This is a genomic window from Paraburkholderia sp. WS6 (assembly GCF_030464835.1).
GTDB classification, from domain to species: Bacteria; Pseudomonadota; Gammaproteobacteria; order Burkholderiales; family Burkholderiaceae; genus Paraburkholderia; species Paraburkholderia madseniana.
Genome location: NZ_JALQCK010000017.1, coordinates 57,672 through 173,014, shown reverse-complemented (window position 1 = coordinate 173,014; position 115,343 = coordinate 57,672). Strand labels below are relative to the sequence as shown.

General features: G+C 61.8%; 95 protein-coding genes and 7 pseudogenes (2 of these 102 cut by a window edge). 69 read left to right on the top strand and 33 right to left on the bottom strand.

Features of this window, described 5'->3' with window-relative positions:
• The 8 genes and pseudogenes from M0D64_RS21420 to M0D64_RS21385 form a co-directional block, all read right to left on the bottom strand.
• Positions 1–164 (bottom strand): annotated as a pseudogene (locus tag M0D64_RS21420) (hypothetical protein); its annotated part reaches 157 nt to the left of the window's first position; the annotation flags it as partial.
• Positions 136–1,092 carry a histone deacetylase family protein gene (locus M0D64_RS21415; RefSeq protein WP_171929038.1) on the bottom strand — a complete coding sequence of 319 codons (957 nt, stop codon included), beginning with the start codon at positions 1,090–1,092 and terminating at the stop codon, positions 136–138. The pseudogene M0D64_RS21420 and the gene M0D64_RS21415, both read right to left, overlap by 29 nt.
• Positions 1,093–1,314: 222 nt before the next feature.
• The gene (locus M0D64_RS21410) at positions 1,315–1,857 is read right to left on the bottom strand and encodes a lecithin retinol acyltransferase family protein (RefSeq protein WP_266259130.1); all 543 of its coding nucleotides are present in this window, start codon (positions 1,855–1,857) and stop codon (positions 1,315–1,317) included.
• A 299-nt stretch (positions 1,858–2,156) separates the two neighbouring features.
• Positions 2,157–2,531 (bottom strand): DUF1080 domain-containing protein, encoded by a 375-nt coding sequence (locus M0D64_RS21405; protein WP_266259122.1) that lies wholly within the window; start codon positions 2,529–2,531, stop codon positions 2,157–2,159.
• 62 nt (positions 2,532–2,593) lie between these two features.
• Positions 2,594–3,304, bottom strand: a complete 711-nt coding sequence (locus M0D64_RS21400; RefSeq protein ID WP_266259121.1) for an IS6 family transposase — start codon at positions 3,302–3,304, stop codon at positions 2,594–2,596.
• A gap of 248 nt (positions 3,305–3,552) precedes the next feature.
• A complete protein-coding gene (locus M0D64_RS21395) occupies positions 3,553–4,899 on the bottom strand; it encodes an MFS transporter (protein WP_266259119.1) in 1,347 nt (448 codons plus the stop codon).
• 81 nt (positions 4,900–4,980) lie between these two features.
• Positions 4,981–6,060, bottom strand: coding sequence for a Gfo/Idh/MocA family protein (locus tag M0D64_RS21390; protein WP_266259118.1), 1,080 nt, complete (start codon positions 6,058–6,060; stop codon positions 4,981–4,983).
• A 287-nt stretch (positions 6,061–6,347) separates the two neighbouring features.
• Positions 6,348–7,403, bottom strand: a complete 1,056-nt coding sequence (locus M0D64_RS21385) for an aldo/keto reductase (protein WP_266259117.1) — start codon at positions 7,401–7,403, stop codon at positions 6,348–6,350.
• Between the two features lie 205 nt (positions 7,404–7,608).
• Between M0D64_RS21385 and M0D64_RS21380 the strand changes: the two genes are divergently transcribed.
• From M0D64_RS21380 to M0D64_RS21370, 3 genes are all read left to right on the top strand, one after another.
• Positions 7,609–8,523 (top strand): LysR family transcriptional regulator, encoded by a 915-nt coding sequence (locus M0D64_RS21380; protein ID WP_266259116.1) that lies wholly within the window; start codon positions 7,609–7,611, stop codon positions 8,521–8,523.
• A 241-nt stretch (positions 8,524–8,764) separates the two neighbouring features.
• Positions 8,765–9,619 carry an SDR family NAD(P)-dependent oxidoreductase gene (locus M0D64_RS21375; protein WP_172172404.1) on the top strand — a complete coding sequence of 285 codons (855 nt, stop codon included), beginning with the start codon at positions 8,765–8,767 and terminating at the stop codon, positions 9,617–9,619.
• 16 nt (positions 9,620–9,635) lie between these two features.
• Complete coding sequence (locus M0D64_RS21370; RefSeq protein WP_266259114.1) at positions 9,636–10,571, top strand: SMP-30/gluconolactonase/LRE family protein; 936 nt, start codon at positions 9,636–9,638, stop codon at positions 10,569–10,571.
• A gap of 19 nt (positions 10,572–10,590) precedes the next feature.
• On the opposite strand, the gene M0D64_RS21365 is transcribed toward M0D64_RS21370, so the two are convergent.
• The 5 genes from M0D64_RS21365 to M0D64_RS21345 form a co-directional block, all read right to left on the bottom strand.
• Complete coding sequence (locus M0D64_RS21365; RefSeq protein WP_266259113.1) at positions 10,591–10,788, bottom strand: tautomerase family protein; 198 nt, start codon at positions 10,786–10,788, stop codon at positions 10,591–10,593.
• A gap of 60 nt (positions 10,789–10,848) precedes the next feature.
• The gene (locus M0D64_RS21360; protein WP_266259112.1) at positions 10,849–11,832 is read right to left on the bottom strand and encodes an oxidoreductase; all 984 of its coding nucleotides are present in this window, start codon (positions 11,830–11,832) and stop codon (positions 10,849–10,851) included.
• Between the two features lie 96 nt (positions 11,833–11,928).
• Positions 11,929–12,531, bottom strand: coding sequence for an ANTAR domain-containing response regulator (locus M0D64_RS21355; RefSeq protein WP_266259111.1), 603 nt, complete (start codon positions 12,529–12,531; stop codon positions 11,929–11,931).
• Positions 12,528–13,136, bottom strand: a complete 609-nt coding sequence (locus M0D64_RS21350) for a transporter substrate-binding protein (RefSeq protein ID WP_266259110.1) — start codon at positions 13,134–13,136, stop codon at positions 12,528–12,530. The genes M0D64_RS21355 and M0D64_RS21350 overlap by 4 nt, the downstream gene beginning before the upstream one ends.
• A gap of 199 nt (positions 13,137–13,335) precedes the next feature.
• Positions 13,336–14,157 (bottom strand): transposase, encoded by an 822-nt coding sequence (locus M0D64_RS21345; RefSeq protein ID WP_266259109.1) that lies wholly within the window; start codon positions 14,155–14,157, stop codon positions 13,336–13,338.
• 155 nt (positions 14,158–14,312) lie between these two features.
• Between M0D64_RS21345 and M0D64_RS21340 the strand changes: the two are divergent.
• Positions 14,313–14,886: pseudogene (locus M0D64_RS21340) on the top strand (IS6 family transposase); the annotation flags it as partial.
• A gap of 50 nt (positions 14,887–14,936) precedes the next feature.
• On the opposite strand, the pseudogene M0D64_RS21335 reads toward M0D64_RS21340, so the two are convergent.
• Positions 14,937–15,026 (bottom strand): annotated as a pseudogene (locus M0D64_RS21335) (IS6 family transposase); the annotation flags it as partial.
• A gap of 130 nt (positions 15,027–15,156) precedes the next feature.
• Here M0D64_RS21335 and M0D64_RS21330 point away from each other — a divergent pair.
• Positions 15,157–16,296, top strand: coding sequence for an IS110 family transposase (locus tag M0D64_RS21330; protein WP_154568000.1), 1,140 nt, complete (start codon positions 15,157–15,159; stop codon positions 16,294–16,296).
• 263 nt (positions 16,297–16,559) lie between these two features.
• Here the strand turns inward: M0D64_RS21330 and M0D64_RS21325 are convergent.
• Positions 16,560–16,634 (bottom strand): annotated as a pseudogene (locus M0D64_RS21325) (IS6 family transposase); the annotation flags it as partial.
• Positions 16,635–16,957: 323 nt separating this feature from the next.
• Here M0D64_RS21325 and M0D64_RS21320 point away from each other — a divergent pair.
• The 5 genes and pseudogenes from M0D64_RS21320 to M0D64_RS21300 all read left to right on the top strand — a co-directional run bounded on the left by M0D64_RS21320 (position 16,958) and on the right by M0D64_RS21300 (position 27,908).
• Complete coding sequence (locus M0D64_RS21320) at positions 16,958–17,101, top strand: hypothetical protein (protein ID WP_266259108.1); 144 nt, start codon at positions 16,958–16,960, stop codon at positions 17,099–17,101.
• Positions 17,102–17,503: 402 nt separating this feature from the next.
• Positions 17,504–17,632 (top strand): hypothetical protein, encoded by a 129-nt coding sequence (locus tag M0D64_RS21315; protein ID WP_266259107.1) that lies wholly within the window; start codon positions 17,504–17,506, stop codon positions 17,630–17,632.
• Entirely contained in the window at positions 17,629–26,235 is an 8,607-nt protein-coding gene (locus M0D64_RS21310) for a glucoamylase family protein (RefSeq protein ID WP_266259106.1), read from the top strand. The genes M0D64_RS21315 and M0D64_RS21310 overlap by 4 nt, the downstream gene beginning before the upstream one ends.
• A gap of 78 nt (positions 26,236–26,313) precedes the next feature.
• The gene (locus tag M0D64_RS21305) at positions 26,314–26,757 is read left to right on the top strand and encodes a hypothetical protein (protein WP_266259105.1); all 444 of its coding nucleotides are present in this window, start codon (positions 26,314–26,316) and stop codon (positions 26,755–26,757) included.
• Between the two features lie 430 nt (positions 26,758–27,187).
• Positions 27,188–27,908, top strand: a pseudogene (locus tag M0D64_RS21300) (IS6 family transposase).
• Between the two features lie 208 nt (positions 27,909–28,116).
• On the opposite strand, the gene M0D64_RS21295 reads toward M0D64_RS21300, so the two are convergent.
• On the bottom strand, positions 28,117–29,085 hold the full coding sequence (locus tag M0D64_RS21295) for a LysR family transcriptional regulator (RefSeq protein WP_154567859.1): 969 nt from the start codon (positions 29,083–29,085) through the stop codon (positions 28,117–28,119).
• A 345-nt stretch (positions 29,086–29,430) separates the two neighbouring features.
• Between M0D64_RS21295 and M0D64_RS21290 the strand changes: the two genes are divergently transcribed.
• The 9 genes from M0D64_RS21290 to M0D64_RS21250 all read left to right on the top strand — a co-directional run bounded on the left by M0D64_RS21290 (position 29,431) and on the right by M0D64_RS21250 (position 41,539).
• Positions 29,431–30,927, top strand: a complete 1,497-nt coding sequence (locus M0D64_RS21290) for a UbiD family decarboxylase (protein ID WP_266259104.1) — start codon at positions 29,431–29,433, stop codon at positions 30,925–30,927.
• Between the two features lie 13 nt (positions 30,928–30,940).
• The gene (locus tag M0D64_RS21285; RefSeq protein ID WP_266259103.1) at positions 30,941–31,606 is read left to right on the top strand and encodes a UbiX family flavin prenyltransferase; all 666 of its coding nucleotides are present in this window, start codon (positions 30,941–30,943) and stop codon (positions 31,604–31,606) included.
• Positions 31,603–34,665 (top strand): molybdopterin cofactor-binding domain-containing protein, encoded by a 3,063-nt coding sequence (locus M0D64_RS21280; protein ID WP_266259102.1) that lies wholly within the window; start codon positions 31,603–31,605, stop codon positions 34,663–34,665. Before M0D64_RS21285 ends, M0D64_RS21280 begins: the two co-directional genes overlap by 4 nt.
• Positions 34,662–35,483, top strand: a complete 822-nt coding sequence (locus M0D64_RS21275) for a xanthine dehydrogenase family protein subunit M (RefSeq protein ID WP_266259101.1) — start codon at positions 34,662–34,664, stop codon at positions 35,481–35,483. The genes M0D64_RS21280 and M0D64_RS21275 overlap by 4 nt, the downstream gene beginning before the upstream one ends.
• A gap of 29 nt (positions 35,484–35,512) precedes the next feature.
• Positions 35,513–36,040: a (2Fe-2S)-binding protein gene (locus M0D64_RS21270; RefSeq protein WP_266259129.1), complete on the top strand. Its 528-nt coding sequence runs from the start codon at positions 35,513–35,515 to the stop codon at positions 36,038–36,040.
• Positions 36,033–37,607, top strand: a complete 1,575-nt coding sequence (locus M0D64_RS21265) for an AMP-binding protein (RefSeq protein ID WP_266259100.1) — start codon at positions 36,033–36,035, stop codon at positions 37,605–37,607. Before M0D64_RS21270 ends, M0D64_RS21265 begins: the two co-directional genes overlap by 8 nt.
• Positions 37,600–38,406, top strand: coding sequence for an enoyl-CoA hydratase/isomerase family protein (locus tag M0D64_RS21260; RefSeq protein WP_154567045.1), 807 nt, complete (start codon positions 37,600–37,602; stop codon positions 38,404–38,406). Before M0D64_RS21265 ends, M0D64_RS21260 begins: the two co-directional genes overlap by 8 nt.
• 36 nt (positions 38,407–38,442) lie before the next feature.
• The gene (locus tag M0D64_RS21255; RefSeq protein WP_266259099.1) at positions 38,443–40,047 is read left to right on the top strand and encodes a GMC family oxidoreductase; all 1,605 of its coding nucleotides are present in this window, start codon (positions 38,443–38,445) and stop codon (positions 40,045–40,047) included.
• Between the two features lie 112 nt (positions 40,048–40,159).
• Positions 40,160–41,539, top strand: a complete 1,380-nt coding sequence (locus M0D64_RS21250; protein WP_266259098.1) for an MFS transporter — start codon at positions 40,160–40,162, stop codon at positions 41,537–41,539.
• 109 nt (positions 41,540–41,648) lie between these two features.
• Here M0D64_RS21250 and M0D64_RS21245 read toward each other — a convergent pair whose 3' ends face one another.
• The 4 genes from M0D64_RS21245 to M0D64_RS21230 form a co-directional block, all read right to left on the bottom strand.
• Positions 41,649–42,590: a LysR family transcriptional regulator gene (locus tag M0D64_RS21245; RefSeq protein WP_266259128.1), complete on the bottom strand. Its 942-nt coding sequence runs from the start codon at positions 42,588–42,590 to the stop codon at positions 41,649–41,651.
• A 379-nt stretch (positions 42,591–42,969) separates the two neighbouring features.
• A complete protein-coding gene (locus M0D64_RS21240) occupies positions 42,970–43,689 on the bottom strand; it encodes an IS6 family transposase (RefSeq protein ID WP_266259097.1) in 720 nt (239 codons plus the stop codon).
• Positions 43,686–44,729 carry a hypothetical protein gene (locus M0D64_RS21235; RefSeq protein WP_266259096.1) on the bottom strand — a complete coding sequence of 348 codons (1,044 nt, stop codon included), beginning with the start codon at positions 44,727–44,729 and terminating at the stop codon, positions 43,686–43,688. Before M0D64_RS21235 ends, M0D64_RS21240 begins: the two co-directional genes overlap by 4 nt.
• Before the next feature lie 240 nt (positions 44,730–44,969).
• Complete coding sequence (locus M0D64_RS21230; RefSeq protein ID WP_266259095.1) at positions 44,970–46,409, bottom strand: sialidase family protein; 1,440 nt, start codon at positions 46,407–46,409, stop codon at positions 44,970–44,972.
• Between the two features lie 690 nt (positions 46,410–47,099).
• Between M0D64_RS21230 and M0D64_RS21225 the strand changes: the two are divergent.
• A pseudogene (locus M0D64_RS21225) lies at positions 47,100–47,491 on the top strand (DUF4382 domain-containing protein); the annotation flags it as partial.
• Here the strand turns inward: M0D64_RS21225 and M0D64_RS21220 are convergent.
• On the bottom strand, positions 47,474–48,130 hold the full coding sequence (locus M0D64_RS21220; RefSeq protein ID WP_266259093.1) for a DUF2242 domain-containing protein: 657 nt from the start codon (positions 48,128–48,130) through the stop codon (positions 47,474–47,476). The pseudogene M0D64_RS21225 and the gene M0D64_RS21220 sit on opposite strands and share 18 nt — an antisense overlap.
• A gap of 1,287 nt (positions 48,131–49,417) precedes the next feature.
• Between M0D64_RS21220 and M0D64_RS21210 the strand changes: the two genes are divergently transcribed.
• From M0D64_RS21210 to M0D64_RS21175, 8 genes and pseudogenes are all read left to right on the top strand, one after another.
• A complete protein-coding gene (locus M0D64_RS21210; protein ID WP_154567051.1) occupies positions 49,418–49,693 on the top strand; it encodes a CopG family ribbon-helix-helix protein in 276 nt (91 codons plus the stop codon).
• Positions 49,690–50,013, top strand: coding sequence for a type II toxin-antitoxin system RelE/ParE family toxin (locus tag M0D64_RS21205; protein WP_266259092.1), 324 nt, complete (start codon positions 49,690–49,692; stop codon positions 50,011–50,013). The genes M0D64_RS21210 and M0D64_RS21205 overlap by 4 nt, the downstream gene beginning before the upstream one ends.
• A gap of 1,194 nt (positions 50,014–51,207) precedes the next feature.
• Positions 51,208–51,900 carry a hypothetical protein gene (locus tag M0D64_RS21200; protein ID WP_266259126.1) on the top strand — a complete coding sequence of 231 codons (693 nt, stop codon included), beginning with the start codon at positions 51,208–51,210 and terminating at the stop codon, positions 51,898–51,900.
• Positions 51,830–52,663: pseudogene (locus M0D64_RS21195) on the top strand (LysR family transcriptional regulator); the annotation flags it as partial. The gene M0D64_RS21200 and the pseudogene M0D64_RS21195, both read left to right, overlap by 71 nt.
• Before the next feature lie 180 nt (positions 52,664–52,843).
• Positions 52,844–53,632, top strand: coding sequence for an SDR family NAD(P)-dependent oxidoreductase (locus M0D64_RS21190; RefSeq protein ID WP_233464725.1), 789 nt, complete (start codon positions 52,844–52,846; stop codon positions 53,630–53,632).
• A 586-nt stretch (positions 53,633–54,218) separates the two neighbouring features.
• Positions 54,219–54,524: a hypothetical protein gene (locus M0D64_RS21185; RefSeq protein ID WP_154558328.1), complete on the top strand. Its 306-nt coding sequence runs from the start codon at positions 54,219–54,221 to the stop codon at positions 54,522–54,524.
• A gap of 419 nt (positions 54,525–54,943) precedes the next feature.
• The gene (locus M0D64_RS21180) at positions 54,944–55,945 is read left to right on the top strand and encodes a nitronate monooxygenase family protein (protein ID WP_266259090.1); all 1,002 of its coding nucleotides are present in this window, start codon (positions 54,944–54,946) and stop codon (positions 55,943–55,945) included.
• Entirely contained in the window at positions 55,946–56,383 is a 438-nt protein-coding gene (locus M0D64_RS21175) for a carboxymuconolactone decarboxylase family protein (RefSeq protein WP_233464726.1), read from the top strand. It begins immediately after the preceding gene.
• Positions 56,384–56,465: 82 nt separating this feature from the next.
• Here M0D64_RS21175 and bktB read toward each other — a convergent pair whose 3' ends face one another.
• The gene (bktB, locus tag M0D64_RS21170; RefSeq protein WP_266259089.1) at positions 56,466–57,647 is read right to left on the bottom strand and encodes a beta-ketothiolase BktB; all 1,182 of its coding nucleotides are present in this window, start codon (positions 57,645–57,647) and stop codon (positions 56,466–56,468) included.
• 357 nt (positions 57,648–58,004) lie between these two features.
• On the opposite strand from bktB, the gene M0D64_RS21165 reads away from it, so the two are divergent.
• From M0D64_RS21165 to M0D64_RS21155, 3 genes are all read left to right on the top strand, one after another.
• Positions 58,005–59,933, top strand: coding sequence for an AMP-binding protein (locus tag M0D64_RS21165; RefSeq protein ID WP_266259088.1), 1,929 nt, complete (start codon positions 58,005–58,007; stop codon positions 59,931–59,933).
• A gap of 11 nt (positions 59,934–59,944) precedes the next feature.
• A complete protein-coding gene (locus M0D64_RS21160; protein ID WP_154558332.1) occupies positions 59,945–61,156 on the top strand; it encodes an acyl-CoA dehydrogenase family protein in 1,212 nt (403 codons plus the stop codon).
• An 85-nt stretch (positions 61,157–61,241) separates the two neighbouring features.
• Positions 61,242–62,402 (top strand): acyl-CoA dehydrogenase family protein, encoded by a 1,161-nt coding sequence (locus M0D64_RS21155; RefSeq protein WP_266259087.1) that lies wholly within the window; start codon positions 61,242–61,244, stop codon positions 62,400–62,402.
• Between the two features lie 17 nt (positions 62,403–62,419).
• Here M0D64_RS21155 and M0D64_RS21150 read toward each other — a convergent pair whose 3' ends face one another.
• From M0D64_RS21150 to M0D64_RS21130, 5 genes are read right to left on the bottom strand one after another with little or no spacing between them, the layout of a single operon-like run.
• Positions 62,420–63,196, bottom strand: a complete 777-nt coding sequence (locus tag M0D64_RS21150) for an enoyl-CoA hydratase-related protein (protein ID WP_154558334.1) — start codon at positions 63,194–63,196, stop codon at positions 62,420–62,422.
• Positions 63,197–63,238: 42 nt separating this feature from the next.
• Positions 63,239–64,003 carry an SDR family oxidoreductase gene (locus tag M0D64_RS21145; RefSeq protein WP_154558335.1) on the bottom strand — a complete coding sequence of 255 codons (765 nt, stop codon included), beginning with the start codon at positions 64,001–64,003 and terminating at the stop codon, positions 63,239–63,241.
• A 43-nt stretch (positions 64,004–64,046) separates the two neighbouring features.
• A complete protein-coding gene (locus tag M0D64_RS21140; RefSeq protein ID WP_154558336.1) occupies positions 64,047–65,300 on the bottom strand; it encodes a CaiB/BaiF CoA-transferase family protein in 1,254 nt (417 codons plus the stop codon).
• Positions 65,301–65,302: 2 nt separating this feature from the next.
• Positions 65,303–65,779 (bottom strand): MaoC/PaaZ C-terminal domain-containing protein, encoded by a 477-nt coding sequence (locus M0D64_RS21135; protein WP_154558337.1) that lies wholly within the window; start codon positions 65,777–65,779, stop codon positions 65,303–65,305.
• 52 nt (positions 65,780–65,831) lie between these two features.
• Positions 65,832–66,995, bottom strand: a complete 1,164-nt coding sequence (locus M0D64_RS21130) for an acyl-CoA dehydrogenase family protein (protein WP_266259086.1) — start codon at positions 66,993–66,995, stop codon at positions 65,832–65,834.
• Between the two features lie 393 nt (positions 66,996–67,388).
• On the opposite strand from M0D64_RS21130, the gene M0D64_RS21125 reads away from it, so the two are divergent.
• The 19 genes from M0D64_RS21125 (at position 67,389) to M0D64_RS21035 (ending at position 89,960) form a co-directional block, all read left to right on the top strand.
• Positions 67,389–67,754, top strand: coding sequence for a Zn-ribbon domain-containing OB-fold protein (locus M0D64_RS21125; protein ID WP_171926194.1), 366 nt, complete (start codon positions 67,389–67,391; stop codon positions 67,752–67,754).
• A 59-nt stretch (positions 67,755–67,813) separates the two neighbouring features.
• Positions 67,814–68,965 (top strand): thiolase, encoded by a 1,152-nt coding sequence (locus tag M0D64_RS21120; protein WP_266259085.1) that lies wholly within the window; start codon positions 67,814–67,816, stop codon positions 68,963–68,965.
• A gap of 84 nt (positions 68,966–69,049) precedes the next feature.
• Positions 69,050–69,850, top strand: coding sequence for an enoyl-CoA hydratase/isomerase family protein (locus M0D64_RS21115; RefSeq protein WP_266259084.1), 801 nt, complete (start codon positions 69,050–69,052; stop codon positions 69,848–69,850).
• Between the two features lie 12 nt (positions 69,851–69,862).
• Positions 69,863–70,669, top strand: coding sequence for an enoyl-CoA hydratase/isomerase family protein (locus M0D64_RS21110; RefSeq protein ID WP_266259083.1), 807 nt, complete (start codon positions 69,863–69,865; stop codon positions 70,667–70,669).
• A gap of 17 nt (positions 70,670–70,686) precedes the next feature.
• Complete coding sequence (locus M0D64_RS21105; protein WP_233464727.1) at positions 70,687–71,529, top strand: enoyl-CoA hydratase/isomerase family protein; 843 nt, start codon at positions 70,687–70,689, stop codon at positions 71,527–71,529.
• Positions 71,530–71,605: 76 nt separating this feature from the next.
• Positions 71,606–72,460, top strand: coding sequence for an SDR family oxidoreductase (locus tag M0D64_RS21100; protein ID WP_266259082.1), 855 nt, complete (start codon positions 71,606–71,608; stop codon positions 72,458–72,460).
• 2 nt (positions 72,461–72,462) lie between these two features.
• Positions 72,463–73,605 (top strand): CaiB/BaiF CoA-transferase family protein, encoded by a 1,143-nt coding sequence (locus tag M0D64_RS21095; RefSeq protein ID WP_266259081.1) that lies wholly within the window; start codon positions 72,463–72,465, stop codon positions 73,603–73,605.
• 71 nt (positions 73,606–73,676) lie between these two features.
• Complete coding sequence (locus M0D64_RS21090) at positions 73,677–74,876, top strand: acyl-CoA dehydrogenase family protein (RefSeq protein WP_266259080.1); 1,200 nt, start codon at positions 73,677–73,679, stop codon at positions 74,874–74,876.
• Positions 74,877–74,906: 30 nt separating this feature from the next.
• Complete coding sequence (locus M0D64_RS21085) at positions 74,907–76,061, top strand: acyl-CoA dehydrogenase family protein (protein WP_266259079.1); 1,155 nt, start codon at positions 74,907–74,909, stop codon at positions 76,059–76,061.
• A gap of 35 nt (positions 76,062–76,096) precedes the next feature.
• Positions 76,097–77,263 (top strand): acyl-CoA dehydrogenase family protein, encoded by a 1,167-nt coding sequence (locus M0D64_RS21080; protein ID WP_266259078.1) that lies wholly within the window; start codon positions 76,097–76,099, stop codon positions 77,261–77,263.
• A gap of 25 nt (positions 77,264–77,288) precedes the next feature.
• On the top strand, positions 77,289–78,095 hold the full coding sequence (locus M0D64_RS21075) for an enoyl-CoA hydratase (RefSeq protein ID WP_266259077.1): 807 nt from the start codon (positions 77,289–77,291) through the stop codon (positions 78,093–78,095).
• 30 nt (positions 78,096–78,125) lie between these two features.
• On the top strand, positions 78,126–78,995 hold the full coding sequence (locus M0D64_RS21070; RefSeq protein ID WP_266259076.1) for a MaoC/PaaZ C-terminal domain-containing protein: 870 nt from the start codon (positions 78,126–78,128) through the stop codon (positions 78,993–78,995).
• Between the two features lie 53 nt (positions 78,996–79,048).
• Positions 79,049–80,266 (top strand): acyl-CoA dehydrogenase family protein, encoded by a 1,218-nt coding sequence (locus M0D64_RS21065; protein ID WP_266259075.1) that lies wholly within the window; start codon positions 79,049–79,051, stop codon positions 80,264–80,266.
• Positions 80,267–80,275: 9 nt separating this feature from the next.
• Positions 80,276–81,409 (top strand): acyl-CoA dehydrogenase family protein, encoded by a 1,134-nt coding sequence (locus tag M0D64_RS21060; protein WP_266259074.1) that lies wholly within the window; start codon positions 80,276–80,278, stop codon positions 81,407–81,409.
• 149 nt (positions 81,410–81,558) lie between these two features.
• Complete coding sequence (locus tag M0D64_RS21055; protein ID WP_154558352.1) at positions 81,559–82,785, top strand: cytochrome P450; 1,227 nt, start codon at positions 81,559–81,561, stop codon at positions 82,783–82,785.
• A 465-nt stretch (positions 82,786–83,250) separates the two neighbouring features.
• A complete protein-coding gene (locus M0D64_RS21050; RefSeq protein ID WP_266259073.1) occupies positions 83,251–84,894 on the top strand; it encodes a DUF1302 domain-containing protein in 1,644 nt (547 codons plus the stop codon).
• Positions 84,895–84,933: 39 nt separating this feature from the next.
• Positions 84,934–86,295: a DUF1329 domain-containing protein gene (locus M0D64_RS21045; protein ID WP_154558354.1), complete on the top strand. Its 1,362-nt coding sequence runs from the start codon at positions 84,934–84,936 to the stop codon at positions 86,293–86,295.
• Between the two features lie 98 nt (positions 86,296–86,393).
• Positions 86,394–87,470: a YCF48-related protein gene (locus M0D64_RS21040; RefSeq protein ID WP_166618141.1), complete on the top strand. Its 1,077-nt coding sequence runs from the start codon at positions 86,394–86,396 to the stop codon at positions 87,468–87,470.
• A 21-nt stretch (positions 87,471–87,491) separates the two neighbouring features.
• Complete coding sequence (locus M0D64_RS21035) at positions 87,492–89,960, top strand: RND family transporter (protein ID WP_266259072.1); 2,469 nt, start codon at positions 87,492–87,494, stop codon at positions 89,958–89,960.
• A 73-nt stretch (positions 89,961–90,033) separates the two neighbouring features.
• Here the strand turns inward: M0D64_RS21035 and M0D64_RS21030 are convergent, their stop codons facing one another.
• Positions 90,034–90,819 (bottom strand): glucose 1-dehydrogenase, encoded by a 786-nt coding sequence (locus M0D64_RS21030; RefSeq protein ID WP_266259071.1) that lies wholly within the window; start codon positions 90,817–90,819, stop codon positions 90,034–90,036.
• A 232-nt stretch (positions 90,820–91,051) separates the two neighbouring features.
• Between M0D64_RS21030 and M0D64_RS21025 the strand changes: the two genes are divergently transcribed.
• From M0D64_RS21025 to M0D64_RS20955, 15 genes are all read left to right on the top strand, one after another.
• Positions 91,052–91,801, top strand: coding sequence for an electron transfer flavoprotein subunit beta/FixA family protein (locus tag M0D64_RS21025; RefSeq protein WP_154558358.1), 750 nt, complete (start codon positions 91,052–91,054; stop codon positions 91,799–91,801).
• Positions 91,802–91,803: 2 nt separating this feature from the next.
• Positions 91,804–92,733 (top strand): electron transfer flavoprotein subunit alpha/FixB family protein, encoded by a 930-nt coding sequence (locus M0D64_RS21020; protein ID WP_266259070.1) that lies wholly within the window; start codon positions 91,804–91,806, stop codon positions 92,731–92,733.
• A 158-nt stretch (positions 92,734–92,891) separates the two neighbouring features.
• Positions 92,892–94,250, top strand: coding sequence for an aromatic ring-hydroxylating dioxygenase subunit alpha (locus tag M0D64_RS21015; RefSeq protein ID WP_266259069.1), 1,359 nt, complete (start codon positions 92,892–92,894; stop codon positions 94,248–94,250).
• Between the two features lie 2 nt (positions 94,251–94,252).
• Positions 94,253–95,959 carry an FAD-binding protein gene (locus M0D64_RS21010; RefSeq protein WP_266259068.1) on the top strand — a complete coding sequence of 569 codons (1,707 nt, stop codon included), beginning with the start codon at positions 94,253–94,255 and terminating at the stop codon, positions 95,957–95,959.
• A 17-nt stretch (positions 95,960–95,976) separates the two neighbouring features.
• The gene (locus M0D64_RS21005; RefSeq protein ID WP_266259067.1) at positions 95,977–96,963 is read left to right on the top strand and encodes a thiamine pyrophosphate-dependent dehydrogenase E1 component subunit alpha; all 987 of its coding nucleotides are present in this window, start codon (positions 95,977–95,979) and stop codon (positions 96,961–96,963) included.
• The gene (locus tag M0D64_RS21000; RefSeq protein ID WP_266259065.1) at positions 96,960–97,982 is read left to right on the top strand and encodes an alpha-ketoacid dehydrogenase subunit beta; all 1,023 of its coding nucleotides are present in this window, start codon (positions 96,960–96,962) and stop codon (positions 97,980–97,982) included. The genes M0D64_RS21005 and M0D64_RS21000 overlap by 4 nt, the downstream gene beginning before the upstream one ends.
• A gap of 20 nt (positions 97,983–98,002) precedes the next feature.
• Positions 98,003–98,233: a biotin/lipoyl-containing protein gene (locus M0D64_RS20995; RefSeq protein WP_154558364.1), complete on the top strand. Its 231-nt coding sequence runs from the start codon at positions 98,003–98,005 to the stop codon at positions 98,231–98,233.
• 51 nt (positions 98,234–98,284) lie between these two features.
• Positions 98,285–99,100: a 2-oxo acid dehydrogenase subunit E2 gene (locus M0D64_RS20990; protein WP_266259064.1), complete on the top strand. Its 816-nt coding sequence runs from the start codon at positions 98,285–98,287 to the stop codon at positions 99,098–99,100.
• Between the two features lie 35 nt (positions 99,101–99,135).
• Positions 99,136–100,668 (top strand): class I adenylate-forming enzyme family protein, encoded by a 1,533-nt coding sequence (locus M0D64_RS20985; RefSeq protein ID WP_266259063.1) that lies wholly within the window; start codon positions 99,136–99,138, stop codon positions 100,666–100,668.
• Positions 100,669–100,710: 42 nt separating this feature from the next.
• A complete protein-coding gene (locus tag M0D64_RS20980) occupies positions 100,711–101,604 on the top strand; it encodes a crotonase/enoyl-CoA hydratase family protein (RefSeq protein ID WP_266259062.1) in 894 nt (297 codons plus the stop codon).
• A gap of 55 nt (positions 101,605–101,659) precedes the next feature.
• Positions 101,660–102,448, top strand: coding sequence for an enoyl-CoA hydratase-related protein (locus M0D64_RS20975; protein WP_308102506.1), 789 nt, complete (start codon positions 101,660–101,662; stop codon positions 102,446–102,448).
• 94 nt (positions 102,449–102,542) lie between these two features.
• Positions 102,543–103,754, top strand: coding sequence for an acyl-CoA dehydrogenase family protein (locus M0D64_RS20970; RefSeq protein ID WP_266259060.1), 1,212 nt, complete (start codon positions 102,543–102,545; stop codon positions 103,752–103,754).
• 2 nt (positions 103,755–103,756) lie between these two features.
• Complete coding sequence (locus M0D64_RS20965; RefSeq protein ID WP_266259059.1) at positions 103,757–104,881, top strand: acyl-CoA dehydrogenase family protein; 1,125 nt, start codon at positions 103,757–103,759, stop codon at positions 104,879–104,881.
• A gap of 36 nt (positions 104,882–104,917) precedes the next feature.
• The gene (locus M0D64_RS20960; RefSeq protein WP_266259058.1) at positions 104,918–105,754 is read left to right on the top strand and encodes an SDR family oxidoreductase; all 837 of its coding nucleotides are present in this window, start codon (positions 104,918–104,920) and stop codon (positions 105,752–105,754) included.
• Positions 105,751–106,329: a nuclear transport factor 2 family protein gene (locus tag M0D64_RS20955; RefSeq protein WP_266259057.1), complete on the top strand. Its 579-nt coding sequence runs from the start codon at positions 105,751–105,753 to the stop codon at positions 106,327–106,329. Before M0D64_RS20960 ends, M0D64_RS20955 begins: the two co-directional genes overlap by 4 nt.
• Before the next feature lie 77 nt (positions 106,330–106,406).
• Here M0D64_RS20955 and M0D64_RS20950 read toward each other — a convergent pair whose 3' ends face one another.
• Positions 106,407–106,724, bottom strand: a complete 318-nt coding sequence (locus M0D64_RS20950; RefSeq protein ID WP_171926215.1) for a 2Fe-2S iron-sulfur cluster-binding protein — start codon at positions 106,722–106,724, stop codon at positions 106,407–106,409.
• 26 nt (positions 106,725–106,750) lie between these two features.
• Complete coding sequence (locus tag M0D64_RS20945; protein ID WP_266259056.1) at positions 106,751–108,013, bottom strand: NAD(P)/FAD-dependent oxidoreductase; 1,263 nt, start codon at positions 108,011–108,013, stop codon at positions 106,751–106,753.
• Positions 108,014–108,480: 467 nt separating this feature from the next.
• On the opposite strand from M0D64_RS20945, the gene M0D64_RS20940 reads away from it, so the two are divergent.
• From M0D64_RS20940 to M0D64_RS20930, 3 genes are all read left to right on the top strand, one after another.
• Positions 108,481–109,638 carry a serine hydrolase gene (locus M0D64_RS20940; protein ID WP_266259055.1) on the top strand — a complete coding sequence of 386 codons (1,158 nt, stop codon included), beginning with the start codon at positions 108,481–108,483 and terminating at the stop codon, positions 109,636–109,638.
• A 6-nt stretch (positions 109,639–109,644) separates the two neighbouring features.
• Positions 109,645–110,502 carry a MaoC family dehydratase N-terminal domain-containing protein gene (locus tag M0D64_RS20935; protein ID WP_266259054.1) on the top strand — a complete coding sequence of 286 codons (858 nt, stop codon included), beginning with the start codon at positions 109,645–109,647 and terminating at the stop codon, positions 110,500–110,502.
• A gap of 70 nt (positions 110,503–110,572) precedes the next feature.
• The gene (locus tag M0D64_RS20930) at positions 110,573–111,436 is read left to right on the top strand and encodes a CoA ester lyase (RefSeq protein WP_266259053.1); all 864 of its coding nucleotides are present in this window, start codon (positions 110,573–110,575) and stop codon (positions 111,434–111,436) included.
• A gap of 114 nt (positions 111,437–111,550) precedes the next feature.
• Here the strand turns inward: M0D64_RS20930 and M0D64_RS20925 are convergent, their stop codons facing one another.
• Entirely contained in the window at positions 111,551–112,456 is a 906-nt protein-coding gene (locus M0D64_RS20925) for an SDR family NAD(P)-dependent oxidoreductase (RefSeq protein WP_168435551.1), read from the bottom strand.
• A gap of 134 nt (positions 112,457–112,590) precedes the next feature.
• Here M0D64_RS20925 and M0D64_RS20920 point away from each other — a divergent pair, with 134 nt between their 5' ends.
• Entirely contained in the window at positions 112,591–112,755 is a 165-nt protein-coding gene (locus M0D64_RS20920; protein ID WP_154558379.1) for a rubredoxin, read from the top strand.
• Between the two features lie 110 nt (positions 112,756–112,865).
• Here M0D64_RS20920 and M0D64_RS20915 read toward each other — a convergent pair whose 3' ends face one another.
• Both M0D64_RS20915 and M0D64_RS20910 read right to left on the bottom strand, forming a co-directional pair.
• Positions 112,866–114,062, bottom strand: a complete 1,197-nt coding sequence (locus M0D64_RS20915; RefSeq protein ID WP_266259051.1) for an acetyl-CoA C-acetyltransferase — start codon at positions 114,060–114,062, stop codon at positions 112,866–112,868.
• Between the two features lie 57 nt (positions 114,063–114,119).
• Positions 114,120–115,343 carry the 3' portion of an acetyl-CoA hydrolase/transferase family protein gene (locus M0D64_RS20910; RefSeq protein WP_266259050.1) on the bottom strand. The gene runs 36 nt beyond the window's last position, so only the last 1,224 of its 1,260 coding nucleotides appear in the window; its start codon lies beyond the right edge, outside the window — the gene reads right to left on this strand; it ends in the stop codon at positions 114,120–114,122.

Sequence of the window (115,343 nt, the reverse complement as noted above, 5' to 3'; positions counted from 1 at the left end):
TTCGCAAACACGTTACCCGCTTCGGTGTTGCGGCCTGCGCGCAACGTGGGGCAAGCACTGAAGTCTGTGAGCCGGTACCGTCGAACGTACCGCCGCAAAGCAGCGGCGGCGCCTGTATCAGTCGCATTGCTGCACCTATCGCCCCAATTGGTGGGCCTCAACACCCATCAACGCACGAACATGCGCGGCCGTGCTGGTGGCCAGGCCGTCCAGACTGTAGCCCCCCTCGAGAATCGAGACGATGCGCCCCTCGCACGTCGCATCGGCAATACGCATCAGCTCACTGGTAATCCAGTGGAAATCGTCGTCCTCGAGGTTCAAGCCTGCGAGCGGATCCAGTCGGTGCGCGTCGAAGCCGGCCGAAATGACGATGAGTTGGGGGTTGAAGTGACGTATCGCCGGCAACATGCCGGCTTCTATCCGAGCACGGAAGAGCGCCGAATCACAGCCACGGGGCAACGCGACATTGACGATGTTGTGGTTCACGCCGGTCTCGGATGGGGCGCCCGTGCCGGGATAGAAAGGCGACTGGTGGCTGGAAGCGTAAAACAGCCCCGGCCGGTCGAAAAAGGCTGCCTGGGTACCGTTGCCATGATGGACGTCGAAGTCGACGACCGCGACGCGCTCCAGCTTGTGTACTTCATAAGCGTAGGCTGCAGCGATCGCAGCCTGATTGAAAATGCAAAAACCCATTGCCCTGGCTGGCTCGGCGTGGTGACCACACGGGCGGGTGGCACAAAATACGTTGCGTGCTTGCACATTCATCACCGCGTCGACGCCAGCACAAGCCGCTCCGACGCAGCGCATCACGGCTTCCCACGAGCCCGGCGACATCACCGTGTCGCCGGCATCGAGAGGCATATAGCCATGCTGCGGGGCGATGTCCGCGACCTCATCGACAAAGCCGCGGTCGTGGATCAATTGCACCTGGTCGAGTGTGCCCATCGGCGCATCGCGCCATTCCAACGACGAGAATTCCGGCGACCGCAACGCGCGCAGCACGGCGTTCAGACGTTCCGGCGACTCCGGATGGCTAGGGCCGGGGCGATGCTCCAGACACGCAGCATGGGAATAAACAAGGGTAGTCGTCATTTGCTGATGCGCGGCACAACCCGCAGCCTCCTTATAAGAGCATGGTCAACAGCATCAGGAGCCCGCACGGCTTGGGTTTCCAGCCGGTTGCCACGGGCGCCCACAGACGAAAGTGACGGCTTGCAACGCTTAATCGCGAGGTGACGAAAACAACCTTGCCACAAATTGCCGGTCAGGATCCCGAAACGGTCGGTCACGTTGCTCCGAAATACACGGGTACGCTTACGCGTGGCGGGACATCGCCTGACCTATCAAGCGCTCATTGGCGGTGGCGCCGGCGCAGCTGCTTTTTACGTCAAGCAACGCATCCGCGTGGTTGCAGACCATCGCAGCGAAGTAATTGATCGACATCTTGAACAGGCCCACCGCTGCGCGCATGGCCGCCCACGGATAAGTCAGGCACGCGCGCACTTGCTCGCTGCGGCTTTCGCCATACAGGCACCACGCACAGAAGTGCTCGCAGTTATTGGTCAGGAGTCTGTATCGATCCTCGCCAAGGCGCGAGCGCGCCCGTTCTGCAACTTGCCGGTCGGCGTAACCTGGACGATCACCCGGCTCGATCCAGACTTCGCGCCCTGCGGCGAAGCATGCAATCGTCACTTCCTCGACAGGGCCGCGATGCAAAGACCGGGCAAGTCCGGCGTAGTGCACTACATTGCCCTTGCCGACATAGATGCCGTGGTGACTGTATGCGCGGCGAGGTGTTGCGAGATGTGCCCCGAGAGCCGGTTCGCTTCCAACTCCGAGATGCCACCGCACCTGCATCGCCGCAGGAGTGCAAGACGTGATAGTGGCATGTCCCATGATTCGACTCCCAACTGCTAACTGCATGAGCCAAGCATAGGACCGGACGTATATTCACGATAGTTAAACATTTTTTTGCATACCATAGTGTTTTTGTTATGGATTGCCGCATGGCTCACACAACCCAGTTTTTTCCACGGCTGGAGATGGGGTGCCCTCAAGAAACGGATTTTTTCGTACGCTTAGGCCACGGCGTGGCCGATCTGACCGCGCGTAGCGGCCGGAACAGTCCGTCGCCAAACCTTTTCGGAGCGCCCATGTCAGGGATGCAGGTGTTCTGTTTCCGCTGACTTTTCCGACGGCAGTTTCTTTAGCTGCAAATTTCGAAACTGCGTTCGCGAAAGAAAATCGTGCGCCTGAAGGGCTATGTAGCCTGTCTGCTCGCGCGGGCTCTGGTAGTCATTGACGAGCTGGCCGTTGAGCGTGACACGGATCCGCGCTCCGTTGGCCTCGATGAGGAAGTTGTTCCAGGCCCCGATCTGGACGACAGTCGAAGTCGACGGCGCCTGCAAATCGTAGATCGCACCCGTGATTTTCAGCAAATGACCTTCTGTGTTAGTGACAGAGTCATAGCCTCGTTGATCGATTTGAATTTCACGTCCGAGGGCATCCGCTTCCTGAAGCGCGTTCTGCACATTGGGCGGTTCTGTCGCGGTAAGGAAAGCGGGTCAAGCAAAGGTGATATGCGGAGGATGGCTTATGAAACCAACGAGTAAAATTGCTGGGCGGCAGACAGCGAAATTCTGCCCGAACATTTTATCTGTCCTTTCTTGATCATGTGCATCAATTCGATGCCACTCAGAATGACGCGCGCGCAGTTGAAATCCTTGAGCCCGAGCATCGGTCGGGTTCTGCGTTTGATGGCCCGATGGTCCTGCTCCACGATGTTGTTCAAATACTTGATCTGACGAACCTTGATGGGCATCTCGCGCTCGACGTTCACCGCGCTAAGCGCGGCCAGATTGGCACCGCTTTTGTCGATGGTTACGGTCTCGGGCGAGCCGTTCTGACCAATTGCCTTTTCGAAGAAGCGCCGCGCAGCAGCCTTGTCCCGCTTGGCTCTGAACAGAAAATCGATGGTATTGCCCGCCTTATCCACTGCCCGGTAAAGATACTTCCACGAGCCCTTGACCTTGATATAGGTTTCGTCAACATGCCAGCTCTTGCCGACCGGCCGCTTGTGCTTACGAAATGTCTTTTTTAACAGTGGCACCACCTTGATGACCCAGCGATGCACCGTCGAATGATCGACACAAATGTCGCGCTCGGCCATCATTTCCTCGAGATTGCGAAAACTCAGCGAGTAGGCAACGTACCATCGCACACACAGCAGGATCACTTCAAGCGGATAGTGCAGCCGCTTCAGAACCTTAGCGATGTCTGGAGCAAGCGTCGTTCGTGGCGTCATTGTCTTCTTCATCGTGTGGCCAGAGCGTTTTCGTCCGCCTCGAATTTTACCTCGCCCGCGTTAATGCGACAGAGCCCTAATGTCTACCGCTTCGCAAGACGACCTTGACACTCTGAACGCAGTGACGCATCGAAGCAGAGTAACGGGCGATAAAGCGTTGCAAAAGTGACGTTTTGCACAAAACAGTTATGTGCAAAACGGGTTCAGTCCTGCAGACGCTCGGGTAGCGTAAGTCTTCCTACATGAGCCTAGTTCGACTGCGTAACCCGGTACGCGTCCCGCTCCCGCTTCTTCGGCGGCACGATCATTTCGATTTTGCCGACGAGGAAGATATACGAAAGGATGCCCAGAACGGCGATGATCGAGACGTACCACATCGCATAGTGGAAGTTATGCGTGCGCTGCAGGATCATGCCGAAAACGATGGGCGTAGTAATGCCGGACAGATTGCCGAACAGATTCAGGAAGCCGCCCATCGTACCGATGAAATTGCGAGGAATGACGTCCGTAAACACCACCCAGCCGAGATTCGCGACGTTGTTTCCGAAAAAGGCCAGCGAAAGGATCCCGATCGCGATGACGGGCTGGTTCTCGAAAAAATTGACGGTGACGATCATGGCCGTCAACACGAGGCCAACGATCACCGGCGTCTTGCGCGCGACCGTGACCGATTTACCCCTTTTCAGGAGGCTGTCACTGAGGAAGCCGCCCGCCAGCATGCCGACCATCGCCATGAGATAGGGAATGGATGCGCCCAGTCCCGCTTTGGAAAGCGTGAGATGCAATGCCTTTTCGAGGTAGACGATGAACCATGTCATGAAGAAGATCAGCGTCGAGTTGTAGGCGAACTGCGTGATGAACAGGCCCCAGACAGTTTTGTTCTTGAGGAAGTACAGGACGTCGTCTCTCTCAACCACGGTGCTGACCGTGGATTGATCCTGAGATCCGTAGCCACCACCGGCCTTGATAAGGTCGAGCTCGGCCTGACCGGTTTTCCTGCTGTCTTTGGGGTCACGATAAACGATCAGCCAGTAGACCCCAAAGACGATCCCCACTCCACCCGTTGCATAGAACACCATTTGCCAGCCGTAACGGCTCGTCAGAAAAGTCAGGACGGGCGTGAACAATGCAAGACCGATGTATTGCGAACTGATATAGGTCGCCGTCGCCCGTGCGCGTTCGTTCTTCGGAAACCAGTTCGCGACGATCTTCGTATTCGAGAGATACGACGGCGCTTCAGCGAGGCCAATCAGGGCCCGGCAGACCAGCAGCACAGCAAACGAGGCGCCGAGGGTCGCGAAAAGATGATGGGATGCAAAGCCCATTGCGAACGTACATGTGCTCCAGATGACTATTGCACTGCCGTATAGAACTCTCGATCCGATTCGATCAAGGAGATACCCGACGGGAATCTGGGCGGCCGCATAGGTCCACGTGAACATTGAAAAGAGCAGGCCGAGCTGGGTCGGCGAAAGGCCGAATTCCCCCTGGATCCTGCTGCCCGCGATCGAGAGATTCGCACGATCCATATAGTTGATGGCCGTGACTACAAATAGTAAAAAGACAATGAAATATCGGGTCTTTGTTGCTTTCATGATTTCGCATTCAAGATGCCGTCTGGAGGCTCGCCCAAACATGCATTGCCGGCATCGAACACCGGCGATTCGTCGTCCTGCTCAGAGTGGGAGTTTTACAACCGCATTGTTCTGCGCGCTGCGATAGATGGCTGTGAACAGTTCTACGGTCTTCCGGCCGTCCAGTCCGTCGATCAAAGGCTTCGTGCCGTTGCCGACGGCAGTCAGGAAATCATCTATTTGCTGCTCGTGATAGAAGTACAGGGAATCCGGGGAATTGAAATACTCCGCGTCCGCGTTTCTCCACTCGGCGAGCATTCCTTCTTCGCTTTTGATCGTCCAGATATCGTTGTAAGGCGGTTCAGTGATGGTCGAGACGCCGGCGATGAACATCGCGCCGCCGTCCGTCTGTACGCCGACCGACGCGCCGTTATCTCCGTGAATATGGACCTTCCCGTACAACGCAGGATTCTGTGAGTTGCTGACCAGAATGTTGGCAATCGCGCCGCTTTTGAACTTGATGATGGCCGCCGCGGTGTCTTCGACTTCGATGTAGTCGTGGTTGACGTTCTTCCACACTCCGTAGACCTCGTCGATATCGCCCAGATACCAGAGGAGCAGATCGAGCTGGTGAGGTGCCTGGTTCACGAGCACGCCGCCTCCTTCGCCAGCCCACGAGCCACGCCAGGGATCGCTTTCATAGTACTGGCGGTCGCGCCATCCGAGCATGACGACGTTACCGATGACAGGGCGGCCAATCTTGCCCGCATCGATGGCCTGCCTGATTCGCATCGCGGACGGATAAAAGCGCCGCTGGCACACGACGCCAACCGTACGCCGGTGTTCTTCCGCACATGAAAGGATGGCATCGCAATCTTCGAGCGAAGAAGCGAGTGGCTTCTCTACGAGAACGTGACAGCCGCTTTTTAAGGCGGCGATCGCAACGGGAGCATGCTGAGGATGCGGAGTGCAAATGCATACAACGTCGACCTGCGCGGCTTCCACCATCTCTTCGACGCTATCGAACGCGCGCACACCGTATTGTTTGCCGAAGGCCTTTGCTCGATCGAGAGAGGTGCTGCATACCGCGACGAAGTCCGAGTTCTCGAGGTTCGAGAGCGCCCGGGCATGGAAATGACTGACCTTTCCGCAACCGACGATGGCCGTTCTGAGTTTTTTCATGATGATTCGGTGTACGTCGTTAGCTTGAATGCGAGCGAGGCGCTGCTGCCACCGGTCCGGTGGCAGCGCACGATGTCGATCGCGGATTGCGTGACGCGAGGAGTGAAGGGGCATCGATCGGCTTGATTGCACGGCAGGCTCATGACGGCGCGCCATGGTCAAGTGAAGTCGCTGCAAGCGCAAGTCGACTTCGCGATAGAACTACTGCGATCCGGCCAAGGTGGACATCTCTGTATGACCTGCGATCTTTCAGAGCGGTCGGGGGTCGATCTCGGCCGCATCACCCTCTACGCCTTGAGATGGGGCCCCAGCAGCGACAGGTCCGCAACTGAAAGACGATCGTGCGCGGTCTGCACCTGATGCCAGTACGGGTAGAGCAGGGGCGGCGCGCTCACCTTGTCGAGCCGCTCGCGCTGTTCGTCGGTCAGCCTGAGATTCGCCGCGCCGAGGTTGTCGAGCAGTTGCTTCTCGTTGCGCCCGCCGATGATGACCGACGTGACGGCGGGGCGCCCGAGTGTCCATGCGAGCGCGGCCTGAGCGGCTGAGACATTCTGCTCGCTGGCGATCTCGACAAGCGTGTCGACAATCGACCACAGTCGTTCGGCGTCACGGATCGGCGGCTCCGTCCAGCCCGCGAGCTGACGCGTGCCCTCGGGCGTCGCGTCGCGGCGGTGCTTGCCGGACAGCAGGCCGCCTGCGAGCGGGCTCCAGACGAGAATGCCCAGGCCTTGATCGAGTGCGATCGGCGCGAGTTCGTATTCCGCTTCGCGTGCTTCGAGCGTGTAATGGATCTGCTGGCTCACGAAGCGCGGCAGACGATCGCGTTCGCTCACATGCAACGCCTTCATCAGGTGCCAGCCTGAGTAGTTCGAGCAGCCGACATACCGGACCTTGCCCTGCCGGACAAGCAGGTCGAGCGCCTCAAGCGTTTCTTCGAGCGGCGTGAGTCCGTCCCATTCGTGCACCTGGTAGAGGTCGATCACATCAGTCTTGAGGCGGCGCAAGCTCGCCTCGCAGGCTTCTATCAAATGATGCCGCGACAAACCCCGGTCGTTCGGGCCGTCACCCATGGGAAAGCGGGCTTTTGTCGCAATCAGCACGCCGCCTTTGCGCTTGCCGCCGAGCACCTGGCCGACGATTTCCTCCGACGCACCGTTCGAATAGACGTCCGCGGTATCGATCAGGTTGACGCCCGCGTCGATGCACATGTCGATCTGCCGGCGCGCCTCGTCGAGGCTAACCTCGCCGACGCTCGCGAATTTGCCTTTGCCGCCCATCGTCATCGTGCCTAGCGTGATGGTCGACACCTTGAGGCCCGAACGGCCAAGTTGACGGTAGTCCATGATGAAGCAATCTCCATGTATGTTGCGAGGATTTACAGCCGGCGTGCGGTCGTTAAGCCAGATTGCGCCCGCATTTCGTGCCCAGTGTTCCTTGAGTCCCCAGACGTTCGACGATAGCGGAGATTGAATTACCATTCCAATAGAAAGATATGATTCAATTGTGCGGGTTTCGTGATTAATCGTCTCTGCAAGAAAGAGTGCCAACGTGGATTTGAAGCAGCTGGAACATTTCGTGGCGGTCGCGGAAGAGCGGCATTTCACGCGCGCGGCGCGGCGCCTCAACCTCGTGCAGTCCGGATTGTCTGCGTCGATCCGCTCGCTGGAAGAGGACCTGGGCGGACCGTTGTTCAATCGCAGCACGAGGCGAGTCGCCTTGACGCCTGCCGGCGAAGTGCTGTTCGCAGAGGCGCAGCGGGTACTGGCTGCCGCGCGCGACGCGCGGCACGCCGTAACGCAGGTTCACGGGCTCGCACGCGGCCGGCTGAGTATCGGTGCGATTCACGGTCTCGCGCCTTTCGTCGACCTGCCCGCATCGCTAGGACAGTTTCGGGCCGCGTTCGGTGGGATCGATATCGAATTGACACTGGACGGGTCGCGCGCGTTGATCGACGAGGTGCGGGAAGGGCGCCTCGACCTCGCGTTCACACAGCCACCGGATACGTCGCTCGATGGTGTCGGATCGCACATGTTCGCATGCGAAGGAATGGTCGTCGTCTGCGCGACGCATCATCGCCTTGCGGGCGCCAGCGGGCTGGCGCTGGCCGATCTCATCGACGAAACATTCGCCGACCTGCGCCCGGAGTGGAGCGTGCGGCGGCTGGTCGATCGATGCTTTGCGGCGGCAGGGCTGCAACGCCGGACCAGCTTCGAGGTCAACGACATGCCGATGTTGCTTGAACTGGCCGCACAGGGGCTTGCGATCAGCATGGTGCCCGAATCTGTGGCCGCCGCGAGGGGGGGCAACACGCGCGGCGCGCCGGTCGCAACGGCGAGCCTGTGCGAAGCCGAGGAGCCCTGCTGGGAACTCGCGGCTGTTTTTAAGGGAAGTGCGGGAGAACCGCTCATACCCGTCGCCCGTGCTTTCCTGGACTTGCTCAAATTGCCCGCGGTGGCGACCTGACGCTCGACTGGCTCCGCGCGGCGATACTGAACGTGGCGGTAAGCGGACATCCAGTGAACGTGGCCGAATGTCGCTAGCGGGTCACAGCCGTCCGCGCCATGCTTCGGACCGCTCCCCAGCGGTGCCCCCTGTCGGTCACGCAAAAAAAGCCTTCATGCTACGATCGTCGACTCACTGTTCGAATGGATCGGGATCGCGACCGCTAGGTGGCGCCGCGATTCCGGCGCTAACGAGGATTCTGATGACTCATTCTGCCCTGACTCCGGGCGCCGTCGCCGTGATCACCGGCGGCGCCGCTGGCATTGGCCTGGCTGCTGCCAAACGCTTTGCGCAGCTTGGGCTGCGCATCTGCATTGCCGACCTCGGCACCGACCGCGTCGCGCGGGCGGTGGAGGAAATCGCCGCGCTGACCGCAAACGGCACACAAGACGTCTTCGCGGTTGAGACCGACGTCAGCGTCGCCGACGAAGTTCGCCGCCTGCACGCAACCGTCGTCGAACGCTTCGGCGGAACAGATGTGCTGATGAACAACGCCGGCATTCAGCCCGGCAGCGGGATGTTCGGTCCAGCCGAGAACTGGGAGCGCGTGCTGGGTGTCAATCTGTGGGGCGTGATCCACGGTACGCAGGTCTTTGTGCCGGACATGATCAAGCGCGGTCGTCCGGGGCTCGTGATCAACACCGGTTCAAAGCAAGGCATCACGACGCCGCCGGGCGACCCCGCATACAACGTTGCGAAGGCCGGTCTGAAAGCGTTCACCGAAGCGCTGCAGCACGAACTGCGCAACACCGCCGACTGCCAGATCAGCGCTCATCTGCTGATTCCTGGCTTCGTGTTCACGGAACTGACGCGGAACGGCCGCGTGGAAAAGCCCGTCGCCGCATGGACGCCCGAGCAGACCGTCGATTTCATGTTCGAGCGTCTCGACGCCGGCGACTTCTACATACTGTGTCCCGACAACGACGTGCCGCGTTCGCTCGACGAACTGCGCATTCTATGGGCGGCAGGCGATATCGTCGAGAACCGGCCCCCGTTGTCGCGCTGGCATCCGGACTACGCCAGGGCATTCGAAGCGTTCATCAAGCAGCCCCGTTGACTCAAGGGCCAGCACTATGTGGCAACAAAGTGAAACCTATCCCGATCCCGCAGTGGAAGTGCTCGATCCGCGCTTCCTGAAATACCGGATCACGAACGCGGCGGTCGAGCGGCTTGCGACGGGCATGCGCTTCGGCGAAGGCCCGGTGTGGTTCGGCGACGGCCGCTTCCTGCTGTGGAGCGACATCCCGAACAACCGCATCATGCGGTGGGACGAGGAATCCGGCGCGACGTCGGTATTTCGCAAGCCATCGGGGTACGCGAACGGCAATACACGCGACCGCCAGGGTCGGCTCATCACCTGCGAGCACGGCAACCGGCGCGTGACGCGCACCGAGTACAACGGCACGCTGACCGTGCTGCTCGACCGCTTCGACGGCAAGCGGCTGAACTCACCGAACGACGTGGTCGTGAAGAGCGACGACAGCATCTGGTTCACTGATCCACCGTTCGGCATCTCTAACAACTATGAGGATGTCAAAGCTGAGCCCGAACTGCCGACCAACGTATACCGCTTCGACCCGGCCACCGGCCGGGCAGAGGTGGTCGCCGACGACATCGTCAATCCGAACGGCATCTGCTTCTCGCCCGACGAACGCCGCCTCTACATTGTCGAATCGGGCTCGAAGCCGCGGCGCATCCGTGTGTACGATGTCGAGGACGGTCGGCGCCTCGTGCACGGGCGCGTATTCGTCGATGCGGGCGAAAACGGCGCGCCAGACGGTTTCCGTTGCGACACGGACGGTAACCTGTGGGCCGGTTGGGGCACTGGACCGGGACTCAACGGTGTGATGATATTCGCGCCGGACGGCAATGCGATTGGCCGCATCGTTCTGCCCGAACGCTGCGCGAACGTCTGCTTCGGCGGCGCAGCGCATAACCGGCTGTTCATGGCGGCTGGGCAGTCACTGTACGCGCTATACGTCGATGCGACTGCGGCGGTCGCAACCTGAGCGCGTCCGCCATGCGGGTTCAAGACGTGCGCTGGCGCTCACTGAACGGAATGCCGCCTCTTGACTTGGAGTCTGGTGAAGACTCCACGATCTGCACGACAACCTGTTCAGCGGCGACACCAAAGCTGTCAACCACAGCTTTGGTAATCCCCGTCATCAGCGCTTTCTTTTGCTCGGGTGAGCGCCCTGCTACTGCGTAAACAACGACTTCTGGCATAACGTTCTCCGGTGGGTTGGCAAGGAATTGCAACTGCAATCATAGCGGCACTGCACGGCGTTATTGCAACAGAAGTACCTGAGTGAGCTCTTCGCACACCTGCCACAAACGGCCGGCATTCGAAGCGTCCTTTGCCTGCCTGGCGACGCTCGCCTCGCCAATCCTGCTTCCGCGTGCCTCCAGAAAGCCTTGTGGACCATAGTAGCCACCGTCACTGACGTCACGCGAAGTAGCCGCAAAAAGGGTCGGCAGGGCGCCCGCGTAATCGGTGTTCAGCACGGCGCCGATGAAATGACTAAGGAGATCGCGGGCAGCTCGTGAAATCGCGGAGCGATCCTCGCCCCGAAACAGATTGGTGTTTGCGACGCCAGGGTGAGCGGCAACCGACATAACACGGGAATTGGCAGCGCGCAAACGCCGGTCGAGTTCGAACGCAAACATCAGATCCGCGAGCTTCGACTGCCGATAGGACTGCATTGGCGAATACGTTTTTTTGGATTGGAGGTCGTTGAAATCGATCTGTCCTTGCTTGTGCGCGATGGACGCGATCGTGACGATGCGTGGTCGGTCAGGCGATCCAGTCGCAGCTAGTTCAAGAGCGGGCATAAGGAGCGCACTCAACGCGAAATGGCCGAGTACGTTGGTACCAAACTGCAGCTCGAAGCCGTCGGCAGTCTCGAGCCGTTTCGGCGGCGCCATGACGCCAGCATTGTTGACCAGAACGTGAATGGGGCGTTGCTCGGCGAGCTCCCTCTGCGCGAACTGGCGTACGGACGCGAGGGATGCGAGATCGAGAATCGCGAGTTCGGCACGAGCGTCGGGTGCGGCGGCGTTCAGACGGGATAAGGCCTCTTCTCCGCGTTGTTTATCGCGGCACGCAAGTATGACTTGCGCGCCTTTGCGTGCCAGAGTCAATGCGGCATGGTAGCCAATGCCGCTGTTCGCTCCAGTGATGAGAACTCGCTTGCCGATCTGCGGCGGAACATCGCTTATGGTCCACTGTTTGTTCATATTGCCCCGGCTCAGCATAGTAGTAGTCAACATCGAGACTACCATTGGTAAGTCTGGGGCGTCGCTATCGGCCAGGCAGCGGTTCCCGGCGAGGTTCTGTTACAAACATCCGGTCGGCAAGAGCCGGAGTTAGAAACTGAGGGTTTCGTGTGCCTTGACAATGTCGCCGGCCATCGTCTCGATCTGTTCGCGTTTGAGCATGGCCTTTGAGCGCAGCAGCTGATACGCATCTTCTTCAGACATGCCGCGCGAGTCCATTACGATCCGCGTGGCCTGCTGGATCACCCGAACCTTCGCCTGCTTCTGCTCGAGCCGCTCGATGTATCGCTCACGTGTGCGGGATGCCTTGAATTGCGTGAGCGCGACGGCGATGGCGGTCAATAACCCAAACGAGCGGACCGGCGACGGGATCGTCGCAAACGCATTCAACCGCAGCACCGCTTCGATGGTGATCGGATTTTCGTAGGTCACGACCGGAATCACCGGCGGCGACGCGCTGGTTCCGAGCCACGGATAATCGACTGACAGCGCCTCAGGACGCATCGCCATGACGACGAGGCCGGTGTCGGAAGGCAGGCTGTCGAGGCGCGGCCAGCATACCTGCACGTCACAGCCAATGCGCTGAAGCTGCGCGAGCAACTCTTCGCCGTCCTGATCCTGCGGATGAATCACAACGACTTTTAGCGAACGCAGGTCGCGCAGGATCGCCGGCGTCTGCGCGGTCCGCGTCATCGATCCTCTCCCGCGCGTGCGAGTTCAGGATGCGCGTGTGCGGTCCACGCGGGCGTGCTGTGAGAGACGACGTAGGGATCTGCCTTCACGCGTTCAGGCGCGCGCCCGACGATATCGAAGCGGCCATGCGCGTTGACCCGGCCGATTAACGGATGCAGGTACGTGTGGTTATTGTGCTCGTCGATACGCACGCGACCCTGTGGCGCGTCGAATTCGAGTCCGGGCAACACGCGCAGCAACAGCGTCGGGTCGTCGGAGCCGACGCGGCGGATCGCATCCGCGAGCAGATGCATCTGGAAATAGGAGGCTTCCCAGCACATGTTGGTCGGCTGATCGTCGCCGAAGCGGGCCTGATAGCGGGCGACGGCGCCGAGGTTCGCGGCCGTATCCACACTCTGAAAGTATGCGGCCGAGGTGATGTGTCCTTGTGCGAGGTCGTTTCCCATTACCGCGATTTCGGCTTCACTGGTCATGTGGCTGGCGATAGGCGTGCGGTACGGATCGAGCCCGACATGAGCAAACGCACGGTACAGATGCGGAATGCCTTCGCCCACGACGGTGGAGAAAATGAAGTCGGGTGCGAGCTGCTTGATCCGCTTTGCCAACTGGTTGCGGGTTTCACTCTAGCGCAGACTGAAGGCAGTGAAGCGATGTGGCGTGAGTGCGCAGATGCGGTTCGGGGTGTGAAAAGGAGCGATCGTTATGCTATTTCTAGCGGTAATTTGTCAGGATGACAGATGAAATGGACGTGAGGCTTCATGGCGCGCTGCGCCATCGCCATGGTGCTCGCACCAGCGCTGATCGTCAGCGGTAGTGCCGCATGTTGATCATCGTGTAAGCGAGGGTCTTGAATGCATAGTGGACCGGGCTCAAGCGCTCGAATCGAAGCAGCAGGCGCCGGAACTTGTCCTCCCAGGCGAAGATCCGCTCGATGGTCCTGAAGCGCTCCTCGAAAATGGCTGGATCGAAGCGCAGTTTGCGGCCCCGCTTCGACGTTTTACGTCCACGCGGGTTTTCGGGAGTGTTGGGAATCATGCCACGGTTGAAAATCGCCTTGCGGTTGGCCCGGCAGTCGTAGACGCCGTCCAGACTGACCGTTGAGCCTTGCAGGTCCATGCCAATGGCGCGGGCCATGTGGCTGAGTCTGGGCAGCGCGTCACGCAACAGCGGCGATTCGTTGCGGTTGCCCGGGGCAGAAACGAATGGCGCGATCACGTTGCAGCGGCGATCGCAGAAGGCGACCACCTTGTCGCCTTTCAGGTGCTTGTGTCCGCTGTACCCCAGGTTGTCGCCGCCCTTCTTCGCGGCAGTGGTCGTGCCGTTGCCGTGAATGACCGTGAGGTCCAGGAGCTGGTCCTGATGAAGCCTGTACACCGAGCCTGCGAAAATCGCGTCGATGCAGCCATCGGCTTGCCATCGCCGCAACGCCCGATAGATGCGCGTGTAGTGGATTTCAGGACGACCTTCTGCATTCCTTTCAATCGGCAGCGCCTTCCACTGACATCCCATGTACAGCGACTGCAGGATGTAGTTGAAGATCTTGTGCAACCCCAGCGTCGGTGCCGGACCGCGTCGCCCCCGGCTCAGATGCGGCAAGACAAATTGCTCGAACTGCTCAACGCTCAATTTCGTCGGAATCGTTTGCCCGCATTGACTTCCAGCCATCCGTAACATCCACAAATCCGGACTTTAACCGATCTGGCTGTGCAGATAACCAGATTCAGTCCTCGTACGGCTCGCAGACAAATTTATCCCCCTCAGAAAACCCGCAACCAGTTGGGTGTGACAAGTTCGGTCAGGGCTTCGCTCATCGAGTGAAAGCGGTGCGACGCAAGCCGGGTAGCACGTGGCACCTCGACGAGATGTTCGTCACGCTGCGTGGCGAACCGTACCTGCTGTGGCGTGCGGTCGACGAGCATGGCGCCGAACTCGACATCCTGCTGCAAAAGCGGCGCGACAAAGCTGCTGCCAAACGCTTCTTCAAACGTGTGCTGCGTTCGAGCCCGGTGCCGCGCAGGATCGTCACTGATCAGTTGCGCAGCTATCCGGCGGCAAAAGGCGAGATCCCAGAACTTGCGAACGTGAAACACGTGTTCGTCAAAGCTGCAGCCCGGCCTGAACAACCGGGCTGAGAACAGCCACCAACCGACGCGCGAACGCGAGCGTCGCATGCGCGGCTTCCGCGACCCGAAACGCACACAGAAATTTCTATCGTGCTTCGGGCCAATCCGGCAACATTTCGCGCTCGAGCGGCATCTGCTGCGCGCTTCACCCTATCGCAAACAACTCGCGGCGCGATTCGTTACGTGGGGCAAAATCACCGAAGTCACCCGAAATCCGTCCTGCGCTTTCTGAGGATGCTCTTTCCTATCGTCTTTTCTTCTCGGTCTCGATAAGTTGACAAAGCCCCAGCAGCGGATCGTTTCGTACGTGACCACGACACCACGCTCAAGCAACAACTCCTCGATGTCGCGCAGGCTCAGGCTGAGCCGGAAGGCAGTATGACTTTGCGTGAGGCAAGGGCTGGCCCGCCGTGGGGAAACTGAACGCGGGTTAGCATTGCTGTCAGAGCCGCACGGGCGTGGACTGGGCCATGCCCCGGCGATTTCCTCCACGGAGGCCAGCATGCGAAACGATAGCACGGTGTACGTTGGACTGGATCTTCACAAGGACTCGATCACGGTCGCCTACGCGATCGACGCGGGCGAGATCGAGCTGCTGGGCAAGACCGGTACAACCGGGGCCGACATCGATCGCCTGTGCACACGCCTGCAATCCAAGGCGCCGCACGTGCGCGTCGTGTACGAGGCAGGTCCATGTGGTTACGGGCTGTACCGTCAGCTCGTCCAGAAGGGCTTCGACTGCATGGTCTGCGCACCTTCACTGATCCCGCGCAAGCCGGGCGAGCGCGTAAAGACCGACCGGCGTGATGCCATCAAGCTGGCGCGCTCGCTGCGCGCCGACGACCTGTCGGCCGTGTACGTGCCCGGCATTGAAGACGAGGCATTCCGAGATCTCGCCCGCGCGTGGGCGGCTGCCCGCGAGGATCTGCGACGTGCACGGCATCGACTGAAGTCGTTCCTGCTCGCGCATGGCGTCCGTTATACCGGTAGCGCAAACTGGGGCGAGGCGCACCGTCGCTGGCTGGGCCGCTGTTCGTTTCCCAGCGCCTGGCAGCACCTTGCCTTTGACGAACACCGGCGCACGATCGAGGACCGGCTTGCGCAGTGCGCCCGTCTCGAAACAGCCCTACGCGAAGCGGTGATCTCCTGGCGCTTCTATCCGGTAGTGCTGGCCCTGCAGGCCATGCGGGGCGTCCAGTTCGTTACCGCCGTCGGGATGATTTCAGAAGTGGGCGACCTGTCCCGCTTCGAACACCCGCGTCAGCTGATGGCCTGGCTCGGCGTAACGCCATCCGAGCATTCATCGGGAGGCAAACGCCGCCAGGGCAGCATTACCAAAACCGGCAACAGCTACGCCCGAAGACTGCTGGTCGAAGCGGCCTGGAGTTACCGCCATCCTGCCCGCGTCAGTCCGGAAATCCAGGCCCGTCTCGAAGGTCTGCCCAAGGCCATCATCGACCGCGCCTGGGACGCCCAGGTGCGGCTGTGCCGACGATTCCGCCGGCTGACCGCGCGAGGCAAGCCCATCAACATCACGGTCGTGGCTATTGCCCGCGAACTGGCGGCGTTCATCTGGGACATCAGTCGACTGGCCATGGCGCTTGCAATACCTCGCAGCAAACCGCCCGCGGCCTGTGTGTGATTTCCCGAACAACGGAAGGAGTTTCCTGAAGGCGGCGCAGCCCGGCATCCGAGCAACCCGCGATGGTATTACGCAACGGGCATCACCAACTTGCGGCGGAAGTTAGCGGCAGGCTCATGAGGCGGACCTCTGTAATGCGGTATCCAACCCGCGGATGTCAGTGTGATCCACCGTCGAGACTTACTGCTGCGCCGCCCTCAGGAAATTCATGCGTCAATGCAACCTGGAAACCAATTTCGCGATTGACACGCAAAGTCATATCAATACCAGCGAACCGCGCAGCTGATGACGACGGCAGGGAAGCGGTGGCCGTGATAAAGCGATTTTGTCTTCCTCATCGGTTCATTCTACCGCCGCCTCTCCATGAACCTGACAGTGCCGTTCAGGGGGATAACCCAATTAATTACGTCAGTCGTGTTGGCAGGGCGGAGGAGAAGGAAATATTCTGGACTGCCGAAATCGAGGAATCAAACTGAGTCCGTCGCGAACAAGAAATGTCACGACGACAGCATACGCTATATTCGCTGCCGTTGAGTTGGCAGGCCTCGTCCGGAACACACGTACACGGCGCTTGAAAAAGAAAAATCGCGACAGAGTGACCAGATGCGCCCAGACTGCGTGATACGGCTGTCGCTTTCGCGGTCGGCAAATCAGGGGAAACATGTTGGCAAAGAGCACGATGCGCGGCAATCGCGAGGCCAAAAAGCCTAAACAACCCAAAAAGGTGATCTCTCCTGTGGCGGCTGTGTCCTCGGCGATTGCGCCGAAGACGGCCGCGGTCAACGCACCGGCCAAGAAGAAATAGTAGGCACCCGGGGCACGGATCCGTGCCCTCTCTGTTGCACCCTTTCCGGGTTTTCAGCCAGGAACTGCGTCTACAGGGCTGCGCAGGTGTTCCTGTCCCTCATTCATTGCCGCATCGGTCTGATCGAAGTTCATCCGACGGTTTAGTGCGCCGCTAAACGGCAGTTAGCGGTTTGCGCGTGGGGGTGTACTGGCGCATTCCCGTTACCCGTATCGTTCTGGCGGAATTTTTCGGCCGCGCCAGCGGCCGTCATCGCGGACCATGTCCGCAGAAGCTGTACACCTGCTTTTTCGTCCTGACGGTTCCTCGCGCGTCCACCCGCACCCGTGAATCAAGCCACACCCCGGAGGCTTGCATGCACGCGACACGCGCGGCGCGGCCTCCCCGAAGGAAGACCCGATCATGTCCCAACTCAATGAATTGTCCGCCGATACGACGATGGCGAACGATATGCGCGCCGCTAACGTGACACGCCACGACGACCAGTCCACCTCACCGAACTCACCGACGCCGCAGGAAGTGCGCCTGTGAACGCGATCCTTCGATATGTCGCGAGACGTCGCTCGCCGTCGCCGCCGTGGACTGACATCGCGCCGGTGCGCGAGGAGCTGTTCGGCGTCGAACGGCTCGAGCAACACGCGGAGAGCCTCGCTGCCGCACAACCGGTAACGAAGACACCCCCTGCCGTTTTTTCGCTGCATACGAGACTGAACGACAATGCCGCCGTCCTGCTCGCGGCCTACCGTGCGAGCGCCGAAGAACTGGAGAGTGGCCGGGGCGTGGTGCCCGCCGCGGAATGGCTGCTCGACAACTATCACCTCGTCGAGGAGCAGATCCGCGAGATTCGCGACGACTTGCCGCCCGGTTACTATCGTCAGTTGCCCAAGCTTGCCGCTGGTCCGTTCGCCGGCTATCCGCGCGTATTTGGTCTCGCGTGGGCGTTCGTTGCGCATACTGACAGTCACTTCGACCCGCAGATCCTGAGGCGTTTCATCAGCGCGTATCAGCGGGTTCAGCCGCTGACGATCGGCGAATTGTGGGCCGTGGCGATCACGTTGCGCATTGTGCTGATCGAAAACCTGAGACGCCTGACTGACCAGATCACCGTTGGCCGTAGTGCACGCGCCGACGCCGATGCACTCACTGAGCGTCTGCTCGAATCAGGTAGCGCCCGCTCGGCGCTCGAAGCGGACATTTCCACGCGTTCATCGGGCCTGTTGTCGGAGCTGTTCGCCGCACAGCTTGTAAAACGGCTGCGTGACCAGGATCCGCGCACCACGCCGGCACTTGGCTGGCTGGAAGAGCGGCTCAAGCTTCAGGGCGCCTCTGTCGATGAAGTCGTGCGACACGCGCAGCAGCGGCAGGGTGCGTCGAACGTCACCGTGCGCAATGTGATCACCAGCATGCGGCTGATTTCGGACATCGACTGGACCGAACTGTTCGAGAGTGTGAGTCTGGTCGACGCCCGGTTGCGCGCGGACAGCAGCTTTGCCACGATGGATTTTCCGACACGCAATCTGTATCGCAGCGCGATCGAGCAACTGGCGCGCGGCTCGTCCTTCACCGAACTCGAAGTTACAGGGCTGGCGCTGGAATCGGCACAGGCGGCAATGCTGGAGACAGGCGACGCCGCGCATGCGGAACGTACCGGCGACCCCGGCTATCACCTGATCGCCGAAGGCCGTCGCGCACTGGAGCAAGCGATCGAATTCCGTCCGCCGCCGCGCCTGCGGATCATGCGGTTCAACGTCGGCCTTGGCATTGGTGGCTACGTCGGCACGATCCTGACGCTTGCCATGACATTGCTGGCGCTAGCGTTGTGGGCACTGTGGACACTGGCGCCGCGCGGTCTCGAAGTCCAGATGGTCACGCTCTTTGCCGTATGCGGATTCCTGCCCGTCACCGAGATCGCGACCGCGCTCATCAATCGCACCGTGACATGGAGTTTCGGCGCAATCACGTTGCCAGGTCTCGAACTGACTGCCGGCGTGCCGTCGTCGCTGCGCACGCTGGTTGCCGTGCCGACGCTCCTGACGAGCGAAGCCGATCTGCGCGAGCAGGTCGAACGTCTTGAGGTGCATCACCTCGCGGGGGCCGGCGGCGACCTGTCGTTCGCGCTGCTGGTGGACGGACTCGATGCGGATCAGGAAGTGCTGGCCGGCGATGCGCATCTGCTCGCCGTGGCCGCCGATGCCATTGAGGCACTGAACCGCCGTTACGAGCCAGGCCCGAGCGGCAGCCGCTTCCTGTTGCTACATCGCCGCCGCGTGTTCAACGCGAGCGAGAACAAATGGATGGGCTGGGAGCGCAAGCGCGGTAAGCTGCACGAACTCAACCGGCTGCTGCGCGGCGCGACGGATACGACCTTCATGCCGATCGCCGGCTGTGAACCGCAGGTGCCGGCCGACGTGCGCTACGTCATCACACTCGACGCCGACACTCGCCTGCCACGCGACGCCGCGCTGCGGTTAATCGGCAAGATGGCGCATCCGCTGAACCGGCCGACATTCAGCGATGCCGAACAACGCGTCGTCAACGGCTACGCGATTCTGCAGCCGCGTGTCACACCGTCACTGCCCGTCGGCCAGGAAGGGTCGCTGCATCAGCGGGTCTTTTCCGGCCCCGGCGGGATGGACCCGTATGCTGCGGCCGTGTCTGATGTTTATCAGGACCTGTTCGGCGAAGGGTCGTATACCGGTAAAGGCATCTACGACGTCGACGCGTTTGAAGCGGCGTTGCATGGACGCGTGCCTGAAAACGCGCTGCTCAGTCACGATCTGTTTGAAGGGATTTTTGCGCGCGCCGGGCTGGCGTCGGATGTGGAGGTGGTCGAGGAAGTGCCGTCGCGTTACGACGTGATTGGCAAACGGCAGCATCGCTGGACGCGTGGCGACTGGCAATTGCTGCCGTGGATCGTTGGCCATCGTGGCCGCGACCGGCACGCGATGCCGTCGATCGGCCGCTTCAAGATGCTCGACAACTTGCGCCGTTCGCTGCTCGCACCCTTCATGTTCGCCGCGCTCGGCCTATGCTGGCTGATGCCAATCCGCGCCGGGATAGCAGGCGTGCTGCTGGTGCTAGGCGCGTTCGCGATCCCTGCTTTCCTGCCGACGCTGTTTGCGATCCTGCCGCGCCGCAGCGGCATCCATCTGCGCAATCACCTGGGCGTGCTGGCCGCCGACGTGCGGCTCGCCGCCCTGCAAACAATTCTGTCGGCCGCGTTTCTCACTGACCAGGCGTGGCGCATGGGCGATGCAATCGTCCGGACGCTGACACGGTTGTTCGTGACGCATCGCCGGCTGCTCGAATGGACGACCGCTGCGCAGTCGAAGGGCAGCCCGCGTCTCGATCTGCGCGGCTCTTATCGGCAGATGACAGGCGGTGTCGCGCTCGGCCTCGCACTGCCGGCTGGTGCGATCGCGTATGCACCGTCTCACTGGCCGATCGTGCTGCCGTTCGCGCTGTTATGGCTCGCTGCGCCGGCGCTCGCGCTGTGGTCGAGCCGTTCGCCGACCATCGCGGGGCGTTTCGCGATGGCGGACCCGGACGCGCGCAGCCTTCGCCTTATTGCGCGACGCACGTGGCGTTTCTTCGAGACCTTCGTCACACCAGCAGAAAACATGCTGCCGCCCGACAACTTCCAGGAAGATCCGAAGCCGGTCGTTGCGCACCGCACTTCGCCGACCAACCTTGGGCTCTATCTGCTGTCGGCGATTGCCGCACGCGATTTTGGCTGGACGGGGACGACGGAAACGGTCGAACGGCTCGAAGCGACCTTCGCTTCGATGCGCAAACTCACGCGTTTCAGGGGCCATTTCTACAACTGGTACGGGACGCTCGATCTCCAGGTGCTGGCGCCGGCGTATGTGTCGTCGGTCGATAGCGGTAATCTGGCCGGTCATCTAATCGCACTCGCCAACGCGTGCGAAGAGTGGCCGCATGAGTTGCTCGCGCCGGCTGCGCGGCCCGGAATGGTGGACAACCTGCAACTCGCACGCGAAGCCATCGACACGCTGCCCGCCGCGGGCGGTGAACGTGGCAAGCAGCTGGTTGCGATCCTCGAAGAGATCAGCACGCAGTTGCACGGACCGCAGACGCTCGAAGCGCTGTCGCCGTCGCTCACACGGCTGAAGGAAAAGGCCGCGAAGGCAACGCGTGAACTCGCGCCCGCCGGCGGCGACGACAGTTCCGCCGACCTGATGTTCTGGATCGACGCGTTGAGCAAAAGCGTGGCCGAGCATGCGCGCGACCGGCAACAACTCGCCGAAGCGGCGGATCTTCTGCAGGCACGCTTGAAGTCGCTCGCCGATACGTCGCGAGCGATGGCGCTCGAGATGGACTTCGCGTTCCTGCTCGATCCGGAACGCAAGCTGTTATCGATCGGCTATTCGCAGTCCGACAACAGCCTCGACCTGAACTGCTACGACCTGCTGGCGTCCGAAGCGCGTCTCGCGAGCCTGTTCGCCATCGCGAAAGGCGACGTGACGACGCGCCACTGGTTCCGTCTCGGCCGTGCAGCGACGCCGGTTGGCAACGGCTCGGCGCTGATCTCGTGGTCGGGGTCGATGTTCGAATACCTGATGCCCTCGCTGGTGATGCGTGCGCCGGTCGGCAGCCTGCTCGAGCAGACGAGCCGGCTGGTGGTGGAACGGCAAGCCGCATATGGGCATTCGCTTGGCATTCCGTGGGGCATTTCGGAATCGGCGTACAACGCGCGTGACATCGAATTCACCTACCAGTATTCGAATTTCGGCGTGCCCGGTCTCGGCCTCAAGCGCGGGCTTTCAGAGAACCGCGTGATCACGCCGTATGCAACGGGACTCGCCGCGATGGTCGACCCGCAAGCCGCCCGGGAGAACTACGCACAACTCGCCGCGTTGGGCGCGCTGGGCCGTTACGGTTTCTACGAAGCACTCGATTTCACCCGCTCGCGGCTGCCGGACAACGAGGATGTTGCGATCGTGCGCAATTTCATGGCGCATCACCAGGGCATGACGATCGTGTCGATCGCGAACACGTTACTCGACGCGCAGATGCGTGCGCGTTTCCATCGCGAACCCATGATCCAGGCGAGCGAGCTGTTGCTGCAGGAACGCATGCCGCGCAATGTCGCCGTTGCGCATCCGCGTGCCGAAGAGGTGAACACGTCAGCGGCCGTGGCCGGCGTTGTGCCACCAACCGTACGGCGCCTCTCAGCGTCGGCTGTGGCCGGCACTGCGCCGGTGACGCACCTGCTGTCGAATGGACGCTACGCGGTCATGCTGACGGCGACCGGCGGCGGTTACAGCCGTTGGCGCGACATGGCCGTGACGCGCTGGCGCGAAGACGCAACTCGCGACGACTGGGGCTCGTTCATCTTCCTGCGCGATACGCAGAGCGGCCACGTGTGGTCGGCAGCCGAACAGACGTCTGGCAGCGAAGCCGAGTACGAAGAGGTGGTGTTCGGCGAGGACCATGCGGAATTCATCCGTCGCGACGGTTCGTTGACAACGACAATGGACGTGCTGGTTTCCGGTGAAGCAGACGGCGAAGTGCGCCGCGTATCGTTGGCAAACAGCGGACGCCGCGCGCGAGAGATCGAACTGACTTCTTACGCCGAAATAGTGCTCGCGACACCTGCCGCCGACAACGCGCATCCGGCCTTCTCGCGGATGTTTGTCCAGACCGAGCACCTCGCCGAATTCGGCGCGCTGGTGGCTACGCGCCGTCCGCGTTCGCACGAGGAAAAACAGGTGTGGGCTGCGCATTTCGCGGTTGTCGACGGCGAGATCGTCGCCGATCCGCAATACGAATCGGACCGCGTGCGCTTTCTGGGGCGCGGGCGCAACGCAGGCACGGCGGCGGCGATCTTCGGCGATCTGCCGTTGACCAACACCACCGGAACCGTCCTCGATCCGGTCTTTGCGCTCAGGTATCGTGTGCTGGTGCCGCCGGGCAAGGTCGCACGCGTGACGTTCTGGACAGTAGTGGCCGAGTCGCGAGCGCTGCTGCTCGATCTGGTCGACCAACACCATGACCGCAACGCGTTCGATCGCGCTAAGACGCTAGCCTGGACGCAGGCTCAGGTGCAGTTGCGCCATCTTGATGTCGAAGCCGAAGAGGCGGCGGATTTTCAGCGCCTCGCCGCGCCTATCATTTACGCGGATGCGCGTTTCAGGGAGCCGTCGGACACCATCATTCGCGGGGCCGGCGCGCAGTCGGGACTCTGGCCGCACGCGATTTCCGGCGACCTGCCGATCGTGCTGCTGCGCATCGACGACGTCGAAGACATCGCGCAAGTCCGACAGTTATTGAGGGCACACGAGTACTGGCGGATGAAGCGGCTGGGCGTCGATCTCGTCATCATCAACGAACGGGCTTCGTCGTATATCCAGGAATTGCAGGGCGCGATCGAAACAGCCGTGCGCAGCAGCCAGGCGCGGCCGCGTTTCGGCGAAGAGCTCGCGCAAGGGGCGGTCTTTACGCTGCGCGCCGATTTGATGAGCGTGGAGGCGCGTGCGCTGCTGCAGTCGGTCGCGCGTGTCGCACTGATCGCGCGTCGCGGTTCAATCGCCGACCAGCTCGCCCGGTTCCCGCAGTCGCAGGGCCAGCTGTCGGCGCTGCGCCGGCAGAAGCCGCCGATGTCGTCGCCATGGCCTGCGCCATCTCATCTGCCTCGCGCGCTTTCTTCGGTTCCATCGAGGCTCGAGTTTTTCAACGGCCTGGGCGGTTTCGATAAAGATGGCCGGGAATACGTGACCGTTCTCGCGGCGGGTGCGACGACGCCCGCGCCGTGGATCAACGTGATCGCGAACCCCGGCTTCGGCTTTCAGGTCGCGGCGGAAGGCAGCGGCTACACGTGGGCCGAAAACAGCCGCGAGAATCAACTCACGCCGTGGTCGAACGATCCAGTGGAAGATCCAACTGGCGAAGCCATCTATGTGCGCGACGAAGTCACTGGCGATGTGTGGGGCGCCACCGCGCTGCCGATCCGCGATGGTGGGACGTATATCGCGCGTCACGGGCATGGCTACAGTCGCTTTGAACACGAGGCGAAGGGCATCGCGCTCGACTTGCTGCAATACGTGCCGCTCGCCGACCCGGTGAAGATTTCCCGGCTGACGTTGCGCAATCTGTCCGGTATGCCGCGCCGTCTGTCCGTGACGACGTGGATGGAATGGGTGCTCGGCACATCGCGCGGCGCATCGGGACCATTCATCGTGTCGGAAATCGACTCCGCTACCGGTGCGATGCTGGCGCGCAATCCGTGGAGCATGGGGTTCGCGGGGCGCATCGCATTCGCCGACCTGGGTGGCCAGCAGACCGCGTGGACGGCGGATCGCACCGAATTTCTCGGCCGCAATGGCCGGACTGCGGCACCCGCCGCGCTGACCGGCAACGCGCCGCTGTCCGGCGCAACCGGTGCGGGTCTCGATCCTTGCGCGGCATTGCAGCGCGTGATTGAGCTGGGCGTGGACGGGATCGTCGAAGTGGTGTGGTTCGTCGGGCAATGCGTTGGCGTCGAAGAGGCGCGGGCGTTGATCGAGCGCTATCGCAAGGCCGATCTCGACGCTGTCCTCGCCGAAGTGACGGGGCACTGGCAGAACGTGCTCGGCGCCGTCCAGGTGAAGACCCCCGACCGCGCGATGGACCTGATGCTAAACGGCTGGCTGTTGTATCAGACGCTCGCATGCCGTACCTGGGCGCGCTCAGCCTTTTATCAGGCGAGCGGTGCATACGGGTTTCGTGATCAGTTGCAGGACGGCATGGCACTGACCCATACGCAGCCGGGCGAGACACGGCGGCATTTGCTGCGCGCCGCGGCGCGGCAGTTCGTCGAAGGCGATTTCCAGCATTGGTGGTTGCCCCAGTCGGGGCAGGGCGTGCGTACGCGGATTTCCGATGACCGCGTGTGGCTCGCGTTCGCGACGGCGACGTACATCAACTGCACGGGCGACGTCGCGATTCTCGACGAGATCGTGCCGTTCCTCGATGGGCCGCCACTGCAGTCCGACGAGCACGATGCGTTTTTCCAGCCGATGATCGCGGATGAATCGGCATCGCTGTTCGAACATTGCGCTCGCGGCCTGGATCAATGCATCGAACTGACGGGCGAGCATGGCTTGCCTCTGATCGGCACGGGCGACTGGAACGACGGCATGAACCGCGTCGGCGCGGGCGGCAAGGGAGAAAGCGTTTGGCTCGGTTGGCTGCTATTGCGGACTATTGCGTTGTTCGCCCCCCTGGCTGAATCGCGCGATGGGGTTTCGGTTGGGCGGGCTGTGCGCTGGCACGCTCATGCTGCGTCGGTGCGTGAGGCGTTGGAGCGCGATGCGTGGGACGGCGAATGGTATCGCCGCGCGACGTTCGACGACGGCACGTGGCTTGGTTCGAAAGACAGTGACGAGTGTCAGATCGATTCGATTGCGCAGTCGTGGGCGGTGCTGTCAGGCGCGGCAGATCCGGCACGCGCGGCGTTGGCAATGACGTCGCTCGAAAGACGCCTTATCCGTCGCGACGACGGGCTTACTTTGCTGTTCACACCGCCGTTCGATAAAACGTCGCACGATCCCGGCTATATCAAGGGCTATCCGCCGGGGCTGCGTGAAAACGGCGGGCAGTATAGCCACGCGGCGATGTGGGCGATTCTCGCGTTCACAAAAATGGGCGATGGCAACAAGGCCGCCGCGCTGTTCTCATTGCTTAATCCGGTCAATCATGCGCGCACACCGATGGAAGTCGATCGCTACAAGGTCGAGCCCTACGTCGTTGCCGCCGATGTCTATTCCGTGGCGCCGCATGTCGGGCGCGGTGGCTGGACCTGGTATACGGGATCCGCTGGATGGATGTACCGGGCGGGTGTCGAGGGCATTCTTGGGATTTGTCGCGAGGGGGATTTTCTTGTGATCGATCCGTGTATTCCGGATACGTGGCCCGGGTTTGAAGCAACCGTGACGATGCATTCGACGCGGTATGAGATCCGCGTCGAAACCGCTGACGAGGGCGGTGCGACGCGTGCGGTGCTCGACGGCGCGAGTCTCGAATGTGGTGATGGACGAGTGTCCGTGCCCCTTGATGGCGGCTCACATAAGCTCCTGATTTCGCTTGGCTTCGGCGTGAGTGAAGAGGTGAACACGGGCGTGCAGGTCGCGTGACAAATCACGCATCTGTCATCGCGAGTAAAACAGGAGACGGAGAATGGCAGTAGCAGGCAAATCTGATCGGAGCAAACGATGTTGGCATGGCACTACACCACGGGACGAAAATTTCAGCACATCAGCACAAGCGGGATGCTCATCCCTGGCGGCATTGGGGTAGAGTCCGTCGGAACGCCTGTGGTGTGGTTTTCGCGAAATCAGCATTGGGAGCAAACTGCTGGCGACGAGTGTCATGCGGCTGGGCAACCGGTGCGCCGCCTGACAATGCGCGAAACTTACGTGGCGAGTGGCGGACTCGTGCGGTATGGATGCGATGTTAAGCGCCTGTACGCCGGCGAAGTGCTGCGGCAAAAAGCACAGATGACCCACGAGGTCTGGGCGGCCTTGTATGCCGCGGGAAAGCTGCAGCGGGCGTATCCGGCCGCGTGGTACGGCTCGGTCGACTCAATTCCGATTGATGACCTGGTAGTGCATGTCTTGAGCGAATCCTTCAAATGGCAGGGCTTCGAGGCATGCTAGTGGATTGTCCTCATTGAATGATTAGGCTTTCTGGATAACGACCTTGACGTCTGCAATGTGATGAGGGACTGTTTGCGACGGGGACGTTTTGGCGATCGACAGGCCTGCTCGATTTTCTCCCAAGCCGGCGTTCTTGGCAAAAAGATATGCGGTATGCGGACAGCCGCTTCGGCCGCCGAGCGGCAGGCGACCCGACGTGGGCCAATGAACGTTGGACTTTGCGAGCGGCCGTGGCCGGCTCGGCGACCCGGATAACGGCAAGGGGTCGATTCTGTTGCAAGGACTTCCCCCGGGAGTCAAGGTCGGGGTTGAATTTTTTGCGCGTGCGGATACGCCGCGCCAACCTCGCAGGTGGCCCTGTTGGTTCTGGTGCAAATAGGATCGGCGAATCGGTTAGAGTTGTTGGAGCAAAACGAACTGATAACCGGTGATGACCAAACTGAAGAGCCTGAAGGAGTTGTTCGATGGACGCCATTTTGATCGGGAGATCATCATTCTGTGTGTTCGGTGGTACCTGCGCTACAAGCTCAGCCTACGCGATCTGGTCGAGATGATGGCCGAACGGGGTTTGTCGCTCGCTCACACGACAATCCTGCGCTGGGTGAGGCGTTATACGCCCGAATTCGTCAAACGCTGGAACCGTTTTGCTACGCCTGCGGGTCGCTCGTGGCGTGTCGACGAGACCTATCTGAAGATTCGCGGCAGGTGGGTCTACCTGTACCGGGCGGTGGATCGGGCTGGCCAGACGGTGGACTTCATGCTCAGGGCGAGGCGCGACGTGGTTGCGGCCAAAGCCTTTTTCAGCAAGGCTATCAGGCATCAGGGCCAGTCGCCTGAGACCATCACGCTCGATGGCTACGCGGCCTCGCACCGCGCGGTGCGCGAGATGAAGGCCGATGGTTTGGTGCCTGAAGACACGAAGGTCCGGTCCTCAAAATATCTGAACAACGTGATCGAACAGGACCATCGCCACATCAGGTCCAGAACGTACGTGATGCTTGGATTCAAACGGTTCAGGAGCGCCGCGACCACGATTTCAGGTATCGAATTGACGCATCGCATTCGCAAGTGGCCACTTCGAGCTCGCGAAGCTCGGCCTCAAGGATGCCGCTGAGCCCGCCGTATGGAATGCGTTCCTGTTCGTTAGATAAGGAATCCTACCTATATGAAACTTCTCAACCCGCTTACCTATTTGCACCAGAACCGTTACAGTTTCCTGCGTATCGGGCTGCGGCAATGGCGGCGTCGGCTTCAGCGATGCCGTCGTGGTGAAGCGGCCGATCGCAAGGCCGGTCGCGGGATCGATGCTGTCGACGGCGGGCGTGCCGGTCCATTCGCCGGCGATCCAGTGAAATGCGTTCATGCAGAGGCTTCCTTCGAGGATGACAAGCCAGGGGGTAACCGGTGCGTGCCGCCATCGGTCGGCGCCGATTCGCTCGACACTTCACGTAATTCGTCGGCGATGATGGTGATCAGCGCTTCGGCAGCAGCGCTCAACGGTCGCCGCGGATGACTGATGCGCACGATATGGCGTACGATGCGCGGCGCGAGAATCGGATAGGCGCGCAACGCCCCTCGACGCACTGCGCGCTCAACCGCGATGCGCGGCAGGATCGTCGCAAAGCGGGTGCTTTCGACGAGCTTCACGATCGTGCTCAACACATCGATTTCGAAGCGCGGCGCAAGCAGCACGTCCTCATGCTGCGCGGCCGTATCGAGCACGCCGCGCAGGCCGTGGCGCTTGGTGGGCAGCACGAGTTCGAGTTCGGGTAGTTGCGCGAGCTCGATCGCATGCGGCAGTTCGGGGCCGTGTTCGGCGCTGGTGACGAGCACCATCTCTTCATCGAGGAGCGGCTGCGAGTCGAGCGACAGGCGCGAGCGCGGCTTGTTGATCAGCGCGGCGTCGAGCTGGCCGCCCGACACCCAGTCGATGAAGGTCGCGGTGTAGCCGTCGGCGACGGTGACTTCGACATGCGGATAGCGCGCGTGAAAGCGCGACAGCGAATCAGCGAGCACGCTTTCCGTCACCGATGCGATCAGCCCGATCGACACGTGGCCCGTTACGATCTCGTCGCGCTGAACCATTTGCTGACGCGCATGCGCGAGATCGCGGATGATCGGCAGAAAGAGGCGGTACATCAGCCGTCCGGCGGCGGTGGGCGCCATGCCGTGCCCGCCACGGTCGAACAGTTGTTGATGCAGTTCTTCCTCGAGCTTGGCGATCTGCATGCTGAGCGCCGGCTGCACGATGTTCAGGCGCTTGGCGGCGCGCGTCACGGAGCCGTCCTCGAACAGCGCGATGAAATACTGGATCTGCTTCAGGTCCATGAGAGGTCCATTTGACGTCCAGATGGGGCGCCACGGGGTGCATCACGAAAGTTAATATCCGCTGTGCGGTCCATCAGGTCACTCACGAAAGCCGGCGAAAACAGCACACCGCGTGGCTATCTAAATAGCTGAGAAAGACCCTTACCGGAAGCGTTGCCTATTGATAACCGAGCGTACGAAGGGCGTCATCGGGGCTAACACTGATATCAAAAATAATGATGAGAGACATCAAAAAACAATATTAGAAGTTATAACCCGTTCTCGCTACGCTTCATTCCAACTTGCTGCATGTCCGCCCGACAGACTCGTTCCGGCGCCTGACGGCAAGCACCGATGGAGACGTAAATGGACTCACGCGATGCCGCAGGCAGCGGCACACCTCAATCCTCATGGGCGCCGCAGAGCACCGCGCCGACGCTGCGCCACTGGCTTGAACGCCTGTCGGCAACGGGGCGCGTCGCGACGATCGATCAGCCGGTTTCACTCCAACACGAACTCGCGGCAGTCGCCAAACGGCTCGACGGAGAACAAGCCGCCATTTTTCTCAAGCCCGGCGGCCACGCCATTCCGGTAGTGAGCGGCTTCATGTCGAAGCGCGCGTGGATCGCCGAAGCGATGGGCGTGCCCGAGGCCGCGCTGCTCGAACGCTTTCGCGATGCGGCCGGGCATCCTGTTGCCTGGCACGAACTGCCACGCGACGAGGCCGCGTGCCAGCAGGTCATCCGCACGCAGGGCATCGATCTGCACGCATTGCTGCCGATCCCGACACACAGCGAGCACGACAACGGTCCCTACATCACGGCCGGCCTCGTGATTGCGCGTAATCCGCGGACTGGCATCCAGAACGTGTCGATCAACCGCATTCAGGTGCACGCCCAGGACCGCATGGCGATCCTGATGTTGCCGCGTCATCTGCTGGCGTTCTATCAGGCCGCGGAAGCGGCGGGCGACGCCCTCGACGTGGCGATCGCGATTGGCGTCGATCCGTTGACGATGCTGGCGTCGCAGGCTATTTCCCCGATCGACTGCGACGAACTGGAGATCGCCGGTGCCTTGCACGGCGCGCCGCTGCCGGTCGTCAAGTGCGTGACGAACGACGTGCGTGTACCCGCGTTTTCGGAAATCGTGATCGAGGGCCGCATCCTGCCCAAGGTGCGCGAGCCCGAAGGTCCGTTCGGCGAATTCCCGAAGTACTACAGCGCGCGCGAAGCGCGTGAGGTGATCGACGTGACGGCAGTCACACATCGCGAACAGCCCATTTATCACACGATTGTTCCGGCTGAAATGGAGCATCTGCTGCTCGGCGCCATTCCGCGTGAAGCGACGTTGCTGGCGCATCTGCAGCGCAGCCATCCGGGCGTGAAGGACGTGGAGTTGTCGGTGGGCGGCGTGTGCCGGTATCACCTGTGGATCCAGTTAGACAAGAAGCGCGAAGGCGAAGCGAAAAACGTGATTTTGTGCGCGTTCGGCGCGCACTACGACATCAAGCAGGTGGTCGTCGTCGATACCGATGTGGACGTGCACGATCCTGCCGAAATCGAATGGGCGATCGCGACGCGCTTCCAGGCGGATCGGGATCTCGTGATTGTGGCCGGCGCACAGGGCTCGCCGCTCGATCCATCGACGACCGTCGGCCAGCCCGACGATGCGCCGCCGCACATGCAGGGCGTCAGCGCCAAGATGGGTCTCGACGCGACGCGCCCGGTCGTCTATCCGGCACATGTATTCACCCGCGTGCGGATTCCGGGGCAGGACACCGTCAATCTCGACCGGCTCGTCGCCACGAGCAACGCGGCGTTCGATGCCTACCTGCACAGCGGCCAGCTGCGCGACGCGGTCTGAGCGAGGCACAGCCATGCAGTCAACGCAAACGCGTGAACGGATCGTCGTCGGCATTTCGGGTGCGAGTGGTGCAGTCATCGGCGTGCGGCTGCTGGCGGCCTTGCGCCGGCTCGGCACGGCCGAGACGCATCTTATCGTGTCGCCGTCGGGCGCCATTACCGCCGCGCAGGAGCTCGGTCTTACGCGTTCAGACCTCGACGACCTCGCCGACGTCGTCCACAACGTGCGCGACATCGGCGCGACGGTGGCGAGCGGCTCGTTTCTCACCGCGGGCATGGTGATCGCGCCGTGCTCGATGAAAACGCTGGCGAGCGTCGCCAACGGTTTCGCCGACAACCTGCTGACGCGCGCCGCGGACGTGATGCTCAAGGAGCGTCGTCGCCTCGTGCTCGTCGCGCGCGAAACGCCGCTCAATCTCGCGCACCTGCGCAACATGACGCTCGCCACCGAAATGGGCGCGATCGTGATGCCGCCGGTGCCCGCGTTCTATGCGCACCCTCAAACCGTCGACGACATCGTCGATCACACGGTCGGCCGGATCATGGATCTGTTCGGCATCGAGCATCGCGAGATTGCGCGCCGCTGGAGCGGTCTTGCCAGCGAGTTTAACCGAGGCGGGAACGACGAGGGCGACGACGCCGATGCAACCGCCACGCGCGGGCAGGGAGCAATGAAATGAATCAGCGCGATACAGTTGCCGAACTGGTAGCGGATGCACGCCCCGCTGGCGAGCCCGAAACGTCGGCTGAACGCCAGCGCCAGCGTCATGTGGGCCGCTCGATGGAACGCGTCGAGGATCCGGCGATCCTGACCGGCCGCGGACGTTACGGCGACGACATCGCCGTGAAACCCGGCACGCTGCACGCCGCGGTGTTGCGCTCGCCGCACGCCCATGCGGAACTGCGCAGCATCGACACGGACGCTGCGCTGAAACTGGCCGGCGTGCGTGCCGTGCTCACACGTGATGATCTGCCGGGCTGGTCGCGGCCGTTCGTGGTCGGCGTGAAGTCGCCGATGGAGCAGTGGGCGCTCGCGATGGACCGCGTGCGCTATGTCGGCGAACCGGTTGCCGTGGTGCTGGCCGAATCGCGTGCGCTCGCTGAAGACGCGCTCGATCTGATCAAGGTCGAGTACCAGACGCTGCCGCCGGTGACGTCGATCGAAAACGCGATCGCCGACGATGCACCGGTTCTGCATCCGAAGGTCGGCACGAACGTGATCAGCGATCGTCACTATCGCTATGGCGAGCCCGAAGCAGCATTCGAACGCGCGCCGCATCGCGTGACAATCGACGCGCACTATCCGCGCAACACGTGTGCGCCGATCGAATGCGGCGTGGTGATCGCCGAGTATCTGTCCGGCGATGAGGGTTATGACGTCACGTCGAATTTCATGGGGCCTTTCTCGCTGCATGCGGTGATGTCGATGGCGCTGAACGTGCCGGCAAATCGTCTGCGGCACAAGGCGCCGCGCGATTCGGGCGGCAGCTTCGGCGTGAAGCAGGCGGTGTTTCCGTATGTGGTGCTGATGTGCCTTGCGTCGCGCAAGGCCGGTGCACAGGTGAAATGGGTCGAGGATCGGCTCGAACATCTGAGCGCGGCCACGTCGGCCACCGCGCGCCTGACCACGCTCGAAGCCGCCGTCGAAGGCGACGGCCGCATCACCGCGCTCTCATACGACCAGATCGAGGACTGCGGCGGCTATCTGCGTGCGCCGGAACCTGCAACGTTCTACCGGATGCATGGCTGCCTGACGGGCGCCTACGCGATTCCGAATCTCGTCGTGCGCAACCGCGTGACGCTCACGAATAAAACGCCGACGGGCCTCGTCCGCGGTTTCGGTGGACCGCAGGTGTATTTCGCGCTTGAACGTCTGATGCAGCGCATCGCGATCGAACTGAAGCTCGAGGTGCTCGACGTATATCGCCGCAACTTCGTCGCCGCCGATGCGTTCCCGTATCGCGCCGCAGCGGGTGCGCTGCTCGATTCCGGCAACTATCAGGAAGCGCTGCGCCGCTCGCTCGCTGAAGGCGGCTACGACGAACTCGTCGCGCGTCGCGATGCGGCGCGCCGCGAAGGACGTGTGTATGGCATCGGCTTTGCGGCGATCGTTGAGCCGTCTGTGTCGAACATGGGCTACATCACGACCGTGATGCCCGCCGAGGCGCGCAAAAAAGCCGGCCCGAAGAGCGGCGCCATCGCGAGCGCGACAGTCAGCGTCGATCTGCTCGGCGGCGTGGTCGTGACGATTGCATCGACGCCGGCGGGGCAGGGGCATATGACGGTCTGCGCGCAGGTTGTCGCCGATGTGCTTGGTTTGAATCCGCGGGACATCGTCGTCAACGTCGAGTTCGACACACACAAGGACGCGTGGTCAGTGGCGGCAGGTAACTATTCGAGTCGTTTTGCCGGTGCGGTGGCCGGCACGGTGCATCTGGCAGCGATGCGTGTGCGCGACAAGGTGGCCCGCATCGTCGCGAAGCAATCGGGTTGTGCGCCCGAGGACATCTGTTTCGAAGACGGCCGCATCTTTGCGAAGGGCAAGGAAGACCGCGCGCTGCCGTTTGGCCGCGTCGCGAGCAATGCGCCGCACTGGGCGCCCGCGCTGTTGCCTGAAGGCGAAGAGCCGGGCTTGCGCGAGACGGTGTTCTGGACGCCGCCGCACATGGACGCGCCCGACGAGCAGGATCGCATCAACACATCGGCGGCCTACGGTTTCGCGTTCGACATGTGCGCCGTCGAAGTGGACCGCGCAACCGGCCGGGTGCGCATCGACCGCTATGTGACCGCCCACGACGCTGGCACGCTGCTCAATCCGGCACTCGCCGACGGCCAGATTCGTGGCGCGTTCGCGCAGGGCCTGGGCGCGGCACTGATGGAAGAGTTCCGCTACGGCGCAGACGGCAGTTTCCAGTCGGGCACGCTCGCCGACTACCTGATGCCAACCACCTGCGAAGTGCCTGATCCGATGATCGTGCATCTGGAAACGCCGTCGCCGTTCACGCCGCTCGGTGCGAAAGGGCTGGGCGAAGGCAACAACATGAGCACGCCGCCGTGCATCGCAAATGCAGTGGCCGATGCACTCGGCGTCGAGGATATCCGCTTGCCGCTCACGCCTGCGAAGGTGATGCACCTGATCGGCATCGACGATCCGCCGCCTTCGCGTCCCGAGTTACTTCAAGCGGCTGCGGCCGCCGCGTCGAACAAGGCGCTTGCAGGCGGCAAGGCGCTGACGGCGCGGGGCACTGTCGATCTCGACGCCACACCTGAAGCGATCTTTGCGGTGCTGATGGACCCACAGGCGCTCGCGAAGGTCATTCCAGGCTGCCACGCGCTCGAAGCGACCGGACCGAACCAGTATCGCGCCGATGTGACGGTCGGCGTCGGCATGATCAAGGCGCGCTTCGAAGCGCGGATCGGGTTGTCGGATATCGACGCGCCGCATCGTCTGCGCCTCGCTGGTGCCGGCAGCTCGCCGCTTGGCACCGCGCGTGGCGAAGGACTCGTCGAACTGACGCCCACGGAGCGCGGCACGCGGCTGTCGTACGACTATGAAGCGCAGGTGTCGGGCAAGGTTGCGGCAGTCGGCGGGCGGATGCTCGAAGGCGCGGCGAAAGTCGTGCTGCGGCAACTGTTCGAATCGCTGGGCCGGCAAGCATCAGGCAAGCCCGTCGATCAAGGCCGCGCGCAAGGCTCGTGGCTCTCGCGCTTCCTCGCATTCTTCAGGAGTAGAACATGAAACCGGCGCCGTTCGATTATCTGCGCGCGACGAGTACGGAACATGCGCTCGAAGCGCTCGCGCATGGCGGCGAAGACGCACGCGTGCTGGCCGGCGGCCAGTCGCTGATGGCGGTGCTGAACATGCGCCTCGCGCAACCGCGCCGGCTCGTCGATATTTCCCGCACCGACGAGTTGAATACGGTGCGGGTCGACAACGAGGCGGGGCAGCTCGTTATTGGTGCGGCGGCGACGCAGGGCAGCGTCGAGTGGCGCCCGTCTCTGCGCGACGAAGTGCCGTTGCTCGCTCTCGCGTTCCCGCACATTTCCCACTTTCAGATCCGCAATCGCGGCACCGTATGCGGGTCGATCGCTCACGCGGATCCGAGCGCCGAGTTGCCTCTCGCATTGGCAGCCCTGGGCGGCGGTGTGCTGCTGCGCTCGACAAAGCGCAAGCGCGTGCTCGCCGCCGAGGACTTTTTTCAGGGGATGTTGATGACGGCGCGCGAGCCGGACGAACTTGTCGAGGCTGTGCGTTTTCCGCTGAAAAAGCCGGGCGAGCGCTACGGCTTTGCGGAATTCTCCGCCCGTCATGGCGATTTCGCCCTCGTGTCGTGCGCGGCGGTGGTGACGGATAACCTGATCCAGCTCGCAGTGGGTGGCGTCGCCGACCGGCCGGTGGTGGAGCGCTGGCCGCGTCTGCAGGGCGACGACTTGCGTACTGCATTGAACGATTTGAGCTGGAAGCTGGGCGCGCAGGACGACGCGCATGTCAGTGCGACGTATCGCCGGCATCTGGTTCGGCAACTGGGATGGCGCGTGATAGAGGAGGCGAAGTGAGCAAGACCCCGAAGACCCCTGTTAATACGATGCCGCAGGGCATACAACCGCGCGGCGAACGGCGGCGAATCACCGTGACGCTCAACGGCCGCGAACGGAGCGGCTATTGCGAGCCGCGCGATCTGCTGTCCGATCTTCTGCGGCACGAACTGGGCGCAACCGGCACGCACGTCGGATGCGAACACGGCGTGTGCGGCGCCTGCACGGTTCATATCGACGGTGTGGCGGGACGTTCGTGCCTGATGCTCGCGTTGCAGGCGGACGGCCGCCGCATCGATACGGTAGAAGGCCTCGCGCCCGACCAGACGCTCGGCGACCTTCAGCAGGCGTTCCAGCGTCATCACGCGCTGCAGTGCGGCTTTTGCACCGCCGGCATTCTGATGTCGTGCGCCGACTATCTGAAGCGCGTACCGGATCCAAACGAGGCGCAGGTGCGCGACATGCTGTCGGGCCATCTGTGCCGCTGTACAGGCTATACGCCGATCGTCGCCGCCGTGCTCGATGTGGCGGCGCGCCGGCGCCAGGCGCAGGAAGAGAAGGAGACGAGCGATGCTTGATCTCGGCCGAACCTTTCTGCAAAGCGTGGAGCGCAGCCCGAACGCGCTGGCGCTCGTCGATGGTGAACTGACGCTCACGTATGCGCAGTGGCACCGGATCATCCTGAACGTTGCGGACGGTCTGCACGAACTCGGCCTCGCACACGGCGACCGTCTGCTCGTCGTGCTGCAAAATCGCTGGGAAATGGCGACGCTGCACTGGGCGTGCCAGTTCGCCGGCGTGGCGATCGTGCCGCTGAACTGGCGGGCGAAACCCGATGAGCTCGATTACTGCGTGACCGATGCGGGCGTCAAAGCCATCGTGTACGAGCCGGTTTGCGCCGAAGCCGTCACGCAAAGCGCCGCCGCGAAGGCCGTTGCGCGCATTGCGCTGGACGATGCGGCGGGCGCGTCGATTTCGTTCGATGCACTGCTGCGCGAGCGTCGGCGCGAAGGCGCAGCTGTTGCTGCGGCCACCGCGGAAGACTACTCGCTGATCCTCTACACGTCCGGCACCACGGGCAAGGCGAAGGGCGTGCCGCGCCGGCATCGCCACGAACGCGCCGCCGCGCTCGCGCACGTCGCACAGAACCTCTATCGCCACGGCGAACGCACGCTCGGCGTGATGCCGCTCTATCACACGATGGGCGTGCGCTCGCTGCTGGCGATGGCACTCGTCGACGGGCTGTTCGTCTGCGTTCGCCGCTGGAATGCGACCCTTGCGCTCGATTCCATCTGCACGTACCGGCTGACGTGTCTGTACCTGGTGCCCACGCTCTATCACGATCTGCTGGCCGCACCGGAGTTCGCGCGCACCGACAAAAGTTCGGTGACGAAACTCGGCTTTGCCGGCGCGCCGATGAACGACGGTCTGCTGAAGCGTCTTTCGGCTGCTTTCAAGCCGGAACTGTTCGTCAATCACTACGGCTCGTCCGAGGTCTACACGTTCAGTATCGATCAGGACGCGACGTTGAAACCCGGCAGCGCGGGCCGCGCCGGCGTCAATACGCGGCTGCGCGTCGTGAAGCTCGACGCGACGTCGCCCGACGAACTCGCGCAAACCGGCGAAGAAGGCCAGATCATTGCGGACCTGCTCGGCGACGAGTCGTTCGAAGGCTACTGGAACCGGCCTGACGCGAACGCGAAGTCGTTGCGCGACGGCTGGTATTTCACCGGCGACACCGGCTACTTCGATAACGACGGCGATCTCTTCGTATCGGGCCGCGTCGACGACATGATTATCAGCGGCGGCGAGAACATCTCGCCAGTCGATATCGAATCGGTGTTGTCGCTGCATCCGGCGGTGGACGAAGTGGCCGTCGCTGGCGTGAAAGACGAGCGCTGGGGGCAGCGTGTTGTCGCCTTCATCAAGCGCAGCGAATACGTCGAAGCCAAGGCGCTCGATGACTTTTGCCGGACCTCCGATCTCGTCAACTTCAAGCGCCCGCGCGAATACGTGTTTGTCGACGACATTCCGAAATCGCCGGTCGGCAAGATCCTGCGCCGCAAGCTTTCCGCGGGCGAGTACGAACCGGAGCACGGCGCCGCACAACCTGACAGAACCACAAAAGGAGTAACACATGACTGACCTGACTCATCGCGGCCAGACGCTGCTGCAGGAACTCGACGGCTTCTCGATCGAAATCGACGCCGCGCGCGAACGCGCCGACATCATGCTGCACCGCCCGCCGTTCAACGTGATCTCGATGCATGCACGCGACCAACTGCGCGCCGCATTCGAAGCACTCGACGAGGACGACCGCGTCCGCGTGATCGTGCTGCGTGCGAAAGGCGAGCACTTCTCGAGCGGCGGCGACATCAAGGGCTTTCTCGAAGCGTCGCCGGAACACGTGTCGAAGCTGGCGTGGAATGTCGCCGCGCCCGCACGGTGCTCGAAGCCGGTGATCGCGGCCAATCGCGGCTTCTGCTTCGGCGTCGGTTTCGAACTGTCGCTCGCCTGTGATTTCCGCATCGCGACCGACACCAGCTTCTACGCACTGCCGGAACAGAAGCTCGGCCAGATTCCGGGTTCGGGCGGCTCCGCGCGTCTGCAGAAGATGGTCGGCGTCGGCCGCACGAAGGACATCGTGATGCGCTCGCGCCGCATTCCGGGCAAGCAGGCGTATGACTGGGGCATCGCGGTCGACTGCGTGCCCGATGCGGAGCTCGAAGCCGCGACCGATGCACTCGTCGACGAGTTGCGCGCCTTCTCGCCGCTCGCGCAGCGCACTGCGAAGAAGCTGCTGAATGACACCGAAGACGCGCCGCTTTCGATCGCGATCGAACTGGAAGGACATTGCTATAGCCGGCTGCGCAGTTCGGACGATTTCCGTGAAGGCGTCGAAGCGTTTCATGGCAAACGCAAGCCCGTGTTTCGCGGTAGCTGATAGCAGCGCATAGATCGAGCAATTCAGGAGACAGGCATGGAGCGGGTAAGCGCGCGTTTCGATTATGTGATCGTCGGCGGTGGGTCGGCAGGATGCGTGCTCGCGCATCGGCTGTCGGCCGTGCCGTCGGTGAGCGTCGCATTGATCGAGGCGGGTGCGGATACGCCGCCGGGCGCGGTGCCGGAGGCGATCCTCGACAGCTACCCGATGCCTGTTTTCTGCGGGGAGACCTGGATCTGGCCTGAGCTCAAGGCGAAGGCCACGCGGAAGTCGGCGGCTAAAGTCTATGAGCAGGGCCGCGTGATGGGTGGCGGTTCGAGCATCAACGTGCAGTCGGCCAATCGCGGCCTGCCGCGGGACTACGACGACTGGGCCGCGAGCGGTGCGGCAGGCTGGGCGTGGGATGACGTGCTGCCGTATTTTCGCAAGCTCGAGAGCGACGTCGACTTTCCATATGGTCCGCTGCACGGTGCGGATGGACCGGTGCCGATCCGCCGCATCATGCCGCAGCAGTGGCCGCCGTTTTGCAACGCGTTCGCCCACGGATTGCGCAGCAACGGCTTCGCGGCGTTGCAGGACCAGAACGCGCAGTTCGACGACGGCTATTTTCCGGGCGCGTTTTCGAATCGCGACGACCGGCGCGTATCGACCGCGGTCGCCTATCTCGATGCAGAAACACGCAAGCGGCCGAACCTGCATATCTTTTCGAACCTGCGCGTCGAGCGCATCGTGATGGAAGGGGTGGCCGCACGCGGCATCGAGTGTGTGCTCGATCTGCCGGGCGTCGGGCGGAATCTGCAGGACCATCCGTCGCTGACGTTCTGTCATTTTCTCGAGCCGCGCTTTCGCATGCCGCTCGCGCGGCGCAGCGCCAGCATGACGGCAGCGCGATTCACGTCGGGCGTCGCGGATTGCGAGGCGTCCGATCTGTACCTGTCGAGCGCGACGCGCGCCGCGTGGCATGCACTCGGTAGCCGGCTTGGCCTGTTTTTCCTGTGGTGCAACCGTCCGTATTCGCGCGGCCGCGTGCAGCTCGTTTCGAGCGATCCGGTCGCCGCACCGCAGGTCGATCTAAATCTGCTCGACGACGAACGCGATGTCGCGCGGCTCGCCGCGGGCGTGCGCATGTTGGCGCGTGTGGTCGCGGCCTCGGGCCTGAGCGAGGATCAGCGCGACTTTTTCCCCGCCGCTTTTTCGCCGCGCGTGAAGGCGTTGAGCCGCGTGAGTAAAGCCAATGCGGTGATCACGTCGCTGCTGGGGCTGCTGCTCGATACACCCGCACCGATGCGTCGGGCGTTGATCGAACGCTTCTTCACGCGCGGCGTGCAGATGTCGTCGGTACTCACAAACGAGCGCGCATTGAACGACTTCATTCGCGCGAACGTGTTCGGCGTCTGGCATGCGAGCGGTACTTGCCGGATGGGCGACGCGCGCGAGCGCAGCGCCGTGACGGATACCGAAGGGCGAGTGCATGGCGCGCATGGGCTACGGGTGGTCGATGCTTCGCTGATGCCGCGTCTGCCGTCAGCCAACACGAACATTCCGACCATCATGATCGCCGAGAAGATCGCCGACGCGATGCTCGGCAAGACGCAGTTTGCGGCGCAAGACCAGCGCGGTCTGGCTCGCCTGACGTCATAACGATTTTCGTCAACGTAACAAGAGCGCGCCGTGCCTTTCACGAGGCCGAAGCGCGTCGCACATCGGGTGAGTTCACATCTGGGCCAGCCCGGTATTAACTTAGGAGATGATGATGTCCGTTGCAGCGCAAAGTGGCGCCGCCGTGCCCGCAATCAACAGGCGGCAGGTGATGGGCGCAGTGGTAGCCTCGTGTCTGGGATGGGCGCTCGATCTGTTCGATCTGTTCGTCCTGTTGTTCGTCGCACCGGTGGTCGGCCGGTTGTTCTTCCCCTCCGAACACGCGATGCTGTCGCTCGCCGCGGTGTATGCGTCGTTCGCAGTCACGCTGCTGATGCGGCCGCTCGGATCCGCGTTGTTCGGCTCGTATGCGGACCGGCGCGGCCGCAAGGGCGCGATGATTCTCGCGGTGGTCGGTGTCGGTCTGTCGACGGCGGCGTTCGGTTTGCTGCCGACCGTTGCACAGGTGGGCGTGATCGCGCCGGTGCTCTTTCTGCTGCTGCGTCTCGTGCAGGGCGTATTCGTCGGCGGCGTGGTGGCGTCGACGCACACGATCGGCACGGAATCCGTTGCGCTGAAGTATCGCGGCGCGGTGTCGGGGCTGATTGGCGGCGGAGGGGCAGGCCTTGGTGCGCTGCTCGCTTCGCTGACGTATCTCGCGATGTCGTCGCTGTTTCCCGGCGACCTGTTCGACGTGTGGGGCTGGCGCTGCATGTTCTTCACCGGGATCATCAGCTCGGTGCTCGGACTCTTCGTCTTCAACAGTCTCGAAGAATCGCCGCTGTGGAAAAAGATTGCCGCGGAAAAGGCCGCGCGTGCCGCCGCCGACAAGACGCGTAACGCGCCGGTCGAGGTGGTTCGTTCGCCGATCCGCACGCTGTTCTCGCGCGACTATCGTTCGATCCTGTTCGTCAACCTGCTGCTGACGATCGGCGGCGGCAGCGGCTATTACCTGACGTCGGGTTACCTGCCGACCTTCCTCAAGGTCGTCAACCACGCACCGAATGGGACGGCTGCTGCGATCCTTATGTTGTGCAGCGTGGCCGTGGTGATCGCATCGGTCGCGGCCGGTCACCTGAGCACGTTCATCGGCCGCAAACGGACCTTCATCCTGCTCGGCGCAATCCGTCTGTTTGCATTACCCGCGTTGTTCCTCCTGTTGCCGACGGCACAGACCATCACGATGGTCGGTGTCTACGCGGTCATCCTGAGTGCGCTCGGCAGCGCCGGTTATGCGCCGATTCTGATCTTCCTGAACGAGCGGTTTCCGACGGCGATCCGCGCGACCGGCACGGGTCTGTCGTGGAATATTGGCTTTGCGATCGGCGGGATGATGCCCACGCTCGTCTCGCTGGTCGCGAAGACGCCACTCGATCTACCGATGACGCTTGCCGTGTTCGTCGGCGCGATCAGCGTGATCTTTCTCGTCGGCGCGTTCGTCGTGCCGGAGACGCTCGGCAAGCTCGACAACACGCCGGTGCGCGACCCGTACTGATCGCGCGACCGCGCGCGATAGGCCGACTTGCGTCGCGCCGTTCGCTATCCGCAGCGATGCGCGTAGCGACGCGCGCCAGCCGGCGGAAGGACAGCACCAGCGAAGCGGCTCACGCCTGGTTGCCGTTGGCCGGATCGGGGTCCGCGATCTCGATCCCCGTTGTGACGCGGCGGATCTGGTCGGCGATGATGTCGATGAGCTGGGTCGTGGCAGGACCGATCGGCCGCTTCGGATGGCTCACGCAAACGATGTGACGCACGATGCGCGGCGCCGAGATCGGGGTCGCGCGCAGCAGGCTGTCGTCGACCTTCCGCTGCACGACCACGCGCGGCATGATCGTCGCGATGCTGCTTTGTTCGACAAATTGCACGATCGTGGTCAGCAGGTCGATCTCGAACTGCGGCTTGATCACGATGTCGGCATTCAGCAGCGCGGCGTCGAGCACGCCGCGCAGGCCGTTGCGGCGCGTCGGCAGCACGAGCTCGAGCTCCGTCAGCGCGGATGCCGTAATGGTGTCGGGCAGCGCAGGGCCGTGTTCCGCGCTCGTGACGAGCACCATCTCTTCGACTACCAGTGGAGACGTATCGAGCGACAGGCGCCCGCGGGGCCGGTTGATGATGGCCGCGTCGAGCCGGCCCGCTTCCACCGCGTCGATCAGTTGCGCGCTGAAACCATCGGCCACCGACACCTCGACATGTGGGTAGAGCGCGTTGAATAGCGCGAGCGATTCCGGCAGGACGCTCTGCGCTTCCGACGCCACCATCCCGAGCGAGATACGCCCGGCCACGATCACATCGTGCCGGCAGAGCTGCTCGCGCGCGTGGTCGATGTCGCGCATGATCGGCATGTAGAGGCGGTACATCTGCCGTGCGGCGTCGGTGGGGGTCATGCCATGCGGGCCGCGCTCAAAGAGCTGGCTGTTCAGTTCCGTTTCAAGCTTGGAGATCTGCATGCTGAGCGCGGGCTGCACGATATTGAGCCGCTTCGCGGCCCGCGTTACGGAGCCATCTTCGAACAGCGCGATGAAATACTGAATCTGCTTTAGATCCATGAGCCGGGAGGCGAAGGAGCGATGGCCAGACATCGAGTGTAACGACATCGACGTGTGGAGGTCAACGGCGAACCTGATTTCATCTTGAAGGAAGCACACTGGTTCCTCGAGATGCCTGAGCTTGATGGCGCGACGCGGCATGGGCGCTATGCTTGAGAATTTCGTTTACAACTGGTTGCGGGTTTTCTGAGGGGACTAGATTTGTCTGCCGTATCAGGACTGGATTTTGTAATCTGCGCGGCCAGTCCTGTTTACTGCAGACTTGTCCATCTGCATGCCATAACTTCCCATCCCAGTAGCGCAATACGGAATGCGACCCGACCGGCTCTGGTGCAAATTACCGGCGCGAGCGAAAGATAGACGACTAATCGCCGTTACATCATCGATCTGAGAGGACTGCCATCCAAACTGCAGGCGCAGTGGTATCTTTGAGGCGCGGCTGTGTGAGGTTAAACTGACCCTTTCGAATGCCATGCATCAATTCGATGCCTGAGATAGTAACGGCGGCGTTCCTGAAGCGTTTGAAGCCGAGCATCGCATTGACCCTGGACTTGATGTTGCGATGATCCTGCTCGATTAAGTTGTTCAAATACTTCGACGATCGCAACGTCGTGTCCTCGGGAAGCAACTCGTCAGTCTTCATTTCGCGCACCGCGCGGTGAGACGCCGCGTAGCCGTCCTGCGTGATGGTCTTCGGGGCGAGCCCTTGACTGTTGATCGCCTTCACGAAGAAAGCCTTAGCCGCAGCGACATCGCGCCTGGCGCTGAGCCGGAAGTCGACCGTCTTTCCTGCGCGGTCAACTGCACGGTAAAGATAGGCCCATTTGCCACGGACCTTCACATACGTCTCGTCGACTCGCCATGAACGGCCAGCGGATCTCGCAAATCGATTCCAGCGCTTGACGAACTCCGGCGCGAAGCGTTTGACCCAGCGCATGATCGTAGTGTGCGCCAGCGACGGGCCGCGCTCGGCCATTATTTCAACGAGGTCTCGAAGGCTAAGCTTGTAACGCAGATACCAACGCACACACAGGACAATGACTTCGCGGTCAAAGTGGCGGCCGTTGAACAGCCTGTCGATGTCTATCAGCTTACTCATTGCCTGCTCGCGCTCGTCAACACCCGAGCGTAACCTACCGGCTCCTCCGATTTGCACCGGAACGCAAGAACTGTCTTCATGTCGGTCGGCGAGGCGAGGAAACCCATGAACTGGTCAAAGCGCATCTGTGTGAACGGCAGGTCCCGCAGCCGGTCGTTGATCGTCTGGCGATGCGCCGGTTGAGCAAGGACAGTGTAGAGCTGCGCGAGGTCCAGTTCTTTGAGCGCAACCGGCTGACCGTCGCCCGGATCGACGAGTTCGATCGACTGCTCCAGCAACACCTCGCGATAGGCGCCGAGGTGGTTGGCGATCGAGACCCCCATCAGCACGGGCGTCAGACTTGACTCGACCGCCCCGCCGATCGAGCTGGTTCCTCCTCCGCCCTTCGCAAGCTGTTCCAGCCCGGTCCACCAGTTGACGAGCTTGTTCTCGAAGTTGGTCGTATCCGCGCCCGTCCGATACAGGCGGAAGGCAGCCAGTACCCTGTCACGCCCCTCCTGCGAAAACCGCTCGCCGGTCACAAGGCGGCTGACATTGCCGGCGAACCGGTGCAGCTCCTCGCCGCTGACGGCCGCGCGCGGATTGGGCACCACCTTCGGAATCGGCAGCACACGCCAGTACCCGCCGGCGGAGCGGCACGCGGCAAAGTCATCCGCGACGCTGATGTTCGCGTGGTCGTACTCGAAGCGAACGAGATCGAGCACCCGGTTGATCTGCTCATGCAGCAGCTGGCCGGCCGCCCGCATGTCCACGGCCTCGATCTCGCCTGTGGCGTAGAGCCTTCTCGGGCGTTCATTCATGTTGCGCAGCCCGGCTACCTTGCCGGGGAGCTGCCGGACAAAGCGGATGTCACCGATGTGGTCGGGAAAGGCGGCGACGTCGGTGATGCCGTCGACTGCAAAATAGGCTCGCCACGCGTAGACCGGATTAAATCTGCCACCGTTGCGGCAGTAAAGGTGCCCACTCGCGACGACGCGAGGTTCCCATGGCGGTCGCGCCTCGGGAACAGGTGTTTGGTCAACGCGAAGGAAATTTGTCACTGGCCGGATGAGTGCTGGCGCACGGATTGCCGGTCCGTGCACCAGCAGCCGGCCTTCTGCGGATTTTGTTCCACCGTTTCACACGGACGTTCGAACATCGGTTCCGTCCAGACAACGGACCTTTGTGCGCAGATGATGTCTGTCGCGTCGTCGTCCAAACCAGCCGCTCGCGTTCAACCGACTACGACCGCCCAGCAGCATCTGGGCGGTCTGTGCCTGCCTCGGCCAGACTACCCGACGTTACGGCGCAACAAAGAAAACATCCGTGCGATTAGAGGTGTTGCCCGGGTTCGTCTGCACAAAGAACGACAGGAACGCATTTCCCCGCGTGTCCAGACCTGAATAGTCCCCCAGGAAGAATCCCTCCGCTACTGGCGCCGTTTTCAGATCGAACGGACCGGACAGTCGCAACTCGCTGCCGAAGCTCCCCCCGCCGTTGGTCGACGTCGTTTGCCAGTAGTTTGTCGGCAGCGTCGACTTGTTATCCGCCGCCAGGTCGCGGAAATCGTAGTACGTGACAGCGACCGTACCTGCGGAATTCACGCGAACCGACGGATTGAACGCTGGCCGCCCTGAGGGTGTGTTCACCCGCATGGGCGCGGTCCACGATGCACCGCCATTCGTGGACGTCGAGAAGGCGATCTCGTCATACTGGCCGCCGTTGAAACGCGAGTCCTGCCAGACAACGTAGAGTTGTCCCGTCGCTGGATCGATCGCCGGTTCGGGGATGATGTCGCCCGTGCGCACCGCTTCGCCGGTGTTGGGATCCGTGACCGGGACGGTCTCCAGCCCGGCGATGATCTGTGGTTTCGTCCACGTTGCGCCATCGTCGGTCGACTTGGTGAACGCAACCTTGCCGGCCGATTTTTTGAACGGTGGACTGATCAGGTCGAAAAAGTCATACAGTGTCCCGTCCTGCGAATTGACCACGATCTGGTTGCCGATCGTCTGCTGGCGTGACGGCACGCTCACGATGACCGATGGTGAACTCCATGTGAGACCGCCGTCGACGGTCTTCGAGAACATCGACGGCCCTCGGAACGCGGCAGTGTGCAGGTTGGCGTATGGGTTGCCGTTCGGCAGTTCGAGCCGGTCCCAAACTGCATAGGCGACCCCTGCCTTGATGGGATTGGCCGTCACTGACTCCTTGTCGTTGAAGAACTGCAGCGTGGGCTCGTTGTCGGCGATGAGGACGCTCAGGTTCCCCCAGCTTTGGCCGCCATCCCGTGAAACGGCCGCGGCGACTGCATTGTTGTTGTTGGACTGGTTAAACGAGATCGATACGGAGTAGGCGGTCCCGTCCGGCCCAATGGACACCCAAGGGTCAGAGGCGCGCTCGTACCCGAGTCCACCTGCGCACACGCTGAAAGGCAGATTCGTCTGTTTCCATGTCTGACCACCATCAAACGAGAAGCCGGCAACCAGCCCATGCGCACCGCCGTTCGACCAGCGATCCTGTTGCCACGCCCCGATGAGGTTCGACGGATTGGCAGGATTCACAGCCATCCAGGGTTCGACCTCCGCGTTCACGTAGACGGTGCCGGGTCCGCCAACGGTACAGCTTGCAAACGGGCTGGGACCCGAGACCAGCGTGGGGGCGCCCCAGCTCGTCGTGCTGGCCGCCAGCATCGCGGCAAAGGGAATTCCGATCAGAAATGCACCAGGCTTGTTGCGTCGCATGGAAGACTCCTCATCTATATGCGACCCGTAACAGGACGAGCGGCAGCGGCACGGCAGCAGCTGATAGCTCGATTGGCTTTGCACCCTTTGCCGGAAATTTCCACGTTGGCATTGCCGGAAAGTCTTTTCCGCCGTTGTCGTTCGCCGGTACCCACTGCCGCTTCCATGTCACAGGCCGCCAGCGCTGGGGACCGCCAGCGCGTCGGCTACGATTCCGTCTACGAACAGTCAACCTTCCCTGGTGCCCGGCATTTCGGCAATCTCGGCGCGCTGTCCAGCGCTAATGACGATCACCTGGAGGAATGGAAAGGAATTTAGGTCGTACGAAAGGCAGCGGCATGAAATTTTTTGTAACATTCGGCGCGCGACGATGCGCGTCGCACGCCCGCAACCGTATGCACGCTACGAAAATTGACGTGCGTCGCGACTGCGCGGAACACGTCGCCAGAATCCGGCGAAGTAAGCGGATGAAACATGTTGCAACGACCTCGACAAAGCATTCGAAGCCAATCAATGAGGTCGTCTGACGGCGCAGTCTAGTTGCCGAACAGCATGCGATGTTGGCCAATCGCAACCTGCGGCCACCGGATGCCGCGCAAGAAGTTACGCTTCGTTGCAAATCGTCTAAAGTTTTCCGTCCCCCCTTTTTGTATTCTTCGACCACCAAAAACAAGGGGGCGTTGTTTCACCATGAGGACGATTCTGAAGACATTGACCGGTTTGCTGGCTGTGCCAGTGATGCTGTCCGGATGTGGCGGCGGTGGTGGTGGAGACGGAGCAGGCCCGGCGACAGGTACGCTTCACGTCGCAATGACCGATGCGCCTCCTGTGGCTTCGACCACGTCTACGTGACGGTCGACAAAGTGCGCGTCAACGCCAGCTCGACAGCCGGCGATACTGACAGCGGCTGGACCGACATTGCGCTGCCGGCACCGCAGAAGGTCGATCTGCTGTCGCTGACCAACGGCGTTCTGACCGATCTCGGCCGCGCGCCGCTGGCGGCAGGCCAGTACCAGCAATTGAGGCTGGTGCTTGCGCAGAATCAGGGCAATACCCTCGCGAACTCAGTGGTCGTCAGCGGCACCACGACCGCCTGTCTGGGCTGCTCCGATTGGCGGCACGGCGTCGTTCATTGATGGCAGCGCCTCCTTTGGCGCTGCAGCGGTGGCAACAGCGGCAGGCTGGGTGGAGTCGGCCTTCAGGTAGTGATCGACTAGCGCGAAGAAACGCTGATAGAAAACGCCGGCAGGAATCGTCTCGCTCGCAACCTTCACCATCGAGTCATCGCTCGAGCCGATCGGCAGCGACAGCGATCCGAATACGCTCAGTCCGACGCTCGCCGACGTGTTGCTCTTCTTCAGCGCATAGCGATCCTGCACCGCGTTCACGTACGCCGTACTGCTGGTGCTTTTCGGGTCGTCGGTTGTGCAGACCACGTGGATTTCAATCACTGCGTGAGAATCGCTAGTGGGCTGGAAATTTTTCGATCCATCGACCGAATCGGGCCTCGTCGAACTGGCGATATATCCCTGGCTGAGCAACGCACGGCGGGCGGCTTCACAAGCGGGTTCCGCCTTCGCGCCGAACCTGTGCATATAGGGGCTATCGCCTGCGTCGAACTGTTCTTGCTGGTAAAGCGGCTTCGGCGTCGAGCACGCAGACAGTGCGCTCGCTAGCGCAAGCACGAAAGCCGCGGAGGAAAAGCGGAACTGAGTATGCATGGCTGAATACGATGGATCGGCTTGAGCGGAGCAGCGGGTCTGATGCCAGAAGGTCAGGACGCCCAATGCTCTTTCGCGGCATGAGAGGGACACATCATGCGGCCGATCCGAAAATGAATGGGCCTCGCCATTATAATTTTATTTCCCTACAACAACCTTCGACGTTGTCGTGAGCGCAGGTCCGTCACGTGTACGGCGGATGTGGCAAGCCGATACGAGGAGACGCATGATGCGGATCATACGATCGAGAAAAGGGCGCCGTACCTTTCTGTGTGAGACCTGGACTGAAGCGGATGCGCGACCGAAGGCCACGCGTGTCCTTCGGCGTCCATCGTGCGCCAGGCAGGTGGGATGCGCCCGACAATTAGGTGGGCGCAGGGGTCAATCACGCGCCCGTCAATGCGCAAAGCGCGACTTGAGCGGACTAATCTCAGTTTTTTTAGTAGTGCATACTGGATAGGTTCGCTGCTTGCCCCAAACTGGACAGCAAGCCATTGACAACGGCGGGTTAATACCATGACCGACATGATTTCGCGGATCGTCCTGGTCCAGACTGGGGCAGCAGCTCTGTTCCCTGACGCTGATACAAGCCAGCGGGAACCACCGCTAACGCATAGCGCCGAGTTTGGAAACCATCGACGCTGAACGCGCCGGGAGAATGCTTCGGATCGCAGCAAGAGACTCTTCGGCCACCGGACTGGGAGTTTGGTGTGGAACGGAAAACACCGGGGTCTTGACACCCAGGTGTTTGCAACCGGCAGAGAGATAAGGTTTGCCGGATCCGGCACACCGTTCGACTGTGACTGCAATCGCGGAATCACCGACGTGCCGACGCAGCCATTCGAGCGTTCGGCGGTCCCTTTCGTTGTAGACCCTGACCAGATGCTCCATCATCCCGCCAGTGCTGTACAAAAATACAGTACTGTAAATATATACAGCTCGCGGGCCAGGAGCAAGGCTTTTCGCTGATAGGACCAGGCCGTCGAGTATGACTTGTCAGCATGAAAAATAGGGCGGGATGTTGAACTCGTTGCATCAGAAGTTAAGAGGGCGGAATTGACCGCGCGTGGGCCAGTCGGCTGAGCATTTTCCGGTCCAGGTTGACACACGCCGGCGGATGGTCCACGTGCCCACAGGACGATTTCTGCCGAAGGGAGGTGGGAGCGAGGCATCTCCGATACGCTGTGTGACAGCGTTTGCGGGAAGGCGCAGGCCTTCAGGCGATTCGCCACAGTCAATTTATTGTTTTACAATAGAAACTATTGGAAACTCATAATTGAGGCATCAATGACCGCAACAGCGACAACCCGGACCCTGACTGCGCAGGTACCCGTGGCGTTGGCCGAGGAGGTTGACGCCCTGGCCGAGCAGATCGAACGCCCGAAGCAATGGATCATTAAGAAAGCCTTGATCGCGTATTTGGCGCGTGAAAAGGAAAGGCGACGTCTGATCCAGGAGGGCCTGGACGACGTTGACGCAGGCCGTGTGGTTTCGATGGAGCAAGCCGAAGGGTGGGCGGATAGCATCGGGACGCAAAACGAACGGCCGGTGACGCGTGCATGACCGTGCCTGTTGAACTGACCAGCAAGGCCATGTCCGACCTCGGTCAAATCGCTGATCACGTCAAGCTTTACAACGACGTCACAGTGGCGCGAAAGGTAGTAAAGGCACTGTTGGCCGAAGCGAAGAAGCTGGGTGAGGACCACCACCATCGGCTCGGGGAAGAACTGGACGGGTACGACGGCCCGCCGCCCCGCGAGGTTCACAAGTGGGTGTGCCTGGGCGGACGATACGAAATCCATCTCGAAATCAAACCCGCATACGCCGATCCCCCCGCCACAATCTTCGTGCTCCGGGTATGGGACACGAGGCAGGACCGCTGACCAACGGGCACGACAAAGCGGGGCATTTGCCCGCTTGCGCGGTGCGTGACCGGGGCAAGTTACCTTGCACCCGCTCATGCGGGCGTAGCCACACTTCGCACATATTAGTGAGGACCCGTGCCCGAGACGATGCCACTGAATGGCATGGGGCCTGTAAGATCGGCGCTGGTGAGCATGCCGACACTTGCGGCGTGGCGTTCATCAGGCCCCCAAAGAAAACGCCCGCGCTATTCACGCAGGCGTTTCCGTGGCCCCGCTACCGCGCCCCAATGAACGATTTCTCGCCCGTTTCTGCTTCAGGGGCCGGCTTCCGCGCGGCTCCCTTTTAGTATAGGACGCGCAGCAGGATATCCAAGTGGGCGAAACTGGCCTTCAAGAACCGCTGCGTTCCGCAGTTGGACCGTCGTTGGTTCGCATAATTTTGTTCCCGCGCGTGGCCTGTCGAATTGCGGCTGACAGAAACATCGCGAACAAGTTTGCTTCAGGAGGTTTTGCAGAAAGTTGTTCGTCAGACCAACATTTGAGGCGATTTTGCGGCTTTTCCGGAAGGCCCTAAATGCAACGCCGAGTTGAATACTGATGAAAGCACCTGCTGAGGTTGCTGGCGCAATGCGGGAGAAGGTAGGCCTTTGGCATCACGCGGTGCTTGGTTCAGGTCTGGATGCCAGGAACAAAATTCTGCAAAAAACGGGAACAGTTTTATGCAAAACAGCGGTCGAAATAGCTTGACGCCATCTCCAGCATTCGACTTTACATAACATAATTTGTCGTTCGTGCGACGTCTGGGCTAGGTTCAAATGTCCGGTGCCAGCCGCGATAACATCGGTTGAACGAAGCCGCTGACGCGGTAGCAGTTGGTCGGCCGCAGCGATCGTTGATGCCTCAAGGCGTCAAGGCTGGTATGGGCTCCTCAACTGACGATGATCAACCGGTCCGGACGAACGACCGCTTTGAACGTCGCCAGGCGGCAGTGCATGAGTTCTATCAGTCTATTCCACCCGATCGCAAAACAGCGGCGACTATGGATATACGAACCACGCCAGAGCCTGCAAGAATGCGAGGGCAGCAAGCGCGCCACGATCCGATCCCGCACGGCGCCCCGCAACCTGAGCCAGTAGTAGGAGGACGTCCATGGGCAGCCCTGCCGGATCCCCTGCAGGCAACTGGAGAGCGCGACAGTGCCTGATAGCCACGATGCTGGCGGTGTTCTGCCGCCTGTGCCAGAGCGCCTTTGCGCAATCGGCCGACAATGCGGCGAGCCTGCGCAACAGATACCGGAGTCTGACGCAACAGCTCGCGCACAATCAGTTCCAGCGACCGCTGCACCTCGAATCGCAGGAGTTGCCCTCGGCACTCAAGGGCGATATTTACGGTGTGGTCAACTATCCGTTCGCGACGGTCAACGGCACGCTCAATGAGCCGACTCAGGGCCCCGCAAACTGGTGTGACGTGCTGATCCTTATTCAGGAGCAACTTAGGATCGCACAGCGCCTTTCTGGTTGGGACTTGATGGGTCATTGCTGGGTGAAAATATTAATTCTTACCCGCAATTTACCCGCAGGTCGCTACGGATGCCTGTCGCGACGCTTTGAAGCGTCAGACCCGCTCAGATCAAGTATTTTCGAGCGTTCCGAGTCAGTTGTAGGGCCGCTGGGGGGAGGCGTACCCATTGACGGTGAATATGCAACTCGCCGGGGAAGCGCAAAAACGATATTCTTTCGCCATCCTCATATCGACTCGATATCACGCCATGGAATTGCGTCACCTCCGGCATTTCGTCGCGGTTGCGGAGACCCGGCATTTTGGCCGCGCGGCAGCACGGCTTGGCATGGCTCAGCCGCCGCTGAGTCAGTCCATCATGCGTCTGGAGGAATCGCTGGGCATTAAATTGCTCGAGCGCACGCCGCGTGGGGTGTCACTGACCGCTGCCGGCGAGGCGCTGATGGCGGAGGCGAAGCCGCTGCTCGCCCAGGCGGATCTGGCGGAGCGCCGCGTGCGTCAGGCGGCGGACGAACTGGCCAGCCTCAGTATTGCGTTCGTGCCGATGTGCGCGATGCACATCATGCCCCTTGCCCTGCATGCACTCCGCAAACAATGGCCCGGTGTCGACGTGCGCCTGATTGAGCGTGGCAGTGCGCTTACTGTGGCCAGTGTGAAGAACGGCAGCATTGATCTCGGCGTAGTTGTCACGAGTGTTGCTGATGTGCATGAACTGGAGAGCATCGTCATCGAACGTATGAGCATGGTGGCCGCCGTTCCGGAAAATTGGCCGCTCGCTCAGCGAACCCGCATCAGCATGGCAGATCTCACGACGTATCCGCTCATCATGTTTCCGCAGCAGATTTCGCAACCTGTGTTCGCGGCGTTCGAGGCTGCCCGGCGCGATGCCGGCGTGTCTTCGAAGGTCACCCAGCAAGCCCGTCACCCTTATACGATGCTCAATCTCGTCGCGAACGAACTCGGTGTCGGATTGATGCTGGATTCGGCAAGACATCTGCCGGTTGAAGGCGTGGTGTTTATCGATATCGAGGATTTATCGCCGTCGCTCGATACGGAAGTCTCCCTGATCTGGACCGATCGTGCGCATAAACCGTATCACCGCGCGATGCTCGATATCATTCGCGATCTGTCGCTCACCGTGCAAAAGTGAGCAGGTCCGTCAGGTCCGTATGAACTCTCGCTGAGATTCTGCTCTGACAACAGAGCTTGGCATCGTGTACTGCGCACGCCCCCGGGACTTCCTCTGTCTTGACAACACCCCCAGCACTGTTTACTTTTGTGAATGACGTTCACAAAACAAGTGCTCGCGTGGCGAGTAATCGGAGGAGCAGTGAGTTCATTGAAAGTGGAGAGCCTGTTTAACCTCGGCGGCCGGGTTGCTCTCGTGACCGGTGCAGGTTCCGGTATCGGGCGGGAAACGGCGCTATTGCTGGCATCGGCCGGTGCGATCGTTGTCGCGGCCGATCTGAACGAGGAGGGGGCTCAGCAAACAGTCGCACAGATTGAAACGGCGGCGGGCAAATCGATCGCGGTGAAAGTCGATATTGGCGACGAAGCCTCGATCATTGCGATGTTCGAGGCCGTGCACGCCAGACTTGGCCGGCTTGATGTGCTGGTGAATAACGCGGGAATCTATCCGAAGACGAGCTTCGTCGATACGTCGGCGGAGAAATGGGACCGCGTGTTGCGCGTCAATCTGCGTGGAACGTTCCTGTGTATGCGTGAGGCAGTCAAGCGGATGCAGGCCGCCGGAACGGGTGGGTCGATCATCAATATCTCGTCCGTGGCATCCCTGCAACCGGTGATTTTCGACAATGGCGATTACGGCGCGTCAAAGGCCGGCGTGAACAATCTGACGAAAGTCGCTGCCCTCGAATTCGCCGCGGACCGTATTCGCGTCAACGCCGTGCTTCCAGGCGGCGTCGCTACCGAAGGCGCCGCTGCATCGACGAAAGTTCATCAGGCACATGGGCCGATCACGCAGCCGGGGCGCATGCCTTTGGGGCGCATGGGCGTTGCCGCTGATATCGCAAGTGCTGTGCTGTTCTTCGCGTCGCCCGCCGCCGATTATGTGACTGGGCAGTTGCTTGCCATCGACGGAGGCTTCCAGATTTCCTGAGGATGCCGATGTAGCGGGTGACTCGCGCTCGCCCCAGATCGGGTGGCGTTAATCGTGTTGTAAGCAGCGAGTGAAGCCTGTACATGATGTCTGTTTGTCCCCGGTGCCGACAGTACGGCATCGGGGATTTTTTATGTGCGGTCGCGGAATAAACGGCGCTCTGTCGATCTGACCGTGATGCAGCCAATGAGCCGTCGTCCGCACGGCGACGTCATGAAAACTAGTGAAAACACCGATCCAAATAATTGAACGGATAGTTGCATAACGGAACGCGCTCGCCTACGATGAACGTCAAGAGATGCCTCACGAGCATCCACCTGGCATCGCCTGATTGGAGACAAACGATGTATCTCCTGTATTCCGATTTGTGCGGCGTTCTCGCTGACTACTCGCTCAGTTCTGGAGCCCCGCCCGTCGACGCCGGGTTGTCGTGCGAAGACGTTGGCGAACCGGATTCCACCGCTCCGCCCAGCGCGCCGTCGCGCTTGACCTCGTTGCTTCGCAAAGTCAACTTGCTTCGCTCAGAAAGCACGCCGCGCAATGGCGCCGCGATGACCCCAACTGATATGTTTGAGGGAAACCGCTCATGACCCGTCTGACTCAAAAACTCTCCCGCGACGAGCGGCGCGTGATGTTTCCGCTTCTGCTGCTGTCGGTCGTTGTCGCAGCCGTCTATCTGGTGCTGCGTGACTGGCGGATGGAGGAACTCGGTCGTTCCGCGATCTTCGACATCGTCATGATTTTTGTTGTGCTCGGCGGTGCATCGTTCTTCGGCGTGGTGAGTTGCCTTGCGCGCCGTGGGCAGCGTGCCGAAGACGGGCAAAGCGAGGGCTATTGCTTTCTGGGTGCACTGCTCGGCGCAATCGTATTTTTCGTCGCGCTTCTCAATTAAGCAGTGTTGAACGATGCCGGTCGGTTGGGTCGGCATCTGCATTCAGGTGTTGAGTATTGGCGTGCTCGCGCCAGCTTCGAGATCCCCACCACCTCTTGCCTCTGCCTGTGATGACCGAACGACGGCTGCCTTGTCGCCGATATTGTCTCGCGGATTCACTACGTCTCCCCGAATTCGTGTTTCACCATGCGTTGCCCGGCTCGAATCGGGCTCCAAAGAGCAAATGCCCAGTGGGGGGCGACATGCCGCCGCTCCCATCTCATGATGGTCTTGGTGGGATTTTGAAAAGTGTATATAATTGTACATTGTTCTAAAATAAGAACGGTGAGGGGCACTGAAGATACGCATCTTCAAGACAGTTGCGTCTGCACGATGGCAGTTGCAGCGCCAGAACTCCATTGCTTCACGGAAACCAGGGCATGAAAACACGCATTACGGAGCTATTGGGCATTCGCTATCCGATTGTGCAGGGCGGCATGATGTGGGTGGGACGCGCCGAGCTGGCATCGGCGGTATCAAACGCAGGTGCCCTCGGCACCATCACCGCATTGACGCAGTCGACACCCGAAGCGCTAAGCGTCGAGATTGATCGCGTGAGGTCGATGACCGCAATGCCGTTCGCCGTGAACCTGACTATTCTGCCAACGATAAAGCCGGTTCCGTACGACGACTATGTACAGGTTATCGTCGAGAGCGGGGTCAAGATCGTCGAGACGGCCGGACGTAATCCCGAACCGTATCTGCCTGCCTTCAAAGCCGCCGGTATCAAGGTGATTCACAAGTGCACGTCAGTGCGCCACGCATTGAAAGCGGAGGCGATCGGCTGCGACGCGGTCAGCATCGATGGTTTCGAATGTGCGGGTCATCCTGGCGAAGACGACGTGCCGAACCTCGTCTTATTGCCGGCAGCAGCAGCGCGGCTACACATTCCTATGCTCGCATCGGGCGGCATAGCGGATGCGCGCGGGATGGTTGCGGCACTCGCACTTGGCGCGGATGGCATCAATATGGGCACGCGCTTCATGGCAACGCGCGAGGCGCCGATTCACGATAACGTCAAACGTCAACTACTGCAGCATGATGAGCGGATGACCGCGTTGATTTTCCGGTCTCTCAACAACACCTCGCGTATTTTCCGTAATGCAGTGGCGGAGCAGGTGCTCGAGCTGGAGCGCCAGGACGGCACCACATTTGCCGACCTCAAGCCGCTCGTAAGCGGCGAGCGCGGAAAACGCATTTACGAAACGGGCGACACCGACGACGGAACGTTTCCGGCAGGACTCGCCATTGGCCTGATTCACGATATCCCGACTTGCGAAGAACTGGTGACTCGCATGATTGTGGAGGCACGCGAACTGATTCACCGACGTCTTGCCACCATGATGGGCAAGACTGATAGCGAAGCGGCGTGCGCAGCCTGAATGCAGATTGAGCTACAACAGTCGATGACGAACAAGGAGTGGACCGTGTCAGAAAGTCGTGAAAAAGGACGTCAGGTAGTGCGGGAAATGTTGGGTGAGGAGTTTCTGGGCGCGATGGATGCCGCCGCGGCATCCGGCGGGTTCTGTGCCGATGCGGCGTCGCTTGCCCTCGAAAATGCGTTCGGTGATGCGTGGTCGCGTCCGGGCCTCGATCGCCGCTCCAGAAGCCTTGTCACGCTGGGCATGCTGATCGCGCTACGTACGCCCTGGGAGTTCAGCAATCATGTCCGTATCGGGCTTGCGAACGGGTTGACAGAGAAGGAATTGGAGGAAGTCGTCCTGCATGCGATTCCGTATGTAGGCTTTCCTGCGGTGAGTGTCGCGCTTAAGGCTTGCAAGGAAGTACTGGGCGACCGGGTCGCAACCATTCAGGAGTAATGGGCCAGTGTAGGCGCCGCCTGTTCGGCGGCGTATCACATCACGTCCTTCGATGGTTTCTCTGCCGGCGCCCCTATTGCATTTAAATGCGTTCGAAGATGGCCGCGATACCCTGGCCACCGCCGATACACATTGTCACGAGCGCATAGCGGCCGTCAATTCGCTTCAGTTCATGGAGTGCTTTTACTGTGATCATCGCACCTGTCGCGCCGATCGGGTGTCCCAACGAAATGCCGGAGCCGTTCGGATTGACCTTTGCCGGGTCGAGTTGCAGTTCTTTTGCCACGGCGCAGGCTTGTGCCGCGAACGCTTCGTTGGCTTCGATGACGTCGAGGTCCGCTACGGTCAGTCCGGCGCGTTGAAGGACTTTTTGAGTCGCCGGCACAGGACCGATGCCCATGTATCGAGGATCGACACCTGCGTGAGCGTAGGCCACCAATCTGGCGAGTGGGCGGATCCCGCGTGCCTCAGCCGTGCTTCTCTCCATCAGCAGCACGGCGGCAGCGCCGTCGTTCAGACCAGACGCGTTGCCGGCCGTCACGGTGCCGTCTTTCTGAAATGCCGGGCGCAGTTTCGCCAGCTCATCCACCGTAGTGGTGGGGCGAACATGCTCGTCGAGTTCGAACATCGTCGCGCCCTTTTTTGTGTGTACCGCGACGGGAACAATCTGCTCCGCGAAATACCCCGCTTCGACGGCATGTCCGGCTCGACGGTGCGATTCCACGGCCAGTGCGTCCTGAGCGTCACGAGTGACACCGTATTTCGCTGCAATGTTCTCCGCGGTTACGCCCATGTGGCACGCGCTAAACGGATCGGTCAGCGCGCCGACCATCATGTCGATCAGGCGGATGTCGCCCATGCGCGCGCCCCATCGCGCGCCGGTCGCGAGGTAGGCCGCGCGCGTCATGTTTTCCGCTCCGCCGCCGATTGCGATATCGGTGTCACCGAGCCAGATCGCCTGCGCGGCTGAAATGATGGCCTGCAGACCCGAGCCGCACAGGCGGTTTACCGTCAATGCCGGCGTTTCGACGCCGATTCCACCTTCGAGTGCCGCTACGCGCGCGAGGTACATATCTTTCGGCTCGGTATGAATCACATTGCCGAACACGACGTGCCCAACCGCGTCGCCTTCGACGCACGCGCGAGCGAGCACTTCGCGGACGACGGTCGCGCCCAGTTGAGTCGGCGCCACGGAGGCGAGCGCGCCTCCGAAATCGCCGATCGCAGTACGAACACTGCTTGCAATTACGACTTCCCTTTCCATTTTGCTCTCCAGCACATCAGGATGATGACATCCCCGAATCGTTTATAAATATGAACGACGTTCATAAAATAGCTCAAATTTGACGAGATGTCCAGGGTCGGTTTGTGTCTGAGCTTAAGAAGCTTGCGAGACTGGGCTGAGCAGACTCATCAATCGGGCGGGCACGCTAAGCCGTGTTCCGGCAGCGCCCTATATCGGGCGAGTCTGGATGGACGCACACGCAATTTAGCGATATTCTTGTTCTTAAATTTGACCAATGTTCATATATAGGTTCGCGCAGCAGGCTGTGACGGAATTGGAGAAGGCCTCAAATGAGTAGTCACGCGAGCATGGCGAACTAACGACAGGACGATGGAGATGAATGCAGGTCCGCTTTCACATGACCCTTTAATGGATGTGCCGTATCGCCCCATTCGCCTGGGCGGTACGAAGGCGACTGTCGAATACCGTTCTGACGGGAGCGTGGTCTATGAACTGGAGGAGGCGCTGGAGCCCTATCCGGCGCGCTTGACTGAGCGGCTGGTGCATTGGGCCAGTGTCGCGCCCGAGCGGCCACTGCTTGCACGGCGCTCAGCCGATGGCGCCGGCTGGGAGCATCTGACCTACCGCAAGGCGCTCGACGGCGCACGTTCGCTCGGCGAGGCTCTGCTCGCACGAGGCCTGTCGCCCAGCAAGCCGCTGATGATCCTTTCGGACCGCAGTTTCGAACATGCGCTGCTTGCACTCGCGGCGCTCCATGTCGGTGTGCCCTATGTGCCGGTTACGTCAGCGTATTCACTGCTGTCCGAGGACTTCTCCAAGCTCAAGCATCTCGCCGCGGTGTGCACACCAGGCCTGGTGTTTGCAGACGACGGGGCGCTCTACGGCCGGGCCCTGCGCGATGTGTTCGGCGAGGTCGAATGCCTCGTGAGCCGCACGCTTCCAGAAGGACGCGCGGCTTCGCTCTTTTCTGACTGGCTTGCGAGACCCGTTACCGCTGCCGTCGATGAGGCGTTTGAAAGCGTCGGTCCCGGTACGGTAGGCAAGATCATGTTCACGTCCGGTACGACCGGCGCGCCGAAGGGCGTGATTTATTCGCAACGAATGTTGTGCAGCAACCGGCAGCAGGTCGCCCAGACCTTCGCCTTTCTTCAGAGCGCGCCTCCTGTGCTGGTGGATTGGCTCCCCTGGCATCACACCTTCGGCGGCACGCATAACTTCGGCATGGTGCTCTACGGCGGCGGGACGTACTACATGGATCCCGGCAAGCCTACGCCGGAGCAGATCGGTCCGACCGTCGAGGTTTTGCGGGAAATCGCGCCGGTCATCTACCTCAATACGCCGCAAGGCCTGGCAGCGCTGATCCCGCATCTGCGTGCCGATGATGCACTGCGGCGCAACTTCTTCAGCAAGCTGGCGTTGATCTACTATGGCGGCGCCAGCTTGCCCGAATACATCTGGGCCGCATTCGACGAGCTTGCGGTCAGGACGATCGGTCAGCGCGTGCTGATCATGTCCGGCCTTGGCGGCACCGAAGCCGGCCCCACGCCGATGTCGGCGGCGTGGGATCCACGCCGGGAAGCGATTGCCGGGCTTCCCGTGCCCGGTGTCAAGGTCAAGGTGGTTCCGGTTGGGGCGAAGCTGGAGATACGCTATGCGGGCGATTGCGTAACGCCTGGTTACTGGAAGGATCCCGAACGGACCGCCGCGTCATTTGATGAAGAGGGTTATTTCTGTTCGGGAGACGCCGGCACGTTCATCGATCCGCAGCATCCGGAGAAGGGTTTGCGCTTCGATGGCCGGCTCGCGGAGAACTTCAAACTTTCCACCGGCACCTGGGTGAACGTGGCCGAACTGCGTCTGCTTGCGTTGAACCTTTTTTCCCCTTATGCGCGGGACGTTGTGATTGCCGGCCATGATCGCGACTTTCTCACTGCGCTCGTGTTCCCGGACCTGGAGGCGTGCAGGGCGTTGTGCGACGACCTGCACGAGCCTGCGCCGGACGCGCACCGGATCGTCCGCAGCACGGGGGTGCGTGCGCACTTTCAGCGCGGGCTCGACGCGTTGGCGACACAGCCCGGCGGTAGTTCGAGCCGAATTTTGCGGATCGCGCTCGAGAGCGAGCCGCCTACGCTCGATAACGGTGAATTGAGCGCAAAAGGCGCGATCAGTCAGGCCAACGTCCTCGCGCGACGCGGTGACGTAGTGGCCGAACTGTATGAGCCGGTGCCGACGCCCCGCACGCTGGTGGGTCGAAACGCCGGCTCCGCGAGCGCTGCAGGCGAGATCCGTCGAACCGAACCCTAGGAACCCACACGATGGATTTTCATGTCGAGCCCGCGGACAAAACCTTCCGCACCGAGGTGCAGGATTTTCTGCATACGCATTTACCTCGCGATCTCGCCTGGCGCGGCCAACAGGGCTTTCTCGCGGGCGACGACGATGCGTTGCGCTGGACTCGCATCCTGCACGAAACGCGAGGCTGGTCGGTGCCGCATTGGCCGGTGGAGGTGGGCGGCACGGGGTGGAGCGCGGCGCAGCGTTATATCTTCGAGGAAGAGTGTTATCTGGCCGGCGCGCCCGCGCAGAATCAGGCCGGCGTGTCGTTGGTCGGGCCGGTGATCTGCGAATTCGGGAATGCAGAGCAGAAGCAACGTTTCCTGCCGCCGATCCAGCGTGGCGAGGTCTTCTGGACCCAGGGCTTTTCCGAGCCCGGATCGGGTTCGGACCTTGCATCGTTGCGCACGACAGCCGTTCGTGATGGCGATCACTACGTCGTCAACGGCCAGAAAATCTGGACCAGCTTCGGCAGCTATGGTCAGTGGAACTTCGTTCTGGTCCGCACCGATTCGCAAGCCAAACCGCAGAAGGGCATTTCCTTTCTGCTGCTCGACATGAGCTCACCTGGCGTGACGGTTCGGCCCATTGCAACGCTGGACGGTTGTAATCACCTCGCCGAAGTGTTTTACGACAACGTGCGCGTCCCGGTGGAGAATCTGATCGGTGAAGAAAACAAGGGCTGGGGTTATACGAAATTCCTGCTGTTCAACGAGCGCGCTTTCCTCGGCGCCGAAGCGCCGGCGCTGAAGCGCTATCTGCGCAAGATTCGTCACTATGCGATGCGTGAGCGTACGGGCGGCATTCCCTTGATCGAAGATCCGACGTTCGCAGTCAGGCTCGCGCAATACGAACTCGAAGTGCTTGCCATCGACATGGCGGTGCAGAAGATCCTGCATCAAGGGCTCGACGAGCGCAGCGGTGGCATGGCCATCGGTTCGATGCTCAAGGTGCGTGGTTCCGAGTTGCATCAGAAGCTGACCGAGATGCTGCTTGAGGTGATCGGCGATTACGGCGCGGTGTTCTACGCCGATCCGAACGAAGAGCACGCGCTGCGGGAGCAAAGCTTCGTGGGACCGGACTACGCGCCAGGTCTTGCCGCCGAGGTGTTTTACCGGCGCGCCTGCACGATCTACGGCGGTACGGCCGAAATCCAGCGGAACATTATTGCCAAGGCGCTGTTCGGCCTGTGACGGTTGAGTGGACGCCATAACGTAAGGCACTTCACTTCATACGACATCACTGCTCCGGCCTCTGGCGAGCAGGAAAGGACGCAGCATGAACTTTGATCTGAGCGACGAACAGCAGATGTTGCAGGACAGCGCCCAGCGCTTCGTGCAGAAAGACTACACCTTCGAACACCGCCGCAAGCTGGCGGCTCATGGCGGCGGCTTTTCGCGCGACATGTGGCGCGCGTTCGGCGAGATGGGCTGGCTCGGTGTCGCCGTACCCGAAGCATTCGGCGGCCTGGGCTTTACGCCGGTGGAGAGCGCGCTCATCGCGGAGCAGTTTGGGCGAGGGCTGGTACTGGAACCTTACGTGATGTGTGGTGTGTTCCCAGCGGCGCTCGTTACCCGTTGCGCGAGCGGCAAACAGCGCGACGAGTTGCTGGCAGAGATCATCTCGGGCGAAACGCTGATTGCCGTTGCACACAGTGAGCGGGAAGCGCGAGGCGTCGTGTCGCACGTGTCGATGACAGCAAAGCAGGCTCAGGACGGCGCATGGAGACTGGACGGCCACAAGACGCTGGTGGTCGGTGCTACGATGGCTGATCGTCTGATCGTCGTTGCGCGGGTGGCCGGGGGAGTGCGCGATGCGGCCGGGCTAGGGCTGTTCGTCGTCGATCCTCATGCGGCCGGCGTGACACTTGAGCCGTACCGCCTGCTTGACGGCACACCTGCCGCCGACCTGGTCCTCGCCAGCGTGACCGTCGAGGCGAAAGCGGTGATCGGCACACCCGGCGAGGCGCTGAAGGGCTTGCTGGCCGCGGTGGACGAGGCGATTGTCGCGAGTTGCGCGGAGCTGGTCGGCGACATCGACGACACGGTTGAACTCACAGCCGAATATCTGAAGACACGTAAGCAGTTTGGCGTGCCGATCGGCAGCTTTCAGGCGCTGCAGCACCGGATTGCCGACATGGCGATCGATGCCATGCAGGCGAGGGCAACGCTGCATCGGGCACTCAAAGCGCTGAGCGACGATAACGGCACGCGCAGCGTGGAGGTGTCGGGTTGCAAGGCGCAAACCATCAGGAGCGGGAAATTCGTCACGCAGCAAGGTATTCAGCTGCACGGCGGTTACGGCATTACCGACGAGTACAAGGTCGGCCATCACTACCGGCGCACGCTGATCGTCGACGCATTGTTCGGCAACATGGAGTATCACCTGAATCGCTACGCGCGCCAGATTCAGGCTGACGCCCGCGCTCTGGCTGCGTAACGTACGTCGCGCAATCGTCACTTCACATACTTGCGAAACTCCGGTTTGCGTTTCTCACGGAACGCGTTGCCGCCTTCCTTCGATTCGTCGGTGTCGTAGTAGAGCGCCAGCGCCTGCATCGCGAACGCGCCGATGCCGCGGATATTTTCGCTATCGATGTTGAACGAACGCTTGGCAAGTGCGATGGCGGTCGGGCTCATCTGCAGAATCTCGTCACACCATTTTTTCGTTTCGGCATCTAGCTGGTCCGGCGGCACCGCGGCGTTGATCAAACCCCATTCGAGCGCTTCTTTCGCGCTGTACTTGCGGCACAGATACCAGATCTCGCGGGCCCGCTTTTCGCCGATGATCCGCGCCAGGTATGCTGTACCGAAACCGGGATCGACGGATCCCACCTTGGGGCCGACCTGACCGAAAATCGCGGTTTCCGATGCGATGGCGAGGTCGCAGATCGTGACGAGCACGTTGCCGCCACCGATCGCATAGCCGTTCACGCGTGCGATGACCGGCTTGGGAATGTCGCGAATGATGCTTTGCAGTTCTTCGATGGGCAGCCCAACCGTGCCGCGCCCACCATACCCGTCGCCGGACTGGTCGCCGCCGGTGCAGAATGCCTTTTCGCCGGCGCCGGTCAGGACCACAACGCCAATCTCCTTGTTCCATCCAGCCTTGCCGAATGCCTTGATCAGTTCTTCGCAGGTATTGGCGTTAAACGCGTTGTAGACCTTCGGGCGATTGATGGTGATCGTCGCGACGCCGTCGGCTTCGTGATAGAGAATGTCCTGAAATTCCATGTTCCTGTTCCGGTTGCGGGTTGAGTAAGCGGAGCGTGGCGTTCAGCCGGCCATCGTCAGTCCACCGGAGATGCTGATCACCTGGCCGGTGATGAACGCGGCATCGTCGCTGGCGAGGAATGCGACTGTCCCGGCGATATCGCCGGGCTCGCCCATGCGGCCGAATGGCACCGCCTTGACCAGCGCCGCCTTGATGCGGTCGCCTTTCTCGCCCTGCGCGAGGTTGTCGAGCAGCGCGGTGGCGGTGGGGCCGGGACACACGACGTTGATGGGAATCTGCTGCCGCGCCATTTCACGCGCCATGGTCTTCGAAAAGGCGATGATGCCGCCCTTGCAGAACGAATAGACCGCTTCCATCGACGACCCGACGCGCCCGGCATCGGATGAAATATTCACGACCTTGCCGCGGCCGCGCTCGGCCATCCGCTTGAGCACGGCGTGGTGCATATTCAGCGGGCCGTACAGGTTGATGGCGACCACCTTGTCCCAGAACGGCTTCTCGGTCTGGAGGAAAAAGGCGCCCATGTCCCAGCCCGCGTTATTCACGAGCATTTCGATCGGACCGAGTTCTTCCTCGACTTGGGCGACCGCCGCATTCACGCCAGCGTGATCGGTGATGTCGACGCGGTACGCGCGAGCCTTGCCGCCGGCGGCTTCGATTTCAGCCACGACACGATCCGCGTTTTCGATATTCAGGTCGAACAGCGCGACGATGGCGCTTTCTTCACCGAAGCGTTTGCAGATGGCAGTGCCGATACCGCCCGCGCCACCCGTGACGACCACGACCTTGTTCTTGAGACCTTTCATTTTCGGATTCCTCGCATGATTTAGCGGAGCGCTTCGGCGCCCGTCAAGCCTTGGTGATAGTTTCAGGCGCATCCGTCGTATCGACCAGCGTGCGGCCACTCAGGCTGGCCGCCTCGCTAGCGGTGTAGCCGGCCTCGAGGAGGACTTCAATGCTGTGCTCGCCCAGGTTCGGCGGCAGGTAGCGGACATTGCCCGGCGACTCGGAGAAGTGCACAGGGATCGAGGTCATGACCATGTCGCCTTCGGTTGGGTGCTCGAAGTGCTGGAAGAACCCCGTCTCCTTGATGTAGTCGTCCTGCATCAGGTCGTTCAGCTCGCGTACCGGGCCGTGCGGCACATCGGCGGCTGCGAAGATGGCGTTCCACTCGGCTGTGGTGCGAGTCAGGATCGCGTCGCTGACTGCGCGGTACAACTCGTTGATGTTGCGCATGCGATCCGCCATATCGCAAAAGCGCGGGTCATTGAGCAGGTGCGCTGCATCAATCGCGCACAGTACGCGCCGCCATTGCTCGTTGTTGACCGCCAGCAGGCAGATGTGACCGTCCTTCGTCGCATAGGGGCGGCGGTGGGGCGAGAACATCCGCGTATAGCCGAGGCCCTTTCCGTCGGCCGAGCCGAGCGCGCCCTCCCACAAATGTTCGAACAGGTTGAACTGCAGCATCGTTTCGAACATCGGCACCTGTACGCACTGGCCGAGGCCGGTGCGTTCACGGTGATACAGCGCCATGCTCACCGACGAGGCGAGCACGTAGCCGCAGAACTTGTCGACGATCACGGTGGGAAAATAGCGCGGCGAGCCGTACGCATCGCGATTCATCGCGGCAATGCCGGTTTCGCCCTGGATGACGTCATCGAACGCGGGGCGGTCCTTGTAGGGGCCATCGGGGCGGTAGCCCGGGCCCGATGCGTAAATGATGCGCGGATTGCGTGCCTTGATGCTTTCGTAATCGATGCCCAGACGCTTCGCCGCGCTGGGCCGCATGCTGTGAACGAAGACATCCGCGGTCTCGGCGAGGCGCAGCACCGCTTCGCGACATTCGGCCAGCTTCAGGTTAAGCGATACGCTCCGCTTGTTGCGGTTCATGATCGTGTAGAACACCGCCATGTCCGGGTTGCGGCCAGGACCGTTCTTGCGGTTCTGGTCGCCTTCCGGCGGTTCGATCTTGATGACGTCCGCGCCCATGTCGCCGAGGAGCTGCGTGGCGACGGGCCCAAGCACATTGATGGTCAGGTCGATCACGCGCACACCGGTCAGCGGGCCGGTCGGAAGATCCAGGGGTTGCTGTGGGGTGTGCATGGTCAGGCCTCGTAGGTTTTACCCTTTACCAGCCGCAGCGGCGTATAGACCATGACTTCCGAGCCGTCCTGCTTGAATACCCGGTTGCGGGTGCGTACGAGTCCGAGCCCAGGTCGCCCATTGCTGGCTCGGCATTCGATCACTTCGCACTCGGCATGAATCGTGTCCCCAACGAAGGTCGGGCCCTTGATGTCGAGTTCCATGTTCAGGAATGCAAAGCCGACACCTTGCATCGTCGCCTGGGTCAGCAGTCCCTCGATGAACGTAAACACCAGTGCACCCGGTGCGACCCGGCCCTTGATCGCGGACGTCTCTTTCAGAAATTCGGTGTTGGTGAACAGCACTTCAAGCATGCCCGTTACCGAAACAAAGTTGACGACATCCGCTTCGGTCACCGTACGGCCGACGGTTTGGAATCTGCGGCCAACGGGCAGATCTTCCCAATGAATCCCCAGCCCAACTGTTTCGATTTCTGCCATTTGTCTGTCCTTCCTCTTGTTGTCGCGCGCCGTTAGGGGCAGGGCGTGTTGCTCAGTTTTTCCTGACCCGTCCGAGGACGCTGTCCGCGACGATGTTTCGCTGGATCTGGTTGGTCCCCTCAATGATCTGAACCACCTTGGCATCGCGGAAATAGCGGTTGATCGGGTATTCGTTCGAGATGCCGGCGGCGCCGAACAGTTGCACGGCGTCGGTGGCGACCTTCATGGCGACGTCGGAGGCGAACATCTTCGCCATCGCCGCCATCGGCGCCAGCTCGCGCCCGGCCACGCCGGCATCCACCATTGATGCGGTGCGGTAGACGAGGTGGCGCGCGGCTTCGGTCTGCGTGACCATGTCGGCCACCATCCAGCGCACACCCTGGAAGTTGCTGATGGTTTGCCCGAAGGCGACGCGTTCCTGAATGAAGCGCAGGGTGTGATCGATCGCACCCTGTGCAATGCCCACCGCGCGGGCCGCCACGATCGGCCGGCTGGTGTTGAGCGCTTCCATCGCCACCTTGAAACCTTGCCCGCCTTCAGGGCCGAGCCGGTTGTCGGCGCTGATAAACGCGTCGTCGAAGAACAGCGGGCAGGAGGGCACACCGCGCGCGCCCATCTTGTCTTCCTCGCGCCCGATCGTGAGACCGGGTGTCTTGCGATCGACGATGAACAGGTTGATGCCGAGCGGCTTGCCTTCTTCATCCAGCGTTTTCGCCGCCACCAGCATGAAGTCGGCGATGTGCGAATTGGTGCACCAGATCTTCGAGCCGTTCAGCACATAGCCGTCTTTCTGGCGGCGTGCGGTGGTGCGGATGCCGGAGACGTCAGAACCGCTCTGCGATTCCGTGATGGAAAGCGCGCCCCGCAGTTCGCCCGACGCAAGCCCAGGCAGCAGGCGTGCCTTCTGCTCTTCGGTGCCGCCCTCCAGAATCGCGCCGAACGGGGTCCATTGCACGACGAGCAGATACCCCGTGTTGTAGCAAACCCGTCCGAATTCCTCGACGGCGATGCAGGCCGACATCACGCTGCCCGCGCCGCCGTAGGCCTCGGGAAAGGGCAGCGTGAAAAGACCCAGTTCCTTGAGCAACGCGTACATGTCGTCCGGATACTCCGCGGTGCGGTCGATTTCGTCCGCCCGCGGCGCCACCCGTTCCGTTGCGACGCGCCGTATCAGGTCACGAATCTGGATCTGGTCGTCTGTTAGTTGATAGGTCACGTTGTAAGTCTCTTGCGAATGGTGCGAGCCCCGATACGTAAACGGCGTTCTGAAACACGTATGAATGGAACGCACGATCGAGGTAAATCCGGTATCTCGTGTTCTTCGAAATACTGAACAATGTTCGATAACGTAAACGATGGCATGGTGCTCGTCAAGCGTGATGTCGAGCGGACAGGGGTTTGCCCGTAGTGCGGAACGGGCGTTGTTCCGATGTAGTGAGAGCCTTGTCGGGCGGCGCACCGAGGCCGTTCGGCGAGATTGACATGGTAGTCGCTGCGTGTTTAGAATGTGGAACGTTGTTCAGTTATTTGATTGATTCCGATCGAAAAAAGAAGTTACGGCTCGGTTTGGCATCAAGGCCCGTGGCGGAATGCATTGGAGGAGCGGGAAATGGAGTCTGTTTGTCCTGAAGTCGACTATCAGAAGTTTCTGGCCGAAGGCCGCTTGATGATCCAGTGCAGCCGCAGCAGTGGCCGGCACGTGTTTTATCCACGGGTAGCCGAGCCGGTCACCGGCGCACGCGATCTCGAATGGGTCGAAGCCTGTGGGCGGGGCACGGTTTACTCCACGACGGTAGTGAGGCAGAAGGCACCTACGCCGAGTTACAACGTCGCATTGATCGATCTCGACGAAGGGGTCCGGATGCTCAGCTGTGTCGAAGGGGTCGAACCGGACGCGGTGCGTATCGGCATGCCCGTTCAGGCGCGGATCGTATTCAGGAACGACGCGGCACTGCTCGTGTTCGAGCCTGCTTGAGGCCAGCCAACCGGCGGCGCGAGGGAATGCACGTGCTGCACCGACGAGAGACAGATCGCATGGAATTCAACTTACGTGGCCGCACCGCACTGGTGGCCGGCGCGACATACGGAATCGGCGAGGCGCCGGGAATGTCCTCGCTGGATCTCGCAGCGCGGGCATCGGTCGATGCGCTGGCGCAGATCGGCTTGTCGCCGGTCGATGTCGACGGCCTGTTCGTTTGCATGCCTGACGACATGTTGTCGGGCCTGACATTCGCCGAATACCTCGGCATCCACCCGAAGTTCACCGATAACAACCGCAGCGGCGGCTCGGCATTCGAGATCTATGCGCATACGGCGGCCATGGCGCTGGTGACGGGCCAGATCGATGTCGCATTGATCGCTTATGGCAGCAATCAGCGTAGCGGGGCGGGCAAACTGGTGCAGTCGTCGCGTCCGTCGCCGTGGGAGAGTCCATATAAGCCGATGAACCCGGTGTCGTCGTATGCGCTGGCCGCGGCCCGCCATATGCACCAGTACGGCACGACCCGCAGGGATCTCGCCGAAGTGGCGGTGGCGGCGCGTCGATGGGCCCAGCTCAATCCTGAAGCCTTCGTGCGTACACCTTTGTCTATCGACGACGTGCTGGGCGCACGCCTCGTATCCGATCCGCTGTCCGTGCGCGATTGTTGTCTCGTGACCGACGGCGCCGCCGCGATCGTGATGGTGCGTGCCGAACGGGCGCGTGACCTGACCGACAAGCCGGTCTATCTGCTCGGCGCGGCGTCGGCCACGTCGCATCGCGAGATCGCGAGCATGCCCGACCTGACCGTGACCGCGGCGAGGGAATCCGGGCGACGCGCGTATGAGATGGCCGGCGTCAGCGCCGGCGATATCGATGTCGCGATGCTGTATGACGCGTTCACCATCAACACCATTCTGTTTCTCGAAGATCTTGGCTTTTGTCCGAAGGGCGAAGGCGGCCGATTCGTTGCCGACGGTGCGATCGCGCCTGGTGGGCGGCTGGCGGTCAATACGAACGGTGGTGGCTTGTCGTGCGTGCATCCCGGCATGTACGGTTTGTTTCTCATGGAAGAAGCGATGCGCCAGTTGACGGGGCGTGCCGGCGAGCGCCAGGTGCCCGGCGCGCGGCTTGCTGTCGCGCACGGCAATGGCGGCGTATTGTCGAGTCAGGCTACCGTGATTCTCGGTACTGAAGAAACGCTTTGACAGGCGCCATCCGGGCGGCGCTGTGCCCCCTGAAGGGGCGTAGCGCACCGGCCCGGCGCTGCCGGATCGAAAGGAGACAGACAGATGAGCGAACAGACCACCGAAGACGCGACACAGATCGTGCAGGTCCGGCATGACGGGACGATCGCAATCGTCACCCTGAACTATCCCGAACGGCGCAACGCGTTTTCACTGAAGATGCGTGAGACGCTGTATGAGCGTCTGCATCACCTGATGCACCACGAGGACGGTTGCCGGGCGATCGTGCTGACGGGCGCCGGCAATACGTTTTGCGCGGGCGGCGACATCTCGGAGATGAAGCCGCGCAAAGTGCTCGAATACCGCGAGCGCAACCAGTTGCCGCTCGCAATCTTCGAGCTGATGGTGTCGGGGCCGAAGGCCATCGTCGCTGCCGTCGAGGGTTTTGCGTTTGGCGCAGGCCTTTCGCTCGCCGCTGCGTGCGACATGGTGGTCAGCTCATCGGCGGCACGTTATGCGAGCGCGTTCGTCAAGGTCGGCTTGATGCCGGATACGGGGCTTTACTGGTCCCTCGCGCAACGTGTCGGCGGTGGACGGGCGCGTGAGCTGATGCTGAGCGCCCGCGAATTCGACGGTACGGAAGCCCTGCAGATCGGTTTTGCCAATCGGCTCGTCGAGCCAGGGCTGGCGCTTGCCGCCGCGCTGGAAATCGCCAAGCAGTACGCGGCGCTCCCGGCGGTGGCCACGGCGCATCTCAAAGCGGCGCTGGCAACTGGTATCCGCACGCTCGACCAGGCGATCGAAACCGAAGTCGATCTGCAGCCTATCCTGCGCCGCAGCCGTGAGCACCGGGAGGCCGTCAGTGCCTTCATGGAAAAGCGCAAACCGGTATTCGTGGCCGACTAGGGGAAGCACACCATGAACGAAAAGCATACGGATAGGAGCAACGCGCCCGCGTCGATCGAGGTGACCCGGGACGGGCTCGTGGCCATCGTCACGTTGAACAATCCCGGTCGCCGCAATGCGATGGGGCGGCAGATGCGGCAGTTGCTGCGCGACACGATGCATCGCCTGCTGACGGCCGATTCCGAATCGCGCGCCATCGTGCTCACCGGCGCGGGCGAGCACTTCTGCGCCGGCGCCGACATCTCCGAAATGACGCAGCGGTCCATTCTTCAGAGCCGCGAAATTCTGGCTGAATCGTGCGTCGTCGTGCGCGACATGCTGGCGGGCGCGAAGCCGGTTGTGGCCGCTGTCGAAGGTGTGGCGTTCGGCGCGGGGTTGTCGCTGGCAGTGGCAACCGATTACGTGGTGGCAGCGTCGAATGCGCGCTTCTGCGCGGCGTTTCTGCGGGTCGGGCTGATTCCCGACACCGGCATTCTGTGGACGCTTCCGGAAAAAATCGGCATGGCGCACGCGCGAGAAATGCTGTCGCTCGCGACGGAAATCGATGGCGTGAGGGCTGGTGAGATCGGTCTCGCGAACGAGGTCGTCGAACCGGGCGCCGCACGCGCCGCGGCGATCGAAGTGGCCCGCGGCCTCGCCGCTCATCCGCCGCTTGGCGTCGCGCTGCTCAAGGCGGCGCTGACCGACGGCGCCGCCACCATGGACGCGGCGTTGCGTGCCGAGATCGACTATCAGCCGCTATTGCGGCAGTCCAAAGATCATCAGGCTGCATGTCAGGCGTTTTTCGACAAGAGCACGCCGGTGTTTACCGGCCAATGAACATTGGAGAGTCTCCGATGAGTGTCGAGCGAAATGAAGCACCGATCGGCGTGGATGGCGTACCGGGCACGGACGAACTGAATGATCTCGTGCAGGTGCGCCACGAGGGCGACGTGGCGGTTGTCACGATGAACTATCCGCAACGCCGCAATGCTTTTTCGATGGCGATGCGCGTTGCGCTGATCGATGTGTTCCAGCGCCTTTTTCACGAGGACGCGGCCACGCGCGCGATCGTACTGACCGGCTCAGAGGGTCATTTCTGCGCGGGCGGCGACCTGTCCGAAATGCAGGCTGCCACGCCAACGCTGCTTGAACTACGCGAGCGCATTGCCGTCGGCGTGCGTCTGTTCCGCTTGATCTACACCGGTACCAAGCCGGTTGTCGCGGCGGTCGAGGGCACGTGCTTCGGCGCCGGTCTATCACTGGCTGCCGCGTGCGATCTCGCGGTAAGCAGCAGTGCGGCGAAATACTGCTGTGCGTTCACCAAGGTGGGCTTGCTGCCCGACACCGGCCTCTTGTGGACGCTGCCGCAGAAGGTCGGCGGCGGCAAGGCGCGCGAATTGATGTTGAAAGCGGACGTGTTCGACGCGGCCACGGCGCAGCGCATCGGCCTTGTCAATCAGACCACGGAACCGGGCGGCGCGCTCGATGCGGCGATCCGGCAGGCTGCGCGCTTTGCGAGCTATCCGCCCGTTACGCTGGCGCTGCTCAAGGCGAGCCTGGTCAACGCAGGGAATTCGATTGAAGACGCGTGGCGGCTGGAAGTCGATCTGAATCCATTGACACGGCAAACCAGCGACCACACTGAAGCCGTGGCGGCATTCATGGAGAAACGCAAACCCGTGTTTACCGGCACCTGAGCGTCACGGCGCTTGTGCCGCTTCGTCTTGTCGCGCGTTGTTTTCTGACCCTGGATTTTACGGACGTACACCGACCATGTTCACACCCGATCTACTCAGGAACAAAAAGATTCTGATCACCGGCGGCGGCACGGGCCTTGGCAAAAGCATTGGCCGGCGCTATCTGGAACTCGGCGCCGAGCTGGTGATTTGCGGGCGCCGCAAGGAAGTGCTCGACGCCACCGCCGACGAATTTCGCGCCGCGATTAGCGGTGCGCGCGTCACCACGATCACCGCCGACGTGCGCAACGCCGAGTCGGTCGAGGCGATGATGGACGCGATCTGGAGCGCCGGCCCGCTCGACCTGCTGCTCAACAACGCCGCGGCCAACTTCATCGCGCGGACCGAAACGCTGTCGGCGCGCGCGGTCGATGCGGTGCTCGGCATCGTGCTGCACGGCAGCTTCTACTGCACGATCGCCGCGGGGAAACGCTGGATCGCGGCCGGACGCAAAGGCAACGTGATCAGCACGGTCTCTACACCCACCATGACCGGTTCGGCGTTCACGGCACCGTCAGCGGCGGCCAAGGCCGGCGTGCTCGCCATGACGCGCAGTCTCGCGGTCGAATGGGGGCCAAAGGGGATTCGTCTGAACGCCGTGGCGCCGGGTCTCTTTCCAACTGAAGGCGCGTGGGAACAACTCTATCCGCCCGGCTCGCAGGTCGAGCCGCAGGATCGCAGCGTGCCGTTGCGGCGCTTCGGCGAGCATGCCGAGCTTGCCGATCTGTACGCGTACCTGGCCTCGGATGGCTCCGGCTATATCACGGGCGACATGATCGTGATCGACGGCGGCCGCTGGATGCAGGGCGTAGGCGGTCCCACGTTCCGCGCGATGCAGGACTGGAGCGACGAACAGTGGGACGCCATGCGTGCCCAAGCGAGGAAAAGCTGAGCATGGGGCCGCTCGCTGGCGTCAAGATCGTCGAGCTGGCCGGCATCGGGCCAGGCCCGATGTGCGCAATGCTGCTTGCGGACCTCGGTGCGACGGTGTTGCGCATCGACCGGCGGCAACCGGTCAAGCTCGGCATCGAGCGTCCTGTGCGCTACAACCTGCTGCTGCGCAACCGCAAGACGATTGCGCTCGACCTGAAGGACCCGGCCGCGATCGATCTCGTGCTGACGCTGGTGGAAGGCGCCGACGCCTTGATCGAAGGCTTCCGCCCGGGCGTGACCGAGCGCCTGGGACTCGGTCCGCAAGCGTGTCTGGCGCGCAATTCGAAGCTGGTCTATGGACGCATGACGGGTTGGGGGCAGGAGGGGCCGCTTGCGCAGTATGCCGGTCACGATTTGAACTACATCGCGATCACGGGCGTGCTGAACGCTATCGGCCGATCCGGCCAGGCGCCCTCGATACCACTGAACCTGATCGGCGACTACGCGGGCGGCTCGCTGTATCTGGCGATGGGCCTGCTTGCCGCCATCCTGCACGCTCGCAATGGCGGCGCGGGCCAGGTGGTGGATGCGGCGATCGTCGACGGCACGGCGAATCTGGCCACGACCTTTTTCGGCATGCAGGCCGCGGGCATCTGGCGTGACCAGCGCGGCGCCAATATCACCGATTCGGGTTCGCATTTCTACGATGTCTACGAATGCGCCGACGGCAAGTGGATCACGGTGGGCCCGATCGAGGACAAGTTCTATCTGGAACTGCTGCGCTTGCTCGATATTTCTCCGGATACGCTTGGCGCCCAGCTCGACCAGAGTAACTGGCCGGCCGCGCGCGCCCTGTTCGCGCTCAAGTTCAGGACCCGCGACCGCGCGCAGTGGACCACCTTGCTGGAACATTCCGATGCGTGTTTCGCACCAGTGCTGTCGTGGAGCGAAGCGCCTGACCATCCGCATCTGAAAGCGCGCGGAACCTTTATCGAAGTTGACGGGATCGTGCAGCCCGCGCCCGCGCCGCGTTTTTCGGCCACCGTGCCCGCGACGCCGACGCCGCCCGAAGCACCTCATCCGGCAACGCTGGACGCCGCGCTGTCTGTCTGGCTCGACGCCCACAAAATCAATGACCTGAAAAAAGCGGGAACGTTGGCCTGAGAAGCCAATGAGCGGGACAAAAAGCATGGAGGGCCGCGCGCGTTGCGGCAGCGAATCGAGACGAGACACTCATGGATCTGCGATACACCGATGAAGAGCTGGCATTCCGCGATGAGGTGAGAGCCTTTTTCAAGGAAGCATTGCCGCAAGACATCCGCCGCAAGACAGCGCTGGGTCAGCGTTATGCCGCAGCTGACCTGCGCTGCTGGCAGCGCATTCTGTACGAGCGCGGCTGGGCGACCCCCGCGTGGGACAAGGCGTGGGGTGGAACGGGCTGGAGCGCGGTGCAGCAGTACATCTTCAAGGAAGAGCTGCATATGGCGCCGGCTCCCGAGCCGCTCTCGTTCAACGTGAACATGATCGGTCCGGTGCTGATGGCATTCGGCAGCGACGAGCAGAAGCGCGATTTCCTGCCGCGCATCGCGAGCCTCGAATACTGGTTCTGCCAGGGTTTTTCGGAACCGGGAGCGGGGTCGGACCTGGCGGCGTTGCGCACGCAAGCGGTTCGCGAGGGCGACCACTATGTGATCAACGGCCAGAAACTGTGGACCTCGACCGCTCATCACGCGGACTGGATGTTCTGCCTCGTGCGTACCGACGCGAGCGGCAAAAAACAGCAGGGCATTACCTACCTGCTGATCGATATGAAGACGCCCGGCTTGACGGTGCGCCCGATCATCACCATCGACGGCTTTCACGAAACCAATGAGGTGTTCTTCGACAACGTGCGCGTACCCGTGGCAAACCGGATCGGTGAAGAAAACAGGGGCTGGGATTATGCCAAGTATCTGCTCGGTAACGAGCGCAGCGGGATTGCGCGGGTAGGCGTGTCGAAGATGCGGATCCGGCACGCCAAAGATCTTGCTAAACGTGTGCCGAGTGGCGACGGTGTGCTGTGGGACAACCTGCAGTTTCGCGAGCGCGTCGCGGCGGTCGAAGTTGAACTGAAGGCGCTGGAAATCACCCAGATGCGGGTGATCGCCGAAAGTGCCGCGCGTGACAGTCACGTGCCGGATCCCAAGACGTCGATCCTGAAAATCAAGGGCTCCGAACTGCAGCAGCTCTCGGCTGAACTGCTCCTGGAAGTGGCCGGCCCCGACGCGCTGCCGCTCGACCTCGACTTTCTGCGCGGTTTAAGCGATCCGCTTCGCCAGCCCGACTGGGCGCTGACCATCGCGCCGAATCACTATTTTGCGCGTCACGTTTCGATTGTGGGCGGATCGAACGAGATTCAGAAGAACATCCTCGCCAAGTCCGTTCTCGGACTGTGAGCGCCAATCGAACGAGGAGACGCACCGACCATGGACTTTGATCTGACTGACGAGCAACGCATGCTCAAGGACAGCGTCGACCGGCTCGTGAAGGACGAGTACGGCTTTGAACAGCGCGCGCGTTATCTCGCGGAACCGGACGGCTTCAGCCGCGCGCAATGGAGTCGTTACGCGGACATGGGCTTGCTGGGCCTCACCTTCGATGAGGGCTTCGGCGGCAGCGGCTGCGGTCCGGTCGAAACGATGATCGTGATGGAGGCATTCGGCCGCGGGCTGGTTGTCGAGCCCTATCTGGCGACGGTGGTGCTCGGTGGCGGCTGTATTCGTCTGGGTGGCAGCGTCGCGCAACGCGCGGCCATCCTGCCGTACATCGCCGACGGATCGCTGCTGATGGCGTTTGCGCATGCCGAGCCGCAGTCGCGCTACGACGTGGAGGACGTCGCTACCACTGCGCGACGCGAAAACGCGGGTTGGGTACTCGACGGCGCCAAGCGCATCGTCGTTCACGGCGGCAGCGCGGACCGGCTGATCGTGTCGGCACGGGTGTCGGGTGCGCGCCGCGACCGCGACGGCATCGCGCTGTTTCTGGTCGACGCGAAAGCGCCGGGTCTGACGTGCCGCGAATATCTGACGCAGGACCGGTTGCGCGCGGCGGATATCGATCTGTCGGGCGTGCGCGTCACTCACGACGATGCGATCGGCGTGGCCGGGGAGGCGCTGCCACTGATCGAGACAGTCGTCGCGCAGGCGATCGCCGCGCTGTGTGCCGAAGCGGTCGGTTCGATGGCGGCCGCGCACGAGGAAACGGTTGAATACCTGAAGGTGCGCAAGCAGTTCGGCGTCGCGATCGGCTCGTTCCAGGCTTTGCAGCATCGCGCGGTGGACATGCTGGTCATGGTCGAACAGGCACGGAGCATGGCGTTGTTTGCCACCATGATGAGCGAGGAGTCCGATGTCGCGGAGCGCGCGCGCAGCATGGCAGCGGCCAAGGTGCAGATTGGCCGTGCCGGCCGCTTTGTCGGGCAGCAGGGTGTGCAACTTCACGGCGGCATCGGTATGACCGAGGAATGCAAGGTCGGCCACTACCTGCGCCGCCTGAGCGTAATCGACATTCTGTTCGGCGCCGCCGAACATCATTTGACCCAGCTCGCCAGCGCGGGCGGACTGATCGACGCGGCGCTGTAAGTCCGCCGCGTCGTCGTGTGACAGGAATCCCTTAAATGAGCAGACCCACCACCTCCGATCCGTACCGGGACCTGCGCGATGCATTGCGCGATCTGTCGAAACAATTTCCTGACGAATACTGGCGCCGTGTCGACCACGAGCGGGTCTATCCGGAGGCGTTCGTCGATGCGTTGACGCGCGCAGGCTGGATGGCTGCGCTGATTCCGCAGGAATACGGCGGCTCGGGGCTTGGCCTCGCGGAAGCGTCCGTGATCATGGAAGAGATCAACCGTAACGGCGGCAACTCCGGGTTTTGCCACGGGCAGATGTACAACATGAACACCTTGCTGCGCAACGGCTCCGAGGCGCAAAAGCGCGCGTACCTGCCGAAGATCGCCAGCGGAGAACTGCGTTTGCAGTCGATGGCCGTGACCGAACCGACCACCGGCACGGACACCACCAAAATGAAAACCATGGCGGTGAAGAAAGACGGCCGCTATGTGGTCAACGGCCAGAAAGTGTGGATCTCCCGCGTGCAGCATTCGGACATGATGATCCTGCTGGCGCGCACCACGCCGCTCGCCGATGTGAAAAAGAAATCCGAAGGCCTGTCGTGCTTTCTGGTCGATCTGCATCAGGCGATCGGCAACGGTCTGACCGTACGGCCGATTCCGAACATGGTCAATCACGAAACCAACGAATTGTTTTTCGACAATCTCGAGATTCCCGAAGAGAACCTGATTGGCGAGGAAGGCAAGGGTTTCAGGTACATCCTTGACGGTCTGAACGCGGAGCGCGCCTTGATTGCTGCCGAGTGCATCGGCGACGGCTACTGGTTCGTCGATCGCGCATCGAAGTACGCGTCGGAGCGCCAGGTGTTCGACCGGCCCATCGGCATGAATCAGGGTGTCCAGTTCCCCATCGCCGAAGCGTACATCGACGTGCGGGCCGCGGATCTGATGCGCTACAAGGCGTGCGAGATGTTCGACAACCACGAGGCGTGCGGCGCCGAAGCGAACATGGCCAAGCACCTCGCCGCTACCGCTTCATGGAAGGCAGCCAACGCGTGCCTCCAGACGCATGGAGGATTCGGCTTCGCCTGCGAATACGACGTGGAGCGCAAATTCCGCGAAACCCGTCTTTATCAGGTGGCGCCCATCTCGACCAATCTGATTTTGTCTTACGTTGCGGAACACGTGCTGGACATGCCACGTTCGTTCTGAGCGTCGCCAATCGAGGGAGATAGCCATGGGCTACGAGACCATTCTGTACGACGTGAAGAACCGGATCGCCACGATCACCCTGAACCGTCCCGAACAGATGAACACCTGGAACGACACGGTGGCTACCGAGGTGTACGACGCCATGCAGGCCGCGGGCGCCGATCGCGGCGTACGCGTCATTGTCTTCACCGGTGCGGGCAAGGCATTCTGCGCCGGCGGCGACATTCATAGCTTTGGCGGCGATCCCAATGCGCTGATGACCAAGCTGCCGCGTCCGTTCGATATGCGCAAGCGCGCCGACTGGCAAACGCGCTGTTCCTATTACCCGGCGATCCCGAAGCCCGTGATCGCAATGCTCAATGGGGCGACGGTCGGTATCGGCCTGATTCACGCGCTCTTCTGCGACATCCGTTTCGCGGCTGAAGATGCCACGATCACCACCGCTTTCGCACGTCGCGGGTTGACCGCCGAATATGGCATGGCGTGGATACTTTCGCACCACGTCGGGCACGCAAGGGCGCTCGACCTGCTGCTGTCGGCGCGCAAGATCAAGGGAAGCGAGGCTGAGCGGATGGGGCTCGTGAACCGTGCATTCCCGTCTGGCACGCTAGCGGAAGAGACCTATGCCTACGCGGCAGATCTCGCGGAGAACTGCTCGCCGCGCTCGATGCGCGTCATGAAGGCGCAACTCTGGGAGGTGCCGTTTCAGACGCCCCATGAAGCGATCATGGCTGCCGGACTGGATATGCCGATTGCCAATCAGTGCGACGACTACAAGGAAGGCATCGCGAGTTTCCTTGAGAAGCGCAAGCCGAATTTCAACGACGATTGATATGCGATCGATACGCCATGGGGCAAAGTCATGCCGAAGTATGAAGTCATCAAGAACTGGCCAATCGAAGACGTCACCCACACTTACACCGAACGCGATGTCATGTTATACGCGCTGGGTCTTGGCATCGGTGGCGATCCTCTCGATGCGGCGCAACTTCGCTACGTCTACGAGAAAGACCTGCAGGCGATGCCGACCTGTGCCGCGGCGTTTGCATGGCCCAAATCGTGGATGCGCGACCCGCGCGCAGGTGTCGACTATCTGAAGGTGGTGCACGGCGAACAGGACGTCCGCTTCCTCCGTCCGATGCCGACCGCCGCCACCATCTTCAGCAAGACGCGTGTGAGCCTTGTTTCCGATAAGGGCGCGGGCAAGGGCGCAATCGTCGAACTCAGGCGCGATCTGTTCGAAGCGGCGAGCGGCGAGCGGCTCGCGGAAGTTCGGCAAGTCTCGTTTCTGCGAGGCGACGGCGGTTTCAGCGCGGAATCGGGCGAGAGCGATGCGCCGCCCGAAGCCTTGCCGCCCGTTCCCGAGCGCACACCCGATCACGAATTCGAGTTCGGGACCCCGGCGCAGGCGGCGCTGATCTACCGTCTTTCCGGCGACTCGAATCCGCTGCATGCCGACCCCGAAGTCGCTACGAAGGCCGGTTTCAGGCAGCCGATTCTGCACGGCCTCGCGACGTACGGCATGGCAGGCTACGCCGCGATTCGCACCCTGGCCGGAAACGACGCGGCGCGGCTCAGACGGCTTGCGCTACGGATGACCTCGCCGGTTTATCCCGGCGAGGTCATCCGATTTCAGTTCTGGCGCGAGAGCGGCACACGCGTGCATGTGCGGGCACGCGTCGACGCACGCGATGTGGTCGTGTTGAACAACGGCGTTGTCGAAATCGGCTGAGAGCGCGGCCGGTTGGCGGTCCAGGGGGCGCCCATCGTCAAAGGAGAGGGTTGATGGATTTGCGAGAAAGTGACGATGATAAGGTCTTTCGCGCATCGGTGCGGGAGTTTGTGACGGCCCGGCTGCCCACGGAGATTCGCGACCGCGTGCTGAATTTCCGCCACGTGCCGCGCGACGACTACGTGCGCTGGCAGCGCATCCTCGCGGCCAATGGCTGGGGCGCGCCGGCGTGGCCGGTCGAACACGGCGGCGCGGGCTGGAACGCTACGCAGCGCAATATCTTCGATGAAGAGTGCTTTACCGCAGGTACGCCGCGTCAGATGCCGTTCGGTCTGTCGATGGTCGGGCCCGTGCTGCAAAAATTCGGCACGCCCGCGCAGCGCGACTATTTTCTGCCACGCATCGTGTCGATGGAGGACTGGTGGTGTCAGGGCTATTCGGAGCCGGGCGCGGGCTCCGATCTCGCTTCGTTGAAGACGCGCGCCGAGTGCGTTCCACGCGACGGCAAGCCGTTCTATATCGTCAATGGACAGAAGATCTGGACTTCGTTTGCACAGTGGGCGAACTGGATTTTCTGTCTCGTACGCACCCACAGCGATGGCCGCCCGCAGGAAGGCATTTCGTTTCTACTGATCGACATGAAGACGCCCGGCATTACCGTGCGGCCGATCAGAACGCTCGATGGCGGCCATGACGTCAACGAGGTGTTCTTCGAAAACGTCGAAGTGCCGGATGGCAATCTTGTCGGAGAAGAGCATCGTGGCTGGGCGATCGCCAAATATCTGCTCGGCCATGAGCGCACCAATATTGCGGGGCTCGGCAACTGCAAACGCTTCATGCTCCGGCTGAAGGAAATCGCGCGGACTGAACGGAAGCACGGCAAGCCGCTGATCGACGATATCCGTTTCCGCGACCGGATCGCGAAGGTCGAGATCGATCTGATCGCGCACGAATGGTCGTTGTTGCGGGCGATTTCCGCCGAGTCGGCCGGTCGTCCGCTGGGACCCGAGGCCTCGGTGCTGAAAATCCGCGGTTCGGAAATCCAGCAGGAACTGACCGAGCTGATCATGGCGTGCGCGGGGCCCTACGCGGTGCCGTTTGTACCGCAGGCGCTCGAGCCGGATTGGAGCGAAGGCGCGGATGCCACGGCGCATGGCGAACTGCTCAACGCGCTGGCGCCGCACTATCTGGACTGGCGCAAGATCTCGATCTACGGCGGTTCCACTGAGATTCAGAAAAATATCATCGCCAAACTCGCGCTTGGCATCTGAGGACACGTCATGGATTTCACGCTCGTTGAAGAGCAGCAGATGCTGGCCGACCTGGTGGGCCGCTTCGTGGAGAAGGAATATTCATTCGAGGCGCGGCGCAAGCTATCGGCGACGCCGCGCGGCTGGTCCGAACTGCATTGGAATACGTTGGCCGATATGGGTCTCCTCGCGCTCAACGTTCCTGACGAATACGGCGGGATGAACGCGGGCGTGGCAGAGACCATGATCGTGATGGAGGCGTTGGGTCGGGGTTTGGTACTGGAGCCCTATCTCTCGACCGCGGTGCTTGGCGCGCGGCTGATCAGCCACGCCGGCACCGATGCACAAAAAGAGCGCTGGCTGCCCGAGCTTGCGGCTGGCCGTGTGAAAACGGCGTTGGCCACGCTTGAGCCTGGCGCGCGATTTGATCTGTCGACCGTAACAACGGCCGCCAGGTCTTCGAGCGAGGGTTTTGTCATCGATGGCCGCAAAGGCGTGGTCTTGCACGGCGATAGCGCCGACCTGCTGCTGGTGTCGGCGCGGACTTCCGGGGCGCAGGACGACACCACCGGCATCACGCTGTTCGCGATAGACCCGAAGACACCGGGCGTCACGCTCAGAGGTTTCCCGGCGCTGGACGGGCAGCGGGTCGCCGAAGTGCACTTCTCGGGCGTATCGATCGCGTCCGAAGCGGTGCTGGGCGTGATCGGCAACGGCTATGGCCTGCTGGAATGGACCGTCGACCACGGGCTGTTCGCGCTATGCGCGGAAGCGGTTGGAACCATGGCGAAGCTCGCCGAGATGACCTACGACTACCTGCGCACGCGCACCCAGTTCGGCAGACCCATCGGCGAGTTCCAGGCGCTTCAGCATCGCGCGGCCGACATCCTGACGGCGGTCGAGCAGGCCCGCTCGGTGGTGTACTTCGCAGCATCGCGGCTGGCCGGAGCGGATGCCGACGAGCGGCGCCGGGCGCTGTCCGCCGCCAAGAATCTGATCGGCCGGTGTGGGCGGTTCGTCGGCCAGCAGGCGGTGCAGTTGCACGGCGGAATGGGCATGACCGAAGAACTTCCAGTCGGCTGGTACTTCAAGCGGCTGACCTGCATTGATATGACATGGGGTGATGCCGAGCACCATCTCGAGCGCTACGGGACGCACCTGTAACGCGGCGGCGTGCGCTTTTGCCCCGCTTTTTTTATGTTGTTCCAGTAGCAGAAAATGTATGATACATATGTGAACGTCATTCAGAAAAGTGTCGGCACGGCGATTGTGTGAGCCAGCCAGATGGTCCGGAATCACGAAGGAGACATCGAATGTCAGAGAGCAATCAACGCGCGACGCCTGAAGTGGCGCCTATTCCCGCGCACGTGCCGACGCAACTGGTGGTCGACTTCGACATATACAATCCGCCCGGCGCCGCCGACGACTATCATCTCGCGCTCAAGAAACTGCACGACCCCGCCGTGCCTGACATCTTCTGGACGCCGCGTAACGGCGGCCACTGGATCGCGACGCGCGGTGACGACATCTACCGCATCTTCAAGGAATACGAGCAATTTTCGTCGCGCCAATTGACGGTGCCGTTGGTCGACCACGCGCCGCTGCCGCCAATCTTTTTCGACCCGCCCGAACACACCGGCTACCGCGCGCTGATTGCGCCTGCCTTCATGCCGCAAGCGATCAGCAAGCTCGAGGAAAAGGCGCGCGAAATGACAATCGAGCTGATCGAAGGCTTTTATTCGCGGGGCGAGTGCGAGTTCGTCTCCGAGTTCGCGCAACATCTGCCCATCGGCATTTTCATGGACATGGTGGCGCTGCCCTCGGAAGATCGCGACTATTTGCTGGGCCTGGCGGACAAGATGGTGCGGCCTGCTTCCTCCGGGCAGAAGCTTGAAGCGCTCGGCGCGATCTTCGAATACCTCGGCGTAAAAATCGCCGAGCGCCGGGCGAACCCGGGCGACGATCTGATCAGCCGGATCGTTCAATCGAAGATTGACGGTCGTGATCTGAGCGATCAGGAGCTTAAGGGGCTGTGCGGGCTCGTCCTGATCGGCGGCCTCGATACGGTCGCCTCTGCGATGGGCTTCATCGCGAACTTCCTCGCGGGAAGCCCCGCGCATCGCAAACATCTGATCGACCACCCGGACCTGACGCAAAAAGCGGTCGATGAGTTGTTGCGCCGCTTTCCGGTGGTCAACCAGGGACGTCAGGTCGCGCATGACTTCGAATACCAGGGCGTGCAGATGAAGGCCGGCGACATGATCGTCATACCGACAACCCTGCACGGTCTGGACGAGCGCAAGTTCCAGAATCCGCTCGAAGTCGACTTCAACCGTCCGACACCGATTCATTCCACCTTTGGCAATGGGGCGCATCGTTGTCCGGGCTCATTCCTCGCCCGCGTCGAGATCAAGGTGTTCCTCCAGGAGTGGCTCAAACGCATCCCCGATTTTTCGCTCAGGCCCGGCGCCAAAGCCGGTGTGCATGGCGGCGTCAATGGCACGCTCTACCACTTGCCGCTGGTCTGGGACGTGAAATGAACCCCATGTGATGACGATCGACGGTCTGGCCGGCCGTCAGGATCGACCGTTGCCGGAGACAAGCCGTGCAGCGCGTGGATCCCCGCATTCACGCTGATCGGCGCGACGGCCTTCGTTGTCGCATTTCGTCAGACATCCCACGTGGGCAGCCACAGCAGGTCTGTTTGTCCTGTTGTGATGGGCTCGCCGCAGCCGTTATCCCCGTTCGCCAGCCGCGCGAATCGATTCCGCATTCGTGAGACTTTAGACGGATTCCTAACGTCTCGGGCGGCTCTTCAATACCTCAGTCCAGCGGTGTGCAAGGGTCCCGATTTCTACTGGAAAACACTATTGACACCCCACTACGCGGTGTTTATCATTTTGAACAGCATTCAAGTATTAGATGAACTTGAAATGTGGGAAGCAAGTCGACGCGAAAAATACAACGAATAGAAGTCGTGTGAATGTCCTCGCGGAGGAGACAAAATGAATCGGATTTCCAAAGGCAGGGCCGTTTGCCGGCGTCGTTTTGAAGTGATGTTGCTGGTTGGTGTTTGCGGCAGTTTTGCGAACGGAGCGCAGGCGTTCACGTTTACGACGCCTAATCCGGACATTGAGATGGATCTGGATACGACGGTTCGTGCGAACTATGGGTTACGGCTTCAGGGCATCAACTCGGCGATCGGTAACAACCCGAGCTACGACGAAGGCGACAACACCTTCAGGCGCTACCAGACCATACTCGCGCGGCTCGACGTGACGAGTGAATTCGACTTCAAGTACAAGGGGACGACCGGCTTCCGCTTCAGCGTGGCGGGCTGGTATGACGCCGCCTATTCGGGAAAGGACAAGAGCGGGCCGGGCCTCGAAAGTGTCGCGAACTACCCGGGGAATAACTACACCAGCTACATCAAGAAGTACTACATCGGACCGTCGGCCGAGGTGCGCGATGCGTTCGGATTCACGACCGTCAACGCGGGCCCCGTTCCGATTGACATCAAGGTAGGGCGCCTCGCGCAAATCTGGGGGCAGTCGCTGATCGGCAGCGTGGGCGGCGTCAACTCGGTTGCGGTATCGCAGGCTCCGCAAAATCTGATTGCCGCGACGCAAAGCCCCGGGGCATCGCTGAAGGAACTGTCGCTGCCGACCGGGCAGGTCGCCATGTCGGCCCAGTTGACCGAGCGGATGCAATTGAGCGGCTACTACTCGTTCGAATGGGCGCACGACCGCTATCCTGAAGGCGGCACCTATTTCGGCGGTTCAGATTCCATCGACTACGGGCCGCCGATCGCCGCGTATGCGGGGCCGAACTTCCCAATCTACAACGTCAGGGGCCCGCAAGGCAAGATTGGGGACTTCGGGGTTGAAACCAAGTATCGCCTTGAAAAATTCTCGAGCACGGTCGAGCTGACCTATCGCCGCTTCAGCTACAAGACACCGTGGTTCGCCCAGTTTAATCCGAACAATTTCACGACCGAGGATATCTACGCGAACAAGGTTCAATTGCTGGGCCTCGGCGTGAACAGCACGATTGGCGGCACGGCGGTCGGCGCCGAGGTGTCGTATCGCCGCAATACGCCGTTGGCTTCGGCCGGCAGCGCCACACCGGGCACGCTCGAAGGCGCGCGTGGTGACACGTTGCACGCACTGCTCAACACAACCACATACCTCGGTAAGACACCGCTCTGGAACGAGGCGCCGCTCGCCATGGAAATCGCGGTGGCACACCTGCTCAGGGTGACTTCGGGCGCGCAGAACTTCAATGCGCCGGGTTACTCCGCCGCTTGCACGAAAGCAGCCGATGCGGTCGCGCTGGGTTGCGCGACGAAAAATTACTACACCTTTGGTGTGTCGTTCACGCCGCACTGGAACCAGGTGTTTCCCGGCGTCGATCTCGACCTGCCGATGTTCGTACAATGGAACATCCACGGCAATACACCGACTGTCGATGGCGGTAACCAGGGTAGCAACATCTATCAGGTAGGCTTGCAATTCACGATCTACAACAAGCACATCGTGAATCTCACCTACACCGGTTATACCAACTGGAAGAAAACAGCGACCAATGTCAACGGCGCGCCATATTCCGACAAGGGCTGGATCGGGATCACCTATCAGACCACGCTTTAACCAAAGCCGGCTATCTGGTACTTCAGAGGACATTCGCAAATGAACATCCCAAGGTTAGTGACGGCTGTATTGATCGCCGCCACCTATGGTTCCACAGTGCACGCATCCGTATCGGCCGAAGAAGCCGCCAAGCTGGGCACGACGCTCACAGTGTTCGGCGCGGACGCCGCGGCTAGCGCGGACGGACAGATTCCGGCATACACCGGAGGAGTGACCAAGGCGCCTGCGGAATCTAAGCTTAATAGCGGCAAGTGGTTTGATCCGTTTGCCGGCGAAAAGCCGATTCTGACGATCACCGCGCAGAACTGGCAGGAATACTCGGACAAGCTGAGCGAGTCGTCCAAGGAACTGTTCAAGCGCTTTCCCGATTACAAGATGATGGTCTATCCGACCCATCGCAGCGCATCGTTTCCGGACTGGTACGGTGAAAATTGCAAGATCAATGCGGTGCAGGCCAAGTTGACCAACGGCGGACAGGATATCGAAGGCGCCTTTGGCTGTATTCCTTTCCCGATTGCGAAGACCGGCGAGGAAGCGCTCTGGAATTACATCATGCGTTTCGTCGGAACCAGGCAAAAGAACTTCGTCAATACCTGGCTGATGGACAGTTCGGGCAACCCGGTGCTGACGGGCTCGTTTAAAAGCAGCATCTATTTTCCGTACTACGATCCCACGCTCGGCCGGGACGGGTTCAAAAAATCGGATGGCGTCTGGTACCAGGTGATGAACGATTACGCCGCGCCCGCGCGCCTGAAGGGCGAGACATCGCTGTTCTGGGACTACACCGCGAGTTCGCGTGACTGGCCGGGCTGGTCGTATTCGCCGGGCCAGCGCCGCACGCGCGTCGCCCCCGATCTCGCTTACGATACGCCTAACCCAGGCTACTCGGGCGTGATCACGATGGACGATATCCAACTGATGTACGGCAAGCTCGATCGCTGGAAGGTCAAGATGCTCGGCACCAAGGAAATGTACATTCCGTACAACGGATACAAGTGGCAGTACGCGACCTCGGACAAGGACATGCTGACACCGCATTTCCCCAATGCCAACTTGATTCGCTGGGAACTGCACCGCGTGCGTGTGCTTGAACTGACGCTCAAACCCGGTGCGCGGCACCTGTACAGCAAAAAGATCCTCTATACGGACGAGGATCTGGGCGGTGGCATGATGGATGCCTATGATCAGGCGGGCAAACTATATCGAGGCGGCTTTGCCGATACGGTACCGGCCTACGACGCCCAGGTTCCGTATTCACTCGGCAACTGGTTCTTCGACTTCAATAGCGGGGTGTATCTGCTGGGCAGTCATCCTGCGGACACCTCCGGCATTTTCTTCAACGTGGACTTTCCCAACGGGTTTTTCACGCCTGAACGAATGCAGTCGACTGGCATCCGCTGATACCTTGCGCGGGCCGGCAGCATAGCCTCGAAAGGCAGGGCCGCAGCGGGTTTCGCCCGGTGCGGCCAGCGAGTATCAGGCGAGCACAAGGAGACATGATGCTGAGTACCTCTATGAACGTGGCGGTGTCGGCGCTTGCGCTGACCCTCGCGTTGACCGTTTCGCAGCCGGCGCTTGCCGCGTTCGCCGATCCGATCGATACGCCGGCCACCGCCAACCCACATGCGCAGACCGCACCGCTGCTCGCCGTGGCCCGTGCCGGCGACCGGCTGGTCGCGGTCGGCTTACGCGGACTGATCGTCCTGTCCGACGACAATGGCGGGACCTGGCGCCAGGTTTCCGCGCCGGTGAGCTCGGATCTGGTCTCGGTGTATTTCGTTTCGCCGCGCGCGGGTTGGGCGACCGGTCAGGACGGCATCGTTTTGCACACCGCGGACGGCGGCGCGACATGGACGAAGCAACTCGACGGCCGGTCGGCGGCCGCCTTGATGCTGGCCTATTACCAGAAGCGGGACCAGTCGGACCCGAAGGTTGCGGCCGGACTCGAGGAAGCGCGGCGCTTCGTCAACGACGGTCCGGGGCGGCCGTTTCTGTCGGCCTGGTTCGATAACGAGCGCACAGGCTTCATCATCGGTTCATTCAATATCATCTTCAGGACCGACGATGGCGGGGCCAGTTGGACACCGTGGTTCGACCACACCGAAAACGAACAGGACGCACTGAACCTGCATGCGATACGCAGAATCGGCAACGCGCTGTATGTGGTCGGTGAACAGGGACTGGTCATGCGCCTCGACGAGACCTCGCAACAGTTCGTCAAGGTCTCGGTGCCGTACAAGGGCAGCTTTTTTGGCATCGTCGGCACGCCTGACAATCTGATTCTCTATGGCCTGCGTGGCAATGCGATGCGCAGCGTGGACGGCGGGCAGACCTGGATCAAGGTCGGCATTCCCGGCGAAGCCAGTCTGCTGGGCGGCGCGCGTCTTGCCGACGGGCGGCTTGCGTTGTTCAGCCAGGATGGGCGTGTGCTGATCAGCACGGACGGCGGCGCCAGCTTCAGTGCGGCGAATGCGGCGGGGCAGGCGTGGTCGCTCTGGGACGGTACGAGCCTCGCTCGCGGCGGCATCGTGGTAGTGGGCGCCGGGGGCGTAAAGAACGTCGGGGTACTCAAGTGATCGCGGCAAAGGGAGCACATGATGGCCGGTAAGAACAATGAGCAGATCAGTTCCATGCCCGTGGTCAAGGAGCGCCGTGCGTTCGACTCGAAGTCCGGCAACGCGCTGGAGCGGCTGGTTTTCAATCATCGGCTTGTCCTGATTCTGTTGTGCGCGGTGCTGTCGGTCTTTTTCGGCATCAAGGTGGCGACCGGGCTGCAGATCAATGCCAGCTTCGAAAAGATGATTCCGCAGTCGAACCCGTATATCCGCAACTACCTGGCGAACAAGGGCGACCTGAAGGGGCTCGGCAACAGTTTGCGGATTGTGATCGAGAATACTCAGGGCGACATTTACGACCCCGCGTATCTGGAGTCGCTGAGAAAGATCAACGACGCGGTATTTCTGATGCCCGGCGTCGACCGACCGTGGGTCAAGTCGATCTGGATGCCGGCGGTGCGCTGGAATATCGTCACCGAAAAGGGCTATGCGGGCGGCCCGGTCATGCCGTCGACGTACAACGGTTCGCCCGCGTCAATCGACGCGTTGCGAACCAATATCGCGCGCGCGGGCATCACCGGTTCGCTCGTCGCCAATGATCTGAAGTCGACCATGATCGTGGTGCCGCTGCTCGAGCGCGACGCGGCGGGCAAGCCGATCAACTATGCCCACTTCTCGCATCTGCTCGACGACATGGTGCGCACGCAGCAGCACGGCAACATTCGCATCCACGTGGTTGGTTTTGCCAAACTGATCGGTGACCTGATCGACGGCCTGAAGCAGGTGATGGCGTATTTCGGCATTGCGGCGGCCATCGCGCTCGGCGTGATTTTCTTTTATACGCGCTGCCCGCGCAGCACGTTTCTGGTGGTCGCGTGTTCGCTTGTCGCGGTCCTCTGGCAACTTGGCATCGTCACGACGCTGGGTCTCGTCGTCGATCCTTATTCGGTGCTGGTGCCATTCCTGGTATTCGCCATCGGCGTGTCGCATGGCGCCCAGAAAATGAACGGCATCCTGCAGGACGTCGGGCGCGGCACGCATAAGTATGTGGCGGCGCGCTACACCTTCCGGCGGCTCTTTCTCGCGGGTCTCACCGCGCTCATGGCCGACATGGTGGGCTTCGCCGTCCTGACGATCATCGATATCCCGGTCATCAAGGATCTGGCGCTGACAGCCAGCATCGGCGTGGGCGTGCTGGTCTTCACCAATCTTCTTCTGTTGCCGGTGTTGCTGTCGTATGTGGGCGTGAGTCCCGCGGCCGCGCGGCGCACGCTGATCGAAGAGGCCGCGGAAACCGGCAGCCGCTCGCGCGTCGCGAGCCTGTGGAACTGGCTGGACCGCTTCACGGAACGGCGCTGGGCGTCGGGGGCGATCGCCGTGACCGTGCTGCTGGCCGCGGGGGGCTTTGCGGTCAGCCAGCGTCTGCAGATCGGCGATCTCGACGCGGGTGCCCCTGAATTGCGAGCGGACTCGGTCTACAACCGGGACAATGCCTTCATCAACGCCCACTATGGTCTGTCGAGCGACATGTTCGTGGTGATCGGCAAATCGTCACTGCCCAATTGCGATGCGGATCATTATCAGATGCTGGCGGATGTCGACCGCTTCGAGATCGCCTTGCAAAATGTGAGCGGCGTGCAGACCACGAGTTCGGCCGCGTCTCTCACCCGGCTCGTGACGTCCGGTGCCTATGAAGGTTATCCGAAGTGGTTCACGATCAATCGCACACCGGCGATTCTGAATCGCTCGCTCTTCCAGGTTTTGCTTGATCGTCCCGATCTGATCAGCGCAGCGTGCAATACGATGCCGATCATCGCTTACCTGACCGATCATAAGGCCGCCACGCTGACTCGCGTGCTCGACGCGGCACAACGTTTCGCGGATGCGCACAAGGACGCAAGCCACCAATTTTTGCTGGCTGCCGGATCCGCGGGTATCGATGCCGCGACCAACATCGTCGTCAAGGAAGCGAATGAACGCATGCTGCTGCTGGTCTACGGGGCTGTCGTCCTGCTCTGCCTGATCACGTTCCGCAGCTGGCGCGCCGCCATCGTCGCACTGGTGCCGCTCGTCGTCACATCGGTCCTATGCGAGGCGTTGATGGTGATGCTGGGCATCGGCGTCAAGGTGGCGACCTTGCCTGTGATCGCCCTTGGCGTAGGCATCGGCGTCGATTACGCGCTCTATCTGCTGTCGGTGCAGCTCAACTATCAGCGCGCCGGCTTGCCGCTGCGGGACGCCTACCGCCGGGCGGTCCAGTTCACCGGCAAGGTCGTGGCGCTGGTGGGTGTCACGCTGGCCGCCGGGGTCGTCACGTGGGCATGGTCGCCGATCAAGTTCCAGGCCGACATGGGCATTCTGCTGACCTTCATGTTCGTCACCAACATGATCGGCGCACTGGTTCTGATCCCGTCGCTGTCCCACTTTCTGCTGCGCGGGGTATCGTCGCGGCCCGGGCACGCGGAGCTACGCAGCGCTATAGCACTCGCCGAGAACTCGAAAGGCGCATGAAGGCCTGGCGGCGCTCAAGCGCCACGCGTGCTGCGGGCGCCGGCCACCTGGCGGCACCCGCTGTTGGCCGAGGCTAGACCACCGACATCGGGAAGCTCAGAATCTCCGAAACGCCGCCGTCGACCATCAGCATCTGGCCGTTCATATAAGAGCTCGCCTCGGAGGCGAGGAACACCGCGGCGCCCCCGAGTTCCTCCGGGCGCCCCCAGCGTCCGACGGAGATGTGCGAGCGGACGATCTCCTTCATTTGCGCATTTGACGTGACAGGTTCGGCCATCTCGGTCATGAAGTAACCGGGGCAAATGCCGTTACAGCGGATTCCGTGCCGCCCCAGTTCGGCTCCAAGCGATTTGGTGAGACCCGCCACCGCATGCTTGCTCGCTACATAGGCCTGGAGCTTTTCGCGCCCGAGTACCGAAACATACGAGCCGACATTGATGATGCGGCCGTGCCCACGTTCGATCATCGACGGCGACACTTGCCGCGCGAGCAGGTATGCAGCGGTAACGTTGGTGTCCATGGTGCGGTGCCACATCTGCGGTGTTGATTGTAGAAAGTCGCTCCACTCGCAGATGCCGGCGTTGTTCAGCAGGACGTCGATCCTTCCATGACGCGCAAAAACGTTCTGCACGGCGGCTTCGATGGCGGATTGATCGACGAGATCGAATGGCTCGACATCGATCAGAGCGTTGCTGCCGGCACGAATGGACGCCGCGGCTGTGTCGAGACCGGCGCGCGACCGGGCTGCGAGCACCACCGTTGCACCGGCGCACGCAAGCGCATTGGCCATCGCCAGCCCCAGGCCGCGCGAAGCGCCCGTGACAAGCGCAACCTGACCATCGAGAGAAAACATTTTCATGGGCGAGTTTCTATCAGGAGCTACCGCCGGCGATCCTGCGGCAGAGCACGCAGTCAGTCGATCTGCGCGGGATTTTAAAATACGAACGATGTTCTAAATTATGGATATATTCCGGTGACCTTGAAACGGGGTTTACACGGGGCAGGGTCTGCAAAAGCCATTGTCGTTGACAACAGCAAAAGAGTTGGTTCAGAATATAGAACATCGTTCAGAAAATAGCATGGAGCGTCAATTGAAAATACTGGTCGCGGTGAAGCGTGTTATCGATTACAACGTGAAGCCCCGGGTCAAATCCGACGGCTCCGGCGTCGATCTGGTCAACGTGAAGATGGCCATGAATCCGTTCGATGAAATCGCGGTGGAGGAGGCGGTACGGCTAAAAGAGGCAGGGGTTGCCGCCGAGATCGTCGTGATTTCAGCCGGCACCGCGCAGTCGCAGGAAGTCTTGCGCACCGCGCTTGCCATGGGCGCCGACCGGGCGATCCTGATCGAGACTCCAGCAGAGTTGCAGCCGTTGGCGGTTGCGAAACTCATGGCAGCGATCGTCGAACGGGAAGCACCGCAACTGGTACTGCTCGGCAAGCAGGCCATCGATAACGATGCCGGTCAGACGGGGCAGAAACTCGCCGGACTGCTCGGTTGGCCGCAAGCCACCTTCGCCTTCAAGACGGAAATCGCGGACGGCGTGCTGACCGTGACGCGCGAAATCGACGGCGGGCTCGAACGCGTCGCGCTCGATCTGCCCGCCGTTGTCACCACGGATCTGCGTCTGAATAGTCCGCGCTATGTGACGTTGCCCAACATCATGAAAGCGAAAAAGAAGCCGCTCGACACGCTGACGCCTGAAGCACTCGGTGTGGATGTCGCGCCACGTCTTGCGGTACTCGAAGTCACCGAGCCGGCGGCGCGCAAGAGCGGGATGATGGTGCCCGACATCGCGACGTTGATCGAAAAACTTCGCAACGAAGCCAAGGTGATCTGACTATGTCCATCCTCGTTATTGCTGAACACGACAATGCGACGCTCCATCGCGCGACGCTCAACGCCGTTACTGCCGCAACGCAGATCGGCGGTGAGGTTCATCTGCTGGTAGCCGGCCATGAAGCAGGGGGAGCCGCGGCCGATGCAGCGAAAGTCAGCGGAGTCAGCAAGGTATTGCACGTAGACGCTGCCGCGTACGCGCATCCACTTCCTGAAAATCTCGCGCTGCTGGTGCTGTCGCTTGCTCAGTCGTATAGCCATGTGATTGCCGCAGCCACGGCCGTCGGAAAAAACTTCATGCCGCGCGTCGCAGCGTTGCTCGATTGTGCGCAGATTTCCGAAGTCGTCGCCATCAAGGCGGCCGATACGTTTGTGCGGCCGATCTATGCCGGCAATGCGCTCGCCACCGTCAGGTCGGCCGATCCGCTGAAGGTGTTGACGGTGCGCACGACCGCCTTCGACGCCGCACCATTGCAGGGCAACGCGCCGGTCGAGTCGGCGCCGGCCGCGCCAGCCTATGAGCGGGCACGTTTCGTCGACCAGCAGTTGACCCGATCGAGCCGGCCCGAACTGGCGGCCGCCAGCGTCGTGGTTTCAGGCGGCCGCGGGATGCAGAATGGCGATAACTTCAGATTGCTCGATGCGCTCGCCGACAAACTCGGTGCGGCAGTGGGCGCATCGCGCGCCGCGGTGGACGCGGGATTCGCGCCGAACGACTATCAGGTCGGGCAAACGGGCAAGATCGTCGCGCCGCAGCTTTATATCGCAGTCGGCATTTCCGGCGCGATCCAGCATCTGGCCGGGATGAAAGATTCGAAGGTCATCGTCGCGATCAACAAGGACAGCGAGGCGCCGATTTTCCAGGTTGCCGACTACGGCCTCGCCGCCGATCTTTTTGAGGCCGTACCGGCGCTGACAGCGGCACTGGGCTGACGTTGGACCGGATTGACAAGGTTCTCACCGTCAGCCTAGTATTTTGAACGGTGTTCATATATACCGACTGATGCGTCACCTGGCCCCGATGGGCGGTGAGCCGGCGAGAAGAAACCAGAATCGGTGCGCGAGCCGACGAAACCATGAAGGAGATATCAATGCGTGACACGAATTCCGGTTCGGGTGAGCATCCGGTCCGCCTCGATTTTGTCCCCAAGGATAGCTACCTGTCGAAGCAGTTCCTCGACCAGGAAACGCGCAACCTGTGGCCGCGCGTGTGGCAGGTGGCATGCCGGCTCGAGGAGATTCCCGCGGTAGGCGACTATGTCACGTTCGATGTAATCGGTGAGTCGATCATCGTGGTGCGCACGGCGGCCGACCGGATCAAAGCCTACTACAACGTTTGCCAGCATCGTGGCCGGCGTCTGACCAATGGTTGCGGCAAGGCGGCAAAGTTTCATTGCAACTTCCACGGCTGGCAGTGGAATCTTGACGGCAGCATCGCACGCGTGCTCGATCGCGGCGATTGGGAAGGCTGCCCCGACATGGCCGACAGCGATCTGCGGCTCCAGGACGTGCGAGTGGATACGTGGGGTGGATTCGTGTTCATCAACATGGATCCCGACGCGGAGCCGCTCGCCAGATTTCTCGAACCGGTACCGGAAATCACGGACTGCTTCGAGTTCGAAAAGATGCGCTACCGCTGGTACAAGTCGATCCGGCTGCCGTGCAACTGGAAGGTCGCGCTGGAGGCGTTCAACGAGGGTTATCACGTCTCGGCCACGCACCCGCAACTGCTCGATGTCGCCGGCGACGATGTGACTCGCAGCTTTCCCTATGGACTCCACGGCATGTTCGGTTACGCGACGGCCACGCGTTTCATTGGCGCTCCCTCGCCGCGTACCGGCAAGCCGATGCCCGAAGACGTGCGGCAAGGCCTCGTCAATTTCTTCAAGGTGATGGAAGACACGCTGAAGGCGATCAACTCGGCGCGTGACTATGAAGCTTCCAAACGTCTGCTGACCGAGATGGCGCCGAGCGGCAACCAGTTCGAGGTGCTGGCGAAGGCCATGGAGTTCCAGCGCGAAGCGGCCGTTGCCGAAGGGGCGGGCTGGCCTGACATTTCGTTCGAGCAGATGGGGCGTGCGGGCGCCGACTGGCACGTGTTCCCGAATCTGATTTTCCTGCCTTACCCCGACGGTGCGCTGTTCTACCGCGCGCGGCCCGACGGCGACAATCCGGATTCCTGCATTTATGACATCTGGTCGCTGGTTCGCTATGCGCCGGGTGCGGAGCCACCGCTCAAGCGCGAGTTCTACCATGGTGTCGACGACTGGAAGCAGAACCCGATCGAGAATTTCGGTCTGATCCTGTGGCAGGACTTCCAGAACATGACGAATGTGCAGCAGGGCATGAAATCGCGCGGCTTCAAAGGCTCGCGCACGAACCCGCTGCAGGAGACGTCTGTGTCCAATTTCCACCGCGCATTGCGGGAATTCATTGCGCAAGGGGATTGAGCATGGCTGTCTGGGATGCAAGCTATGACTTCGTCGTGGTTGGCAGCGGCGGCGGTTCGATGTGCGCGGCGCTTGCGTGCAAGACCGCGGGCAAAGAGGCCCTCATCATCGAGAAGCAGGGCAAGGTAGGTGGCTCAACGGGGTATTCCGGCGGCGTCTGGTGGTTGCCGAACAATCACGTGATGAAGCGCCACGGCGTGAACGACTCCTACGAACGCGCGCGGCAATATTTCGATGCCGCGGTCACCTATCAGGGCCCCGGAACATCGGCGGCGCGTCGTGAGGCGTATTTGCGCACGGGGCCGAAGATGGCCGAGTTCCTCGAACAGCAGGGCATGCAGTTTGTCTATGCGGACGGCTGGTCGGACTACTACGACACGCTGCCGGGCGGCGAGCCGCGTGGCCGCTCGCTGCTGGCCAAACTGTTCGACATCAGGGAACTGGGCGAGTGGGCGCCGAAGCTTTCGCGTTACAAGGGTCCGTCGATTCCGGCCAACTCCAATGAGTTTACCGAGTTGTTCCTGCTCAAGCGCACGTGGGGTGGCAAACGCAAGGCAATGCAGCTCGCGGGCCGCATGCTGTATCAGAAGATCACCGGTAAAGAACTGGTTTCGAACGGTGCCGCGCTTCAGGGGCGCATGCTGAAAATGGCATTGCGTGCCGATATTCCGATCTGGACCGATACGCCGGTGCGTGAGTTGATCGTTGAGGAGGGCCGTGTCGCGGGAGTGGTCGCAATCCGCAACGGGCGCGAAATGCGCGTGCGCGCGCGTGAGGGTGTGCTGTTGAATGCCGGCGGCTTTTCACATAACGCCGACATGCGCCGCAAATATCAGCCGCAACCGTCGTCGAGCAACTGGACGAACGCCAATCCGGGCGACACCGGCGAAGTGCTGGAAGCCGCGGTGGGGCTCGGCGCAGCCGTCGATTGCATGGAAGAGGCCTGGTGGGTCGTAACCTCGCTCGGTCCCAATGAGACCTTGCCCGAGGGCGCGCGCGCCCCGGACGGCTCGCCGCTTCCCTTCATGCATCACCTCGATCTGTCGTTGCCGTTTTCGATCATGGTCGACCAGGACGGCCAGCGCTTTTGCGACGAAGCCGGTGCCTACATGGAAATCGGGCAACGCATGTACCAGCGTCAGAAGGAGACGGGTAAAGCCGTTCCGGCGTGGGTGGTCATGGACAGCCGTCAGCGCAAGTATTACCCCTGGGGTTCGGCGATGCAGGGGCAGATTCCGCAGCAATGGCTCGATAGCGGCTACATGATCAAGGCCGGAGCGATCGAAGAGCTGGCGGCGAAATGCGGTATCGACGCTGCAGGCTTACAGGAGACCGTGACGCGTTTCAACGGTTTCTGCGCGACAGGAGTGGACAGCGATTTCGGACGCGGCTCGCGGGCCTTCGACCGCTGTCATGGCGACCCGACGATCAAACCGAATCCGAATCTCGGCCCGATCGAACAGGCGCCGTTTTATGCGGTCCGTATGTACCCCGGCGACGTCGGCACGGCCGGTGGACTCGTGACGGACGAGTACGCCCGCGTGCTGAAAGAAGACGGGTCGCTGATTCCGGGACTCTACGCGACGGGCAACTGCACGGCGTCCGTGGTGGGCCGCTGCTATCCGGGCGCGGGCAGCAGCATTGGCGCGTCGTTCGTATTCGGTTACATCGCCGCGCTGCATGCCAGCGGCGCCCAAACGATCTGGTGATCGAAGGAGAGCTTCGCATGAAAGTCCAGCAACCGCCCAGCAGTGAAGTGCTGATCGATATCTATCGGCGGATGACACTCATCAAGCAGAACGACGAGCGTTTTCGTGCAGTGATCAAGTCCGGCAAGCTGGTCATGCCTTATTACTCGCCGCGCGGCCAGGAGGCGATTCCTTCCGCGGTGTCCGTCTGCCTGAGCAATGACGACTACATCTGCACGATCTATCGCGGCGTGCATGACATGATCGCCAAGGGTGTGCCGCTCAAGGATCTCTGGGCCGAACTCGGGGGGCGTGTCACCGGCACCTGCAAAGGCAAGGGCGGCCCGATGCATGTGACCCATCCTGCGTCCGGCGTGATGGTAACCACCGGCATTGTGGGCAGTTCGATGCCCATCGCGAACGGCCTCGCTCTTGCGGCGCAGATTCGGGGTGAACCGCGCGTGGCTGTCGCCTATTTCGGCGACGGCGCGGCCAACATCGGCGCTTTTCACGAGTCGCTGAATATGGCGTCGGTCTGGAAACTGCCGGTTGTTTTCGTCTGCCAGAACAACGGCTATGCCGAACACACGAAATACGCATACGGGACGTCAGTGCCGAACATCGCGCAACGCGCGGCGGCGTATCAGATGCCCGGCATCACGGTCGACGGCAACGATCCCATCGCGATGCATCGGGTGGCGCACGAGGCCATCGAACGGGCCCGCGACGGCGGTGGCCCCACGCTGATCGAAGCGAATACGTTTCGCTTCCACGGCCATGTGTTCGGCGACCCGGATGCCTACATGGACGAGCACGAGAAAGCGGCGTGGGTTGCGAAAGATCCGGTGCCGCTGTTCCGCGCATGGTTGATCGCCGCGAAACATGCAACTGAAGCGCAACTGGCGGAGATGGAAGCAGCGCACAACGCCGAAATCGATGCGGCGGTCGAGTTCGCGCTGACGAGCGCCTATCCTGAGGTCGCCGAACTGCGGCGTGACATCTTCAAAGACGAGGTGCCGGCATGAACCAGACACAGACTGACATCAATACGATTCAGGCGGTCAACCTCGCGCTTGACGATGCGATGGCTGCCGACGCCAACGTCATTGTGCTCGGCGAGGACGTGGCCGACGGCCAGGAGGGCGGCATTGTCGGTGTGACCAAAGGGCTGTCGTCGAAATATGGCACATCGCGTGTCAGATCCACGCCCATTTCGGAGCAGGCCATCATCGGGGCGGCGATCGGCGCGGCAATCGTCGGCATGCGTCCGGTAGCCGAGATCATGCTGATGAACTTTACGACGGTCGCGATGGACATGATCGTCAATCACGCGGCGAAGTTGCGCTTCATGTCGGGCGGCCAGACGCATGTGCCGCTTGTGATCCGCACGATGACCGGCGCCGGCTTCGGTACCGGTGGCCAGCACGCCGACTATCTGGAGGCGTGGTTCGCGCACGTCGCGGGCATCAAGGTGGTCGCGCCGTCCACGCCCGCGGATGCCTATGGGCTGATGCTTTCTTGTATCGAAGATGACGACCCGTGCCTCTTCATCGAGAACCTGCCGAGCTACTGGAACCCGGGCAAGGCGCCGGAGCGTGGTGTGCGCATTCCGCTTGGCAAGGCCAACGTGGTGCGCGACGGCACGGACGTGACGGTTATCACCTATAGCCGCCGCGTGCACGACGTGATGGCCGTGGCGGCCCAGCTCGGTACGACCGGAATCTCGTGCGAAGTGATCGACCTGCGCACGATCTCCCCGCTTGATATGGATACGATCCTGACCTCGGTGGCCAAAACGGGCCGCGCCGTTGTCGTGCACGAAGCGGTCAAGCCGTTCGGTGTCGGCGCGGAAATAGCTTCGCGCATTTATGAATCGCTGTTTCGGGAGCTCAAGGCGCCCGTGCAGCGGGTCGGCTCGCAGTTTTGCCCGGTGCCGTTTTCGAAACCGCTCGAAGACGCCTTTGTACCGGGCGCGGCGCAGATCGAGGCCGCGATTCGCGCAACGCTCGACGACACGGGTTCGCGAGCCGTATCCGGACTTTAATCATCCTGAAGAGTGCACTTATGACCACACAGGTTTTGCTTCCGAAGCTGGGCTTTTCGATGAACGAAGGCACGCTGACCGAATGGCTCCTGGAGGACGGCGCGACAGTTGCCGAAGGCCAGGCCCTCTATGCGCTGGAGAGCGACAAATCGGTGCAGGAAGTCGAGTCGCCGGCATCGGGAACGCTGCGGATCGTCGCCCAGATAGGCGAGGTGTATCCGGTCGGCACGGTACTGGCGGAAATCGTCTGAGCCGGCACTTGTCATTCATCCTGATCGAAGCAGTCTAGCGAGGCATCCGCAATGAGCGTCGAATCCGTTTCCTCCCCAGCACCCGTTGCAGTGCCTGCCGCGGTGACCGGTCCGGCGCAAGCCGGGATCGGCGCGCATCTGCCGTCATGGCCGCAGGTCGATTTCGCCGAGTTCGGCGAGATCGAGGTCAAGCCGGTTTCCCGCATTCAGAAGCTGACTGGTGCATTTTTGTCGCGCAACTGGCTGACGATTCCGCACGTGACGCATCAGGATGACGCGGATATCACGAACCTCGAGGCTTTCCGCAAGGCGTACAACGACGGCGGCGCGACGGTGAAGCTGACGCCGCTCGTGTTCCTCATCAAGGCGGCAGTGCGCGCGCTGCAGGCATTTCCGCAGTTCAATGCTTCGCTGGACGGCGACGGCAAGAACCTCGTGCTGAAGAAGTACTTTCACATCGGCGTAGCGGTGGATACGCGTTTCGGCCTGCTGGTGCCGGTGCTGCGCGATTGCGACAAAAAGAGCATTCTGGAGCTAGCGGCGGAACTGACGGCGGTGTCGTCGAAGGCGCGAGAGAAAGGTCTTTCGATGGCGGAGATGTCGGGCGGCTGCTTTTCGATCAGTTCGCTCGGAGGGATTGGCGGTACGGGTTTCACGCCGATCATCAACGCCCCCGAAGTGGCAATTCTCGGGGTGACGAAAACCCGGCTGATGCCGCAAGCCTCGGACGATGGCGGCGTGGACTGGCGCAAGACGCTGCCGCTTTCGCTGAGCTACGACCACCGGGTCATCAACGGTGCGGATGCGGCGCGCTTTACGGCCTTGATTGCCACGCTGCTCGCCGACCCTCAGGCACTTGCAGCCTGAACCGCAGACACCCAACCGACAACGACAGGATCGAGATGAAAACGCTTGGGGAGATGATAGAGCGCAATGCGCGTTTCCATGCGGACAGGGAAGCGTTGGTGTTTGGCGACCGGCGTGTGACTCATGGCGAGATGGCGGAGCGCGCTCGCCGTTTCTCTGATGCGTTGTATCGGCAAGGGTTGCGTCGACAGGACCGGGTCGCGGTGCTGGCGATGAATTGCGCCGAGTACTACGAGACCTACCGTGCCTGCGAATGGGCCGGCTTTCTGCTCGCCACCGTCAACTTCCGCCTGGCGCCTGCGGAAATCCTGCACATCGTGAAGGACGCGGCACCGAAAGCGCTTGTCTTCGAAGCGCAATATGCTGCGCTGGTGGACGCCCTGCGTCCGCAGTTGCCCGATGTTGAATGCTATATCTGCATCGGCGACGCGCCGTCATGGGCGACATCATTCGAATCCGCGATGGAAGCCGGCTCGGCTGACGGGCCGCCGATTCGTTCGCAGCCCGACGACTTCGCCTATCTGATCTACACGAGCGGCACAACCGGGCACCCGAAGGGGGTGGTCCGCACGCACCGCGCGATGTGCGCCACGGCGGATAGCTGTGCGCTGGTCACCGAATTTTCCGGACACTCGAGGGTGCTGCAGACCACACCGGCGTTTCACGTGGGCGGCATTGGCTTTGTGAACGCGGTTGCGTGGCTGGGCGGAACGACCGTACTGCATCGCAGTTTCGAGCCGAAGGCGATGCTGGAGACGATCCAGGCCGAGCGCATCACGTTCACGTTCCTTGTCTCCGCCATGCTGCAGGCCTTGCTCGATATACCCGAATTGTCCTCGTACGATCTGTCGAGTATCGAGAACATCACAACGGCAGCCGCGCCGGTGCCGGTGCCGCTCCTCAAGCGCGGCATCGAAGTGCTGGGCCCGGTGTTCTCGGTCCAGTATGGCATGACCGAGAGCAACGCCTGCTGGCTGCCGTCTCATGAAGTGCGGCCAGATGGCACAGCGGAAGAAGTCCGGCGTCTGGCGTCGGTCGGCCATCCCTGTCCCGGGATCGAACTGCGCATTGTGGACGATAGCGGCCTTGACCTGCCGCAGGGCCAGACCGGCGAAGTGTGGCTGCGCTCGGCGACTCAACTGAGCGGATACTGGAACAACAGCGTGGCGACGATCGACGCCTTGCGCGACGGCTGGTATCGCAGCGGCGACATGGGCTTTCAGGACAGCAGCGGGTATGTCTTCCTGGTGGACCGCAAGAAGGACATGATTATCTCGGGCGGCGAAAACATCTACAGCCGCGAAGTGGAGAACGCCTTGCTGCAGCATCCGTCCGTGATCGACGCGGCAGTGATCGGCTCACCCCACGAAAAATGGGGTGAATGCGTGAAGGCCATCGTTGTGCTCCGGCCAGGCAAGACAATACAGGAGGCAGAGCTGATCGCGTTTTGCCGCGAGCTGATCGCCGGCTACAAATGCCCGAAATCAGTCGAATTCGTCGACGAGCTCCCGCGGCTGCCTACCGGAAAGATCAGCAAGGTTGTATTGCGCCAGCGGTTCGGCCGCTGAACGCGTGACAGCCACGCCGCCTTCTTCGAATGAGAGTGAATCATGAGCAAATGGCTCCAAAGCACGGAATGCGTTCAATTCGAGGTCGCCGAGCGCGTGGCGCGAATCACGCTGAATCGTCCGGACAAACGCAATGCGATTAACGGTGTCCTGTTGCGCGAGCTGAAAGAAGCGCTGCTCGAGGCGGACGATCTGAAGTCAGTGAACGTGATCGTCCTGCGCGGCGCCGGCAAGGACTTCTGCGCCGGTTATGACCTCGTCACCACCTATTCGGATCGCGCGGCGGAGCAGGTCGATCCGGGTGAATACCGGGGCACGGCACGAAGCTTCGATGACGACTGCTGGTCGATGGAGCGGCAGGCGGAAACCGTGAACGCCATGGCGGATGTGCACAAGCCGATCATCGCGCAGGTTCACGGCAACTGCCTTGCGGGCGGCACCGACCTCGCGCTGGCCTGCGACATGGTGCTGGCCGCGGACAACGCGCGGATCGGCTTTCCCGCGACGCGCGCCAACGGCTCGCCGCCGGCGCACATGTGGTTCTATCACGTGGGGCCACAGTGGGCGAAACGCCTGTTGTTGTCCGGGGATTCACTGACCGGCCGCGATGCGGCAAAGATCGGTCTCGTGATGGACGCCGTACCCGTGGAAGAACTTGAAGCCGAGGTTGCGGAACTTGCGCGCCGGCTGTCGTTCGTCGACGCCGATCTGCTCTCCGCGAACAAACGGATTGTGAATCTCGGGCTTGAACTGGCGGGCGCACGCACGCTGCAACGCCTTGCTGTCGAGAACGACGCGCGTGCCCATCAGAGCCAGGGCCCACGGCGTGCGCAATTCAAGGCGGATATGGAAGCCAATGGCCTGAAGGAAGCGCTCAAGCGCCGCGACGAGCCTTTCGGGGACGGCGTGATCAAGCTGCGTGCACGCGGCGAATGAAACGTCCCCGCACCATGCGGGGGACCCGGAGCCATCCGGCTGACTCACTTAAGACATGAAAACCATGGATGTCGAACTTTCAGTGAAGGACGCGGTTGCCACGCTCTGTCTGAATCGTCCGGAGAAGCTCAACGCGTTGACGCCGGACATGCTGAGCATGCTGATCGAGCATCTTGATCGCATCGAACGTGATCCGGAAATCCGTGCGGTCATTCTGACGGGCGCAGGGCGGGCCTTTTGCGCCGGTGCCGATATCAAGGGCAGTGGCGCGGCGCCGCCGCCGATGAGCGTGTCGCACGCGCGCCAATCGATGGCGGTTTATCAGCAGGTTGCCTTGAAGCTCTACAACCTCAATAAGCCGGTGGTCGCGGCGGTGCGAGGTGTCGCGGTCGGCATTGCCTGGAGTTTTGCGCTGTGCGCCGACCAGCTTCTGGTGTCGGACACGGCGCAGTTCATTCCGGCCTTTCTGATGCGCGCAACCTTGCCCGAAGGCGGCATGGTGCATCTGCTTGCCCGCCACTGCGGAGAATTTCGCGCGAAGGAGATCATGTATCTCAATCGCAGGCTGACCGGACAGGAGGCGTTCGAGGCGGGACTGGCAAGCCGTGTCGTCGAGGACGCGGGCCTCATGGATGCCGCCAAAGCGCTCGCCGCCGAACTGGCGGCCATGCCGACGTTCTCGATCGGACTGACCAAACAACTCTTCCGCCTGAACGCCGGCAGCATGGAAGAGTTCCTCGTGCACGAGTTGAATTCCGTTGCGCTCGCGGTGAATTCCGACGATGCCGCCGAGGGACGGGTCGCCGCGCGGGAAAAACGCACCCCCTCCTTCAAGGGGCACTAGGTCGATTGAATAACCGGCGCAAGCGGGCGGCGGCCGCGAGACAGTGCGACCTTCGGTGGACGCGCGCATGGGGACATAGCAGGAGGAATCAGGCATGCACTTCGAGTACACCCCGGAGGACGAAGCGTTTCGTCAGGAAGTCCGGCAGTTTTTCAGGGAGCAGTTGCCCGCCGCGATTTCGCATCGCTGGACGATCGGGGCGCATCCTCCATTGAAGGAGGACATTCGGACGTGGCAGCGCATTCTGCATCAGCGCGGATGGGGCGCGCCGCATTGGCCGGTGGAACACGGCGGCACCGGCTGGGCGGCTTTTCGCAAGCATATCTTCATGGAAGAGCTGTATAACGCGGACGCGATGGACTACGGCTGGCAGGCCACTCACATGGTGGCGCCCGTCATCATCGCGTTCGGCTCGGACTGGCAGAAGAAGCGTTTTCTCCCCGCCATTCTTTCCGGGGACGAGTTCTGGTGTCAGGGTTTTTCGGAGCCGAATGCGGGCTCGGACCTGGCGGGTCTCAAGACCACCGCGGTCCTTGACGGTGACGAATATGTGATCAACGGTCAGAAGATCTGGACCAGCGACGCCTCGATTGCCGAATGGGGCTTCTTCCTTGTCAAGACGGACACGACGGTCAAGCCGCAGCGCGGCATCTCGTTCCTGCTCGTCAAAATGGATACGCCTGGGATCACCGTGCGCCCGATCGTTTCGATCGAAGGCGGAACGGGCCTGAACGAGGTCTTTCTCGAGAACGTTCGCGTGCCACGCACACACCTGGTTGGCGAGGCGGGCATGGGTTGGACTTACGCGAAATATCTGCTCGAAAAGGAGCGCACCACCAGCGCGTTTCTCTATTTCAACAAGCGGGAATTGCAGCGCGCCAAAAGCATCGCCGAAAGGGAAATGGTGGACGGCGTGCGTCTGATCGACACAGCCGAATTTGCCCGCAAGCTGGCGTCGGTCGAAGTGGATCTGCTGGCGCTCGAATGGTCGGTGTTACGAATCCTGGCCGAGGAAAGGAACACGCGCAATCTCGACGCGGTGGTGTCGGCGCTCAAGATCAGTGGCTCGGAGATGCAGCAGCGCGTCACGGAGCTGCAGATTGACGCGCTCGGTCCGCGCAGCATGCGCTTCCAGCAACACGATGACTGGCGCTTCGACGATCCGTTAGCCGACGACGATGACGCATGGCCCGGCTACGTGGCAGGCCGCACGACCGGCTACCTCATCGGCCGCGCGTCGACCATTTACGGCGGTGCGCGGGAGGTGCAGAAAAACATTATTGCCCGTCTCGCCTTTGGACTTTGACCATGGACTTCAACCTCTCCGAAGAACAATTGATGCTGAAGGACGGCGTGGACCGGTTCATTCAGCAGGAGTATGGATTCGAAACGCGCCGCGCGATTGCCGCAAGCGAAGAGGGTTTTAGCCGCGCGCGCTGGCAGGACTATGCTGACCTCGGCTGGCTCGGCCTGATGCTGCCTGAGGATGTCGGCGGTCTTGCCTGCTCGTTTGTCGAAACTGCCATTGTGATGGAAGCATTCGGGCGCGGCATGGTGCTCGAGCCTTTCGTGCAAACCGCGCTTCTGTGTTCGGCCATCATTGACCGTAGTGGCTCGGATGCCAAACGGCAGGCGCTCCTGCCGGCAGTGATCGAAGGCCGGCTGCTGCTCGCGCTGGCCGACAGTGAAGCGGGCTCACGGTTCAAGCTGGGCTGCGGTGATCGTACAGTCGCACGCAAGACGGCTGGTGGCTATTTGCTGAGCGGAGCCAAGACGCTGGTGATGGCGGGCGGTTCGGCGGACCAGTTGCTGGTGACCGCGCGTCTGAACGAGCAAGCGGAAGACGTCGCGATTTTCGTGCTGGACCGCCGTGCGGCGGGCGTGACCTGCCGGACATATCGTCTGCTCGATGGATCTTGTGCCGCGGACATCGAGTTTCGCGACGTCGAACTGGATGCGTCCTCGTTGCTGGTTGCCTCCGATCGCGCCCGCGAAGTGCTCGAGGTGGCGACCGGACTCGCTACGCTAGCGAGCGTAGCCGAGATGCTCGGCGTGATGGAAGCCGTGATGGACATCACCGCCGAATACATCAAGGCTCGCGTGCAGTTCGGTCAGCCGATCGGCAAATTTCAGGCGCTGCAGCATCGTATGGCCGAAATGTTTGTCGTCGTGCAGGAGACCCGCTCGATACTCTACTGCGGCATTGCGCACCTGGATCGGCCGGCAACGGAACGCAGCCGCGTCATCTCGGCGGGCAAGGCGGTCGCCGGCCGGGCAAGCCGTTTCGTCTGTGCGCAGGGTATTCAGCTACATGGCGGCATGGGGATCACCGAGGAATATCAGGTCGGCCATTACTTTCGCAAGATGACGATGATGGAAAAGCTGTACGGCGACATCGACTTTCACCTCGCGCGCTTTGCCGCGCCGCATTGAATCGGGCCACGTGTCCAATCAGAAGGAATAGCGCTTATGTTACGAGTCAAAGACAGGATCGCCATCGTCACGGGCGCGGCGTCCGGTATCGGTGCGGCGTGTGCCGCGATGCTGGCTGCTGAAGGCGGGCGGGTGGTCGTGGCGGACCGGGATTTCGACGGCGCCGTGGCGCAGGCCCAGCGTATCGAGAACCAGGGCGGCCGGGCGATTGCCGCGCGGGTCGATATCGGCGACGAGGCTTCAATAGCGGCGTTGTTTGCGCTTACCGTCGAAACCTGGGGCGGCCTTGACGTGCTGCACAACAATGCGGCGGCCACCTCGCTGTCGAGCACCGTCGATGCCGCCGTAGAAGCCGTCGATGTCTCTGTCTGGGACGACACGATGCGCATCAACCTGCGCGGCACCATGCTGGCGTCACGTTATGCCATCCCGCTGTTGCGGGCGCGCGGAGGCGGCTCGATCATCAATACGTCGTCGGGCGCGGCTCAGGCCGGTGCGCTCGGCTACAGCGCTTACGGTGTGTGCAAGGCGGGCATCGAAGCGTTGACGCGTTACGTGGCCGCCCAGCACGGCAAGGAGGGCATTCGCTGCAACGCGATTGCGCCCGGCCTGATCGTGACACCGGCAACAATAGGCCATTACGCGGGACCCGTGGGTGAGATGATGCTGAGTCATCATCTCACCCCGCGCCTCGGGAAGCCGGAAGACGTAGCACATGCGGTGGTGTACCTGGCGTCCGATGAGGCGGCTTTTGTCACCGGGCAAATCATCAACGTGGACGGTGGGCTGCTGTCGCATCAACCGTACTACGCCGATGAAATTCGCGCCCGCACCGCGGGCGGCGTGACGGTCGGCGCGAAGAGGACGACATGACCATCGATGCCGATCTGCTTGCTCGAATCGACCGTATCGAGGCGCAACTGGCGATCCAGCAATTGCCCATGCGCTACGCGCTTGCCGTCGATTCGCGCGATCTGGACAGCCTTGTCGCGCTCTTTACCGACGACGTGAATTGCGGGCGGTGGGGTGTAGGGCGTGCCGCGCTGAAAACGTTCTATGGGTCGGAGCATATCCTGCGCAGCTTCTACCGCAGCATTCACCAGATCTGCGGACATGCGATCGACCTGGTCGATGCAGATCATGCGACAGGTCAGGTGTATTGCCGCGCCGAGCATGAGGACAATGGCAATTGGGTCGTCATGGCGATCTGCTATTTCGACCACTACGTACGGCGCGAGGGGACGTGGTATTTCGAACGCCGCGACGAACGCCACTGGTATTCGACCGACTGGCTGGAGCGCCCGGGGACGCCGCGTTTGCAGAACTGGCCCGGCAAGTACGAGAGCGACAAATACCAGCCGCGCCTGCCGCAGTCGTTTCCGACCTGGGCGTCTTTCTGGGAGGCGGTTGAACCGGCCGCGATCGGTGTGCTGACGCGTTCGCCTTGACTCGCCCCACGGCGCAAAGCGGGCGAGGGGTGGATGGGTGGATGGTGGACAGCGCAAGCGCGCCCACCGGGCCGTTTTCAGGCCGCGCCGGGAAGGCGAACTACCAGACCGTCGAGTTCCGGCGTGACATTGATCTGACACGTCAGGCGGCTGTTTTCCCGCACGTCCATCGCGCACGTCAGCATGTCGATCTCATACGGCTCGGCGGGCGGCATGTGGTTGACCCACGCTTCGTCGACGTACGCGTGACAGGTCGCGCAGCTGCAACTGCCGCCGCAATCCCCCAGAATCCCCGGCACCTGGTGACTGACGGCGGTTTGCATGACGGATTCGCCGATGTTGGCCGTCGCAGTGGTTTCATGGCCGTCCGGTTGAACGAATCGAATGATGGGCATGATGTAGCTGGAGTGAATATGATCAATCAGGCTGCGGGGAGCAGGCTTTTGAGCGGGATCGAATCGTCTGCGAGGTCGGTGGCGCGCACTGGAATCTTCTCGCCGACGAAACGCTTGGCCAGCATGAATTCCTGCGGACGGCTAACGGTGTCGGCCGCAAGCATCACGCCATCTTTCAGATAAAACGCGGAGAACGAACGGCTTTCAGGCGCACCGCGCATGACAAGTTCGTCATAACCCTGCGACAGGCCGACCATCTTCAGTTTCAGGTCATATTGATCGGACCAGAACCACGGCACACTGTTGTAGACGCGCTCCTTGCCACACAGCGTGGCCGCTGCCGTGCGCGCCTGCTCCATGGCATTGGGCACGGACTCCAGCCGCAAGCGCCGCCCCAGAAGTCCGTTGGGGTGGTTGGTGCAGTCGCCGATGGCGAAGATGTCAGGGTCGGACGTGCGGGTGTGCTCATCCACCACGATGCCGTTATCCACGGCGAGACCCGCTGCGCTGGCCAGTTCCGTGGCGGGTTGCAAGCCGACACCGACGATGACGAGATCGGCGGGAATGCGGGAACCGTCGGCACAGACCACGGCTGCGACCGCATCGCCGGATGCATCCAGTTCGAAGCTGCTGACGGCCGTGCTGGTGCGCACATCGACGCCGGCTTTGCGATGCACCCGTTCATAGAACGCAGAAAGTTCCGGCGCCGTGACTCTGGCGAGCACGCGAGGCAATGCTTCGAGAACGGTCACGTGCAGCCCTCGCTTCACTGCAACAGCCGCGACTTCGAGGCCGATGTACCCGCCGCCAATGATGACGAGGCGTGCCCCCGTATGGAACTGCATGCGGATGCGTGCGACGTGGTCGAGCGTGCGCAGGTAGTGAAAGTTCGGTTGCTTTTCGATCGCTTTGATGCCCGGCAATGCGAGCCTGCGAGCATGGCCACCCGTCGCGATTACGAGCTTGGAATAACCGATCTCGCGAGCGTCCGACAGGGTCACCACATGCGTCGCGCGGTCGATGCGCTCGGCCCGGGTATTAGGAATGAATTCGATCCGGGCCTTGTCGTAAGTGGCCTTCGGTTTTAAATAAAGCTGTTCCGCGCTGAGTTCGCCCGATAGAAAAGCCTTCGACAATGGCGGGCGTTGATACGGCAGATGCGGCTCCTCTCCGATCAGCACGATGCGGCCCGTCCAGCCCTGATCCCGGATGCTGGTTGCACACTCGCCCGCTGCGTGGCCGGCACCGACAATCAGTGCGATGTCCTCTGGGGTTGCTGCAGTGCTCATAAACGCTCACTCCCGTCCCGTGTGACTATCGTGCGGACTGCGACGCACTGGCGACAATTGTTATTTTTGAATGACATTCTCAATTGTGAACGCCATTCGGATGAGCTGTCAACTCTCGGGTTCCCTATCGGCCACCCCGTTCCCGTTCGCGTTTCGGGACGGGAAATCCTTATTGCACAAAAACATTAAATCGAACATAGTTCGAATATTAGAACTCAATTTGGGATCTGCGTGAACACCTCGGTTTGCAACTGTCGGGGGTGGCGATCCGCAACATCTGCACTGCACATCATTGGACTTGTCCGTCACGCCGACGATGATTTCCGGCAACACGAACGGCCCGATGATGGCCATGGCATGGCGCGCAGCCGATCTGATTATGGCGGACGCACGATGACATGGCGTGATGCGTATTGCGAACGTGACGCGAACCTGCATACGCGAAATTTTGATCAGGGACTGATGGCATGAACTTGACGGCGCAAGCCTCGAACATCACTGCGATCGTCCAGCAGGCGCTCGACCATGCGACTCGCGAGGGCGGCGAAATCGGCGTCCAGGCGGCGGCCTATCTGGATGGCAAGCTGGTCGTAGATGCATGGAGCGGGGTGGCGGATCAGGCGACGGGACGTCTTGTGGATGGCGAAACACTGTTCAACGTCTACTCAGTCACGAAGGCCGTGGCGGCGACCGCGTTGCACATTCTGGCCGATCGGAGCCACATCGACTACGACGCACCCGTTACACGCTACTGGCCCGAATACGGTGCGCACGGCAAGGCGCGCACGACGGTTCGAGACGTGCTGACCCATCGTGCGTGCGTGCCGCAGATGCCCGGCGGCGTCACGCCCGAACGGATGTGCGACTGGCAGTGGATGACCACGGCGATTGCCGACCTGAAACCGTTGGCGGAGCCGGGAACGAAAACACTCTATCTGTCGATGACCTTCGGCTGGATCATCGGCGAGTTGGTACGTCGGGCGGATCCGGAAGGGCGCTCGCTGGGACGCTTCGTGCGCGAGGAAATCGCAGCGCCTCTCGGCATCGCTGACCTCTGGATCGGTATCCCCGATGAAGTCGAGCCACGTATCGCGAAGCTCACTGACGCAATGGTGCCGGCGGAATATCTGCCGCCGCTGTTCCTCGCCTCGATGCCCGAGCAGGTCGCGCTGAATCCAACGGTGTTCGAGCGGCCCGATGTGCGCCGCGCGGAAGTGGCGGGGGTTGGCGGCATATTCAACGCACGCAGCGAAGCGCGCTTCTGGGCGATGCTTGCGGGCGGCGGCGAGCTTGACGGTGTGCGGTTGCTGTCGAAGGAGCTCGTCGCGACGCTGAATATGCCGCGGGCGAACAGCGAAGAACCTGACCCGGTGATGTTCGGGTTTCCGATTCCGATCACCATCGGCGGGTTCTGGTTCGGCGGCGCTCATCCGCCGGTGACCGCCGTTCAATCGCCGCGCGCCTTATGCCATCCGGGGCAGGGCAACTCGATTGGCTGGGCCGATCCGGATACCGGTCTGGCCGTTGCGATTTGCCACAACAAGATGTTTAATCCGACTTCGCCCGGGGAAGACCCTCTGCTGCCCGTCGCGCGGGCGATCCGCGAAGCATTGAATCTGGACTAGTGACCTATGGCGATCGATACCGCGCATTTACAGCAGTGGATCGGCAGAAGCGAGCGCGTTTCTGACACGCTTGGCCCGACGCCGGTCGCCGCACTTGCCGCCACGCTTGACAAAGACGACACCTCGGTCGCGCCCGGCAATGCATTGCCTCCGTTATGGCATTGGCTCTACTTTTTGCCGTTGCACCGGCAGTCGCTGGTAGGTCCGGACGGGCATCCGAAGCGCGGCGGTTTCCTGCCACCGGTGGCGTTGCCCCGGCGAATGTGGGCGGGCAGTCAGCTGACGTTTTTACGGGAGCTGAAGGCTGGCGATGCGATCATCCGTTTGTCGACGATCGCGGACGTGGCGCACAAGCAAGGTCGAAGTGGCGACCTTGTGTTTGTCAAGGTGCTGCATCAGATCAGCGATGCGGCAGGCGTGGCGATCACGGAACATCAGGACATTGTCTATCGCGATCATCCTGTCCCGGGAGAAAAGCTGCCCGCACTCCAGCCGGCTCCCGAAGGCGCGCAATGGACGCGGGAGATCCATCCGGATCCCGTGCAGTTGTTCCGCTATTCCGCATTGACGCTCAATGGTCATCGCATTCACTACGACAGGCCCTATGCAATGGAGCAGGAAGGCTATCAGGGGCTTGTAGTGCACGGCCCGTTTCTGGCGACGCTGCTGCTGGATCTGGTGCGATCGGCTCTTCCCGGCGCGCGGGTCGTGGCGTTTACGTTTCGCGCAGTCAGTCCGGTGATCGACACGGCGCCATTCGTTGTTTGTGGACGTCCGGACAGCGATGACGGCAAGACGCTCAAACTGTGGATCGCAGGTAGCGACGGCACCTTGCGCATGCAAGCGGAGGCCGTTCTGGGGTAACTGTCAGCGTTGTCGCCGATAGCGGACACCGGCTATTTCCGGCATCTGACGTTAATTTTCATGGGGCGTTATGCGTTCATTTCTGTTTGTTCCGGGGATACGGCCTGAGCGTTTTAGCAAAGCGCTCACTTCTGGCGCCGATACCGTGATCGTGGATCTCGAAGATGCGGTCGCTGAAGCGGACAAGGCGCAGGCTCGTCAATATGTCGCGGATGGCGCATCGGCATTCGGCGCATCGACCACGCGCGTGCTCGTGCGCATCAACGGCTTCGGTACGCCATGGTTCGATGACGACCTGGCGTTGCTCACGGCGCGCGGCATCGATGGCGTCGTATTGCCGAAAGCGGAGAGCGCGGAAGCTCTTCTTAATGTTGCGCGCGTGAGCGGCAAGCCGATTCTGCCGATCGTCGAATCGGCACTCGGCGTGTGGCAGGTTCTCGAGGTGGCCAGGGCGCCCGGCGTGGAGCGGCTCGTATTCGGTTCGGTCGATTTAGAACTGGATCTGGATTGCTCAGGTTCATGGGATGCGCTCCTCTATGCCCGCTCGAGGATCGTTCTGGCGTCGCGGGTTGCTGGTCTGCTGCCGCCAGTGGATGGCGTAACCGTAACGCTTGATGACACCGCGCAACTCGCGGCCGATGCATCGGCCGCGAGTTGCCTAGGTTTCGGCGGCAAGCTGTGCATCCATCCGAAGCAGGTAGCTCAGGTCAATGCCTCGTTCAGTCCGGGCGAGGATGAATTAGCGAAGGCGCGGGAAGTGGTCGAAGCATTTGAGCGCGCTGGTGGCGGCGCGGTGTCCGTCGACGGACGGATGGTGGATCTGCCGGTTCTGCTCAAGGCGCGGCGTCAGTTGGCGATGGCAGGCGGCTCGACCGGCGCACGGAATAGCAACGCACCGGACAGCGGTTGCGTTAGTGAATCGTGTGTCGGATAGAGATCGCCGCTTTGCCGCGCGCCTGGATCGAGTCGCTGTGCGGCAGAACAACCAGCCGCGGCTGAGCGGCCGGCCATCAAGGTCGCTCGCGGCTGGTGACGTGTCGGGACCGTATTAAACCGGATCCCAAGGCGTCAATGTGAGTGACGGCACGTTCGGGAAGAAGCTCGACTCGAACGCGGGCATCACCTGTTCGGCGATCGACTCCGGGGTCCAGCCGCCATCGCGATGCAGCGAGCGCACCATGCGGATCTGGTTGAAGAAATAGATTTCGTTAGCACGTACACCGAAGATCTGCCCCGATACCTTCGCCGCGCGATCCGACGCCAGATAGACCGCAAGCGGCGCCACTTTGCGCGCTTCCATTTTCTTCATGATCTCGACGCGCGCCTTCTGCTCGGGCGTCTCGGACGGAATCGATGCGGTCATCGCGGTCCATGCCCATGGCGCGATACAGTTTGAGCGCACATTGAACTTCGCCATGTCGAGCGCGATCGACTTCGATAGGCCCACGACGCCCATCTTCGCCGCCGAGTAGTTGGCCTGGCCGATATTGCCGATCAGACCGGAGGTGGAAGTCATGTGAACGTAGCTGCCGCCGTTCTGCGCCTTGAAGTGCGGTGCGGCGGCGCGCGCCACAAAAAACGAACCGTTCAGATGCACGTCGACAACGGCCTTCCATTCTTCCGGGCTCATGTTGAAGAACATACGGTCGCGTACGATGCCCGCATTGTTGATCACGCAATCGACTCTCCCGAAGGTGTCGAGCGCTGCCTGTACGATCTTTTGCGCCGAATCCCATTCGGCCACGCTATCCGTACTCGCCACGGCTTCGCCGCCTGCTTCCCGGATTTCCGCGACGACGCGCTGTGCCGCGAACTCGCCACTTTCCGCATGACGCCCCAGATCGTTGACCACCACTTTCGCGCCGGCCGCCGCGAACTGCAGCGCGAAATCGCGGCCGATGCCCGCTCCCGCTCCGGTTACGACCACCACCTTGTCTTTCACGATATCGCTCACTGTCGTCTCCATTCGTTTCAGGCGTTGATGTAGAAAATCCGTCAGCTTATAATAACAAAACTGAACATCGTTGCATATTGTGAACGGAAGGGTGATGCGTCGACTCTTCACTTAAACCCCGCAGGACGACATCGATGAAACAGTGGCAATGCATCTTTTGTGGATTTTTCTACGACGAATCCGTCGGCCTTCCGGCCGAAGGCTTTCCGCCGGGCACCCGCTGGGCAGACATTTCCGAAGACTGGGTCTGCCCGGAATGCGGGGCGGCGAAGGCTGACTTCGTGATGATTGAAGTGTGATGTCTGCAGCCGTGCAGTACGGTTGCGCGGATACGTCGCCACGATCACGATTGATCACCCGCCGGTCAACGCATTGAGCGTTGCCGTGCGATGCGGTTTGTTGCGCGCCTTCAGGCCCGCTCGAATATTGCTGCCAGCCCCTGACCACCGCCTATGCACATTGCCTCGAGACCGTAGCGACCCTTGCGCCGTTGCAGTTCGAAGAGCAGCGTGGTCATCATGCGGACACCCGTGGCGCCGATCGGATGGCCCAGTGAGATGCCGGAACCGTTGACGTTGAGCCGCTCCGGGTCGTTCCATCCCCATCCTTTGAGTACCGCCAGCACCTGGCAGGCGAATGCTTCGTTCAGTTCGACAAGATCCATCTGATCGATCGACAAGCCGGTGCGTGCCATCAGTTTCTGGACGGCGGGCACGGGGCCGATTCCCATGCGCGACGGCTCGCAACCCGCCGCGGCCCAGCCATTCAGATACGCCATCGGCTCCAGACCGAGTGCTTCGAGTTTGTCCTCCGCGACGACGAGACACGCGGCTGCCGCATCGTTTTGCTGGCTGGAATTGCCTGCGGTGACGGTGCCACCCGGGATCAGCGCACGCAGCTTGCCGAGGCTCTCCATGCTGGCGTCTTCGCGAAAGCCTTCGTCCTGGGCAAAGGCAAGCGGTGCGCCTTTTTTCTGCGGGACGGCGACCGCCACGGTTTCGGCTGCCATGCGGCCCGACGCCCAGGCTTGAGCCGCGCGACGATGGCTGCGCACCGCATATTCGTCGGCCGCTTCACGGCTGATGTGAAAGTCGTTGGCGAGGTTTTCAGCCGTTTCTATCATTCCCGAAATGTGTCCGAAGCGCGCCTCCGGTTGCGAGCGTTCGCGGCCACGCGCGAGCCGGTCGTGGAACTGTACCGAACCCGCGCGGGCTCCCCATCGCATGTCGGTGCTGTAGTACTCGATGTTGCTCATGCTCTCGACACCGCCCGCCAGCACGACATCGGCCGCGCCGGTCTGGACCATCATGGCGGCCGTCGCGAGCGCCTGGAGTCCGCCGCCGCAACGCCGGTCAAGCTGCATGCCGGGTACTTCGACCGGCAGTCCGGCTTGCAAGGCGATCCAGCGTCCCACGCAAGGCGTTTCGCTGTTCGCGTACGACTGCGCGAACACCACGTCGTCGATTCGCTTGGGATCGAGCCCGGTGCGTTTGAGGACTTCCTGGGTCACCAGTGCGCCCAGTTCCTCGACCGGCACGCTGCGCAAGCTGCCGCCAAAGGTGCCGACCGGCGTGCGTACGGGAGAGACGATCGCTGCGCGTTTCATATGCGTTCCTTCTATGGGTGTGGATCTTGTCGTCGGCTGCGTGGCGACCGGATTGCGTCAGAGGGCTCCGGCGTTTGAGCATTCGAGCGCGGCCCGGTAGTCGGGGTGGGCGATCGACAGCAGGCGCTCGCGTCGCTGTTTCAAGGTGAGTCCGCGCAGGTCCGCGACGCCGTATTCGGTGACGATGATGCCGGCATCGCTGCGCGGCGTGCTGACGGGGCCGCTGAGCGTCGCGACAATGCGGCTTGCGGCCTTGCCTGCTGTCGACGGCATCGCGACTACGGGCAGGCCGCCTCTGGCATGCCGTGCGCCGCGCAGGAAATCGAGTGCGCCGCCTACGGCGCCGACGTAGCTGCCGTTGGCCACTTCTGCGTTGATCTGCCCGCTGAGGTCGACTTCGAGCGCCGAATTCAGCGCAACAAAACGGTCGATGCGGGCCAGTACATCAGGATTGTGCGTGTAGTCCGTTGAGCGAAACTGTACGGCCGGGTTGCGATGTGCGAACCCATGAATGCGGCGGCCGCCCATCATCACGCCGGCAATCGTCAAACCCCTGTCGACATTCTTGCGCGTGTTGTTGATCACCCCGGCGTCCATCAGATCGGCGACCTTGTCTCCGATCGCACCCGAGTGAACCCCCAGGTTGCGCCGGTCGGACAGACGCGCAAGCACGGCTTCGGGAATCGCACCGAGCCCGAATTGAAGCGTCGAGCCGTCCTCGATCAAACCGGCAACATGGGTCGCGATTGCCAGTTCGACTTCGCCGATTCTGCTGGGGGGATTTTCGAGCGGCGCGCGCGATGTCGGCAGAATGAAGTCGAGGTCGGCGTGTCGCAGATAGCGCTCGCCATACGTCCACGGTGCCTGCTCGTTGATTTCCGCGACGATGACGCGGGCGGTGTCCAGCGCCGGAACGAGATACTCGTGCGCGATCGACAGGCTGTAGCGGCCTTCATGATCCGGAGGTGCCAGTTGCAGCAGCAGCACGTCGATTTTGAGTGGGCCGGAGCGCATCATCTGCGGGAATTGCGAGTAGTGGCACGGCAACACATCAAGTGCGCCGGCCCGCGCCAAAGCGCGATTGGCGCCGGAGCCGCAGTAGGAAACGAAGTCGATGCAGTCGGCGTGTTCAGGCTGGCATGTATCGGTGGTGCTCGCGCCCAGAAACACGCGGAACTGGCCGATCTCCCGTCGCTGCGCAATAAGTGCCTGAGTCAGCGGCACCGGTTCCGCGTTCGCCTGACCCCACATGACGTTTTCGCCAGGGCGGACGATGGAGCG

What these genes read in the sequence shown, in the direction of transcription:
- M0D64_RS21110 (WP_266259083.1), top strand. Translation starts at nt 69,863, where the DNA reads ATGAACGAAAAGCATACGGATAGGAGCAACGCGCCCGCGTCGATCGAG.
- M0D64_RS21205 (WP_266259092.1), top strand. Translation starts at nt 49,690, where the DNA reads ATGACCGTGCCTGTTGAACTGACCAGCAAGGCCATGTCCGACCTCGGT.
- M0D64_RS21045 (WP_154558354.1), top strand. Translation starts at nt 84,934, where the DNA reads ATGAACATCCCAAGGTTAGTGACGGCTGTATTGATCGCCGCCACCTAT.
- M0D64_RS21360 (WP_266259112.1), bottom strand. Translation starts at nt 11,832, where the DNA reads ATGTTGACTACTACTATGCTGAGCCGGGGCAATATGAACAAACAGTGG.
- M0D64_RS20970 (WP_266259060.1), top strand. Translation starts at nt 102,543, where the DNA reads ATGCACTTCGAGTACACCCCGGAGGACGAAGCGTTTCGTCAGGAAGTC.
- M0D64_RS20920 (WP_154558379.1), top strand. Translation starts at nt 112,591, where the DNA reads ATGAAACAGTGGCAATGCATCTTTTGTGGATTTTTCTACGACGAATCC.
- M0D64_RS21250 (WP_266259098.1), top strand. Translation starts at nt 40,160, where the DNA reads ATGTCCGTTGCAGCGCAAAGTGGCGCCGCCGTGCCCGCAATCAACAGG.
- M0D64_RS21210 (WP_154567051.1), top strand. Translation starts at nt 49,418, where the DNA reads ATGACCGCAACAGCGACAACCCGGACCCTGACTGCGCAGGTACCCGTG.
- M0D64_RS21030 (WP_266259071.1), bottom strand. Translation starts at nt 90,819, where the DNA reads ATGAAAATGTTTTCTCTCGATGGTCAGGTTGCGCTTGTCACGGGCGCT.
- M0D64_RS20915 (WP_266259051.1), bottom strand. Translation starts at nt 114,062, where the DNA reads ATGAAACGCGCAGCGATCGTCTCTCCCGTACGCACGCCGGTCGGCACC.
- M0D64_RS21115 (WP_266259084.1), top strand. Translation starts at nt 69,050, where the DNA reads ATGAGCGAACAGACCACCGAAGACGCGACACAGATCGTGCAGGTCCGG.
- M0D64_RS21315 (WP_266259107.1), top strand. Translation starts at nt 17,504, where the DNA reads ATGTCCCAACTCAATGAATTGTCCGCCGATACGACGATGGCGAACGAT.
- M0D64_RS20960 (WP_266259058.1), top strand. Translation starts at nt 104,918, where the DNA reads ATGTTACGAGTCAAAGACAGGATCGCCATCGTCACGGGCGCGGCGTCC.
- M0D64_RS21160 (WP_154558332.1), top strand. Translation starts at nt 59,945, where the DNA reads ATGGATTTTCATGTCGAGCCCGCGGACAAAACCTTCCGCACCGAGGTG.
- M0D64_RS21200 (WP_266259126.1), top strand. Translation starts at nt 51,208, where the DNA reads ATGCTGGCGGTGTTCTGCCGCCTGTGCCAGAGCGCCTTTGCGCAATCG.
- M0D64_RS21095 (WP_266259081.1), top strand. Translation starts at nt 72,463, where the DNA reads ATGGGGCCGCTCGCTGGCGTCAAGATCGTCGAGCTGGCCGGCATCGGG.
- M0D64_RS21020 (WP_266259070.1), top strand. Translation starts at nt 91,804, where the DNA reads ATGTCCATCCTCGTTATTGCTGAACACGACAATGCGACGCTCCATCGC.
- M0D64_RS21060 (WP_266259074.1), top strand. Translation starts at nt 80,276, where the DNA reads ATGGATTTCACGCTCGTTGAAGAGCAGCAGATGCTGGCCGACCTGGTG.
- M0D64_RS20995 (WP_154558364.1), top strand. Translation starts at nt 98,003, where the DNA reads ATGACCACACAGGTTTTGCTTCCGAAGCTGGGCTTTTCGATGAACGAA.
- M0D64_RS20950 (WP_171926215.1), bottom strand. Translation starts at nt 106,724, where the DNA reads ATGCCCATCATTCGATTCGTTCAACCGGACGGCCATGAAACCACTGCG.
- M0D64_RS21320 (WP_266259108.1), top strand. Translation starts at nt 16,958, where the DNA reads ATGTTGGCAAAGAGCACGATGCGCGGCAATCGCGAGGCCAAAAAGCCT.
- M0D64_RS20965 (WP_266259059.1), top strand. Translation starts at nt 103,757, where the DNA reads ATGGACTTCAACCTCTCCGAAGAACAATTGATGCTGAAGGACGGCGTG.
- M0D64_RS21415 (WP_171929038.1), bottom strand. Translation starts at nt 1,092, where the DNA reads ATGACGACTACCCTTGTTTATTCCCATGCTGCGTGTCTGGAGCATCGC.
- M0D64_RS21220 (WP_266259093.1), bottom strand. Translation starts at nt 48,130, where the DNA reads ATGCATACTCAGTTCCGCTTTTCCTCCGCGGCTTTCGTGCTTGCGCTA.
- M0D64_RS21290 (WP_266259104.1), top strand. Translation starts at nt 29,431, where the DNA reads ATGGACTCACGCGATGCCGCAGGCAGCGGCACACCTCAATCCTCATGG.
- M0D64_RS21075 (WP_266259077.1), top strand. Translation starts at nt 77,289, where the DNA reads ATGGGCTACGAGACCATTCTGTACGACGTGAAGAACCGGATCGCCACG.
- M0D64_RS21265 (WP_266259100.1), top strand. Translation starts at nt 36,033, where the DNA reads ATGCTTGATCTCGGCCGAACCTTTCTGCAAAGCGTGGAGCGCAGCCCG.
- M0D64_RS21140 (WP_154558336.1), bottom strand. Translation starts at nt 65,300, where the DNA reads ATGCACACCCCACAGCAACCCCTGGATCTTCCGACCGGCCCGCTGACC.
- M0D64_RS21080 (WP_266259078.1), top strand. Translation starts at nt 76,097, where the DNA reads ATGAGCAGACCCACCACCTCCGATCCGTACCGGGACCTGCGCGATGCA.
- M0D64_RS21280 (WP_266259102.1), top strand. Translation starts at nt 31,603, where the DNA reads ATGAATCAGCGCGATACAGTTGCCGAACTGGTAGCGGATGCACGCCCC.
- M0D64_RS21135 (WP_154558337.1), bottom strand. Translation starts at nt 65,779, where the DNA reads ATGGCAGAAATCGAAACAGTTGGGCTGGGGATTCATTGGGAAGATCTG.
- M0D64_RS21240 (WP_266259097.1), bottom strand. Translation starts at nt 43,689, where the DNA reads ATGAGTAAGCTGATAGACATCGACAGGCTGTTCAACGGCCGCCACTTT.
- M0D64_RS20945 (WP_266259056.1), bottom strand. Translation starts at nt 108,013, where the DNA reads ATGAGCACTGCAGCAACCCCAGAGGACATCGCACTGATTGTCGGTGCC.
- M0D64_RS21055 (WP_154558352.1), top strand. Translation starts at nt 81,559, where the DNA reads ATGTCAGAGAGCAATCAACGCGCGACGCCTGAAGTGGCGCCTATTCCC.
- M0D64_RS20930 (WP_266259053.1), top strand. Translation starts at nt 110,573, where the DNA reads ATGCGTTCATTTCTGTTTGTTCCGGGGATACGGCCTGAGCGTTTTAGC.
- M0D64_RS21400 (WP_266259121.1), bottom strand. Translation starts at nt 3,304, where the DNA reads ATGACGCCACGAACGACGCTTGCTCCAGACATCGCTAAGGTTCTGAAG.
- M0D64_RS21100 (WP_266259082.1), top strand. Translation starts at nt 71,606, where the DNA reads ATGTTCACACCCGATCTACTCAGGAACAAAAAGATTCTGATCACCGGC.
- M0D64_RS21330 (WP_154568000.1), top strand. Translation starts at nt 15,157, where the DNA reads ATGCGAAACGATAGCACGGTGTACGTTGGACTGGATCTTCACAAGGAC.
- M0D64_RS21295 (WP_154567859.1), bottom strand. Translation starts at nt 29,085, where the DNA reads ATGGACCTGAAGCAGATCCAGTATTTCATCGCGCTGTTCGAGGACGGC.
- M0D64_RS20940 (WP_266259055.1), top strand. Translation starts at nt 108,481, where the DNA reads ATGAACTTGACGGCGCAAGCCTCGAACATCACTGCGATCGTCCAGCAG.
- M0D64_RS21385 (WP_266259117.1), bottom strand. Translation starts at nt 7,403, where the DNA reads ATGGACTACCGTCAACTTGGCCGTTCGGGCCTCAAGGTGTCGACCATC.
- M0D64_RS21255 (WP_266259099.1), top strand. Translation starts at nt 38,443, where the DNA reads ATGGAGCGGGTAAGCGCGCGTTTCGATTATGTGATCGTCGGCGGTGGG.
- M0D64_RS21010 (WP_266259068.1), top strand. Translation starts at nt 94,253, where the DNA reads ATGGCTGTCTGGGATGCAAGCTATGACTTCGTCGTGGTTGGCAGCGGC.
- M0D64_RS20980 (WP_266259062.1), top strand. Translation starts at nt 100,711, where the DNA reads ATGAGCAAATGGCTCCAAAGCACGGAATGCGTTCAATTCGAGGTCGCC.
- M0D64_RS21365 (WP_266259113.1), bottom strand. Translation starts at nt 10,788, where the DNA reads ATGCCAGAAGTCGTTGTTTACGCAGTAGCAGGGCGCTCACCCGAGCAA.
- M0D64_RS20985 (WP_266259063.1), top strand. Translation starts at nt 99,136, where the DNA reads ATGAAAACGCTTGGGGAGATGATAGAGCGCAATGCGCGTTTCCATGCG.
- bktB (WP_266259089.1), bottom strand. Translation starts at nt 57,647, where the DNA reads ATGGAAAGGGAAGTCGTAATTGCAAGCAGTGTTCGTACTGCGATCGGC.
- M0D64_RS21065 (WP_266259075.1), top strand. Translation starts at nt 79,049, where the DNA reads ATGGATTTGCGAGAAAGTGACGATGATAAGGTCTTTCGCGCATCGGTG.
- M0D64_RS21305 (WP_266259105.1), top strand. Translation starts at nt 26,314, where the DNA reads ATGTTGGCATGGCACTACACCACGGGACGAAAATTTCAGCACATCAGC.
- M0D64_RS21085 (WP_266259079.1), top strand. Translation starts at nt 74,907, where the DNA reads ATGGACTTTGATCTGACTGACGAGCAACGCATGCTCAAGGACAGCGTC.
- M0D64_RS21050 (WP_266259073.1), top strand. Translation starts at nt 83,251, where the DNA reads ATGAATCGGATTTCCAAAGGCAGGGCCGTTTGCCGGCGTCGTTTTGAA.
- M0D64_RS21105 (WP_233464727.1), top strand. Translation starts at nt 70,687, where the DNA reads ATGAGTGTCGAGCGAAATGAAGCACCGATCGGCGTGGATGGCGTACCG.
- M0D64_RS21410 (WP_266259130.1), bottom strand. Translation starts at nt 1,857, where the DNA reads ATGCAGGTGCGGTGGCATCTCGGAGTTGGAAGCGAACCGGCTCTCGGG.
- M0D64_RS21015 (WP_266259069.1), top strand. Translation starts at nt 92,892, where the DNA reads ATGCGTGACACGAATTCCGGTTCGGGTGAGCATCCGGTCCGCCTCGAT.
- M0D64_RS21355 (WP_266259111.1), bottom strand. Translation starts at nt 12,531, where the DNA reads ATGACGCGGACCGCGCAGACGCCGGCGATCCTGCGCGACCTGCGTTCG.
- M0D64_RS21125 (WP_171926194.1), top strand. Translation starts at nt 67,389, where the DNA reads ATGGAGTCTGTTTGTCCTGAAGTCGACTATCAGAAGTTTCTGGCCGAA.
- M0D64_RS21040 (WP_166618141.1), top strand. Translation starts at nt 86,394, where the DNA reads ATGCTGAGTACCTCTATGAACGTGGCGGTGTCGGCGCTTGCGCTGACC.
- M0D64_RS21035 (WP_266259072.1), top strand. Translation starts at nt 87,492, where the DNA reads ATGGCCGGTAAGAACAATGAGCAGATCAGTTCCATGCCCGTGGTCAAG.
- M0D64_RS21285 (WP_266259103.1), top strand. Translation starts at nt 30,941, where the DNA reads ATGCAGTCAACGCAAACGCGTGAACGGATCGTCGTCGGCATTTCGGGT.
- M0D64_RS21145 (WP_154558335.1), bottom strand. Translation starts at nt 64,003, where the DNA reads ATGAAAGGTCTCAAGAACAAGGTCGTGGTCGTCACGGGTGGCGCGGGC.
- M0D64_RS21245 (WP_266259128.1), bottom strand. Translation starts at nt 42,590, where the DNA reads ATGGATCTAAAGCAGATTCAGTATTTCATCGCGCTGTTCGAAGATGGC.
- M0D64_RS20935 (WP_266259054.1), top strand. Translation starts at nt 109,645, where the DNA reads ATGGCGATCGATACCGCGCATTTACAGCAGTGGATCGGCAGAAGCGAG.
- M0D64_RS21150 (WP_154558334.1), bottom strand. Translation starts at nt 63,196, where the DNA reads ATGGAATTTCAGGACATTCTCTATCACGAAGCCGACGGCGTCGCGACG.
- M0D64_RS21275 (WP_266259101.1), top strand. Translation starts at nt 34,662, where the DNA reads ATGAAACCGGCGCCGTTCGATTATCTGCGCGCGACGAGTACGGAACAT.
- M0D64_RS21180 (WP_266259090.1), top strand. Translation starts at nt 54,944, where the DNA reads ATGAAAACACGCATTACGGAGCTATTGGGCATTCGCTATCCGATTGTG.
- M0D64_RS21370 (WP_266259114.1), top strand. Translation starts at nt 9,636, where the DNA reads ATGTGGCAACAAAGTGAAACCTATCCCGATCCCGCAGTGGAAGTGCTC.
- M0D64_RS21120 (WP_266259085.1), top strand. Translation starts at nt 67,814, where the DNA reads ATGGAATTCAACTTACGTGGCCGCACCGCACTGGTGGCCGGCGCGACA.
- M0D64_RS21270 (WP_266259129.1), top strand. Translation starts at nt 35,513, where the DNA reads ATGCCGCAGGGCATACAACCGCGCGGCGAACGGCGGCGAATCACCGTG.
- M0D64_RS20955 (WP_266259057.1), top strand. Translation starts at nt 105,751, where the DNA reads ATGACCATCGATGCCGATCTGCTTGCTCGAATCGACCGTATCGAGGCG.
- M0D64_RS21070 (WP_266259076.1), top strand. Translation starts at nt 78,126, where the DNA reads ATGCCGAAGTATGAAGTCATCAAGAACTGGCCAATCGAAGACGTCACC.
- M0D64_RS21260 (WP_154567045.1), top strand. Translation starts at nt 37,600, where the DNA reads ATGACTGACCTGACTCATCGCGGCCAGACGCTGCTGCAGGAACTCGAC.
- M0D64_RS21155 (WP_266259087.1), top strand. Translation starts at nt 61,242, where the DNA reads ATGAACTTTGATCTGAGCGACGAACAGCAGATGTTGCAGGACAGCGCC.
- M0D64_RS21390 (WP_266259118.1), bottom strand. Translation starts at nt 6,060, where the DNA reads ATGAAAAAACTCAGAACGGCCATCGTCGGTTGCGGAAAGGTCAGTCAT.
- M0D64_RS21395 (WP_266259119.1), bottom strand. Translation starts at nt 4,899, where the DNA reads ATGAAAGCAACAAAGACCCGATATTTCATTGTCTTTTTACTATTTGTA.
- M0D64_RS21000 (WP_266259065.1), top strand. Translation starts at nt 96,960, where the DNA reads ATGAACCAGACACAGACTGACATCAATACGATTCAGGCGGTCAACCTC.
- M0D64_RS21230 (WP_266259095.1), bottom strand. Translation starts at nt 46,409, where the DNA reads ATGCGACGCAACAAGCCTGGTGCATTTCTGATCGGAATTCCCTTTGCC.
- M0D64_RS21375 (WP_172172404.1), top strand. Translation starts at nt 8,765, where the DNA reads ATGACTCATTCTGCCCTGACTCCGGGCGCCGTCGCCGTGATCACCGGC.
- M0D64_RS21090 (WP_266259080.1), top strand. Translation starts at nt 73,677, where the DNA reads ATGGATCTGCGATACACCGATGAAGAGCTGGCATTCCGCGATGAGGTG.
- M0D64_RS21175 (WP_233464726.1), top strand. Translation starts at nt 55,946, where the DNA reads ATGCAGATTGAGCTACAACAGTCGATGACGAACAAGGAGTGGACCGTG.
- M0D64_RS21185 (WP_154558328.1), top strand. Translation starts at nt 54,219, where the DNA reads ATGACCCGTCTGACTCAAAAACTCTCCCGCGACGAGCGGCGCGTGATG.
- M0D64_RS20990 (WP_266259064.1), top strand. Translation starts at nt 98,285, where the DNA reads ATGAGCGTCGAATCCGTTTCCTCCCCAGCACCCGTTGCAGTGCCTGCC.
- M0D64_RS21165 (WP_266259088.1), top strand. Translation starts at nt 58,005, where the DNA reads ATGAATGCAGGTCCGCTTTCACATGACCCTTTAATGGATGTGCCGTAT.
- M0D64_RS21005 (WP_266259067.1), top strand. Translation starts at nt 95,977, where the DNA reads ATGAAAGTCCAGCAACCGCCCAGCAGTGAAGTGCTGATCGATATCTAT.
- M0D64_RS20975 (WP_308102506.1), top strand. Translation starts at nt 101,660, where the DNA reads ATGAAAACCATGGATGTCGAACTTTCAGTGAAGGACGCGGTTGCCACG.